Below are 112,093 nucleotides of genomic sequence, written 5' to 3' on the forward strand. Positions count from 1 at the left end.
CGGCTACCGGCTGTCCCTCGTCTTCGGCCTGATCTAACGAACGATCCAGGCGTGTTATGCGGTTAGACGAGCAGTCGCGAGAGCACATTGGGCGCTATGGCATCAAGCTGGTCGTCGCTGCGGCAATCGCCTACATTCTGAAGAGCGAAAACTTCCTTGCCACATTCGCGCTGTGGACCGGCATATACGGCGTAATGGCCGTCGCTTACGCAGTTCATCGCGGCGAACGATTCGGCAAGACCAGGTTCACCTATTGGGATGAGGCTCTATGGTTGGCGGCGACGGCGTTGGGTCTCTACATTTTCAGTGGCCATCAGTTGGCCGTCTGATCGGCCGCTTCTGTTGGTTCAAAGAAACCGTGCGGATGCGTCGCCAACGCCTGACAACTCGACCTTCAGTTCCTGACCAGGAAGGATTTGCAGCAGCATCGGGATGATCGATCCGGTTGCTACGATATCGCCGGCGCTGAGATAATTGCCTCTGGCGATCAGATCATTCACGAGCCAGAGCGCAGAGTTGATCGGATCAACCAGCCCCTCTCCCGATGCCGACTGAAACACTGGAACGTTGTTGATCGACGCTCGCATGTCGATTCTGTCCATAGCCTCCAGGCCTGTTGGCTCATGATATTTGTCGACGATCGTCGAAACATGGAACGCATAGTCAGCAATGGCGGCCAGGTGTGGTTGCCCAGTCAGGTGACCACGTCGCCCGACAAGACCGATAGCCGGTTGGTAGCTCAGGATCGCCTTCCAAAATTGATCGCGAGTGATGGGCCAATGGTCCGCCCCCAAGGGACCGCCTATCGTAAAGACGATTTCGCATTGTGCCCCGATGAAGCCTTGGGGAAGCCGGAACGGCCCGTGGGAGTCCTGAAGAACTGTTCCGACAGGGATCGGGCAGTAGATGGGACTGGCAAGGCCAAGCGTGCCGCGGATGGCGGGGCAAGTGCCTATCAGGGCGTAACCTACCGCGTCATTGGCGAAGGCCGAGATTGCTGCTGACTGCACCGCCCAGGCGTCATCCTCGCTTCGAAGCAGATCGAACGGGATATCTGAGGTAATTCCCTGCCGACGGTTTTGGCAAAGCAAGTTAGCGAGATAGTCGAGATTCTGGTCAATCATAGAAGCACACTCCCGCGCGAGAGAGGGCGCAAAGTCGTGCTCAGTCAAATAAAAATCCGACTATATAGGTACGTATATTTTTGTCAGGGCTTTTTCTTATGAAAATACTATCGCAGCGCGGCTGAGCTCCCGTCGAAATAATATGCGGCTCTATCTAGCTTGAGGGTCCCACCAAACCGGAAGGACCTGAAGGTATGAAGCCGCTTAAACCGTCCCTCGCACCCGCCGCTACGGCCACAGCCGAGGCCGGTCGTCCAACAAGACCGGGGTCGGAGCGTCGGAAGACGCTTTGCCGGAGCGCGGTTGGCGCGGTCGCGATCATGGCCGGTTCGATGATTGGTCTTGGCCAGGCAGTGGCCGAACCCCTGAGCGCGCCGAGCTTTGGTGGCCCTCTGCGCCCGAACCCCGATCCGATGAGCATGGATGCGGGCCTGTTTGGTCGCCTTCATATCACCGGCCAGCTCACAGGCATCGGGAATGCGCAGACGAACGGCATTCCCGGCGTCGATCCGCGAACGACAGATCCCCTCGTCGATATCGGCAATGCCCAAATTCAGGTGCAGACAACCGGGGCGCCTTTGACGTTCTTCGTCCAGGGCGGTGTCTACTCGCTGCCTTCTTTGGGCTCGGCCTACACCCGCGCAACCGACGTCACCGATCAGTTGTACGGGCCGGTGCCGGTTGCTTATGGCAAGCTCGAGCTGTCGCCGAATTTCTCGGTGCAGGCGGGTTTGCTGCCGACGTTGATCGGCGCGGAATCGACCTTCACCTTCCAGAATATGAATATCGCGCGCGGCCTGCTCTGGAACCAGGAGCCGGCGATCAGCCGCGGTGTTCAGGTGAATTATAGCAATGGACCGGTCAACGCCTCGGTGTCGGTCAATGATGGTTTCTACTCAGGGGATTACAACTGGGTATCCGGTCTCGTGTCTTATGCGGCGACGCCGTCGAGCACGATCACGCTTGTCGCCGCAGGCAACTTTGCAGAGTCCGGCAAGACCGGCGCCGCGACGCCACTGGCGCAGAACAACAGCAGCATCTTCAATGTGATCTACACCTATGTCGACGGCCCGCTGACGCTCCAGCCCTATCTGCAATACACAACGGCCCGCTCGAACAGGGACATCGGTATTGATCGCTCGGCCGAAACATTCGGCGGAGCGCTGCTCGCTCGCTATGCCATCAATGAGAATTTCTCGATCGCTGGACGTGCCGAGTACATCGCTTCAAGCGGAGGAGATTGCGGCGTCGCCGCAGACTGCGCCCCCACCAATCTGCTCTACGGGCCGAAAAGCAGGGCGTGGTCGCTGACGGTGACGCCGACCTACCAGCGCGGGATCTTCTACGCGCGTACCGAGCTTTCGTACACCCGCATCGATCGGGTCACCGAAGGCTACGGCTTTGGGTCCAACTTCGACAAGCGCGACCAGGTACGCGGGATGTTTGAGGCCGGGGTGCTTTTCTAGGACGGGCGCGGGCGGAAATGCGGAGCCACCGGCTCCGCAAACGCACTGCGAGCTTAGGTGAAACATGGGTTTGGAACAGATCATATCGAAATTGGAGGCTCCTCAAGCCACAGCGACTGTGTATCCGGTCCTGCCCGTTCTCTGGGTCTATCGGAACTATGATGATCGCTGGACTGTGCATCTTGAAGGTGAAGACTCCGAATGGTGCCACCCAACGCGCAATGATGCGGTCGGTGCGGCAAGGCTGATAGGCGAGAGCTACGGCTGCTACCGCCTCTATCTTCAACTGACAGACGGTCGCTTCTGCCTGGAGATGATGAACCTCAGTCGGCGGCGCGAGCCGCGTCAGATGGGGAGCGAGGGCGAAAATTGAGCCGGGCTGTACCAAGCAAGCGCCAAGTCTCCCGACACGTCTTCCGCTGCGCCGTGGAGATCATCGCTCTGGTGGTGATCGCCGGTTGCGCTGTTCTTGCTGCCGCAGGCCCCAGCATCTACCTGGTGCTCAGAAATGGCGGCTGAATGCAGATTTTTGGGCCGTCCTGCTCACCCCAGGTTGCCACGACCGAAACCGAGGTTCAGCAAACGCGAGCGACGCCGTAGATCGGAATACCTGCTTCTGATGTTTGCTGCGAGCTGTGCCGCGGTGCAGGTCGTCGCCATAGTTTTTCTGAGAGCGGCATGACACGCCCTGCGGCTCCAGATCTCCAAGCCGACGATCCAAGGCCGGGTATCGGTGAAAGCCGTCTGGCTGCGCTGCCAGGCCTGAGGACGCAGTTGGAGATGGCTCGGGTCCTCAAGGAGCACCACATCTGGCTGGCTGTGAGGATTATCGAGGAGCGCGAAGATCAGTCGCAGTTTCGACGGCACCGCCGGCTCCGTGATCTGCTCGAAGCAAATGCCTTGCTTGAAGCGGTTCTCGAACTCGGAGCGCATCTGCAACCAACGCGGCATCCTTGGTCGATGGGCCGCTCGGGAGATCGTTGGCGTTGTCGCGTGGCGTGGAGCGATCGAGGCAATTTGCGCAGGTGCGTGGGCCGACACGACGATCTGGCCGCTGCCATGCTGATCGCATTGCTGGGCTCCCTCGATCGTCGCCAGCGCCGACCAAAAGAACTCTCGAAACGTGGAGAAGAGGCAGCATGAAACCCAGTGGCGACCCTCCGTTATTCGGCGGTCTGATGACCGCACTTGTCACCCCGTACAGGGGTGAGGCTATCGCTTTCGACGCCTTGGCGGAACTCGCCAACTGGCAGATCGACCAGGGCGTACAGGGGCTTGTCGCCTGCGGCACTACGGGCGAGGCGCCGACCCTCTCTCATCCGGAATGGGCGGCGGTGATCCGCTTGTGCGTCGAGGTCTCCAATGGCCGTGTGCCGGTGATCGCCGGCTCGGGCACCAACGACACCCGGCGTACCGTGGAGTTGACCCGCGAGGCGGCTCGCCTTGGCGCGGATGGTGCTTTGGTCGTCACGCCTTACTATAGTCGGCCGAGTCAAGAGGGCCTGTTCCGGCATTTCGAGAGCGTCGCGCAAGCTGCCGAGCTGCCGATCATCATCTATAACGTGCCTTCCCGGACGGCCGTCGATATCAGGATCGAAACGCTCGACCGCCTTGCGCACCTGCCCGGTCTTGTCGGCGTCAAGGACGCAAGCGGAGATCCGACGCGGGCTAGCACGATGGCCGTCCGATTCGGCGATCGTTTCACGCAGCTTTCCGGCCATGACCGATCCATGCTGGCTTTCATGGCGACTGGCGGCGACGGCGCCATTTCGGTCGTGTCGAACGTCGCCCCGATGCTGACAGCGGCGATGATCGGCGCGGTGCGGAAGAGTGCCTATCTGGAAGCTCGGCGCATCAACGCCCATCTTTTCCCGCTGATCGAGGCGCTGGAGCTTGAAAGCAACCCATGCCCGGTCAAGTTCGCGTTGCATTGCGCGCGCGGATACTCGCCCGCCGTCCGCCTTCCGCTGGTCGAGGTCACTGAAGGCACCGCAGCAAGAATACGCGCTGCCGTGGCGGAGATCGACTCCTTGGAGATCGATACGTCTTTGGTCGCCGAGAGGTCTCTCGTCCCCCTCTCGGCCTGATCGGATCGCCCTTATAAGAACAGCATGATGCTGCTGTGTTCTCCAATGAAAATACTATGAAATCCGGCTATCCGTGAAATGGAGAACAAATCCCGACATCTTTAAATTCAATGTATCGGCAAAAGGCATCATTTGACTCGACGAGTGGAATGGCCTGCCGATACTGAGAAAGGATCTCTTCAATGCACCCTCGCGCATACTATTTCTATGCGATGCAACAACAGAACAAGGCCAACCCTGGGCGGACGGATGGCGAAGCCAAGGTTGCCGTGCGCTCGGATGAGCCGATGGCCGACGTTGGAATGTTCCTGCGGCTCGGAGTCGTGATGGCCCTCGTGATTGCGGCTGTCGCCACAGTCACCGCGTTGGCCGGCTAGCGCGCCAACGACGTCCACAGCTCACTCTTCAACGAACAATCAGGATCATCTTCCATGGCAAGCGCCATTCAGCCGAAAGAGCCTCCCCAACCTCTGAATCATTTTTTCGTCGGCCAGGACAACCGAGGATGCTGGACCGTCCGCGATGAGCGTAACCTCGTCGGCGGCTGCTTTGTCAGCAAGGATGCGGCGATTCACTTCGCCCGTCAGGAAACCAATAACGCGCCAGGGGCTGTGATCTGCATGGCCGAAAGCCAGCGCCTGAGCCTTGACCCGCTGTTTGGACGCCGGGCCGCCGCCTAGCCGGTTGCTATCGATGACTCGCTCACGCTCGCTGACGTTACCGTGACGAGCGAGATGGAGAAGTAACTCTTCTCGTTGACATAAGCAAAGCCTGCCGCCTCTACCGAGTCGGCGGGCTTTTTGCTTGCCAATGGGCGGTTTGGCAGAAATTCCTATGGAATTTTTATGCACGCCGCCAAAATAACTATTGGATTCCTATTTTTTGAGGCCCCGTTCTCTCTCGAACCTATATGCGGTTCGCGTCCATATTTCCGCCAAATTCCTCCTCCGGCACCCGTGCGTACGCAAGGGCGCGCTGGAAGAATTCAACCTGTGACCGGTCAGGACGATCCATCCTGGGCGGCCATTTGTACCAACAGCGGCGCCGGAGGCGAAAGCAATGGATGTTCTTGTACTAGCGATAGGGTTCGGATTCTTCGCCTTGATGTTTGGATACATCAAGCTTTGCGAAAAGCTCTGACCCAGGAGGCGGCAACATGATCTTGGAATATTTCCTTGGGGCAGCAGTCGCGGTGTTTATCACCGGCTACCTGCTTTACGCCCTCGCTCGTCCCGAGCGGTTCTGATCAAGGCAACAGCTCGGAAAGAAACGACCGATGACAATAAATGGATGGATACAGATCCTAGTCTTTCTCGGGATCGTCATCGCGCTGGTGAAGCCGCTCGGCGGCTACATCACGCGTGTCATGAACGGCGAGAGGACCTTCCTTTCGCCGGTTCTGGGACCCGTGGAACGCGGCCTCTATGGCATGGCCGGAACCAGTGAGAAGGAAGAGCAGCACTGGACGACCTACCTGGGCGCCATGCTGCTGTTCAACCTGGCCGGTTTCGCACTGCTTTATCTCTTGCAGCGCATCCAGGGCGGTTTGCCCTTCAATCCCGCCGGAATGGGCGCTGTAAGCGCGGATTCGTCGTTCAACACGGCGGTCAGCTTCATGACCAACACCAACTGGCAGGGCTATGGCGGCGAAACCACCATGAGCTATCTGACACAGATGGCCGGCATCACGGTGCAGAACTTCGTGTCGGCGGCTGTGGGCGTGGCCGGGGCCATGGCGATCATTCGCGGCTTCTCTCGCGCGTCCGCCAAGACCGTCGGCAATTTCTGGGTCGATCTGACGCGGGCGACGCTCTACATCCTGATGCCGATCTGCATCGTCGGCAGCCTGGTGCTGGTGTGGCAAGGCGTTCCGCAGAACCTGAACCCCTACACCGTCGCCACGACGGTTGAAGGCGCTCAGCAGACTATCGCGCAGGGCCCTGTCGCTTCGCAGATGATCATCAAGCATCTGGGAACGAATGGCGGCGGCTTCTTCAACGCCAACTCTTCCCATCCGTTCGAGAATCCGACGGCACTGACCAACTTGATCCACATTCTGGCGATCTACTCGATCTCCTTTGCGATGCTGAACGTGTTCGGCCGTATGATCGGTAACCAGAAGCAGGGTTGGGCACTGCTTGGCGCGGTCCTCACCATCGTTGTCGCCGGCATCAGCGTCATCTATTGGGCTGAATCCGCTGGAAACCCGCTGCTCCATGCGCTCGGCCTCGAGGGCGGCAACATGGAAGGCAAGGAGACGCGGTTCGGCATTGCGCTTTCCTCGCTCTTCGCCGTCGTAACGACGTCGGCCTCGACGGGCGCCGTCAACACTATGCATGACAGCCTCATGCCGCTTGGCGGCCTTGTGCCCCTGTTCAACATGCAGATCCCGCCGCTCGGTGGCATCGGCGCCGGTGTATACGGCACCTTGATCTTCGCGATCCTCGCCGTCTTCATCGCCGGTCTGATGGTCGGTCGCACGCCGGAATATATCGGCAAGAAGATCGAGGCCAAGGAAGTGAAGATGAGCATCCTCGCGATGCTTGGACCGTCGCTCGCCATCTTGGCCCTGACCGCGATCGCCGTCGTTCTTCCTGTTGGCTTGTCCAGCATCCAGGACGCTGGCCCGCATGGATTGAGCGAGGTGTTGTACGCCTTCACGTCCGGCGCCAACAACAACGGCAGCGCCTTTGCCGGTCTGAGCGCGAATACGCCCTTCTACAACATCACTATCGGTCTCGCGATGCTGATGGGGCGCTTCCTGCTCATCGTGCCGGTCCTGGCGATCGCGGGCTCGCTCGCGGCCAAGAAGAGCGTGCCGGCATCGACGGGAACACTGCCCACGACGGGACCGCTGTTCATCGGCCTTGTCGTTGGCGTGACGCTGATCGTCGGCGGCCTGACGTTCTTCCCGGTCCTGGCGCTGGGTCCGATCGTCGAGCACTTCGCCATGCTGGCGGGCCAGACGTTCTGAGGATCGCGATGACGGCCAAATGGCTGAGATCGATCCGATTTGTCGTGAACCCTCGCTCCTGGTTTCAGAAGCGAGGGGCGGCCAGACCGCCCAGGGCATCGACGATCATTCTCGGCATGACACTGACTCTGGGGGGCGTGGTGCTCCTCGCCAAACTTATCACTGAATTGCTCGCGGCGGCGTGACCGAGTGGTTGGCCCCCAAGAACAAACTCGCTGGAGTTTCTTATGAACCAGTCCAAATCCGCGAGCATGCTGGACGCTCGCATACTTGTACCGGCCATTGGCGATGCCTTCCGGAAACTGAATCCGAAGAGCCTCGCCAAAAACCCCGTAATGTTCGTCGTCGCGGTCGTCTCGGTGCTGACGACGGTGCTGCTGTTGAAGGACATCGCGACCGGGGCCGAAAATGTCGGCTTCTCGCTGCAGATCGTGCTGTGGCTCTGGTTCACAGTGCTTTTCGCCAACTTTGCCGAAGCCGTCGCCGAAGGGCGCGGCAAGGCGCAGGCGGAATCGCTTCGGCGCACGCGCAGCGAGACCCAGGCCAAGCTGCTTTCGAACGGCGGCTCCGACTACAAAATGGTGCCCGGGGCCACGCTGAAGGTTGGTGACGTTGTTCTCGTCGAGCCCGGCGACATCATCCCCTCTGACGGCGAAGTCATCGAGGGCGTCGCGTCGGTGAACGAAGCGGCTATCACCGGCGAATCGGCCCCTGTCATCCGCGAGTCTGGTGGCGACCGCTCCGCCGTCACTGGCGGCACGCAAGTGCTCTCCGACTGGATCAAGGTCCGGATCACGGCCGCGGCTGGCTCGACTTTCATCGACAAGATGATCGCTCTCGTTGAAGGCGCCGAGCGCCAGAAAACGCCGAACGAAATCGCGCTCAATATCCTGCTTGCGGGCATGACGCTGATCTTCGTTCTGGCGGTCGTGACCATTCCGAGCTTCGCGACCTATTCGGGCGGGTATGTTCCCATCATCGTTCTGGTCGCCCTGTTCGTCACGCTGATTCCGACCACCATTGGCGCACTGCTCTCGGCCATCGGCATTGCCGGTATGGACCGGCTGGTCCGCTTCAATGTTCTGGCCATGTCCGGCCGTGCCGTTGAAGCCGCTGGCGACGTCGACACGCTGCTGCTCGACAAGACCGGCACGATCACGCTCGGCAACCGTCAGGCGAGCGAGTTCCGGCCGATCCGGGGCGTCACCGAAAAGGAACTCGCCGATGCAGCGCAGCTTGCTTCGCTGGCCGACGAGACCCCCGAAGGCCGCTCGATCGTAGTGCTCGCCAAGGAAAAATACGGCATCCGCGCGCGCGACATGGCGAGCCTCAACGCCACCTTCGTCCCCTTCACGGCGCAGACCCGGATGAGCGGCGTCGACCTGGACGGTTCGACCATCCGCAAGGGCGCGGTCGATGCGGTTCTGAAGCACGTGGATCTCTCCACGGTCGCGACCGGCAGCCCGCGCGCGTCCGCCGAAAGCGTTCGTGAGCTTCAGGGCATCGCCGACCAGATCGCCAAGGCAGGCGGCACGCCGCTCGCCGTGGTGAAGGATGGCCGCCTGCTCGGCGTCATCTACCTCAAGGACATCGTCAAGGGCGGCATCAAGGAACGGTTCGCCGAGCTGCGCCGCATGGGTATCCGCACGGTGATGATCACCGGCGACAACCCGATGACCGCGGCGGCCATCGCCGCCGAAGCTGGCGTCGATGACTTCCTGGCGCAGGCGACGCCGGAGAACAAGCTGGCGCTGATCCGTGAGGAGCAGGCCAAGGGCAAGCTGGTCGCCATGTGTGGTGACGGCACCAATGACGCCCCGGCGCTCGCCCAGGCGGATGTCGGCGTCGCCATGAACACCGGCACGGTCGCCGCCCGCGAGGCCGGCAACATGGTGGATCTCGACAGCGACCCGACCAAGCTGATCGAGATCGTGGAAATCGGCAAGCAGTTGCTGATGACGCGCGGCGCGCTGACGACGTTCTCGATCGCCAACGATATCGCGAAGTATTTCGCGATCATCCCGGCGATGTTCCTCGTCTTCTATCCGCAGCTCGGCGCGCTCAACATCATGGGCCTCGCTTCGCCCGAGAGCGCGATCCTGTCGGCGATCATCTTCAACGCCCTCATCATCGTGGCGCTGATCCCGCTGTCGCTGAAAGGCGTCAAGTATCGCGCCATCGGAGCGGGTTCGCTGTTGTCCCGTAACCTCCTGATCTACGGCCTGGGCGGCATTCTCGTGCCCTTCGCCGGCATCAAACTCATCGACATGGCGATCACCGCCGTCGGTCTCGCCTAAGGCGGGACCGACGACCACGAAATCATTCCGCGTCCTTGCTGTTGTTCAGCGGCGGATCATTCGGGACAAACAAAGATGCTTAAGCAAATCCGACCTGCGATTTTCATGATCGTAGCCTTCACCATCATCACCGGGTTTCTCTATCCGCTCGGTATCACCGGGATCGCGCAGGCGATCCTTCCCTTCCAGGCCAATGGCAGCCTGATCGAGCGCAACGGCACGGTCGTCGGCTCCGAGCTGATCGGCCAGCGGTTCACCGGCGAGCGCTACTTCCACCCCCGCCCGTCGGCGGCCGGCTCCGACGGCTATGACGCGGGCGCTTCGGGTGGCTCCAACCTTGGCCCTACCAGCCAGGCGCTTCGCGACCGCGTCGCCGCCGATACAGAGGCTCTGCGCGCGGCGAACGGTGGCGATGCGACCGTTCCGATGAACCTCGTGACCGCCTCGGGCAGCGGACTTGACCCGCACATCACGCCCGAAGCCGCCTACTTCCAGGTGGGGCGTGTCGCCAAAGCGCGCGGTATCGACGAGGCTGTGGTGCGCGCATTGGTCGATCAGTATGTCGAGCCGCGCATGCTCGGCTTCATGGGTGAGCCCGTGGTCAACGTTCTCAAGCTGAACCTGGCGCTCGACGACGCCAATAGAAGCTGAATGAAGCTGTCAGGACGGCTATAATAGCCGTCCTGAACGTTGATCCGGAGTCAACTAAGTGTCTGACGACTCAATACGAGAGCAGAGCCGGCCATCGCCTGATGCATTGCTGGAAAGTGCGCAGCGGGAGACGCGGGGCCACCTCAAGATCTTTCTTGGGGCGGCGCCGGGTGTGGGCAAGACGTATGAGATGCTCATGTCGGGCCGGGCTCAGCGGGCCGATGGCGTCGACGTGGTCATCGGGGTGGTCGAGACCCACGGGCGGGCCGAGACCGAGGCTCTGGTCGACGGGTTCGAGATCGTTCCGCGCCGCACTGTGCCGTATCGAGGGCATGTGCTCGATGAGATGGATATCGACGCAATTCTGGCGCGCAAGCCGGCGCTGGTCCTGGTGGACGAGCTCGCCCATACCAACGCGCCGGGCAGTCGCCATCCGAAGCGCTATCTCGACGTCGAGGAACTGCTCGCCAACGGCATAGACGTCTACAGCACCCTTAACATCCAGCACGTCGAAAGCCTCAACGACGTGGTAGCGCAGATCACACGGATCCGGGTGCGCGAGACCGTTCCGGATTCGATCATTGACCGCGCCGACGATATCGAAATCATCGACATCACGCCGGGCGACCTGATCAAGCGCTTGAACGAGGGCAAGGTCTATCTGCCCAAAACAGCCAAGCGCGCGACGCAGAATTATTTTTCGCCCAGCAACCTGACAGCCCTTCGTGAGTTGGCGCTGCGGCGCACAGCGCAGCGGGTCGATGACCAGTTGGTCACGCATATGCAGGCGCATGCCATCGCCGGCCCCTGGTCGGCCGGCGAGCGCGTCCTGGTGTGCATCAACGAACGGCCCGGAGCGATGGCGCTTGTCCGCTACGGCCGCCGTCAGGCCGACCGGCTTCGTGCGCCATGGGCCGCGGTTCACGTCGAGACGAGCAAGGATGCCCGACTCTCAGAGCAGCAGAAGGACAAGATCGCCAGTGCATTGCGTCTTGCCGAGCAGCTCGGCGCCGAGGCTGTTACCCTTCCAGGCGAGAACGTTGCGCAAGAGATCCTGGCCTACGCATCGACCAACAACTATGCGCACGTCATCGTCGGCATGCCGACCTCGCCCAGGTGGCGGGAGATATTCGCGGGCTCCGTTTCGCATGATCTGATCCGCGCCAAGACGGATGTGAGCGTGCATGTCATCTCGCCGGGCAACGGCGAGGAAACGCGATCTCCAGCGACCGTCAGCGCGCGGCCCAAACGACGAATCGACTTCGGCCACTATCTGTGGAGTTCGCTCTACGTCGCCATGGCGCTAGGCATCGGAACGGCGCTCTCGCGCTTTCTGGACGTCCGCAACATCGCCCTCGTCTTTCTGATGGCCGTGCTGGCCTCGGCTATGGGCGGCGGCCTCTGGCCGGCGCTGTTCGCTTCCGTATTGGGCGCGCTAGTCTTCAACTTCTTTTTCCTCGAACCGCGCTACACGCTGGATATCGGCGATCCCGAGAGCGTCGTCGCCTTCGCGTTCTTTCTCGGCGTTGCGGTGATCGCCAGCAATCTTGCCGGGCGTGTTCAACGCCAGGCTGTGACAGCACGTCAGCGGGCCAAAACGACCGAGGGCCTTTATCTGTTCAGCAAGAAGCTCGCCGGCGCCGGGACCTTGGGCGACGTTCTTTGGGCGACGGTCTATCAGATCGCCTCGATGCTTCAGGTCAGGGTCGTCGCTCTACTGCCGGAGAATGGCCGCATCGCGGTCCAGGCGGGTTTCCCGCCCGACGATACGCTCGATGACGCCGACATTGCGGCGGCCCAATGGGCCTGGGAGCATGACAAGCCTGCAGGGCGTGGAGCGGACACGCTGCCGGGTGCGAAGCGCCTCTACCTTCCCCTGAAAACCGGTAGGACACGGGTGGGCGTCATTGGTCTGGACAATGACAAGCAAGGGCCGGTTCTGACGCCCTTGGAACAGCGGCTGTTCGACTCACTGGCAGATCAGGCCGCTCTGGCGATCGAGCGCATCCAGCTGGTCGCCGATGTCGACAATGCGCGTCTGGCCGCCGAGGCGGACAAGCTGCGCTCCGCGCTTTTGACGTCACTATCGCATGACCTCAAGACGCCTTTGGCGTCGATCCTCGGATCTGCGGGAGCGCTCAGAGACTATTCGACATCCCTGACCGATTCCGGTCGGGTCGAGTTGCTGACGACAATTGTCGAAGAGGCCGAGCGGCTGAACCGGTTCATCGCGAACCTTCTCGACATGACACGGCTGGAATCCGGCGCTGCGGCGGTGTCGCTGACGCCGCTGTTCATCGGCGACAGCGTCGGCAGCGCCCTGCGCCGTGCCGAGAAGATATTGGCTCTCCACAGGGTAGACCTTGCAGTGCCGCCCGATCTGCCGATGGTTCGGCTCGATCCGGTCCTGTTCGAACAGGTGCTGTTCAATCTGCTCGACAATGCCCGCAAATACGCACCGTCAGGGTCGCAGATCGCGCTTCGGGCGTGGGCGGACGAGAGCCACGTCACATTGCAGGTCGTCGATGAAGGGCCCGGCATTCCGCCCGACGATCTCACCAGGATTTTCGACAGTTTCTATCGCGTCCGGAAGAAGGACCACGTCCAGGCTGGAACCGGGCTTGGACTTTCCATCTGCAAGGGATTTGTCGAGGCGATGGGCGGAACGATTTTCGCGACCAACGGGGCCGACAGACCCGGCGCCATTTTCACGCTGCGGTTTCCGATCGGACCGGAGCCCTCGACTTTGGAAGGAAGGATATGAGTACGTCCGTAGTCAAGATTCTCGTCGTCGATGACGAACCGCCGATCAGGAAGCTCCTGCGTGTCGGGCTGACAGCAGAGGGCTATGCCATGGTCGAGGCTGCAAACGGCGAGGAGGCCGTCGCGCTCCTTACAGAGGAGAAGCCCGATCTCATTCTGCTCGATCTTGGGCTGCCCGATATCTCCGGCCATGAGCTGCTCGAAAGGTGGCGGGCCGAGCTTGTCGAGCTGCCGATCGTGATCCTCTCCAGCCGGACCGATGAAACGGGCATCGTCAAGGCGCTGGAACTGGGCGCCGACGATTATCTGACCAAACCATTCGGGATGCGCGAGCTAGCGGCGCGCATTCGGGTGGCGCTCAGGCACAAGCTCCAGCAGCAGGGCGAACGCCCGATATTCCAGGTCGGCGATCTCTCGGTCGACCTGGTGAAGCGGATCGTCAAGGTCGCAGACAAGGAGGTGAAGCTCTCACCCAAGGAATATGAAATCCTGCGCGTTCTCGTGCAGCACGCGGGCAAGGTCATTACGCACCAGCACATCCTCAAGCATGTGTGGGGCGGCGCGACCGATGTCCAATATCTGCGGGTCTATGTCCGCCAGTTGCGGCAGAAGATCGAGGCCACGCCCGATCAACCGCAATATATCCTGACTGAAACAGGTGTCGGTTACCGCCTCCGTGAGCCGGAGCAGTGACCGCGCGCGCTCGTCCACGGGCGGGCGACTTAACGTGAGTACTCTTATGAACCTGTCATCTGCAATTGCACCAGAGGACGTGATCCTTGATCTATCCATCTCGACAAAAGCCGTCCTGATCAAGAAGCTGGCCGCGCATGCGGCCGCCCGCACGGGGCTGACCGAGGAAGCGATCCACACAGCTTTGCTGGGCCGCGAACGTCTGGGTTCGACCGGCATCGGTCATGGCGTCGCCATGCCTCATGCACCGGTCCCCGGGCTGCAGACATCATTTGCGGCGCTGATGGTGCTGAAGAAGCCAATCGATTTCGAGTCGGTGGACGACCTTCCCGTCGATGTTGTCTTTCTGCTGCTGTCGTCCCCCGAAGGCAGCAACGAATACCTGAAGATTCTCGCGGCGGTCGCCCGTCGGACGCGCGATGAGCAGGTCATGAAAATGCTGCGCGGCGCGAAGACCGCGCCTGCCGCGTATTCTGTCCTGGTAGAACAGCCGGTATGAGGAGGTTCCGACGGCCGGATCGACAAGAGGTCGTCGAGGTCACCGGCGTCGCCCGAACGGCGGTGCCGGGGCTGACCGTGGTCGTCTTTTCCAAATGGGATTGTTGCTCAAGGCCGTTGGTCCTGAGGCATTTATCGCTTCCTCCGCCGATTGATTGAAGGGCGACCGGATGGAGGAGGAAAACCAGGACTCAGAGGGGCCTTCTTTTCCTCCCGTGTCCACGAAGATCCCGTTTGACCTGAGTTCGCTTCAGTATGTCGTGGCGGCGGCGGACTATCGCAGCTTTCGGCGCGCTGCGGAGGCGTTGGGGCAATATCCGGCGACGGTGAGCCGGGGCGTGCAACGCATTGAGGATGTGGTGGGCGTTTCTTTCTTCGAGCGATGCCCCTCCGGGATTCGCCTGACGCATGCCGGAGAGCAATTTGTCGCCGCCGTCCGTCCAGCGATTGAGCAGATCATGCGAGCGACCCAAACCGCCGGCGCGGCGGGCCGCGGCGAAAACGGAAGCCTTAGCATCGGCGTTCTGACGTCGCTTGCGGGCGGGTTTCTGAGGGAGCTCATCGAACAATATGCCTTGTTGCACCCGGAGGTATCCATCGAGATCAGGGATGGAGGAAGGGCCGAACACATAGCCGCACTGCGGTCCCGGCAACTGGATATCGCTTTCTTTACCGGGAATGGCGCGATCGCCGATTGTGAAACCGCCGAGCTCTGGCAAGAGCGGGTGCATGTTGCCTTCTCGGCGGATCATCATCTAGCCGAGCGTGAATCGATTGAATGGTCGTGGCTCCGCGACCAGAAATTCCTGGCGACGAAATGCGCGCCCGGACTTGAGGTCCACGATTACATCGTTCGTCGGTTGGCGGATTACAGCAACTATCCCGCCATCAAAATCATGCCATGCAACCAGGAGACCTTGATGAACATGGTCGCTATCGGCAGAGGCATAACTGTGGTGTCGGCCGGCTGGAGCTTTGTTTCCGTCCCCCGGCTCGTACTGCGACCTCTGGTCGAGGACGAAGACATAGTCCCGTTCAGCGCAGTCTGGGCGCCTGGCCGGGATAACCCGTCACTTCGGCGTTTTCTTTCGCTAGCCTCGAAACTAGCGTCCAAAGACTCTGGAGAGCGCCTGAGGCGGCTTATCTGATCTTGCCGGATCGGGGTCCGGGTCGCGATCACTCGCGATGTCGGCGCGCTTTGGCGAACCCCCGGTCCGTCGCCATAAACCGCTCAAGCATCGGAACAATGAGCTTTTTGGGGTCGATGACGGGTTGGCCGGATTCACGGCCAAGCGCGTCCGCATAGGCACTGAGGTCGCGGTGAAGAGCGCCGGGGAGATCCAGGGTTATCTTCACCGGCTTGTCCTCGGCGATCGGGCCGAGCTTCAGTTTGGTCATTGCGCTGCTCCATAGGGTTCGAGCACCAGGTCGCGGGTGACGATCACGCGGACCGGGAATCCCGGCCGGATTGTCAGGGTGGGCGCGACCTGCAACTGGCGGCGGATGATCTGCTGGCCAGCGTCATTGATGGTGTCCTGGGCGCCGTCGCGAATGGCGCGGATCAGACGGTCCTCATCGTCGACGGCGATCTCGGCGCCCACGGCGAGAAGGGTCGACAACCCGGCGGCTTTCGCAAGGTCCCACCAATGGTAGTCGACGCCGTCCTCAAGGCCGGCATAACCTTGCGTGTCGGCGCCGGGCTGGCGTTCCAGGACGATAGAGCGCCCGTTCGGCAAGATCAGCCGGTTCCAGACCAAGAGCACGCGGCGCTGTCCGAAACCGACATCGTTGCTGTATTCGCCGATGATACGGGTGCCCTGGGGGACGAGCAGGATGCGGCCGGTGGGACTGTCATAGATGTGCTCGGTCACCTGCGCGGTGATCTGGCCGGGAAGGTCGGAGCGGATGCCGGTTATGAGGGCGGCGGATATCACCGCGCCGGCCTGAAGCACATAGGGCGATGCCGGGGCCATGACGCGATCTGGCGAGACCGTGCGCCGATCGACAGCAGCGTTCAGGAAAGCGCTCTGCCGCTCCTGGGCTGTTGGTGTTCCCATCTGACCCGGCAGGCCGAGGCCCGCCAGCGACGGACTGCTCATGGCTGGGGTTGCAGGCGGTGCGCCCGTTCCAGGTCCTGTTTGGAAGAACACCCGGCTCGTTCGGGCTGCTTCCTCCTCGGCGAGACGGCGTTGCTCCTCGGGATCGACCTGGGGTGTCGCCATTGCTGGCGGCACGACGGGCTGGCCGCGGTTCTGGGCGTCGAGGATCGGACCGCCGAGATCGCCTGGCAAAGGTGGGCCGAGGACCGGTCCGGTATAGTCGCGCGGCAGTCCCGCAAGACCATCGGCAGTGGTTCTGTTCTCCGTGGAATAGAGCTCCTCGTTGCCCGGCCCGCCTTGGCGCGTCTGCAACGCATAAATCAGCGCGCTGCCGATGCCGATGCTGGCGATGAGGCCGACACCAGCCAATACCTTGCGGGACAGCCGGGTGACGCGCGGAGGCTCAGCGCGCAGCCGCATGGTCGAGGTTGACGCGACAGTGGGACCGGCGGGCGCCAGGCCGTCATCGCGGTTATCTTCCTTGTTGCTCATGACGCTGGCCTCCCGTCGGTGCGGACAATCCTGACGGTTTGCTGGCGGTCGCCGCTGCCGAGTCTCAGCTCGGCCGCGCCGAAGAGGCGATCGACGATCAGGATGTGCTGGAAAATGCGGCTGTTGACGATTTGCGCTTCGCCATCGGAGCCAATGACGAACAGCGGCGGCATCTCGCCTTGGACGATGCCGCGCGGGAACTCCACATAGACCCGCCGCCCGTCATCATAGACCGACACGGGCCGCCAGGGCGGTGAATCACCGGTCAAGCCGTAGCGATAGTTGCGCGCCGAGGCGACGGGGATGACGGGGGTCGCCGGGACGCTCTGCCTCTGACCTGCGGGCGGCTGCGGGTAGGCCCAAGCGACGGCGGGCATATAGGGCGCTTCCCCGGAGCGCAGTTCGATCATGTAAACCCGCCGATCGGTCGTGATAACGAGGTTGGTCGTGATGTCAGTGCGACTTGGTTTGACGAGGATATGGACGCGACGGGTCGCGCCGCTGCCGCTTTCGGTATCGCCGATGATCCATCGTGCCGTGTCGCCAGCGGCGATGGGGCCGGCTCCGGTCAGGCTCTCCCCTGGCTCCAGCGCGATATTGGTGATTTGGCCGGGCGCGGCATAGACCTGATAGAGCGCGCCTTCGCTCCAGGGATAGATCTGGATCGAGTTGAAATAGCCTTCGCGGCGAGGCTGAACGCGGGCGGCCGAGTTGGCGTTCTGGACGCGCCCCTCCGGGGTGTTGGCGGCTGTCCCCCCTCTTGCCGGCGTCCATGCCGGAGGGACATGCAATGGCCTCGGCGGCGCGTCCGTGACGACTGCCGGCACGGCGGGCAGCGGCGGCACGTCCGAATCGTAACTGATTTGCGGCGGCCGATTGGTCGCGCAACCGGCAAGCACGGTCGCGGAAAGCAGAACGATCGCGAGGCCAGATCTGGAAAAACCCTGAAACGCGGATTTGCTCATCGGAGGGCGGCTCATTGGCTCATCTCCCGCGACCAGTTGATGGCATTGACGTAGATGCCCAGAGGATTGGCGCGGAGGCGTTCTGCGTCGCGCGGCGTCTGGATGACGATGGTCAGGATGGCGGTCCAGCGTTCCGTTCGGGCGAGCTGGCCGTTTTCATAGTGACGCTCTGTCCAGGCGACACGGAAGCTATCGGGGGAAGCCCGGATCACACTTGAGACTTCTACGGCGACTTGCTGGCGGCCGACCCGTGTGAACGGGTCGTTGGAGCGGGCGTAGTCGTTCAGCGCTGCGGCGCCGCGATCAGTGGTCCATTCATAAGCGCGAAGCCAGTTCTGGCGCACGATGATGGCGTCAGACGGAATCGCGCGGGTCTGTTCGATGAAGCGAGCAAGGTGGAAAGCGATCTGAGGGTCGTTGGGCCGATAGTCCGCGGAGGCTGGCGCGACGGTTTGCGCCTGGCCGAGATTATCGACCTGCACGACCCAAGGCACGACGGTCCCGCGAGCTGACTGCCAGACCAGGGCTGCGGCAAACCCCGCTGTGAGAATCAGGCTGCCGAACGCCATGTAGCGCCAGTTCTTCGCCTGCACGCGGGCCGAGCCGATGCGTTCGTCCCAGACCTGAGCAGCCTTCTGATAGGGCGTTTCAGGCTCGGGTGTCTTGCCATAGTGGGTTGCGGGTCGTTTGAAGAGGCTCATGAGCGATCACTTTCAGAAAGGTTGACGGAAGAGCCGCCGCCATGGCTGTCGCCGGAGCGCACGGCGTGACCGGCCGCTGAGACGCCGTGGCTGAGGGCCTGGCTGCGTTTCATGCGCTTCGCCCAGTCAGGGGCTCCATCTCGCGGGGGGCTGGCGGAAGCGGCGGCAGCGTCGGCGCCGCCGATGGTCCCCATGGTCGAGGACCCGCCGGTGGCTCCGAAACCGGCCTTCGCGCCGTCGGCGAAGCTGGACTTGACGCTTTCGCCAGCTTTCGTTGCGGCGCGCTTGAGCGGCGATGCGGCAGCCGAACCTGCTGCGCGTGCGACGCCTCCGAGGCCCGAGGCCACGCCCGACGCGCCAGTCTGACCAAGAGAACCGAGACTGTAGGCCGAAGATGCGGCGCCGGCAGCGGCAGCGCCACCACGCACGGCGGCGGCTCCACCGGATATGGCGGCGGCGCCGCCTTTGACGGCCAGACCCGCTGCACCACCTGCGGCCAGCGCCGCGCCGCCGACGGCAAGCCCCGTGCCCACAGCGGCGCCGGCGCCGAGCTGCGGACCGCCTGAGACGAGGCCGCTGGCGATGCCAGGACCGAAGATTCCCAGGCCGAGCAGCGAAAGCGCAGCGAGGACCACTGCCATGGCCTCGTCAATCGTAGGGGTCTCGCCGCCGAAGCCAGCGGTAAACTGGGAGAAGAGGGTCGATCCGATGCCGATGATGACGGCAAGCACCAGAACCTTGATGCCGGATGACACGACATTGCCCAGCACGCGTTCGGCCATGAAGGCGGTCTTGCCGAACAGCCCGAAGGGTATCAGCACAAAGCCCGCAAGCGTCGTCAGCTTGAACTCGATCAGCGTTACGAAGAGCTGCACGGCCAGGATGAAGAAGGCGAGAAGCACCAGAGCCCATGCGAACAGCAGGCAGGCGATCTGGATGAAGTTCTCGAAGAAGGCGATCCACCCCATCAGATCGGAAATGGATTCGAGCAATGGACGGGCGGCATCGAGGCCGGTCTGCGCCACCTTGCCGGGGCGCAAAAGATCCTGAACGGTGAAGCTGGTGCCCGAACCCTTCAGACCGAGGCCGGCGAAACTGTCGAAGACGATGTTCGCCAGATTGTTCCAGTTGCCGATGATGTAGGCGAAGACGCCGACGAAAAGTGTCTTCTTTACAAGGCGCGCGATGATGTCGTCGTCGGCTCCCCAGGACCAGAAGAGCGCGGCCAGCGTCACGTCGATGACGATGAGGGTTGTGGCGATGAAGGCGACCTCGCCGCCTAGCAGGCCGAAGCCGGAATCGATGTAGCGGGTGAAGGTGCCCAGGAATGTGTCGATGACGCCGGTGCCGCCCATGGATCACTGTCCTTGATTCTGAGATGGGGCTGTGGGCGCCGGCGCACGGCCGAGGAAGCGGTCGCGGGTTTCGGCCCAGACGCGCATGCAGTCCGCATCGCTTGCGGCGCTCTGACCAAGCTGCTGGCACCGGCGTTGAGCCTCGCGCAGGGGATCTCGAACGGGCTCTGCGAGACGCGCGGGCTCCTCTGCGGGAGCTCCCTCCTTCCGGGTCATCTCGATCGCCGTCGCAGTGATCGCGATGGCGACGAAGACGACCGCGCCGAGCCGGGCCAGCAGCTTGCCATCCATGCTTGCGCCCTCAGTTGCCGTTGTTGAACATCTGGGCGTTGCCGGGCTGATAGCCGGAGCCAGGCGTCAGGAACCGGCGGCGTTGTTCGCGCCCCTGTTCGGCTGCGGCAGCCCTTTCTGCTTCGGTCAGCGCCCCGGCACGTCCATCGGCCGCGAGCAATGCGACAAGATCGGAGAGCTGCTGCGACTGGAGAGCGAGAAGCTGGTTGCCGGCCTGGGTCGCCTGGAGCGCGCCTGTCGCCCCCTGGCTTTGGCCGACCAGCGTCGAAACTTCGGCGCGGTTCGTGTCGATGTTGCCGACCACGCCGGCCTGGACGCGCATTGCGTCCTGCAGTCCGCCCACGGTGTTCTGCCAGCGTGAGCGTGCATCGGCGACGAGCTGTTGATCCGTCGTCGACAGTGAGACATTGCCGTATTGTTGCTGAAAGGCCCGATCGATGCTCTGAACATCGAACGCGATGTTCTGAGCCTGGCTCAAAAGCTGTTGCGTGCGCTGAAAGCCCTGTTGAAGCTGCTGGAGCGAGGAATGCGGCAGGCTCGCGAGATTGCGCGCCTGATTGATGAGCATCTGCGCTTCATTCTGGAGCTGTGTGATCTGGTTGTTGATCTGCTCCAGCGTGCGCGCGGCAGTGAGCACGTTCTGCGCGTAATTGGACGGATCATAGACGATCCGTCCGAAGCCAAATTGAGCATGCGCCGGAGAGATGAAGATCGGCGACAGGGCGACGGGCATCGCCAGCATTGTCGCGGCCGTGAATAGTGCGCGCGAGCGGGAACGATGGATGGTCATGACGTAGTCTCCTTGGGGGCTGGGGGAACGAGATTGGCGAGATCGGGGATAAGGTCGGCGGCCCAGTCGACGCCGCGCAGGCGCAGCCATGCGGGGAGGAACCCGTCTGGCCCATGCTCGGCGAAGATCCTGGCGATAGCCGTCTGATCGGTTTTGGAAGAAGCCGCAGTGAGCGCGAGGCCCACTTCGGAGAGGCCCAGGTCGAACAAGCGATTGCCGCGTCGCGACTGGCAGTAGTAGTCCCGCTTCGGGGTGGCCCGCGCGAGGATCTCGATCTGCCGATCATTCAATCCGAAGCGACGATAGATTGCGGTGATCTGGGGCTCGATCGCCCGCTCGTTAGGCAGCAGCAGCCGCGTCGGGCAGCTTTCGATGATGGCCGGGGCGATCGCCGAGCCATCAATGTCGCTGAGCGATTGGGTGGCGAAGATGACCGATGCGTTCTTCTTGCGAAGGGTCTTCAGCCATTCGCGGAGCTGACCTGCGAAGCCTTCGTCATCGAGGGCGAGCCAGCCTTCGTCGATGATCAGCAGTGTGGGCGATCCGTCGAGGCGGTCGCCGATGCGGTGAAAGAGATAGGCGAGAACGGCGGGCGCTGAGCCTGTGCCGACAAGGCCCTCGATCTCGAACGCCTGCACCGCTGCATGCCCGAGATGCTCGTTCTCGGCATCAAGAAGCCGACCATAAGGCCCGCCGACGCAATAGGACCGCAAGGCTTGCTTGAGATCGATCGATTGCAGCAGCACGCACAGGCCGGTGATGGTCCGTTCTTGGACAGGGGCGGAGGCGAGCGACGTTAAGGCGGACCAGAGGTGTTCCTTCACCTCTGGCGTGATCTGGATGCCTTCGCGCATGAGGATGGCGATGAGCCAGTCAGCGGCCCAGGCGCGTTCGGGCACGTCATGGACGCGCGCGAGAGGCTGAAGTGATACGGAAGACTCGGCGCCGTCCGTCAGATCACCGCCAAGGTCGTGCCAATCGCCGCCCATAGCCAATGCCGCGGCCCGAATGGAGCCGCCGAAGTCGAAGGCGAAAACCTGAGAATTTTCGTAGCGGCGGAATTGGAGCGCCATCAGCGCCAGCAGCACGGACTTGCCCGCACCAGTCGGACCGACGACGAGCGTATGGCCGACATCTCCGACATGAAGGGAAAACCGGAACGGGGTGCTTCCTTCGGTCTTGCCGAACAGCAAGGGGGGCGACCCGAAGTGCTCGTCCCGTTCCGGCCCCGCCCACACCGCTGAAAGCGGGATCATGTGGGCGAGATTGAGCGTGGAAATCGGCGGCTGCCGAACATTGGCGTAGACATTGCCCGGCAGCGAGCCGAGCCATGCGTCTACGGCGTTGATGGTCTCGGGCATGGCGGTGAAGTCGCGGCCCTGGACCACCTTCTCGACCAAACGCAGCTTTTCGTCAGCGATCCGCGGGTCTTTGTCCCAGACGGTGATGGTCGCCGTGACATAAGCCTGGCCGGCATAGTCGGCCCCTAGTTCCTGAAGTGCGAGATCGGCGTCTGCGGCCTTATTGGCTGCGTCGGTGTCAACGAGGGCGGACGCCTCGTTGGTCATGACCTCTTTCAGGATTGCGGCGATGGATTTGCGCTTGGCGAACCATTGCCGCCGGATCTTTGTCAGCAGCTTGGTGGCGTCGGTCTTGTCGAGCAGGATTGCCCGTGTCGACCAGCGATAGGGGAATGCAAGACGGTTCAGCTCGTCCAGGATTCCGGGTGTCGTCGCAGTGGGAAAGCCGACGATAGTGAGGATGCGCAGATCGGAATGTCCCAGACGCGGCTCAAGCCCGCCGGTAAGCGGCTGATCGGCGAGCAGCGCATCCAGATAGATCGGCGTTTCGGGGACCCGCACCCGATGATGGTTGGTTGAAACGCAGGAATGCAGATAGGTCAGTGTCTCGGCGTCATCGAGCCAGCCGCATTCCGGCATAAAGCCATCGAGCAGCGACAGCACCCGGTCGGTGCGATCGATGAAGCCGCGCAGAACCTCATGCGGATCGACGCCGCTTCGGTCGCGTCCCTCATAGAGCCATGCTTCAGTCCGCGCCGCATCTTCGGCCGGCGGGAGATAGGTGAAGGTGAGGAAGTAGCCGGAAATGAAATGGGCGCCGGCTTCCTCGAAGTCCGCCTTGCGCTCGGCATCGACCAAGGCCGACGCCGGATCGGGAAAACGGCTCTCGGGATAGGTCGAGGATTCGTGCCGTTGCGCTTCAACGAAGATCGCCCAGCCAGAGCCGAGCCGACGGAAGGCGTTGTTGAGGCGTCCCGCGACTGCAACCAATTCGGCCGCAACGGCACTGTCGAGGTCGGGGCCGCGGAAGCGTGCGGTACGCTGGAACGAACCGTCCTTGTTGAGGACGGCGCCCTGGCCCACCAGAGCCGCCCAAGGCAGGAAATCCGCCAGGCGGCTGGAAGTGCGGCGATATTCAGCGAGGTTCATCATGAGCGCTGCTCCTTCAGACCGACAGGTGGCCGGGGATGCGCAGATGCCTCCGGCCGACCTCGACGAAGAGCGGGTCGCGCTTGGCGGCCCAGACGGCGGCGAAGTGGCCGACAACCCAGATGGCCAGGCCGACAAGCCAGAGGCGCAGACCGAGGCCAACGGCTCCGGCCAAAGTGCCGTTCATGATGGCGATGGAGCGCGGTGCGCCGCCGAGTAGGATGTGCTCGGTTAGCGCCCGGTGGACCTGCACGGTGAAGCCCGGCACCTCGTCGAGCTGTTCCAGCCTCCCCGCCATCACACGAGCGCCCCGCCGCCGAACGAGAAGAAGGAGAGAAAGAAGCTGGATGCGGCGAACGCGATCGACAGACCGAACACGATCTGAATCAGACGGCGGAACCCGCCGGACGAGTCGCCGAAGGCCAGTGTGAGGCCGGTGACGATGATGATGATGACCGCGACGATCTTGGCGACCGGGCCCTCGATCGATTGCAGGATCGATTGAAGCGGCGCTTCCCAGGGCATGGACGAACCGGAAGCGTGAGCGGCGGGGGCGAGGATCAGGGTCGCATAGGTGACGGCTGCTACTGCCGTGACATGGCGGCGGATGCGCCGGGCGTGACGGATCATGAGGGATCTCCTGTTGGGCTTGAGGCTGAGGTTGCGGGAGTGACGCGGTAGTCGCCGTCCGGGCCGAGGCCATCGACGCACGCGAGTTCGGCGAGCCGGCGTTGCGAGCCGCGACCAGCGAGAACAGCGACGAGGTCGATGGTCTCCGCGATCAGCGCTCTTGGGACGGTGACGACGGCTTCCTGGATGAGTTGCTCGAGGCGGCGCAGCGCACCGATCCCTGTGCCGGCATGGATGGTGCCGATGCCGCCCGGATGACCCGTTCCCCAGGCCTTGAGCAGGTCGAGAGCTTCGGAGCCGCGGACCTCTCCGATCGGAATGCGGTCTGGTCGCAATCGCAGCGAGGACCGCACCAGATCCGACAAGGTGGCGACACCGTCTTTGGTGCGCATGGCGACGAGGTTGGGTGCGGAGCATTGCAGCTCGCGCGTGTCCTCGATGATGACGACGCGATCCGTGGTCTTGGAGACCTCGGCGAGCAACGCATTGGTGAGTGTGGTCTTGCCGGTCGAGGTGCCGCCGGCGACAAGGATGTTGGCCCGGGCGGCGACCGCCTCGCGCAGAGCCTCGGCCTGGTCCGCCGACATGATTCCGGCGGCCACATAGTCGTCGAGCGTGAAGACTGCGACGGCAGGTTTGCGGATCGCGAAAGCCGGCGCCGCAACAACTGGGGGCAACAGGCCCTCAAACCGCTCCCCCGTCTCGGGCAGTTCGGCCGACACCCGCGGATTGCCGGGATGGACCTCGGCGCCGACATGGTGCGCGACGAGTCGCACGATCCGTTCGCCATCTGCGGGCGCTAGCTGCTCGCCTGTGTCAGACAGGCCTTCGGACAGCCGGTCGATCCAGAGCCGGCCGTCAGGATTGAGCATCACCTCGACGATCGACGGGTCTTCCAGAAAGCGGGCGATCGCCGGCCCAAGGGCCGTGCGCAGCATGCGCGCGCCGCGCGTAATCGCTTCTGTTTTCTGGTGAGATGCCGCCATGTCGTCCCCTTGCGGCCAGGGACCGTTCAGCCGGCCCTGGATCGGGGACGATTAAAAGAGCCCGAAATTGGGCCAGTTCAACAAGTCTTTGTCGTAGTAGGGCTGTGGCGTGCAAATACAGGAAAACGGCGGCGGAACCTGGTCAGCAACACAATCTGATGGCCGGCGGTCGAAGGCGAAATTTCAAAAAACCGGACAACTGCTCCGGTTTTGCTCGCCATGCCAAGCGGCCTGAGTATGATAAGCGAATCATGGCGTGTGCTGCGTGCGCCAGGGTCTCACCCTAATACGGAGAAAAGAACAACTCTGTCCCAGAGGATGCAGCCCTATGGCCTCAACTCAGCCCGTCAGCCCTAATCAGGGCCGAATCAATTCCACGCTCCGGCAATTCCTCGACAATGAAGCCTCTGGCGGCATCCTTCTCATGGCCGTTGCAGTGCTCGCCATCCTCACAGCAAATTCGCCTGTCGCCGGGAGCTACTTCTCGGCGCTACATGCCTATATCGGCCCATTGAGCGTCCAACACTGGATAAATGACGCGCTAATGGCCTTGTTCTTTCTGTTGGTCGGGCTTGAGATCAAGCGCGAGATGTTGGACGGGCAATTGTCGAGCTGGAGTCGTCGGTTGCTACCGGGGGCCGCCGCTGCTGGCGGCATGGCCGTTCCGGCAGTGATCTACATAGCATTTAATCTCGGCGATCCTGCCGCCCTGCGTGGATGGGCAATTCCGTCAGCGACCGACATCGCCTTTGCGCTCGGTGTCCTGTCTTTGCTCGGGCCAAAAGTGCCGGCGTCGTTGAAAATCTTCCTCGCAGCACTGGCGATCATTGATGATCTGGGCGCGGTCATCGTGATCGCATTATTCTATACGCCCGATTTGAACTTCGTTGCTCTCGGTGGCGCGGCTCTGGTTATTAGCGCTCTGGTCGTCCTGAACAGGTCGGGTGTCATGCGCCTTTGGCTCTATCTGGTTCTCGGAGCTGTGCTTTGGGTTCTGGTGTTGCGCTCCGGCGTTCATGCCACACTGGCCGGAGTCATTCTGGCGTTGACCATTCCTATTCGCCTCACGCCCGGAACGCCGGAAGCATCGCCCTCAGTTTCGCCGTTGCATCAGCTCGAACATGCCCTCCAAAAGCCTGTCGCCTTCCTAATTGTTCCTATTTTTGGCTTTGCCAATGCTGGCGTTTCCTTTTCAGGCGTTACCCCTGCTGTCTTGATCGAGCCACTGACGCTCGGTGTGGCGGCCGGTCTCGTAGTCGGTAAGCTGGTCGGCGTGTTCGGCACCGTAGCCGCTCTGGTGCGGCTAGGACTTGCCGATCTTCCCGCCGCAGCAAGCTGGGGGCAGACACTCGGCGTTGCGCTGCTGAGCGGAATTGGCTTCACAATGAGCCTGTTTATTGGCCTGCTGGCGTTTGACGAACCTGCGATGCAGGATCGAGTCAAGTTCGGGATTTTAGCCGGATCCCTAATCGCAGGGCTGGCTGGTTATACCGTCCTTCGTGTAACAGACCGTCGGAAGGCGGCGTCGACGATAGTTTCGTAAAGGGAATATAGCCACCGTCGGGAGCGCCTCGAGTTTAGCGCTGTGATAGTTAGGGCTTGCAATCTGTCATGGCGCTCACCGATCCGGACGAAAAACTTCATCTGACGATGTTGGCGATCGCCCGTCATCAACATCGTCAGGTATTTCGCGCAGGAAGCTTTGGCCTTGCTGCAGGCGCCGCCCGACGGTTTCGATGAATCCTTCGTACCGTTCGCGGCCCTTGGCCTGTGCAGCGGCATGAGCATCGCCGGTCAGTGGCGGCGTGACGGACAGCCAGAAGCGAACGAACAGAGCAAGCGTCTCGGCTGTGATGCCGAGGTCGCGCTCGATCCGCTGGATCTGCCTCGTCATCCGGTCGAGACGACGGGTCAGCGCAGCCTCGCGTTTGTCCGCTCCATCAGGTGAGAGAAAGGAGGCGACGGCAGCCTCTACGATCGCCGAGCGCGAGATTTTCTTGCGGTCGGCAAGATCGGCGATCTGGCGCAGCATGTCGGGCGGGAAATACACATTCATCCGGTCGCGCATGGCTCAAAGCTCCATATTGTCGTTGGGGTCCATCGAGACCTGACGGGCGATGCCGCTCATCCGGCGGCGAAGGGCCTGGCGCTGACGTGCAGCGTCCTCTGGCTCATCGTCGAGCAGCACAGAGAATTCCTCGGCCGGGTTCGGGTCGGTCGTTTCCTTGACGATGGCGACGTGGTCGGGAAGTTCTGGCTCGCGACGCAGGCCGCTATTGGCGGCGTCCTGTTCTGCCTTATGGATCTCAGCCAGCAAGACAGCGTCCGGGACCTGGGGCGCCAGTTCGGTCCAGGCGTCCTTCCGCTTGGTCAGGCTCGTCTGCGTGGGATTGGGCGGAGGCAGTACGCGCTCGACGAAGCGCTTGTCCTCGAAATAGCGCGCCTTGTTGGCCCGGATCGGCGGGGTAGCGGCCAGCATGACGATTTCGTCATTTGGCGGGAGCTGCATGATCTCGCCGGGCGTCAGCAGCGGTCGCGCGGTCTCGGAGCGCGAGACCATCAGATGGCCGAGCCAGGGCGAGAGACGATGTCCGGCATAGTTCTTCATCGCCTTCATCTCGGTGGCGGTGCCGAGCGCGTCGGAGACACGTTTGGCGGTGCGCTCGTCGTTCGTGGCGAAGCTCACCCGCACATGGCAATTGTCGAGGATGGAGTTGTTGGCGCCGTAGGCCTTCTCGATCTGGTTGAGCGACTGGGCGATGAGGAAGGCCTTCATGCCGTAGCCGGCCATGAAAGCGAGCGCGCTTTCGAAGAAGTCGAGACGGCCGAGCGCGGGAAACTCGTCGAGCATCATCAGCACGCGATGTCGACGCGCCTTGGTGTGCAGATCCTCTGTAAGGCGCCGGCCGATCTGGTTGAGCACAAGCCGGATCAGCGGCTTGGTGCGCGAAATGTCCGAAGGCGGCACGACGAGGTAGAGCGTCGCCGGTTGCTGGTCCTCAATCAGGTCGGCGATGCGCCAGTCGCAGCGCCGGGTCACCTCGGCGACGACGGGATCGCGATAGAGACCGAGGAACGACATGGCGGTCGAGAGCACGCCGGAGCGCTCGTTGTCTGATTTGTTCAAGAGCTCGCGCGCGGTCGATGCGATGACCGGATGAGGACCGGCTTCGCCCAGATGCGGCGTGGTCATCATCGCCGCCAGTGTCGTCTCGATCGGGCGCTTCGGATCGGACAGGAACCCGGCGACACCGGCGAGCGTCTTGTCTTTCTCCGCATAGAGGACGTGCAGGATCGCGCCGACCAGCAGGGAATGGCTGGTCTTCTCCCAGTGATTGCGCTTCTCCAACGAACCTTCGGGATCGACGAGCACATCGGCGACGTTCTGGACGTCGCGCACTTCCCATTCGCCGCGCCGTACCTCGAGCAGCGGATTGTAGGCGGCGGAGTTCCGGTTGGTCGGATCGAAGAGCAGCACGCGGCCGTGCTTCGAGCGGAAGCCTGCGGTGAGCTGCCAGTTCTCGCCCTTGATATCGTGAACGACGACGGAGCCGGGCCAGGTCAACAATGTCGGAACGACGAGCCCAACGCCCTTGCCGGATCGGGTCGGCGCAAAGCAGAGCACATGCTCCGGCCCATCGTGGCGAAGATAGTCCTGGTCGAGCTTGCCGAGCACCACGCCATCGGGATTGAGCAGGCCCGCGGCCTTGACCTCCTGTGGCTTTGCCCAGCGGGCTGACCCATAGGTCGCGATGTTCTTCGCTTCACGAGCTCGCCAGACCGACATGCCGATGGCGACGGCAATGGCGATGAAGCCGCCGGACGCTGCGATCATGCCGCCCTTGGCGAAGATCCCCGGCGCATAGGCGTCGAAGAAGTACCACCACCAGAAGATGGCTGGGGGATAGTAGATCGGCATGCCGCCAAGCACGAACCAAGGTGTGCCGAGCTGCGCCTGAAAGCCGAGGCTCCAGGCAACATACTGGGTCGCGCCCCATGTCGTGAACAGCACGATCAGGAAGACAACCAGGATTTGGCCCCAGAGGATTTTGGTCGCGGACATTAGCGGGGTCCTTTCTTGTTGCTTGTGGTGGTCACAGGCCGAGCCCCCGCTGTCGGCCGAGGCTCCATTCGATGCCGCCGTTACCCTTGGCGACGCCGGCAATGTGCTGGCCGAGTTTCTTTTCGAGCGGCGGGGACCAGGGCACGAGTTGGAAGCCGAGGCCGTTGTCGATCATGGCGAAGCGGCCAGAGGCCAGCGAGACGCGCTGGCGGTAGAGACCGGCGACGTGCTCGCCGGCCTGAGCCTTCTGGAAGGGCAAACCAGTCTCTGCCTGAAGCTTTGCGCCGACGGCATCGAGTTCGCGCTGTCGCAGGGTGTTGAGAAGATCGCGCTGCAGGATGATGCGCTGGCCCTGCCGCCGCGCGAGACCTTCTTCAGCCAGATGTTCGGCGCGCGCCTTCATGGCGTCACGCACCTCTGCGCCGAAGCCGCCGGTCGACATGGGCATGGCTTCACGCTCGACCAGACGATGATCGAGCCATGTCGCGCCGGGTGCCGTGACCTGCCGGTTGAGATCGAAGTCGGACCGGTTGGCGAGCACGAGTGTCGGGCGCTTGTCGTCCTCACCGCCGAACCGCCGCACCTCGACGATGCCGCCGATCGGCGGGGAATGCTCGAAGGTCTCTATCCCACGGAAGCGGACATGGTGGGCACGGCCGTCCGTGCCGTCGATCACGGCATAGGCTTCGCCGGTCAGTTCGTCGTGCAGGCCGCGATCGACAAGACGGCCGATGATGGGAGAGCCTGCGCCGCCGACATCGATCACATAGTCGGAGAAGCCGCGATCCTGTCCGCGTTCTGTGAAGGCGCGGTGCATGGTCTTGATGATGTCGCCGCGCGTGCCGAGATCGCGTAGCGTGCGTTCGGCCTGGAGCCCGACGGTCCATTTGCCGGGAGCGCCTTGTGCAGCCAGCTCCATTTTTTCGAGATGCTGGAGGCGGCCAACCATCAGGCGGCGGAGTGACGGATCGGACTTGCCGTTCGCCTCGGGCCGCAGGTCGATGAAGCCGGTTTCATCGGCGGCGATGCGGATCTCGACATCAAGGCGCGTCCAGCGTTCGGCCGTGACCTCCCTCTCCAGCGCGTTGCGGATTTCATGTTCGGGTTTGGGGCCGAGTTCGAGCGAGACCAGATCCTCGGCGCGGGAGCGCAGGCCTCGGCTGATGTAGTCGCGGGAGATCACCAGATCGGCACCGGTCTGATCAACGCCGCGCACCAGCAGATGAACATGGGGATTGTCGGTGTTCCAATGATCGACGGCCACCCAATCGAGCTTCGTGTCGAGATCCGATTCCATCTGACTGACAAGGTCGCGGGTGAATTCGCGCAGGTCGGTCATGTCGCCGGCGTCTTCGGGCGAGACGATGAAGCGGAAGTGGTGCCGATCGTCCTTGCAGTGATCGGAGAAGGCGAGATCGTCGGCGCGCTCGTTCGTGGCGTCGAACATCACGCCCTTCTCTCCATCCCGGCTGACACCCTCGCGCTTGAGATAGGAGAGATGGGCCGAGAGCGGCGCTGAGCGGAACGACTTGCCCTGGTGGCGGACGACACGCGCCTTGACCACGACGCGGCGCGAGGCGCTGAAGATGCGCGAGCGGCTGAAACTGACGCGGCCGCGGCCGAAGGTCGAGTGACCACGGCTGGCGCCGCCGCGCTTGGCGGTTCGCACCTCGCCGGAGCTATGCCCTGCCTTTTTCGAGGCCCGCAGCACCTGGTTGATGAAGCTCTTCGGCTTGGGGGCGCGGGTGGATTTGATGCGGCCAGGGCGGACGCGGAATTCGCTGTCGCCCTCGCTCATCGAACTGCCCTTTCCGAAGGGGCTAACGGGCACAGTGCCGGAAACACCATTGAAATCGCTGCATAAAGTAGCAATCGCGGCACGCGACCCGACCGACCGGCACGCCAAAAGCCAAGCCATGTCAATGGTTTGTGCGAATTTGGCGCGGCCCTTTTATCTCGCCGTCCTGCTGTCGTTGCTCTCTGCCCCTCCCACCCTTCCGCACAACGCTCTCTGGAACACGCCAAGGTGCGCCATGATGCGAACCGGCTCATTGCGGGTCTCCATCGTCGGCACGGGCAACGAAAATGCTGCCGCTTTGCACAGAATTGGTGGGACCTTCGCCCGATGACGGCGCAGTCCGGGCGTCGTTTTCTTGCGGTTCGGATATCGTTTTGCGCGCATCCAGACCGTGGGCTGACGGCGTGACGAAGAGCGGAGCTCGCCGCCAAGCGTGCGGATCGGCGGCGGCAACAGTGACGGTCCCCGGTGCGGGTGGCGACAGGTTAGCCCCGCCGATCAATGGCGCGAGCGTGGCGACATAGGCGCGGGTTTCTGCCGGAAGGGGGCGGCCCGCGAGGTATTCCTCATAGCGTCCGGGTCCAGCGTTATAGGCTGCAAGAAAGCCCGGCGATCCGAAGCGATCGTACATTTCGCGCAGATAGGCCGTACCAGCGATGATGTTGTCGCGCGGGTCGAACGGATCGCGTCCAAGGCCATAACGGACGCGCAATTCCGCCCAGGTGGCGGGCATGACCTGCATCAGGCCCATTGCGCCCGCCGATGAGACGGCGCCCACGTCATCGGCGCTTTCGACGCGGCGCACCGACCTGATCCAGTGTTCGGGAATGCCGAAACTCTGCGAGGCTTCGGTCACGAAGGCGGCGTGAGGATCGTGGATTGGCTGCGCGATCGACTGAGCGCTCTGCGCCAGAACAGCGAGCGGCGGCGCGGCGGAAACAGACAGGCCGGAAAGGAGGAAGAGGATGATGCACCGGGCAGCGCGAGGCCGCCCGGTTGACATCGGCGATGCGGGGTTCGTGCGAGCGATCCGCATGCGCTATTCCCGTTCGCCGCGCTTCTGAGGGCGGCTCCAGTGCAAAGACCAGGAGGTCGTATCAGCCCCGTTCTGGAACAGGCGGGCACGGATCGGCTGCGCAAAGCTGGGGTCGTCGATCAGCAGTGACAGATATTCGCCAGCCTTTTCGCTGGACTCCGTCCAGGCCGCGCCGATCTCCGGTGCGTTATCGTCCGCGCCGTGATGGACGCGGTGGCTCGGCGCGTTCTCGACGTCCGAAGGATCGACGGGAACGATGGTGATCTCGCGAAACAGGGTGAGCGTATGAATGCGGCCGGTGAAGCCAGATTCCTCGCGGGTGAATTCGCCGATTTGCGGCATGGCGGTTTCCTTTCAAGATGCGGTGGAGAAGGATTGGGCGAGCACCACGCCCGCCTCAGGCTGGGCGATCACCGCGTTGGCGCCCGCCATTCGAAGCGGCCGTGGCCGTCCTCGTCGGTCCACAAGGGAACCGCGCGGCCGATGACGGCGCTGGCCGGGATCGGGCCGAAATAGCGGCCGTCCAGACTGTCGGGAACGTCCCAGTTCATGAGGAAGATCTCGCCGTCCGCGACGATGCGGCAGCCCTGCCAATCGGGGAGCGGTCGGTCGATGCGGTCGCGTTGGAGTGCCGTTCCCATCGCGACGCCGTCGACACTAATCAGGACGCCGGAGCGGCAGACGGTCTGCCCGGGAAGGCCAAGGACCCGTTTCAGGAGCGGCGTGTCGCCCGGCAGGTATCCGCCATCGGCGAGGAAGCTCGCAATCGGTTCCGGCGCAGCAACGGCGACCAGATCGGTGACTTCGAGCCGCTTTGCAGGTTCGACCGAATAGAAACCGATCGGGGTGCTGGCCGAGGCATTCCAGATGAGTTTGGTGGGGGCGTCGATCCACGTCGTCACGGCGATCGCGCTGGACGCTACGAACGTCGCCATGGCCCATTTGAGGTCGGTCATGGCGCGATCCTCCGACGCTTAAGCCACGCCTGGTGCTGATCGCGCGAGTAGCGGCGTGCGTCCTGGCCGGCGCTCAGTCGGTTGTGTACATGCCGCCAATAGTCTGGCGCGGCTTCGGCCGGATCGAGCGAAAGGGCCTCGATCGCGTCGATGAGCTGCAGCACGCGTTCGACCTTCGGCCAGCTTTCGATCTTGAGCAGGATGTCGCCGCCGGGGCGTACAAAGGGCAGCGTCTGATAGGCTTCGCCGGGCGTGATGGCGCGCACGATATCGATGCCCGAGATGATCGTGCCGAAGTCGTTGGACGCCCATCGTACGAAGGCGAAAGTCGTGCCGGGCCTGAAGGAGAGGACGCGGCGGCGGCGATCAAGGATCGTCTCCTGCACGTCTTGACCGAACCTGATCCAGTATTCGATCTGCTTTTCCACCCATGTCAGCTCGACGTGGGTGAGACGGTCGGTTTGGAAAGACGACGGCATCGAGCCGCCGCGCATGCGGGGGGCCGCGATGCCGGTCATGACGGGTCTCCTGGCGATTGGGGGAATTCGCGCGCGAGCAATTCGCGAAGCATGTCGGCGACGGTGACGCCGCGTTGAAAGGCGGCGATCTTGATGCGACCGCGCACCTCCGGCGTGACGTCGATGGTCAGCCTTGCGGTGAAGCCCGTGCTGGAAGCTGGACCGGGCGACCCCGGTTCAGTGGACTTGATCCAGTCGTCTGGATTGGAAGGCCGGGCGACGAAGCCGCGCCGGGCGCTGGCTTTGGTCATGGCGCCAACCTCCCGACTTCCGCAGTCAGGGCGGCGATCTCGCGCGCGGCCGCGCTATTGTCGTCGGCCTCAAAAACGAGGCGTCCGGACTGCGCCAGGTCGGCGAAGGCGACACGCTGGCCGATCGTCGCCGACATCAGGGGCGGATCGTGATCGGCCAGTGTCTCGGCGGTCTCGCGGGCGATGACGGTGCGTGCAGCGCAGCGGTTGAGTACGAAGCGGGCGAGGAGTTGCGGCCGATAGATTCGGGCCTCTGCGAGCAGCGCCAGCATTTCGGCCGAGGCCCAGCCATCGAGAGGTGACGGCTGCACAGGGATCAGGACAAGATCGGCGGCGAGCAGCGCCGAACGCATACGACCTGCAACGCGCGGTGGTCCGTCGATGACGATGTGATCGGCGTCACGCGCGAGTTCGGGCGCCTCGCGATGAAGTGTGTCGCGCGCCAAGCCGATGACGCCGAACAGGCGAGGCAGGCCCTCGCGGGTGCGTTGCTGCGACCAGTCGAGCGCCGATCCCTGCGGGTCGGCATCGATCAGGGTGATGCGCTTGCCTTCACGCGCCCATTGACCGGAAAGATGCAGCGCGAGCGTCGTTTTGCCGACGCCGCCTTTCTGATTGAGAAGTGCGACGATCATTTCGCGCCTCCAGGCTCGTCGCCGAAGGTGAGATGCGCGTGGCCGGAAGAGCGGTCCGTACAGGCGGAGCTACGAAGAGCCTGATCGGTTACATGCGCTTGAAGTGATGGCTTTTTGGCCTGGTTCGGCCGCCTTCCGGCGATGTTTTCCACATCGCGCGCGCGCTCTTCAAAGTTAGATTCTTGGTTAGACTCTAAGTTAAGGGCGCGATTTCGCTTTTTGTTTCCAGAGCTTACACCCTGTTTCGGTTCCCGATAGCACGAGCCTCCGGTTCCCGATAGCACGATAGGTCGGGTTCCTGATAGCACGAGGCCGTCCACAGGTTGTCCACAGGCCGCCGATGGTTCAAAAGCAAGCAGCAACCGGCCGCCGACTTCGACCTCAAGGAACAGCGAGTAGCCGGGCAATGGCTGGCGGCGAATGATGTCGCGCAGCTCGAACGCGAAGCGCTTGAATGGCGAAAGACTGCCGGATTTCTGATGCAGGTGGCGGAAGTCGAAGCGCCAGCCATTGCGTTGTTTGCCGCCATGCTTGCGCACAATGCGGTAGAGCCAGCGGTCGAGGCCTCCAGTGAGACCGAAATAGTCCCGGTCGATGGTCAGGACGAGCGCATCGTCGAGAACGGCGCGGTAGAACCAGTCCGGCACGATCAGCTCGATGCCGGCGGGACGCCCCTGGCGATCGGTGCGCTCCTGCCATTCATTGATCCAGGAGAAACGGTGGCGGCGGCCTTCGGCCGCTTGCCGTATCGAGGTTGCGACCGTGGTCGACTGCAGCCGGTCGAGGGCAGCCTTGAGGCGCTGATAATCGCGCATCGATACGCCGCGGCCGATGAAATTGAGGATCTCGTAGGGGGTGGCGGCCATCAGGCGCGAAGTGCGAAGACCTTTGTCGCGCGCTTCGACGATCTGGCTCGCCGCCCAGATGAGGATGTCGGCATCCCAGATTGTGGCCATGCCATGATCGGGAACCGCCTCGACGCGGATGCTCACGTCGCCGGCGACGAAATCGATCGGCGCGGTGCGGTGTGACTTGGAGAGGGAGAAGAACGGATAGGCCATGAGGTCCTGCGCGTCGCGGGGCGCGAAATCGCCAGGGAGCGCGTGGAACAGATCGAGTTGTCCGCGCTCCGGAGATGGGCGATGCCGCGTCGTCATTGAAAAGACCGCGCGGATCAGCGGGCGTGACGGCCGGCATGGGATGCCGGTGCGGGCTCATGGCGTTTCGCGGGCAGCACGCTGCCCCGCGGATCGGAGGTGGACGTCACGGCGCCGCGTTCAGCCCATGCCTCAAGCTCATTGACGGAATAGACGACGCGCCCGCCAAGCTTGCGATAGGCCGGCCCGGTGCCGTAGGTCCGGTGCTTTTCGAGGGTACGGGCCGAGAGACTGAGGAATTCGGCGGCTTCCTTGGTGCGGAGGAAGCGCGGCGGCAGGGTCGCGAGATTGGCGTTCATGGTGGCCTCCGTGGCTTTCGCGGGAGCCGCTGGCGTTCAGCGGCGAACGAAGGCCACGGTGGCGAAGAAGAATAGCGAAGGGGGAGTGCGAACTTGGGGGGGCCTAATTCGCACACCTTGCCCTAGTAGCGCAGGTTACGAACGACGGCGGTGGCGAAGAAGCTTGCGGTAACCGCCGTCGATCATCGCGAAGCCGTCCTTGACCAGATCGAGGACAGCGTCCCGGAGCGCGGACGTTTTCCAGGGGTCGCTGGCAACGCGTTCAACGCCGAAAATCGCTTCGGCGATCTCGCGATAGTCGGCGTTGTGCAAACGGCCGTCAGCGGCGCGCAGCATGTTTTTGAGACGACGGCGCTGCTGCGCCGTCATCCGACTGTCCTGTGGCACAGGCAGGCCGTGAAGGCTTCGCCAGAGTCTGATCAGTGACTGGACACGATCCAGGCTGTGGGCGTCGAGCGGAATGATGGCGGCGATGGACTGCGTCGGCTCGAGACCCGCTCTCGCGACAAGGTGCAGGCGACCGCTTCCGGTGAGAACCGATATATGCAGTCCTTCCTCTGAACTGCGGCTGATTTCCGAGCGAATATCCTCGAAAATGCGAGGGCTGACCTGCTCAATTTCCGGGGCGGGTCCGATATGGACTACGCTGGTGTCAGCTTCCGGCGTCCAGAAAACAGGTTGTTCGAGTGCATTCAGGCTGGGCCTGGCGGGGAAATCGGAGACCCCAGCGATCGCCGATCGCTTCGGTCTCAGGCCCGAGTTCGGAGGCCATGCGGATGGAGTTTGCGTAGTCGCGCTGGTAATCGAGATTGCGCCGAAGGCACTCCCACGCCAGTGCATCTACATCTGCCCGATCGAGATAGTCGTATGTAGTTGATGATCGCCATTCTCTTGTATCGGGCGTCATTTAATCCTCCCCGTTCAGCGAATACGCGTACAGAGCGAATTGATTCCGGGGATTCTATTTCTTGGGAAGGTTGCAAGGCGCAACAGGCGTTGCACTTGAGACAACACGGGATCTAATGAGGCCGGCCGCGCCTGAGCTGCCGGTAGCCATGCTTGGTCATCCAGTGTGCGCGAGCCAGATGGCTGTCGTGGACGCGGCGAGCGCGGTCCGGCTCAGTCGTTGGACAGATGCCGAAAAGAACCTCGGCCGCTTCGCGCCAGTCTGCTCCATCTGCCTCTGCGTCCAGCAGACGAGCATAGAGCTTGATGTGCTGTCGGTCATACTCGGTGAGCGACAGCATGGAAGGGGCTTCGTCGAGGAAATCAATTGTGGTCATTAGTCGGCACGTGACACTCTGGGATGGCGGTTGCTATTCTTAAGCACCATTACAGCGCGACGATGACAAGCGGGAGGCGGTAGAAGGGTGGGAATTACCGGACTCTGCTGCGTTCGGCTGCTTCGTGCACATCGACAAGCATAACCCCTTCGTTGCGGCCCGATCTGATGAAGGCGATTCCTTCGGCCTCAAGCGCTCTGCGGACTTGGTCGCTGGTGCTTTCATACACACGCAGTTCAGCGGCCGACTCCATGCGCTTGAGCGCCGTCAGCGAAACCTTGGCCTTGTCAGCGAGCATCTCCTGTGTCCAACCCAGTAATGCGCGCGCGGCCCGTGTTTGTCGGGAAGTGATCATGCATGATCACCTCCCACCGTGCGTCAACGTCACGCCAGAACTACGGCTATTATAGACGGATTTGGAGTGGAAAGCGACCCAGAATCGGTGTTCCTAGAGATTTGACGTCTGGTCAGTGGCGGGGGCGATTCGGGCAGTGCTGGGTTCTCTCTCCAAGCCAAGGCGAGCAGGAGAGATTGTTCGAGGCTTATCGTGCTGCCGGAAGACGACGACTCATGCCAGGAACGCCAGATAATTAGGAAATCCCGGCGGCTTGCGCCGCCGGGCTCCCGGTATCCCGCTCAGAACGGGATGTCATCGTCGTCGATGAACTTGCCGTCTTCGTTCTGGGTCTGCTTTGCCCGGCTGAGGAAGTCCACCGTCTCGGCGATGATCTCGCAGCCGTAGCGCTCAACGCCCTGCTGATCGGTCCACTTGGTGTAGTGGATGCGGCCGCGAACCAGAACCTTCATGCCCTTCTCGCAATGCTGCTGGATCGTCTTACCGAGGCCGTTGAAGGCGGTGATCCGGTGCCATTCGGTGTCCTGGACGCGATAGCCGTCCTTGTCTCGGACAACCTTGCCTTCCGAGTAGCGGGGGCGCGAGGTGGCCAGCGTGAAGTGGGTGATCGAGGTGCCGCTCTGGGTGTTGCGGGTTTCGGGGTCCTGGCCGATGTTGCCGGCAAGAATGACGATGTTCTGCATTGTAAGTCTCCGTTGCTTCTCGAAGGGACCATCCCTCCGACGAGACCCGGCCAAGGCCGTCGGGAGACGCCAGCAAGTGCCGCCTTGGCGGCACCTCGCCCTTAAGGCCCGGAGTGGAGCGGGCAGCCGCGCTTGCGCGGCAACACGGTCCGGAGCCGCGGGGGTTGCGGTCGGAAACCGAACGGACTTAGGGGATCAGTCAGTCGGAGGGATTGGCGCCTCGGAAAGCTGACACCGGGGACGCACAGCAGAACCGTTCGTCCTTCCCGGCAACGAGGGCGCTACAGGCCCCGATATGAAACCCGCATCAGAGCGGGGTGCGCGCCGCCGGGATCGCCGTCACGAGCCGCAGCACGCCGCCAGTCGGAAGGCGAGCCGGGACCAGGACGAAACGGCTATTGGGCTCCAGGATGTATGGCGTTGTTCCACCCCGTCGGCCGAAGGTGCGATCCAGTGAATTGCAGGGCTGGAGAGCATGAAGGTGTTCGCGGACGCCACGACACGGAGGGGAACGAAGCAGAGAGTGGCGACCTTGCTAAGGCTGGGAGGGTATCAGCCGATGACCGACTTCCACAGCGGGGCCAATCGGAGCGAAGACCTTGGCCCTTACAGCGCCGGTGGCGCCATTCCTCAGAGCAGGATGCCGGAAGCCCAACAGTGCAAACCGGCGCAGATTTTTTGTGACGAGCGGCGATTCGCGATCGCATCAGCGAGACAGGACGCCTGTACCGAGCGCATTGAGATTGAGCATCGCCGCTATGCCGATGAAGAGACCGCCGGCGCCGCCGAGCAGGTTCAGCATAATCGTCGCGTCGACGAAATTCTTCGTGACGCCATGCACGAGCGCATAACCGGCGATCATCGCCGGCACCGCGAATACGGCGAGGGCGATAAGCCGCAAGGCCGGGTTCTTGGCAAAGCCTACGACGGCGATGACCAGCGCCACGGATAGCAGCGCCGCGCCGAGGGCGGCGAGCGCCGACAGCAGGAAGCCGGCCTCCATTCCATAGACATATTGAAAGGCCGTCAGCCCGACCATGAACGGCAAGGCGTAGATGGCAAAGTTGTAGGCGATGACGCAAAGCGCGATCGTCAGGGAGATGGCAAGCAGGATGAGGGTCACGGCAGCCTCCGCATGAACGATTGAGGATCACCACAGGCTGCCGGATAATACGCTCCGCCTGCGACTATGCCAGTTCGCCGTTGCTGCAAATATTCTTCAAGAAAGCCATCAACCTCGTGTTCAGTCAAGTAGAGGCGGCTGGCAGGCCGCCGAGCGGCGGCGCTTTACGCGCCGCCGTCGAACTTCATGACTGGAATGCCGAGCTTGCGCGCCTTATCCGCAAGGTTCTCCTGAATCCCGGTGCCGGGGAAGACCAGGACGCCGACCGGCAGGACATCGAGCATGGCGTCGTTGCGCTTGAAGGGCGCGGCCTTGGCGTGCTTCGTCCAGTCGGGCTTGAAGGCGACCTGCGGCACCTTGCGACTGTCAGCCCAGCGGGAGGCGATCAGTTCGGCGCCCTTCGGCGAGCCGCCGTGCAGGAGCACCATGTCCGTGTGCTTGGCATGAACCTGATCGAGCTTCGTCCAGATCAGGTTGTGATCGTTGAAGTCCGCACCGCCCGTGATGGCGACTCTGGGACCGGCGGGCAGCAGCACATCGGTCTCGGCCCGGCGCTTAGCGGCGAGGAAATCGCGGCTGTCGATCATTGCCGAGGTGAGGTTGCGATGGTTGACCATCGAACCGCTGCGCGGCCGCCAGGGCGTGCCGGTGTGGTGCTCGAAGGCGTCCGCCGAGAGGTCGCGGAAGAGTTCCATGCTGTTGCGCCGTTCGACCAGGGTCTGTCCCTCCGCCGTGAGGCGTTCGAGTTCGACGCTCTTGACCTCGCTGCCATCCTGTTCCCGCTGAAGGCGGAGCTGCCCCTGCTCGTTGTCGTCGAGTTCGCGTTCGACCCGGTCGGCGGCGCGATGGAAGAGATTGACCGTCGACCAGAGGAGATCGTCGAGATCGGGTTCGAGGCGGGTGTCGCCGAGCGTCGAGACGAGGGCGTCGAAGATGTCTGCGACGGCTGCGGCGACGGTGTTGCCCTCCGGTAGCGGACGCGGATCGGGTTCGTCCTGGAAAGGGCGGTAGCCATAGAGCTGGAGTTCGGTGAGGACGTGATCGGTGGGGGATGAGGTGTGGAACGGCTCGAAGCCTGCGTCATCGTCTTCGTTCATCATCGGGAGCATCCTTCGTCTGGAGACCGCGCCCATCGCGGCCTTCGCAGGCGTCGAAGCTCACGGGCGGGACGGCCTGGCAGCCCTCGTGCTCCCGCGAGGGCCTTGATGGCCAAGCCGGCTATTTTGCTTCGCGATGCAAAGGCGGGGCTTGCCCCGCCGGCGGAAAATAGCCGAGAGCGCAGCGCCATTGCCCGGCTGGCCCGTTTGTGAGCCGATCGCCCCCTCAGAAGGCCGTGGGCGCCCTCTCCGACGCGGGAAGGGTGTTCCCGATGATGAGCGGAGACGGCAGGCGGAGCCATTCAGAGCTTTGCCCCATCCCCCCGCCGATCCTCTCACCCCTCCATGAACCGGCTGACGTCCACGGGATGAAGCTGATCCTTCAGGGCCGCCCGGAGGGCATCGACGCCGCGCCAGCGCAGATCCTCGTTGAAGTCCTCGCGCGCTGGCGACATCGCAACCGCTTCGATCCCGACGCTCGCAGCTCGGGCGATCAGGCTGTCTCTCGCGCCGTCCCCAGCCGGATCACGATCGCGAAGGACATAGAGCCTGCGTAGCGTCGCCGGGAACAGGATGGCGGCGAGGTGTGCGGCCGAGAGCGCCGCCAGCATCGGCATGTGCGGCAGAACCTGACGGGGCGACAGCACGGTCTCGATGCCCTCCCCGGCGACCAGCACATCGCCGGCAACGCCAAAGCGGACGCCGTGTCCGAGAAGGTCGCCCATCGCCCGCCTCGGCGTTTCGACAGGCGCCTTGCCCGAGCCGTCCGGGGCGAGCCAGGTGCGGTGCGCGCCGGTCTGTCGCCCGTCAAGGTCGGTGACGGACGCGATCATCGCCGGCCAGATCTCCGTGGGCGAATGCTCGTCGGGCCGGTAATAGCACCGGGGATGGTAGCGCAGTGCGGTGCCGCCGATGAGCGACGTGATTGCCCGCCCGCTGAGGTAGGTCGCCGCGAGCGTGCCGGGGATCGGCTGCGACATGGCGAACAGCCGCCGCGACGCTTCGGGCGAACCGACGGCAATGCTCGATGTCCTGCCGGTCGGTGTCCCTGTCTGTTCCGGCGAGGGATGCGGGAGACTGAGGAAACGGCGCGCTTCCTCGGCCACATCCTTGAAATCGACGAGGCCAAGCGCCTCGCGGATGATGTCGAGCAGATCGCCATGGTCGCCGGTGGCGGCGTCGGTCCATTTCCCGGCCGGACCTTTGGGGGTGTCCCTGAGCCGGACATAGAGGGAGCGGCCGGGGCTGTTCTGCGCGTCCCCGACCTGCCAGTAATTGCCTGCCCTCCGACCGGAGGACAGGTATTCGCGGCAGACCGCCTCGGCCTCGCGGCCGAGGCGATGCGCCAGTTCTGAGGCGTGACGCGAAGCCATTTATGCAGCCTCCCGTTCGCCGATGCGTTCGACCGGCCAGGGGTCGAAGAGCTTGCCGATGATTACCGGCCCCTGAGCATCCACCGGCACGAAGAAGCGCAGCTTCCACGAGATGATCTCGTGATAGAGGCCATAGGCCGTGAGGCGCTGGCGCATCGTGTCGGTGAAGCCGGTGAGTTCGATGCGCAGCGCGCCCATGACGCGGACCCGGCGAAGCTGAAGGCCCTCGGCGAGATCGAGGATCGTCTTTCCGTCCATAAGGGCGGTGAAGGCATCCTCCGGCGTGATCGACGTGACGCCGGTCGCGGTCGCGTGGGCGACCCAGGCAGGCGAAACGCGGCGGCCGATGATCCGCTCGCCAGCATCGGTCTGGAGCCGATAGACGCGGGTGGATTCGTTCGGCAACCGCTTCCAGATAGGCAACAGGAGACCTGTCACCATATGCAGGGTGCTGTCGGAAAACTCCGGCACCTCGGCAATCTCGGCATTCCAGGCAGAGGCGAAGGCGTCCCGGTCGGCTTCGACCCAATGGGTCTCGGGCATGGTCTTGACCGGGATGTTGTGCGCTTCCATCGGCCGGATCAGCCGGACACGGCGCTCGATCTCGCCATCGTCCAGCATGACGCTGGTGGTCGGAACCTGCACGGCGGCGCGGCCCGACCGCTCGTTGACCAACAGGACCGCGCGCGGATCGTCCAGGTTGCCTATGGCCTCCGCCAGCGTGACCGGATGGTTGCGCTTGCGCTCGGTGATGGTCAGCAGGCGGGTCTGGGCGCCGGTGCGCGGGTGCGTATAGATCGTCTGGCGGTCGGTGACGACAAAGCTCTCCGCTCGCAGCGTCTCCAGCCCGGCGTCATAGGTGCCCGACGCGATGGCGCCCTCGATGCGCGCCGTCAGAAGTTGCTCGAAGGCGGTAAACAGCACGCCCTGAAGCTCAATCGTCAAGGCCAGCAGCCGGTTCAGGAAGGTCGTGATGGCTGGGAGGTCATCCTTGATGCCGTTGGAGTCCATCAGTTTCAAGCCGGTGGCGCTCTCAAAGCGGTCGAGCGAGCATCCCTCGACCTTGCCGCGGACCAGCAGCAGGTAGAGCTGGCGCAGCGCGTCGCGGGCGTAATGCGATTCCAGATTGTCCTCGGGCCAAAACAGGCCCTGACCGCCGGTCTGGCGCTGGCCGCGCGTGATCGCGCCCAGGGTGTCGAGACGGCGGGCGATGGTCGAGAGGAAGCGCTTTTCGGCTTTGACGTTCGTGGTGATCGGCCGGAACAGGGGTGCTTGCTTCTGGTTGGTCCGGTGCGTTCGGCCAAGCCCCTGGATCGCAGTATCGGCCTTCCATCCGGCTTCGAGCAGGTAATGGACGCGCAGCCTCGTGTTCCGTGCCGACAGTTCGGCATGATAGCTGCGGCCGGTGCCGCCGGCGTCGGAGAACACCAGAACCTGCTTGCCGTCGTCCATGAACGCCTGGGTTTCGGCCAGGTTGGCCGAAGCTGCGCGGTTCTCGACGACAAGGCGATCAACAGTGACGCCCTTGCCAGCCTTGCGGATGATGCGCCGCGACCGGCCCGTCACTTCAGCCACGGTATCGGTGCCGAAATGCTGAATGAGCTGGTCCAGCGCACCGGGGACCGGCGGCAGGCTGGCGAGCTTTGCGATCAGCTCGTCGCGGCGGGCGACCGCTTCGCGGCTTTCGACGGGCTGGCCGTCGCGCATGACGGGCCGCGACGACATATTGCCCTCCGAGTCGGTGAACGGCTCGTAGAGCTGCACCGGGAAGGAATGGGCAAGGTAGTCCAGGACATATTCCCTCGGGGTGATGTCCACGCGGACGTCGTTCCATTCCTCGGTCGGCAGCTCGCCCAGCCGGCGTTCCATAAGCGCCTCGCCGGTCGAGACGATCTGGATCACGGCCGAATGGCCCGCCTCCAGATCGGATGCGATGGAGCGGAGCAGCGTCGGGGTTTTCATGCTGGTCAGGAGGTGGCCGAAAAACCGCTGCTTGGCCGACTCGAAGGCCGAGCGCGCGGCGGATTTCGCCTGCCGATTCAGGGTGCCCGTGCTGCCGGTAATATTGGCCGCTTCCATCGCAGCATCCAGATTGTTGTGAATGATGGCGAAGGCCCCGGCATAGGCATCGTAGATGCGGGTCTGTTCGGGGGTCAGCTCATGCTCGACCAGCTCGTATTCGACGCCGGCGAAGGACAGCGACCGGGCGGTGTAGAGGCCGAGGGCGCGCATGTCCCGGGCCAGAACCTCCATCGCCGCGACGCCGCCGCCCTCGATAGCCTCGACGAATTCGGCCCGCGTGGCGAAGGGGAAATCCTCGCCCCCCCAAAGGCCAAGGCGCTGGGCATAGGCGAGGTTGTGGACCGTAGTGGCGCCGGTCGCGGAGACATAGACGATGCGGGCATCCGGCAGGGCGTGCTGGAGGCGAAGCCCGGCTCGGCCCTGCTGGCTGGCAGCGACATCGCCCCGTTCTCCCTTGCCGCCTGCGGCGTTCTGCATCGAATGCGCCTCGTCGAAGACGATCACTCCATCGAAATCCTCGCCCAACCATTCGACGATCTGTTTGACGCGTGAAACCCTATCGCCGCGGTCGTCTGAGCGTAGCGTGGCATAGGTCGTGAAAAGGATGCCTTCGGGCAGCGTCACGGGCTTGCCCTGCGGGAAGCGCGACAGCGGCGTAACCAGGAGGCGCTCCATGCCGAGCGCCGACCAGTCACGCTGTGCGTCTTCCAGCAATTTGTCGGATTTGGAGATCCAGACGGCCTTGCGGCGGCCCTGCATCCAGTTGTCGAGGATGATGGCGGCGGATTCCCGCCCCTTGCCGACGCCGGTGCCGTCACCGACGAAGAAGCCTTGCCGGAAGCGGACGGCGTTCTTGGCGTCCTCGGCCGCCGCGCTGACCACATCGCAGGTCTCGTCGACGGTCCAGGCCCCGGCGAGATGGTCGGCATGGGCCTGGCCGGCATAGATGACGGTCTCAAGCTGCGCGTCGGACAGAAGACCGAGAATGGTCTTTGGCAGATGCGGCCGGTAGCTGGGCTTCGGCGGGGCGACGCTCGCCATCGCCGCCGACTGGACGAGCTGGGTTGGATGAGGCTGGGCGCCGGGAATACGGATGACCTGAAGCCCGTATTCCTCATAGATGGCGTCGGTGATGTGGCCTCCCTCGGCTGGCTGCCAATCGACGATCTCATAGTCGAGCGGTGCGGCTTCCGGTTCGGTCTGCGGCGCCGGGCGGGCGGCTTTCGCGGTGGCGGCGATATAGCCGCGCACGGTGCGAGGCGCAGGCGCTGCGGCAACCGGAACAACGACTGAAGGATCGACAGGCTGCCGCGCGGGCAGGCTCGCGCCGATCCAGGCCATCAGGGTGGCGGCATCCGGTGCGGCGCCGGGAGAGGTTGGGAAGACTGCCGGATCGTCGGCGGGCAGCTTGTCGATGACGGTGATCCGGGTATCGATCGTCGTGCCATGCTTGGCATAGACAGAACCATCGACTGCGGCAGAGAAGACCACGCGACCGCGCTCCTGCAGCCGGACGAAGGCCGGGGTCCAGGCAGGATTATCGGGGGCGAAGCTCGCGCCGGTGATCGTCACCAGCCGCCCGCCGGGCGCAAGGCGCGCAAGCGCCGAAGCGACGTGGCGGAAGGCGGCATCGGCGACGCGGCCCTGGACATTCGCCAGCGCCGAGAACGGCGGGTTCATCAGCACCACGGACGGGACCAGGGCAGGATCGAGGTGATCGTCGATCTGCGCCGCGTCGAAACGCGTGACGGACAAGGCGGGAAAGAGGGAGGAAAGTAGACCGGCGCGCATCTCGGCCAGCTCGTTGAGGACGAGGGCGCCGCCGGCGATCTCGGCCAGGATGGCGAGCAATCCGGTCCCGGCCGAGGGTTCCAGAACCCGGTCGGCGGGCGTGATGGCGGCGGCGGTCGCCGCTGCCAGCCCCAGTGGGATCGGGGTGGAGAATTGCTGGAAGGTCTGCGCCTCCTCCGAGCGGCGTGTATGGGTCGGCAGCAGCCCGGCGATCCGCGTCAGCAGCGGCAGGCTATCGGCTGGCGAACCGGCTTTACGGAAAAGCGCCTTTCCGTACTTGCGCAGGAACAGGACGATCGCGGCCTCGCAGGCGTCATAGGCGGTTTTCCAGTCCCAGGCGCCAGCGGTATCGGACGCGCCGAAGGCGGTTTCCATCGCGCTGCGAAGCGTGGCGGCGTCGATGCGCTGGCCGCGCTCGAGGTGGGGCAGAAGAAGAGCTGCCGCCGAAAAGACGGACGTGGCGGCATGGCTGTCGGGGACAAGCGGAAGCGGCCCGGCGACCGATGCCGCCGCAGATGCGGAAATCATGTTCATGGAGGAGACCTCGGGAGAGCAGGACAGGATCGAGCCGCGCAGCGCTCTCTCTCGACCGCACAGGCTCAAACCCGTCCCCGGCCTCCTCTGACTCTCGAAAGGTGGGCCGTGGCTGGCATGCAAAAAGCGCCCTGCCGAATGGCAGGACGCTTGCCGGGTTCAGCCGAAGCGACGGCCGGTTGCCGTGAACGTGTATTCGTTGGCGGTGATCGCCTCGTCGACGGCCTCGTCCGAGGTGAGACACTCGTATTCGCGTTCGAGCTGCCGATAGAGCCAACGGGCCAGGTCGCGCAGCGCCTCGGCCACGGTGTCTTCCGCATCGGCCGTCATATCCTGATAGGTTGGACTGTCGCGCTCTACCGAGATCGTCATGCAGTATTCGTGGTAGTAGTGACCGCGATGGTTCGCCTCGGCGCTAAGCTGGTAGAAATTACGCCGCTGGACCGCCTGAAGTGCATCGGCGATGCAGTGCAGTTCGGCGTCTTGCGGCGCGTGTTCCCTGATGCGGCGCGGGGCGTTTTTCCGGTAGGAATAGAAGGTCTCGAAGCAGGCGCCGTCGCCCTGGCTCCAGAACCCCCGAAACCAGATGCAGGGCTTCTGCCAGGAGCCGACGCCGTTGAGCCGCATGCTGCGGGTTTTCAGCCGAAGGCCGAGGATTTCCGCGATCTGTTGGAAATCCTCGTAAACGGCATCATACCAGTCGTAGTCGAAGCCGCCTTCGCGATACCAATCGCGGGCCTTCTCCTTGGCGGCGTCAGCAAGCTCGTCGAGCTGATAGACCGTGGTTTCGATGACCTTACTCATCTGAGCCGCCTCCATCGAGAACCTGGGCGAGCCAGCCATCGGTGTAGGTCCATGCCACCGTCTCGCCGGTGGCGAGGTCGAGGACATGAGCGCCGCCGCCGAAACCGTCGAGGCGCCGCCGCGAGCAGGTGTTGGCGTATTGGAAGCCCCAGAGACCACTGAGGCGGAACTCGGTCGCGCAGATCTTCACGAACTGGAGCAGACGCTCGGGATCGCCTGTCTGGTCATCGCGCATCCAGAGCCGGCCACCCCCGTGCTCCGGCTGGATCGATAGGAGAAACCCCTCGGACGGCGGTTCTTCGGAAGCGCCTTCCTCCGAAAGCTTGTTGTAGAGGTCGAGCGCTCGGGCGGCATTATCGGGCGTGCCGACGTCAAGAAGGCACGAGAAATGGGTAAAGTAGTTGGCCATGTCAGGCTCCTGAAACGAGAAAGCCCGGCGCGATGGCCGGGCGAGGTTCAAGGGATGGACGCGGTGCGGAAGCGTCAGAGGCGGAACTGCGCCACAAGCCGCTGGGCATCGGCATGGTGGCGCAGCATGTCGCGATAGAACCGCTTTCGCGCGCCCCGCAGTGCGGGATCGCGCCGGGCCGATAAAGCCAGCTTGCAGCGCGCGGCGCGGATTACGGCGCGCTCGCTGTCCCAGACCAGGATGTCGAGGCGCAGGTAGGTCTCATACATCGCCACCACCTAGACGTTGATGCGTTCGCACAGAGCGTCGATACGAGTCGGATCGAGGCCGGTATGCGCGCCGTCATTGGTGACGATGTTTTCGAGCGCAGGTTCGAGATCGCCGCGCCCCAGGGCGAGCTGGAGGAGGCGCAGCCCCGCCAGCAAGGCGTCGCGCTCTTGGGCGGTGACGCCGATGGTCAGGAAGGCCTCTACGGCTTCACCGTCTTCGAGGAGGCGAACGCCGCTATGCTCGTCGATCTCGTAATCGTCGAACTCCTGCACATAGCCGGTGGGGAGCCATGCGCCTTCGTAATGAACGCTCCGGACGAGACTTCGCGCCTCTTCGGGCGTGTCGGCCTCTAGGACGGTTTCGTAATAGACGAAGGCGTCGTGGCCTTTGCTGACTACGAATTTCGGCATGGGAAAACTCCATAGGTGAGAACCCGGCGAAGCGAAGCGCCGGGTCGGATGGGTGGAAATCGGGGGATGGGATCAGGCGGCCTGTGGCAGCCGGAGCAGATCGGCGGCGGCCTCGCGCCAGAAGGGGTCGACCAGGCGTGCTTCGAGCAGGCCGGCCTGGTGGCGATGATTGCGGGCCGCACGCTGCTCGCCCCGGCCGGAGGCGGCGAAAGCCAGTCCGCGCAGGCGGCTGGCTTCGGTCACGATCCGGCGGGCCTCGCCGTCGCTGGCGACGGGCTGTTGCCAGAGAATGATCCCGGCGCGGATTTCGCCGGCCAGAACCAGATTCTGATCGTTGTCCTGGATGACGGCGAAGCGTGGATGAAAGCGCAGCGTCTTATCTTGGCTCACGCCAATGCCGCCGCGCCTGACCGAAACGGCCGCGAAGCTGGTGGCGTTCTCCAGCGACGGGCGGTCGCCGAGAAAGACGCTGCGGTCGAAGCTGTCGGCCTCGTCGGTGCCGACATAGCGGGCCGTGCCGATGCAGGTGATGCGCAGCGGCAGCTTCGCGGCAAGGCGCAGCCGGGGCACGATCTGATGCGCGAGGATGTCGCCGATCGGGGCGAAGGTGGTTTGAGGTGCAAGGGCCATCGCAGGATGCTCCAGGACGGGCGCCGGGAGCTCTCTCTCCGGCAACCAACCCGTCACGGAAAACCCGTCCGCACTCTCACTCTCCCTTGCCGGGGCATGAGCCGGTGCCGCTGCCGGCGATGAGCGGTAGCGCAGCGCTGAAGGCCCGGACGCGATCTTGCGCTCCGAGCCGTCGGGGTGAGGCGCTGTCGCGCCTCAGCCGAAGGGATCAAGTTCCAGCCTGACCATTTCTTCGTCGCCATCGAATTCGTTGGCGGGCATGGCGCCGTGAGTGCCGTCCCCGGCCTGGAAGACGATGATCGAAACCATCAGCGTGGTGGCTAGGCTTGCGGCGAAAGCGGTGGCATCTGCATAGGACATGGTTCCGGCTCCTGTCTTGGGAGGCGGGGGACCATCCCCCGCGCGACAGGCGCCCGAAGTGTCTGACCGGCTCTGCAATCACCCTCGGGCGTTCGGACCTTTTCCGAATCCCCGAGGGCGGCACGCGCGCGTAAGCCGACCCCTTGCGGGTTGATTGATAAGGAGACGGATCGGACCAAGGTTTGCGAATGGAAGCGGGATGGTGTCCGGCATCAGACAGCAGCCGGATCATCAATCTAAAGGGATGCCATTGCCCCGCACTTCCCGCCTAATGGTGAAGCGAAGATGTTTGAGGGTCTGAGCTGTCCGGGCACGAGCTTGGCCCGCTATGGCGTTGCATGGCGCCGAGGTCCACCGGTCGAATTGATGAGAATACTATGAGCGGCCGGTTGCGTCAGGATGGAATTCATACGCGCTCGAAGCTTTGATGCGGCCTCTTGTTGAGGTGAAACCATGAGCAGAAATGCACTTTTGCGGGCAACGATGAAGACGAAAGAGAGCAGCCGATCATCCTGGCGTATGGCGATGACGGTTATCGGAGCGGCCTTCGGGATTTGGACGAAGCCCGACACACCGAACCAACAAGGCGATCGACGCTCATGATGAGTGGCTATTTGACGGGTAAGTCCGCCAATATCGGTGGCGAGCGACGGCGTTATACGGTCATTGAGAAGCCCGATGGGTGGTGCGTAAGCCTGAACGGGATGACAACAGGGGCGTTTCCGAACCGGGCCGCGGCTGCAACGGTGGCGAGGAGCCTCCAGCACCAAGCCGATAACCTCAATCACGTCTATGAGCGGAAATCCCACTGAGAGGGGAACCGGCTACCGCCATTTGACGGCCGGCTGGTAGATAAATGTCGGAGGTGGGAGCTCCCTGAAAATGAAAAAAGGCCCGACGACGGATCGCCGGGCCTTGAAGCTGAAAATGAAGACGGCGGGGCGGCTTCGACCGCCCGCCGGGGTTTGGCGTCATTCCGCGGCGATCATCGCTGGCGCCTCGGCTTCCGGGTCTTCGGGGGTTTCCTCGTCCTCGTCCTCACCGGCAAGGAAGGCTGGGAGCGCCGTCTCGGCCTCGCCTTCCGAGGTATCGGACGTGGTCGGCTCGTCATGGTCGATCAGGCGCAGCGGCTCCGGTAGCCAGCCACTGTCGGCCAGCAGGCGTTCGGCCTCCTTGGCCATGTCGCCCTTCTTCAAGTGGTCGATGAGCTGGGCCGCGCGTTCGCCCGCGCCTTCGCGGACGGCCGCAAGAATGCGGGGCTTGGTGACGCGGCCGAGATAGTTCTCGACCGTGGGTCGGAAGCCGACGTCCACCATTTCGAGGCCGGTGGCGCGGGCCAGTCGATCGGCCTCTGCCATACGCCGGTCGAGACCCGACTGCGACACGCCGCTGCCGCTGTAGGGGTTGGGCCGTTCATAGAGGGCGTTGATCCCATAGCTGACGCAATGCGCGAGCAGCGCCATGCGGCTGGCGTCGTCGAGCACGGCGAGCCAGTCCCACAGCGCATCCTCATCGGCTGGTAGGTCAGCCTTCCAGTCCTCATGCCGCTGGATGACGGACTTGGCATAGGCCGTCTCGGCGAGATCCTTGCCCTGTTCGCGGAAGAATACGTGATTGACGGACGCCTGCAGGCTGGCGCCGGAGGTGGCCGTCCGCTGGAAGGTGTCGCGCACGAGCTTGTGCAGCAAGGCGGTAAACGCGACCTGGGGATTGGCGCCCACGGCATCGCGGAGCGCCAGGGTGCGGTGCGCAGTCAGCTCGGTAACGAGCCGTTCGGGCAGCGGCTTGATGACGTCTTCCTCGTCGTCATCCTCCGGTTCGGCCGACTGGCCGCCGATGGTGATGACGGCGCGCTGAACGGTGCCGGATGCCGCGACTTCGGTACCGGTGGCTTCGGCCTCGCCGTCGGGGTCCTCGACGCCGACCGGCGTCTCGTCCTCCGGGCGCACATAGCCGCGATCGACGACGGGCTCGCCATTGCGGTCGACGCTGATGAAGACGCCGCCACGCGCGATGTCGGCCGGATCGTAGATGACCGGGCGCTTCTCGAAGGCTTCGAGCGCCGTCTCGATCTCGCCGAGACGCTGGTCGATCTCGTCCGGCAGCTCATCGGCTTCCGAGTATTCAGCCTCGATCCGTTCGTATTCCTCACGCAGGGCTTCTCGGGCCGCGCGCTCGTCATCGTTCAGATCGACGAGGGTGAAGTCGAGCGCCCGCAGCCCCTGATCGTAGCCATAGGGCAGATCGGTATCGACGGTGATCCACTTCCAGCCCTCGGCGGCGATTTCCTCGGCGAGGGTCTTGAGCTTCTCCGCGCCCAGGCGGTCGAGAAGCGCGGGGTCCTGAAGCCAGCCGCCTCCATCGGTCTGGAAGAGATCGCGCAGCACGCTGCCGCCCGCCTGCTCATAGGTTTCGATGCCGATGAACAGGGCGCGCTTGTCGGTGGCCGGCACCGTGGTTTCAGTGAGCAACTGGCGGATATACCAGGGCTGGCGATTGTGGGAGGTCTGGACCGCCCCCCAGACCTGCTCCTGGCGGGCATGGTCGGGATTGACGGTGAAGGCCATCAGCTCTTCGAGCTTCATGCCGTCCTCGGCATAGATGTCGAGGAGCGTGGGCGAGACAGAGGCCAGACGCAGGCGCTGCTTCACCACCTGCGCGGTCGTGAAGAAGGCCGCAGCGATCTCCTCCTCGCTCATGCCCTTGCGGCGCATGTCATAGAAGGCCCGGAACTGATCGAGAGGATGCAGCGGCACGCGCTGGGTGTTTTCGGCGAGGCTGTCGTCCTCGGCGAGAATCGACGTGGAGGGATCACGCACGACGCAGGGCACAGGCGCGTTCCTCGCGAGACGCTTCTGCTTCACGAGGATGGCGAGCGCCTGATAGCGGCGACCGCCGGCGGGAACTTCATACATGTCGGTCTCATCGCCCCTGGCGTCGAGGACCGGGCGGACATTGAGGCTCTGGAGGAGCGTGCCTCGGCGGGCGATGTCCTCGGCCAGTTCCTCGACCGAGACGCCGGCCTTGACGCGTCGGACATTCGATTGGCTGAGCACGAGCTTGTTGAAGGGGATGTCGCGGGAAGGCGACAGGATGATTTTCTGGGCGGCAGTAGCCATCGTGGTAGTCTCCGCGACGGGCGCCGAGAGCCTCTCTCTCGACCCGAACCCGTCACGAAAATCCCCACCTCCCTCTCACTCTGCTGGTCGGACCCTGTCGCCTGGCCAGGGGCGAGAACGGAACGGCGATGTTCAGGACTGTCTTCCTGTGCCATAGGGATTGCATCGCCTGCGGCTTGAACACCGCATCGATCGCATCAAGCGTTTGAACACTGGGTCACCGACTATGTCGGGCGGCCCACGGAATAGAATACCCATCGGCGTCGGGCTTGCCCGGCGTGGGAAATACGTGGGGCGCGGTTCCCAGTGTTCACGCGTGTTCAACCGTCCCGGCGCCAGTCGGGGCGGCGGGGAATTGTCTATGGACGCTATGATTTCTGGCTGGAGAAATCCGCCCTGGGCGGACTTGGCGCGTGTTCTGCGCCGATGGCTGGGGGCGTCGCCAGCCCGCCATGTCCGCTTTTCCGAGGCGGACCGGGCCGTCATCACCGCACAAGGCAAGGCACTGATGCTGTTGGCGACAATGCTTCACGCACGGGGCGTGATGGATATGGAGGAGTTCGCCGGCACGCTCGCCGTGTTCAGCGTGGTTGTCGCTGAGGACAACGCGGCCGAAGGCGATATTCTCGCTGTCTGGGCAGGGTTGATGAAGGACGGCCGGTAGGCTGAGCGTCGTGGCGCAAGGCTGCAAGCTGACGAACCGGAAACGCGGGAAAACGCAGAAGCGGACACCCGGAAAGCCGGAGAAGCGGCTTTGCGCCTTTGCGGCTTTCAGGGAATCAGACCCCGCACATGCCCTCGCACTCGTTCGGCCAGAGATCGAGCTGGCCGCGGTCGGCGGCCGTCGATAGGTCGGCATGGTCGAGCGGCACGGCGGAGCGGTGCAGATAGACTTCGGCGCGGATGCCGCGGAAACCGGTGCGGATGGCGGCGTCGACCGACACGGCGTCCGCCCAGGCTTCGGGATCATGGTCGCGCATCTGTCGCCAGTGATCGTCGGAATGAAACGGGCACCCGAGGCAGGCGCTTTTGGGCGGCAGAGGATAATCGTGCCGTTCCAGCCAGCGCAGGCAGTCCTGTCGGGTCAGGCCCCGCTCGATCAGGGGCCAGCGGTTGACCTGCCAGCTCTCGTAAGAGGGTTTCATGCGAAGCGCCTCGTCGAGCGAAATCCCGATCCATTGCTCGGTGACCGGCGACGTGGGCGAGCGCCGCCCGGCGATGCCGAGCAGCTCGCGCACTTTCCGCCTGATCGGCACGATCTTGTAGTCTCCGGTGCATTGGCGGCGGATCATGCCGATGCTGGCCCGCTCGGTAGCCACGATGCGGGAGCCGACAACGACGAGATCGCCGTTTTCGTCCTCGTCATAGACGGGAAGCTCGCTCCCGGCAGGCGTCACGGTGCGGGTGAAGGCTGGAATGGAGGCCCAGCGCTCGCCCTGTGCGCCGGCGATGAGGTCGGCGCGCAGATCCCCGGCCGAGACGATATGGACGGGAAACGGCAGGACATTGGGCGACCGCAGCCAGGCGAGATGGTCATAGACGGCCTGCGGCTCCCACCCGGTATCGGCGAAGATGGCGCAATCGGGCATGGGGCCGACTTCGCCATGCGCCGCCATCAGCGCCAGCGTCGTGGACTGGACGCCGGCGCCGAGGCTGAGGACGCGCAGGCGGATGTCGGCCGACTGCGCGGGGTCGGGTACGAAACCCGGAAAGGCGAGCGCGTTCATCACGCCGCCTCCCGCTCGTCGTCGTTCTGGTCGATGCTGCCGGAATCCGGCAGGAAGCTGAGAAGCCAGTCGGCCGCCTTGCTGGCTTGGGAGGCGGCTCGGACGATGGCGCGATTGTCCTCGCGCAGGACGTCGAGTTATCCGCAGCAACCCATAATGCGAAGGAAGGCGGCCAGATTGCCTAAAGTTCGGGGTTTCGGGCCACCTTCCTCCGCATTATTTCAGAGCGTGTCGAGCCAGGCGAGAACGCTCGTATCGCGTTTCCACGAGGGCTGGCGGGTGGGTGTTTCGGGAGCACCGACCTTTTCCAATGCCTTGCGCTTTGTTTCGAGGTTGGCTCTGGCGTAGTGGTTGGTTGTGTCGAGGCTCACATGACCGAGCCAGCTACGGATGACCGTGACGTCGACGCCCGCCGATATGAGATGCACGGCGGTTGCATGCCGGAAGGCGTGGGGCGTCACATGCTTGTCGCGCAGGGTTGGTGAGGTTTCGGCCGCTGCCTTCACATAGGCGGCAAGCTTGAACCGGACCCCCGATGCGCTGAGCGGTTCGCCATAGCGGTTAACGAACAGCCTCTGGTTTGGCGCCCGTGGTTGCCGTTCGAGCAGCTTCTGCAACAATATCACGGTTTCCGGCCAGAGCGGGCAGATGCGTTCTTTTCGACCCTTTCCGGTGAGGCGCACGCAGCTCGGACTGTCGAACCGGACCGCATCGGGGCACAGATCGAGCGCTTCCTGTATTCGCGCGCCGCTGTTGTAGAGGAACGAGAGCAAGGCGTGGTCGCGCATACCTTCGAGTGTCGAACGATCAGGCTGAGCCAGGATAGCCGTCACTTCCGCCGGGTCCAGATAGCAGGGTTCCGACACCGGACCGCGCTTAATCGGGATGTTGAGGATTTCGACGCACTGGGCGATCGATCCGGGATCCTTGGTTGCAACGAAGTTGAAGAAGCTGCGTATCGCTGCAAGCCGGCAGTTTCGCGTGCCGATCTTGCCGCCGCGTTCGTGTTCGGCGTGACCGAGGAACGCAATGACCTCTCCGGCGGTTAGATCCGCCAGCGTGATCATCGCCACCTTCTTGCCTGAGCGCTTTGCGACGAACCGGAGGAAGAGTCGCCAGGCATCGCGATACGACCGGACCGTATGGATGGAGGCATTGCGCTGCTCGACCAGCCACTCGTAGAAGAACGCGCGCATCAGCCACGGGAACTGATTGTTCTTGCTCATGCCCGCACCTCCTGCCCGATATTGAGGCATGGCGCGCCCAGCACGCGGAACCGCTCATTGGCGTGATGCAGCAAGTCCTGCGTGACGGTGATGTAGACCAGGGTCGAGTTGATGTCCCGATGGCCGAGATAGGTCGCAAGGAACGGCAGACGATCCTGCGGATTGATGCCTGCCTCGTACCATTCGAGGATCCGGTTCACGACCATCGAATGCCGCAGATCGTGCAGGCGAGGTCCAGTTCGCCCCCGAGGCGGCTTCAGCCCGGCGCGGCGTATGACGTCAACCAGCAGCCAGGCGACGGCCTGCTTCGTATAGCGGTCACCACGCTGTTCGTGCCAGAACAGGCCGGAGCGCGGATCAAGGAACCCACCGGCGCGGCGTCGCGCTTCCGTATATGATCGAAGTTCTACCATCACACTGTCGGGCAGCGGCAGTATCCTGGTCTTGTAGAACTTGGTTTGGCGGATCGTGATCGTGCCGCCTTGGAAGTCCACGTCACCAAGATCGAGGCGAGCCAGTTCGCTTCGCCGCAGACCGGCGCAATAGGCGAGCAGCAGCATGGTGTAGATGCTCGACGGACGAAGCGGCGATCGAGGTGAAGGGTAAGAGCGGGCGATGTCGAGCATACGCAGCACATCGGACGGTGTGTAAATATGCGGTTTTCGCCAATGTCTGGCCACTTCCTTTTCTGGGCGCGGATCAGGTCGGCGGGGCGGGATCGATGGGTCCTGATGGCGCAGGATTTTCGTGAGGACCCGTCGGAGCTTTTCGCACTCGTTGGGATGATTGCGCGTCGTTTTCGCCGCGGACCAGTGTTCAAGCATCACCTCGAGCGGCTGGTCCTGAAGCTCCGGGTTTAGCTGAAGAAAGCGGTCGAGCCGCCATAGCCGCATCGCTTGCGCAGTGTATTTGTAACCCCGGTTGCGCATCAATGTGACGTGCTCAGCCATCATGTTGCCCAGCACACTGCCGAATGGCCTGGGTCGGTATAGTTCGGCAAGCGCGCGATCCGGATCGCTGGAGGCCAGCGCGCGCCACACCGGCTTGCACTGTTTGATATTGCAAGCCTCACGCAGACTGGCGACGGGATTGCGTTCGATCGCTCCGGTTTCTTCAAGGTGATCGAGGAAACGGTCGATAATCCGGGTGCGGTGCAGCCGTGTCGTCGAGGCCCACCGGCCAGGCGACACATGCAACCATGCCACCAGCATGTCCTTGTCGAGCTTGCCGTGGCGTTCGGCGACATCCTGGAAGATGTTGAGCGCCTGCTTGTAGTAGATGGGGCTCTGCGTGGTGCGCAGGTTGAGGCCTGCAATGTACCGCGCGATCAGCTTGCGATCAGGGTCGGGCCAGTTCGTCATGACCGCACCTCCCGTCCCGGCACGTCGAGCGCGATGGCCCGAAGGTCCTCGGTGGCGAGCTTCAGATAGGGAGCTGTGGACTCCGTAGAGCGATGCCCGAGCAGATCGCCGATCACCTTCTGCGGCACGGCGGCGCGCAGCATTTCGACGGCGCGTGCATGGCGGAAGATATGGGAGCCGCTTTTACCAGCCGGCGTGATCCCGGCAGTCGTAAGCCGCCGCCGCACCATATTGGCCAGCATGCCGAGCTTACGATAAGGCGCGCGTGTTCGGACAAAGATCTCGCGAGCATTTGTGACAGGCCGCCCCGTCTGCAGATAGGCGAGCACGGCCTCACCCACCGGCGCCATCAATGGCAGGAATGAGTTGGCCCGGGTCTTGGTGTGCCTGATGCGGATCACTTCCGCCCGCCAGTCGATATCCTCGATCCGCAGGTTGCAGATTTCGCCCGATCTCAAGCCATAGGTCGCCAGCAATTGCAGGATGGCATGATCCCGCAGGCCCGTCGGCGTCTTATCCTCCCCCGAGGACTGCAAAACCGCCGTGACCTGATCGGGCGTAAGGATCGATGGCACCCCTTCATACGCATAGAGCAAGGGGGCGATGACATGCGGCGATAAATCGATGGCGACGCGCCCTGTTCGATGGAGATAGCGCAGCATCGAGCGAAGGCGCTCCGCCACATCCTTCACAGACCGGCGCGTCTGATGAGGGCTGCGCGTGTCCATGTAACGGTCGATGTCGCTGACGGTCATTGCCATCAGGCTGTCGGGACCGTGCCGATCGAGCTGCCAGACCAGAAAGTTACGGCCCTCCCACATCAGCGCGTCGATGCTGGCCGTAGCAAGGCCTCGTTCTTCGCGCAGCCAGGTCTCGTACTCGTCGCAGATGGCAAAGCGCAGTGCGTCGGCCGCGCAGGTCGCTTTCGGCGGGGACGGCCATTGGCCCTGTGCAAGCCGCAGCAAGGCATGGATTCCGGAGCGCGGGATAGAGTGCCAGTATGGCCCCGGAGATCGACCATGGCGCTTCCGGAACAGCGCTACCGCATGATGCAGGTAATGAACCACCTGCGTCTCGGTCACCTCCACAACATCGATGTTCTGCTGTGCAAGGTATTCGACGAACCCGCGCGCATAGGCGCAGTAGTTGCCGATCACCACCGGGCTGTATCGTTGGTTGGTCAGTACAATTCTGAGCTCGGCGATGAGCTCGTAATCAGCATTCAACATTATTGATTCCTCTGCTTGTCAAAACGACAGCAAAGGTCCGGCACAAAATAATGCTGAGCAAATCCCGCTCGCGGAAGCTGGAACCCCGCGGATTTCCAGCGGTGCGGCCGCCTTCCTTCGCATTATGGGCTGCTGCGGATAACTCAAGTTATGCTCACCTCGTCATAACTTCAGCCAGGAGCCGATATAGTCGGCATGGCGGACGGTCGGAGCGATGCCGAGCGAGGCGCAGCAGAAGGCCGCGTTGATCTCGGCGATCAGCTCTTCGAAGGCGTATTTCTTGGTGCCGAAGGAGCCGGAGAAATCACGGCCGAGGCGCAAGGGATGGCCCGTCGCGTGTCCGAGCTCATGCAGGGCCGTACGGTGCCAGTTGATTGGCTCGAAATACGCCTGCGGCGGCGGAACGACGACATAGTCATGCGCCGGGACATAGAAGGCGCGGTCTCCGCCGATGCGGAAGTCGATGCCGGTCGCCCGGATCAGGGCCTCGACGCGCGGCTCGATCAGGCCCGGTTCGGGCGGCGGTGCGACGACGGCGATTTCTTCAGGCAGGCCGTCGCATTGAGCGGCGTTGAAGACCGTGAAGCGCTTCAGGAACGGAATCGCCTGAGCGTCCTCGCCGGCCTCGCGGGCGCGGCGCTTTTCGTCCTCGGGGGTGAAACGATCGGCATAGACGACGGTGGTGCCGCGCTCGCCCTTCCTGACATTGCCGCCGAGGGAAAGCGCCTGGCGGAAGGTGAGCCAGCTCTGGCCGGGGAAACCATGCTCGATGACGGCGCCCCAGAGGATGAGGACGTTTATCCCCGAATAGCGCCGGCCTGTGGCGGCGTTCTGCGGCATGGCGAGCGGCGCCTTGACCGCGGCCGAGCCCCAGGGCTGAACCCAAGGGAAGCGGCCGGCCTCCAGTTCGCCGATGATCTTGTTTGTGATATCGTCGTAAAGGCTCGCCCGATCCGAGCCGGGGCGCGCGCTGCGATCCTGTCTGGACATCGCGGTTCTCCGCGACGGGCGCCGGAGACCTCTTCTCCAGCCCTCAACCCGTCACGGCAAACCCGGTCCGCACTCTCACTCTAAAGGGGGCGTTGCGGGGTCTCCCCGCAGAAGGGGGTGCGCCGGCAACGAAGTGCCGGCCAGGGGGAAGGCTTTCCCCCGCCAAAAATGCAGACAGTCGTGGAAATGATGGTTGCGAGCCCTGCCGGGCAAACCCGATCAACCGTCCTGATGCCGTGAGGCTGTTGGAGGCGACCGCGCCGCCATAGTGCCGTCAGCCGTCGTACTGCGCGAAATTGAGATCATAGAGGAGGCTGTCGATGGTGATGCCCGTCTTTTCGCAGAACTCCAGCATCTCTATCCAGGGATTGCCGCCGGGATCGCGGTCCCACAGCCGCACGAAATATTGCTGGTAGCCATGCCCTTCGGTGATATCGCCAAGCAGGTGATGCTCCAGCAAAGTCATATGCTGACACAGCCTGGTTTTTCCAAGGTTGAACGCGCCGACCACGTCTTCGGCCGGCAGGTCATCGACGTCCCGACGTCTCATGCGTTCGGCCAGCTTGATGGCGAATGCCCGCTCTTCGAGGGGAAGCTCCTTCAGCCTGTCGATGAAGGTGGTCAGCCCGGCGACTTCCTCGTCGAGATTCATCGAGTCGGTGACATCGAAGACCTCTCCGAACCGCTTCAGCGTTTCCGGATAGGTGGGCAGCCTGGCCTGGGTCGTGTCCGTGATCTGCGCGATGAGCTGTAGCTCCGCCCGTTTGAAACGATCTTCGTGATCGGCCTTGTATTTGCGCAGCACCTCGACCGTGTAGGTCGTCACATTGGGCTGATGGTCGATGATGTCATGGTGCTTGCCGCAAACCAGAAGCAGGTTTTCAAAGGCGCGGCGGTCTTCGTGGCTCATGTCAACGTCGAAGCGCGGCCCGCCTTTCTCGGCGGCGCAGATATGGGCGACCTTGCCCAGCATGGCGCCGCTTACGTCGACAAGCTGCTCCTGACAATCGGGGACGGCACACTGGTTTCCGCTATAGGCGAAGAGCTTCTTTACGGTAGAGGGTGTCGGATTAAGTCTTTCGACCGTTTTCTTGGCCATGTTCGCGGAAACATCCCTCTGAAATGAACTACAATTATATTCTATTACGATGCTGTTGCCTGCCCACCTGGTGAGCGCAAGGGGCACTGAGGAACAGCCTCGCATCGTAAATCCGTAAACCCGCAGAGCTGGAGAACCGGGTTTCAGCAAACCCGGAAAGCCGCCCTAGAGGTCGCTGACGTGGTTCTCGATCTGCGCCGCGAGCTTGACCAGCCTCTGGTCGCGCAGGATGCCGACGAAATCGGCGGCCGACACGCGCGTCCGGCTGAGATTGCTGCGCGCATTCGCCAGCGAGGCGAGCAGCATATCGGGAGCCTGCTCGTAGAGGCTGACGAGAAAGGCGTCCGGCGATTGCCGCGCCAGACCATGCTTCCTCAACTCGGCGACGGGGAAGTCACGCAGGTTCCAGGTGACGATCATCGACGCGCCAGCCTCGATCGCCGCCGCCGCGACGTGGCGGTCATCGGGATCGGGCAGGCTCACGGTGTGGATATGCCGATCATAGCCGGTAATGGTCGCCTCCGGCACGGCGACGTTCATGAGCTGCTTGGTGGCTTGCAGGTGCTCGGGCGGAAGACCCGGCGTATTGGCCAGTAGGTTGCGTATCCACTCGTCATGGATCGCCTCCGTCCAGTGCGCATCGACCAGACCGTCGACCGCCGCCTGCACAACGACATTCCTCAGATGGAAGGGGTAGAGGATGCAGGCATAGTAGATGGCGACGGCGGACTTAAACGCCATAGCGAAGATGGAGATCCTCGGCGTCGGCGGCGAGGTCCTGCATGGCCTTGCGCCGGACGTCGAGCTTGGCCTTCAGCGTCAGCACGTCCTTGAGCGAGGCGCGGCGGTGTTTGCCGACATAACGGAAGGGCAGATCGCCCCGGTCCATGCGCAGCACGACGAGCGGGCGCGAGATGCCGAGGATTTCGGACGCCTCGGTGGGGCTCAGCTCCTGATCCTCGGAAAGAACCGCCACGCGCTCGCCGCTGAGCAAGTGCGTGATCAGGGCCTCGACGGCGCTCGCCGCCGCGGGCGGCAGGGCCAGGGTCTCATCGTGACCGTCGCGGCGCCGGACGCGCAGCTCGACGCGGTCGCCCTCCGCCAGCTTGGGCAGAGGCGAGACCTTCTTGCGGTCGCGGTCCGAGAGACCGGCGAATTTGACGACTTGGCTGGCCATGATGGGTTCTCCTGACCAGCCAATATAGTCGTTGCGGGCTCCAACTGCAATAACTGAAACCCCCTGATGGTGTCGGTTACGCCGCAAGAGGCAGCTCCTCCTGCTCGTTGGCGGCCGCCGATTGGAGGAAACGCGCCAGCGCCGCCTTCCGGGAATCCCGATCGAGGGCATAGGCGGTCTGCTTGAAGGCGACGCCATCGAGAAGGCCCTTGATGTAGCCGGAGATGGTGTCTGCGGCCATGATGAGCGCAGTGTCGAGGCTATGGATGTATTTGCTCGTCACTGACCCCTTGGAGTGGCCGACCAGCGCCGCGATTGTGACCTCGGTGAAGCCGAGATCGTTGCCGATGCTGGCGAAGCTGTGGCGCAGGACGTGCGGCGTGACATCGGCCAGCGACGTGTCCTTGAAGATCTGCTCCCAGTGGTTCGGGAAGCTGCCGAAGGCGTTGTCCTCGCCCTGGCCGGGGAAGACATAGGTGCCGGTCAGGTCCTTGCAGCGTTCCTCGAGATATTCGACGACGGGAAGCCCGATGGGGCGGACGGAGGCGCCTTCCTTGCTGTCGACGAGGCGCAGGCAACTGCCCGCCGCGTCCACCTCGGTCCGCATGAGCCGGATCATCTCGGTGCGGCGGCAGCCGGTCATGGCGATCTGGCGGATGATGTCGACGGTCATCGCGTATTTCTCGGTCTCGGCCGCGTTTCGCAGAATGTCGCCCAGGATGTGATACTCGGCCTCCGTCAGACGGCGGTTGCGCACATTGTCCTTCGGTTTCTTCAAGCCGTGGGCGGGATTGCGGTCGATGATGCCGGCCTCGACGGCATAGGTGAGGATGCCGCCGAGCAGGCCGACAGTGCGGGTCGCCGTGCCCGCGCCGCCGCGCACGATGGCCTTGCCGCGCAGCTTCTTCGTCTTGACAGAGACTCGCGTCTTGCCGGCCATGATGTCCTTGAGGACTTTGTTGATGTCGGCCTTGACAAGATCCTTCACCCGCCGCGTGCCGATCAGCGGGATGATGTGCCGCTCAATGCGGCCGGCGTCGGTGACGATGGTCGACGGCTTCTTGGGACGACCGCCCTTGCCGAGGATCAGTCCCGCATTCAGGTCGGCGACATAGAGGGCGCATAGCTCCTTGACGGTGATGGCCTGATGGTCGAGCTGGCGTTCCTCGGACGGGTTCTCGCCCTTGGCGACGCGACCAAGCTGAACCTTAGCCTCCTGCCGGGCGGTCTCTGCCGTCCAGATACCATGCAGGCCGATGGTGAAGCGTCGCGTCCGGCCGGCCGCGCGATACTGGATGAGGTAGCTACGCTTGCCCGAGGCGAAAACGCGAAGGCCGAAGCCGGGCAGCTCGTCGTCCCAGATGAAGTAGTCCTTTTCACGGACGTCGGCGGCGTCCACTATGCGCTTGGTCAGTTTTGCCATGTGGCTTCTCCTCTGCTGGAGAGGGACTGTTTCCGCGGAAGCACTACGGAAGCAGCCGGATGAAGATCGGAGCGAAATTTTGGATAGACATTTCGGCGTAGAAAACCCCATAGTCCAGTGTTTTCAATGGGTTATCGTAGCCTAGCGTGCTCTATCGTGCATTTCGGATAGGCAGCCTAAATTGCTCCGAAGGCAGAGGTCACAGGTTCGAATCCTGTCGGGTGCGCCATTTATTTTAACAGTCTTGTTACTGCTCCTTTAACCCATCACCGTCTTAGGGTCGGAACTGTCGTGAATATCCGGCACGATGCCATTACCCATTGTTGGATGGCGTGGTCGTGTTGCCGCGACTGTCGATGGCATGGTAGAGATGCACTATTCGGCTGCGGATATTAATGGATGTCTGGTCAATACGCCAATCGCCCGAAATGAAGCTCAAAGCGTGCCAGAGAATCGGGTAAGATATGCTTCTCTGCTTCAACTCCGTTGCTGTGCCAGTCTGGAGAAACATTATGTTGAGAAGTTTATCGATCGCGGCAGTCGCTGCGTTGATGTTCGCAGGCTTCGGGCATTCTGCATCCGGTGCGTCTATCGGCGCAGGTAATCCCTATCCCGTCAGCGACTACACGTGCGAGGATGGTACACGTCTGGCAGTGCGCCTTTTCGGTGATCGCGCATCGGTATCCGTCAATGGCGCTGCCGCAATCGATCTGCCCGCCATGGGCCAGGAGGGGACAACCTATTCGAACGGCAAGCAGACGCTAACCATCGTGCAAGGACGTTTATCCTGGGGCGTCGGCCGTGCCGTGCCGTCCGCTTGTACTGGCGGTTGAACATGCTGTTTCGCTGCACAGTCTGAAGCGCATTCCGAACCGTTTTCACCTTTTCAGAAAAGACATTGTGCAAGTTCAACCGAACCATCTATTGATAGCAACGGGGGAGAAATCATGACGAGTCGGCAATTTACATTGCCGACGTGAGGCCTCCCCTTGCAAGGGCTGAACCAGAAGAGCAATTCTGGAACCGCCGAGACAAAATGGGAGGAATGGGAATGCGCGTTTTAAAGCGTATGGCCGTGGCAGCTTCGATTGTGGGGATCGTGGCCACGACGGGTGGTTTGGCAATTGGCACTGCAAGTGCCGAAGAAACGCTGAAACTTGTAATCGGGACAGAAGGCGCATATCCGCCGTTCAATTTCACCAATCCGGATGGCTCACTGTCGGGCTTCGATGTCGATATCGCAAGAGCACTCTGCGAGGAAATGAAGGCCGAGTGCACTTTCATCACGCAGGAGTGGGATGGCACCATTCCGGCACTTCAGGCCGGAAAGTTCGACGCTTATGTTTCTTCCATGTCGATCACGGATGAGCGCAAGAAGCAGGTCGATTTTTCCAACAAGTATTACAACACGCCTCCCGGCATTGCAGTGCCCAAGGATAGCGACATCAAGGGCGTAACCAAGGAAGACCTTGCCGGCAAGACGATCGGCGTTCAGGTGTCCACGACGCATGCGAACTATGCCGAACACGCGTTCACCGACAGCACGATCAAGGCCTATCCGACTGCCGAAGAATATCGGCTTGATATGGCCAATGGCCGCCTTGATGCCGTCAACGACGACAGTGTAACGCTGAGCGAGTGGCTGAAGACGCCGGATGGTGCCTGCTGCAAGATGGTTGGCACCTATCCGTCGGACGATAACATCCATGGCGTCGGTGTCGGCGTAGCCTTGAAGAAGGGGCGTCCCGAACTGGTTGAAAAGTTCAACAATGCAATCAAGGCAATTCGCGCGAACGGCAAGTACAAGGAAGTCAACGACAAGTACTTTGATTTCGACGCTTACGGCGCTGAAAACTGATCGCGCAGAACGATAACGCCGGTAGGAATACCTGAATTTTACAGCGCCGCCCGAGTTGGGCGGCGTTGTTCCAAAAAGATGTGCCCACGCACGCGCCATAGATTTTCCATATAGTTACGAGGCAATTGTTGGTGTTGAGAACTTCTCCGCCTGCATGGACAATATTTTGGTCTTCCTTCCCACGGGAGTTCAAAATGTATCGAATACTTTGCTTGACGGTTCTCGCCTTCGTGCTTGTCGCAATTTATTCATTTTGCGGCCGGGGAATGCCCGCGCTATCCTATTCCGCGTCAAAGGGCTGTATCTGCGATAAAAATCGCCAACCTGTCTCGGTTTGCCTGGATGTTTGTCAGCCAGCAAACTGAGATTGCTTGAGCACTGAACCGGGAGTTCAAATGAGACCAGAAAATCTCGTCATTCGCGCGGTGGAAGCCACAGATGCCGAAGGCCTCACCCGTCTGCAGAACATGCCGGGATTTCGGTTCGGCACCTTGCGCATGCCGTTCCAGCGCCTCGAGACGACAAGGAAATGGCTGGAGTCGCTTGGCCCGGAATCGACCTTGATTGTTGCGACTATCAATGCAGAGATTGTCGGAAATGCCGGCTTGATGCGACACAGAGGACGACGGAGCCATGCCGCAGATATCATGATGGGCATAGCTGACGAGCATATCGGCAAGGGGATCGGCACGGCACTTATGACCGAGCTGATCGATATCGCCGACAATTGGCTCGATCTGAAGCGGCTTGAACTGACCGTTTATGTCGATAATGCCGCCGCTATCCGTCTCTATGAGAAGTTCGGTTTTGTGGCCGAAGGTGTTCGTCAGAAAGACGCCTTCAGAGCTGGCGAATATGTCGACTCACTCGCGATGGCGCGGCTGAATTTCTAGTTTACCCTTCGGAAACTATCGCACTGCCACGACGGCTGCCCAGTCGGTGAGGCGTTTATCGTAAGCACCGCCAGTCCAGCATTCTATCGTGATATCAGACCAGTGGACATTCTTGCCCCAGCAATGCCGAAGCTCTTCCGGTGATAGATAGTTGTAATAGCGGCCAAGTGCGTCGTGGCCTTCAGCCGTACCGGTCTTGAAGCTTGCCCAAACGATGCCGCCTTTCGCCAACGCGGCGTAGGTTTTCTCAATGATGGGGGCGAGCTCGCCTCTGGGCGCATGAGTCAGTGATGCGCAGGCATAAATACCGTCATATTCCTCGACCGCAGAAAGTTCGTCGAACATCATCGTTCTGACGGGCTGGCCCAACTGCCTCGAAGCGATTGCCGCCAGTTCGGCGGAACCGTCCGTTGCATCGAGTTGAAACCCCGCGTTCAAAATAGCGCGTGCATCGATCCCCGAGCCAGTCCCCAATTCAAGAATGCGGCCACCTGGCTTGCAACGCTTCAGGAAATCGAACAGCTTCGGATTGGGCGCATCGCCGCCGGCTGCATAGTCGATGGCATTTGAATTGTAGAATCCCAGCGTATTGTCCGGCATATACCCAAAAGCCCTCTGCACCAGTGTTTGACAGGTCCGGAAACTTTCGAACCCAACGGATTCTTATGTGATGAAATCGCATCGCATTGAAAGTCCCAAGAGTTTCGTAAATCAGCATTTTTGGTTCTTTCAGGCCTTCTGTATGGTTCATCAACAATGGCGTGCAGAATAACGTTGCATTTTCGCCACAATGCGTTGCATAGATGCAACGCTATTGGGTAACATGGTTAACATGAACACGGCGAATCTGACGGCGGACATGAACGGCGAGAAACAATCATCGCAAGGCGGCGAGGGGCGCAGGCTTCTGGCGCTGCCAGGCATTATCACTGTTGTTTCAGCGCTGATTACGGCGTCGATTTCCTTTGCCATTCTCATTGGCATCACCCCGATCACGCCTGACAGGACCGTCACGCTGGCATTGGTCATCATCAATGTCGCACTGATTCTGTTCCTCATTCTGCTGATCTGCCGCGAAGTCTATCGCATCATCATGGCCCGGCGGCTTGGAAAGGCCGCTTCGCGTCTGCATGTGCGCATCGTCGCGCTGTTTTCGCTGATCGCGGCGGTGCCCGCCATTGTGGTTGCCATTGTTGCATCCGTAACGCTCAATTTGGGGCTCGATCGCTGGTTCGATACCAATACGCGTGACATCGTGAGTTCGTCGCAGAGCCTCACCACCGCCTATATTCGCGAAACCGCGCTCAACCTGCAAAGCACGTCCTATTCGATGCTGCAGGATTTGGATGCGCAGCGCACCATTTATAGTCTCGACCGTGGCGGTTTCATCCAGCTGATGACGCTGCAAACACGTGGTCGCGGTCTGCTCGGCGCGTTTCTGGTGCGTGAAAACGGCGAAGTGGTCGTCAAAAGCGATACCGGTGTCGAGGATCGTCTGCCGCCGCCGACCGAAGACGCATTGAAGACAGCTCCGGACGGCAAGCCGGTTATCATTCCTCCGGGAAACAGCAATTTCGTTGGCGCAATCATCAAGATGCGCGAGATACCTGACGTCTATCTCTATACGGTTCGCGCCGTGGATTCGCAGATTCTCGACGCCATGCGTCTGATGGAAGCCAATACCCAGCGCTATCAGGAGATGGATGCGAACCGCATTCCGACGCAGATTGCATTTGCGCTACTCTATTTCGGCTTGACACTGATCGTGCTGCTTTCGGCTATCTGGACTGGCATTGCCGTTGCCGACAGGCTGGTTCGCCCGATCCGGCTTTTGATCGGCGCGTCGGATGATGTGGCGGCGGGCAATCTTGACGTCTCTGTGCCGGTACGGACTTCGGATGGCGACGTTGGCGCATTGTCCGGTACTTTCAACAACATGGTCGCGGAACTTAAGAGCCAGCGCAACGAGCTGCTTTCTGCCAAGGACCAGATCGATGAACGCCGCCGCTTCTCGGAGGCCGTGCTTTCCGGTGTGACGGCGGGCGTCATCGGCATCGAAACGGATGGCTGTATTTCCATTCTGAACCGTTCCGCAGAGCACATGTTTGGCGTCACATCGGACGATTCTGTCGGCAAAAACCTTACCAGCATTGCACCGGAGATCGGGCAGGCTTTCGAGGTTGCCCGTTCAACGGGGCGTGCGGTACATCGCGAGCAGGTCAGCATGACCCGTGGCGGCGTAGCGCGTACCTTCAACGTGCAGGTGACCGTCGAAGATACCGAATCCGAAGATCACTCTTATGTGGTAACTGTGGATGACATCACTGATCTGGTACAAGCGCAGCGTTCCTCGGCCTGGGCGGATGTCGCTCGCCGCATTGCGCATGAGATCAAGAACCCGCTCACACCGATCCAGCTTTCCGCAGAACGCATTCGTCGCCGTTACGGCAAGGTGATTACCGAGGATCGAGAGGTTTTCGACCAATGCACAGATACGATCATTCGCCAGGTGGGTGATATCGGGCGTATGGTCGATGAGTTCTCTGCCTTTGCCCGTATGCCGAAGCCGGAAATGCGGCTTATGGATATGCGCGAGGCATTGCGCGAAGCCTCTTTCCTGATTGAAGTCAGCCGTAGCGATATTCGCTTCCAGAACGATTTCGGCCCGGACAAGCTGGTCGGCTCCTTCGACAGTCGCCTGATCGGGCAGGCGTTTGGCAATGTCATCAAGAATGCCAGCGAAGCCATTGACGGACTTCCGAAGGAAGATCGTGAAGAAGGGCACATCCTGATCCGTTCGTATCAGGCGGATGGGCAACTGGTTGTCGATGTCATCGACAATGGCAAGGGCCTGCCGGGCGATGATCGCCAGAAGTTGCTCGAACCTTACATGACGACGCGGGAAAAGGGCACCGGCCTTGGCCTCGCGATTGTCCGCAAGATCGTCGAGGATCATGGCGGACATCTGGAATTGCATGATGCGCCTTCGGATTTCCACGGAGGACGGGGCGCAATGATACGCATGGTCTTCCCGCAAGCACCTGCCAGCGATGCTGGCACCAATGCGGATAATGACGAAAAGAACATAGCTGGACAGGTGATTTGATATGGCTGCCGATATTCTTGTAGTTGATGACGAAGCGGATATCCGGGAACTTGTTGCAGGCATTCTGAGCGATGAAGGCCATGAAACTCGCACGGCTTTCGACGCGGACAGCGCGCTCGCGGCGATCAACGATCGCGTTCCCCGGCTGGTTTTTCTGGACATCTGGCTGCAGGGCAGTCGGCTGGACGGTCTGGCGTTGCTTGATGAAATCAAGAAGCAGCACCCTGAACTGCCGATCGTGATGATTTCCGGTCACGGCAATATTGAAACGGCGGTCTCGGCGATCCGTCGCGGCGCGTACGACTTCATCGAAAAGCCGTTCAAGGCTGACCGATTGATCCTCGTCGCGGAACGGGCGCTCGAAACCTCTAAGCTGAAGCGTGAGGTGTCCAACCTTCGCAAGCGCAGCGGCGATCATCTGGAATTGATCGGCGCGTCCCTGGCGATGAACCAGCTGCGCCAGACCATCGAACGTGTGGCGCCGACCAACAGTCGCATCATGATTACGGGACCGTCGGGCGCGGGCAAGGAATTGGCCGCGCGTGCCATCCATGCACAGTCCGGCCGCGCCAGCGGACCGTTTGTGACGGTTAACGCCGCGACGATCACGCCGGAGCGCATGGAAATCGAACTCTTCGGCACGGAGATGGACGGCGGCGAGCGCAAGGTAGGCGCTCTGGAAGAAGCTCATGGCGGTATTCTTTACCTCGATGAAGTCGCGGATATGCCGCGCGAGACGCAGAACAAAATCCTGCGTGTGCTTGTCGACCAGCAGTTCGAGCGCGTTGGCGGCACCAAGCGCGTGAAGGTGGATGTGCGCATCATCTCGTCGACAGCGCAGAACCTCGAAGGCATGATTGCGGAAGGCACATTCCGCGAGGACCTGTTTCACCGTCTGTCGGTGGTTCCGGTACAGGTGCCGCCGCTTGCGGCCCGGCGCGAGGATATTCCGTCTCTGGTCGACTATTTCATGAAGCAGATTGCCGAACAGGCGGGCATCAAGCCGCGCAAGATCGGTCCCGATGCTATGGCGGTTTTGCAGGCGCATAGCTGGCCGGGCAATCTTCGCCAGCTTCGCAACAATGTCGAACGCCTGATGATTCTGGCGCGCGGCGATGATCCCGAAGCGCCAGTGACAGCCGATCTTTTGCCAGCTGAAATCGGTGACACGCTGCCGCGCGCACCGACGGAATCAGACCAGCACATCATGGCGCTTCCGTTGCGCGAGGCGCGCGAGCGTTTCGAGAAGGAATATCTGATCGCCCAGATCAACAGGTTTGGCGGCAATATTTCGCGCACGGCGGAGTTCGTTGGCATGGAGCGTTCGGCGCTGCATCGCAAACTGAAGTCTCTGGGCGTATAAGCATTCAGAGCGGCCCAGCTGAAGTGGTGCCGCTCTGAACATTGGTTCTGGCGCATTATCCAAAGCAAAACCGCGTCGGGCTTTTGCTGGAAATGCTGTAATTGTCTCGGACGGAGCAGTCATGCGGGTAATCGTTTGCGGAGCAGGGCAGGTCGGATACGGCATCGCCGAGCGGCTTGCGGCGGAAGAAAACGATGTCTCTGTTATCGACACGTCCGCGCGCCATGTCGAGATTGTGCGCGACACGCTCGACGTGCGTGGGTTCGTCGGACACGGTTCGCAGCCCGACGTGCTCGCAGCGGCCGGTGCCGACGAAGCGGACATGATTATTGCCGTCACATTGTCCGACGAGGTCAATATGGTGGCCTGTCAGGTGGCGCATTCGGTCTTCAACGTACCGACCAAGATTGCCCGTATCCGCGCCCAATCCTATCTCAAGGCCGAGTATCAGGACTTGTTCCTGCGCGAAAACCTGCCGATTGACGTGATCATCTCGCCAGAACTGGAAGTGGGTGAGGTGGTTCTGCGGCGTATCGCGTTACAGGGTGCAACGGACGTGCTGCGCTTTGCGGACGACAAGATCATCGGCCTTGCCATCGAATGTCTCGAGGAATGTCCGGTCATCAATACGCCGCTGAAGCAGCTGACCGATCTGTTTCCCGACCTTGCCGCAACTGTCGTCGGTGTGGTGCGCAATGACAGCCTGTTCATTCCGCGTTCCTCCGACGAATTGAATGCCGGCGACCTCGCTTATGTCGTGACGACGCGTGAGCAGGTTCGTCGCACGTTGGGACTGTTCGGGCACGAGAAACCGGAAGCCAGCCGCATCGTTATCGCAGGCGGCGGCAATATCGGTCTCTACGTGGCCAAGGCCATCGAGGACCGTAAATGGAATACGCGCGTCAAGATGATCGAAAGCGAGCATGACCGTGCATTCGCGATTGCCGATCAGCTCAAGCGCACCATGGTCTTGCACGGCAGCGCGCTTGATCAGAACCTGTTGCAGGAAGCCGATATTCAGGATGCCGACCTGATGGTCGCACTCACCAATCAGGATCAGGTCAATATCCTGTCGAGCATCATGGCCAAGCGTCTTGGGTGCAAATCCAACATGGCCCTGCTCAATACGGTCGCCTATCAGGACTTTACGCACATGGTGGGGATCGATGCCTATATCAATCCAAAAGCTGTCACGATCTCCAAAATCCTGCAGCATGTGCGCCGGGGCCGTATTCGCGCAGTCTATAGCGTTTATCGCGATAAGGCCGAACTGATCGAGGCCGAGGCGCTGGAAACATCTTCGCTCGTTGGCGCGCCACTGCGCGATCTCGATCTGCCGGAAGGTTTGCGAATCGGTGCGATCTATCGCGACGGGCAGGTGATCCGACCGAATGGCGATGTGCGGATCAAGCCGAAGGACCGCGTCGTCATTTTCGCCACATCCGACGCCGTAAAGCATGTGGAACAGATGTTCCGCGTCAGTCTGGAGTTCTTCTGATCACAACTTTGTGTTAGCTTCGGTCCGGGTAAGGGCTTAGGGGCTGACATGGATATCTGTACGTTCTGGTACGGGTCGCGTTTGCGCGACGTCGATTGTATTTGTCTGGCGTCAATGGTGATGACTGGTCAACGGGTAAAGCTCTTCGCTTACGCCCCGATCGAGAACGTACCGGCGGGCGTCGAACTGCATGACGCCAGCAGCATCTTGCCCGAAGCGGTCTTCAAGCGGCTTGATCCAGCCTATCCGAATTTCCGTTCCAAACGGACTATCGTTCAATTCAGCGACATTTTCCGCATTATGCTGATGAAATACCAGCAGGGTGTCTGGCTCGATACGGATGTCTATCTTCTGAAGCAGTTTCATCCCGATCCGAATAAGCCGTATCTCGCCCGGGAGAATCGCTTCCGTGTCGGCGTGTCTGCACTTTATCTTCCGCACGATCATCCGATTATTCGCGAATTTGAGGCCTACGTAGCGGCGACCTATCCGCTACCGAGCTGGCTGGGCATACGTCGAGGCAAATTGCGCCCGCTTTATTACCGCCTGATCGGCAAGGAAGTAACGCCTGCCTCGATTGGCATCACTGTCTTTGGCAATGACGGAATCTCGCGTCTCGCCCGCAAATACGGGATTTTCAAGAACGCGGCCCCCCAGGAAAACTTCTATTACTGGGTCGGCAAGGACGCCACGCGCATCTATGACCCCACCTACGGTCTTGAGCCTATCCGTCATCCGGACTTTATAGGTTTCCATATACATAAAAAGCACAAGGAAGTCGTTTCGCTCCAGCCCGGAAGTTTTTACATGTGGGCAATAGATCGGGTGCGGCCACTGCTTGAATCCCAACAAAATGAAGAGGTTGCCGTAGCAGATTCAGATGCTGAAACTGGCTCGTCTGCCGCAATTCACCAAGAGTCTAATGAAATTGACGGTTGCGCAAAGATTCCCATCCTGTTAACCGAAGCTGAATAGCGAAGCAGTTGTCTTTCCACAGCAATTGCAGTCCAGTACCGGTTTTGCACGCTCCGGTGCTTGATTTATGTGCATGCGCGTGTTCGTTTAACACATCGCGAGCTGGCTGCTGATCGATTAAAGGAATAAAAACAATGGCTGAACGATCGCAAAATCTGCAAGACCTTTTTCTGAATTCTGTACGTAAGCAGAAAATTTCGCTGACGATTTTCCTTATCAATGGCGTGAAACTGACCGGCATTGTAACGTCGTTTGATAATTTCTGCGTGCTTCTGCGCCGTGACGGTCATTCGCAGCTTGTTTACAAGCATGCGATTTCGACGATCATGCCAAGCCAGCCTGTGCAGATGTTCGAAGGCGAAGAAGCCTGACGCTTTCCGAATTCCACTGGAGCGCAATGGCTTAATGCCGTTTCGCTCCAGTTTTTGTTTCTGCCTGACGTTGACCGGACACGCTCTGCCTGTCCGGTTCGTCATGTTTAAACAATCCGGGGCGTCTTTCATTTGAAACAGCCTTAGCGGCGACTTATCTGCAGTGTCAGTTAGTGCATTGACCTGATCTTTTCAGTCAAAAATGCATCGTCGACAGTTTCCGCGTCCCGGAGTGAATATATTTGTCCAAATTCAAGGATAAAAAGCCGACGTCTGCCGATGCAGACAAGGATTTCGAGCTTTCAGAACCCGAGCCTACAAGGGCAGCCGTTATCGTTCCCGTCCTGCCTGAGCGGTATAATACGGGCACGTCGGCGGAAGATGGCGCGCGCCCTGAATTTCAGCGCTCGAATGAGGCGCGCCTGGAAGAAGCCGTCGGGCTTGCCAGGGCAATCAATCTCGACATCGAACATGCTGAAATTGCGATTGTCGCCAATCCACGGCCTGCGACCTTGCTTGGTGCGGGAAAGGTGGAGTCCATCGCCGAAACCGTCAAGGAAAAGGCCATTGGGCTGGTCATCGTCGATCACGCACTGACACCGGTGCAGCAGCGCAATCTCGAAAAGGAATGGAACGTCAAGGTCATTGACCGTACGGGTCTCATTCTCGAAATTTTCGGTGAGCGCGCGCGCACCAAGGAGGGCGCCCTGCAGGTCGAGCTGGCGCATCTGAATTATCAGAAGGGGCGTCTGGTCAGAAGCTGGACCCACTTGGAGCGCCAGCGCGGCGGTGGTGGCTTCCTCGGTGGTCCGGGTGAAACACAGATCGAAGCTGACCGCCGCTTGCTGCAGGAAAAAATTCTAAAGATCAAGCGCGAGCTTGAAACAGTGGTGCGCACCCGCACGCTGCATCGCCAGAAGCGGCGCAAGGTGCCACATCCGATCGTGGCGCTCGTCGGCTATACCAATGCTGGAAAGTCGACGCTCTTCAACCGTATGACAGGCGCGGAAGTACTGGCCGAAGACATGCTCTTCGCCACGCTCGATCCGACATTGCGCCGCATTCGCCTTCCGCATGGCGAAACGGTCATCCTGTCGGATACGGTCGGTTTCATCTCGAACCTGCCGCACCATCTCGTCGCCGCTTTCCGCGCCACGCTCGAAGAGGTGGTCGAGGCTGATCTGATCCTGCATGTCCGCGATATTTCCGATCCGGACAATGCCGCGCAGGCGGAAGATGTTGAAAGCATTCTTGCAGGGCTGGGCATCGAGCCGCAAGACCGCAAGCGCGTCGTCGAGATCTGGAACAAGATCGACAATCTCGACGAAAGCGGGCGTGAAGCCGCTATGCGCCTTGCCGCTGCCGGAAGCGAGGAGGGGCGTCCAATCCCGCTTTCAGCGATTACCGGTGAAGGTGTTGACAGGTTGCTTTCACTCATCGAAACGCGAATAGCGGGTTCGCTCGGTTCGGTCGATGTGTTGCTGTCTCCTTTCGAGCTTCATCTCCTCGACTGGATTTACCAGCATGGCAGCAATGTCGAACGCGAGGATCTGGAAGACGGCTCCGTGCGCATCAAGGCCCGACTGACCGAAGTAGCCCGCAAAACGCTGGACGAGAAGCGCGGCATTCGACCTGAAAAGCCGGAGTCGGACTGGGAGTAAAGCGCGGAGTGCTGCGCCACTTGCGGAACAGGGGCGCAACGCCCTATGTATGGAACACTCACGATTCAAAACTATTCACTTCGCCATAAATATATCCAGAGGCCCATAATGAGAGATCCGATCGAAACCGTCATGAACCTCGTCCCGATGGTGGTTGAGCAGACCAACCGTGGCGAACGGGCCTATGATATTTTCTCGCGCCTTCTCAAGGAGCGCATCATCTTCGTGAACGGACCGGTTGAAGACGGAATGTCTATGCTGGTCTGCGCACAGCTTCTCTTTCTCGAAGCGGAAAACCCGAAGAAAGAGATCAACATGTACATCAATTCACCTGGCGGCGTCGTAACCTCCGGCATGGCGATCTATGACACGATGCAGTTCATCCGTCCGCCGGTTTCCACGCTTTGCATGGGCCAGGCCGCGTCGATGGGCTCGCTGCTTCTGACTGCCGGTGCGACGGGCCAGCGTTATGCGCTGCCGAATGCCCGCATCATGGTCCACCAGCCATCCGGCGGTTTCCAGGGGCAGGCGTCGGATATCGAACGTCACGCGCAGGATATCATCAAGATGAAGCGCCGCCTGAACGAGATTTACGTCAAGCACACAGGCCGCGATTACGAGACCATCGAACGCACGCTGGACCGCGACCATTTCATGACCGCGCAGGAAGCGCTCGAATTCGGCCTTATCGACAAGGTGGTTGAATCGCGCGACGTAGGCGCGGACGAATCGAAGTAAGAGCCGGAATCTCCGGCTCGCACCTGATTTTAGCGCCCTTTGCCACAAAAGGGGCCTAATTCTTGCTCCTACGTGATGGTTAACGCGCCGCGTTAAGCATCTGTTGGGGTTCGGGGCGCTAAACTTGGTCAGATTATGCCGAATCTTTGCCGGGAACTTATTTTTCATTTGTTCGGCGGTGCAGCTTCTGCAAAAGTCGCCAAATGGCTCCTTCGGTCGGGGAGCCGCACGGTGACAGGAATCCTGAGACTACAGGCCCTAGATGACAGGCAGTGCGTATCTGCTGCCATCATGACCAGCGGGAGGCGCGTTTCTCCTCCAGCACTGGGTCCGAACCGGAAGAAACGATCGATATGAACGCCCAAGGTTCATTTCGGTCAATTGAAAGGAAACTGCGATGAGCAAAGTCAGCAACAGCGGCGGCGATTCCAAGAATACGCTTTATTGCTCGTTCTGCGGCAAAAGCCAGCATGAAGTGCGCAAGCTGATTGCAGGCCCGACCGTTTTCATCTGCGACGAGTGCGTCGAACTCTGCATGGACATCATCCGCGAGGAAAACAAATCCTCGATGGTGAAGTCGCGCGAGGGCGTGCCTACGCCGCAGGAAATCATGGCCGTTCTTGACGATTACGTCATCGGCCAGAAGGATGCCAAGCGCGTTCTGTCGGTTGCGGTACACAATCACTACAAGCGTCTCGCCCATCAGTCCAAGAGCAGCGATATCGAGCTTGCGAAGTCGAACATTCTTCTCGTCGGTCCGACGGGTTGCGGCAAGACCTATCTTGCCCAGACGCTCGCACGCATCATCGATGTGCCGTTCACCATGGCCGATGCGACGACGCTGACGGAAGCAGGCTATGTCGGTGAAGATGTCGAGAACATCATCCTGAAGCTGCTTCAGGCCGCCGATTATAACGTGGAACGCGCACAGCGCGGCATCGTCTATATCGACGAAGTCGACAAGATCAGCCGCAAGTCGGATAACCCGTCCATCACGCGCGACGTGTCGGGCGAGGGTGTCCAGCAGGCACTTCTGAAGATCATGGAAGGTACCGTCGCTTCCGTGCCGCCGCAGGGTGGCCGCAAGCATCCGCAGCAGGAATTCCTGCAGGTGGACACGACGAACATCCTCTTCATCTGCGGCGGCGCTTTTGCCGGTCTCGACAAGATCATCTCCGCACGTGGCGAGAAGACGTCCATCGGCTTTGGCGCCACCGTTCGTTCGGTTGATGAGCGCCGTATCGGTGATGTCTTCAAGGAACTGGAGCCGGAAGATCTTTTGAAGTTCGGCCTCATTCCGGAATTCGTCGGTCGTCTGCCGGTGATCGCGACACTCGAAGACCTCGATGTCGATGCTCTGGTGCAGATCCTGACCGAGCCGAAGAACGCGCTCGTGAAGCAGTATCAGCGCCTGTTCGACATGGAGAGTGTCGAGCTGAGCTTCCACGACGATGCCCTGCGGGCGATTGCCAACAAGGCGGTCGAGCGCAAGACGGGTGCACGTGGTCTGCGTTCGATCATGGAAAAGATCCTGCTCGACACGATGTTCGAGCTTCCGACGCTGGAAGGCGTACAGGAAGTGGTCATCTCCGGCGATGTGGTGGATGGCAGCGCCCGTCCGCTCTATATCTATGCCGAGCGGCAGGACGAAAAGGGTAATGTTTCTGCTTAAGCGGTAACAATTAATCCTTAAAAAGGCCGCGCAAGCGGCCTTTTTCATGTGCAGACTTGCGCCAGGCTGTTCCTGTCACTATTGCAGGCGCAGCAATCAGGGTACAGCCTAAGCTAGATATTGTACTAAATCACGGTACAGCGCAGGATAGATGACGATTCTATGAAAGCCATCCCGCTACAGGCTATTGAATTGCCGGGTTCGGCTCTCCAAGTATGGACCGAAGCACATTCGTGACCTGCCTCATGATGAAAGGGGGCGCGGAGGTGGCAGTCAGGTTGAAAGACCTGAGAAAGGACTGAGTTATGACGGGTACTGAACAGAAGACACCATTGGGTGGTTCTGAAGCGGGCGGTGCAGACGGGCTCTATGCCGTTTTGCCGTTGCGTGACATCGTCGTTTTCCCGCATATGATCGTTCCGCTTTTTGTCGGCCGCGAAAAGTCCATTCGCGCGCTGGAGGAAGTGATGGGCGTGGACAAGCAGATTCTGCTTGCCACCCAGAAAAATGCTGCCGATGACGATCCGGCACCGGATGCGATTTTTGAAATCGGCACGATTGCCAACGTATTGCAGCTCCTGAAGCTGCCGGACGGCACAGTAAAGGTGCTGGTCGAAGGTACGGCGCGCGCCAAGGTTTCCAAGTTTACCGACCGCGAAGATTATCACGAGGCCTATGCTGCGGCTTTGCCGGAGCCCGAAGAAGATGCAGTCGAGATCGAGGCGCTTGCCCGCTCGGTGGTTTCAGACTTCGAAAATTACGTCAAGCTGAACAAGAAGATTTCGCCGGAAGTGGTTGGCGCCGCCAGCCAGATCGACGACTATTCGAAGCTTGCCGACACGGTTGCCTCGCATCTCGCGATCAAGATTCCTGAAAAGCAGGAAATGCTGTCGATCCTCTCGGTGCGCGAGCGCCTTGAGAAGGCACTTTCCTTCATGGAAGCCGAAATTTCAGTTCTCCAGGTTGAGAAGCGTATCCGCAGCCGCGTCAAGCGCCAGATGGAGAAGACGCAGCGCGAATACTATCTCAACGAGCAGATGAAGGCGATCCAGAAGGAGCTTGGCGATGGCGAGGACGGTCGCGATGAAGCGGCTGAACTGGAAGAACGCATCAACAAGACCAAGCTTTCCAAGGAAGCCCGTGAAAAGGCGCAAGGCGAGCTGAAGAAGCTGCGCAGCATGAGCCCGATGTCTGCCGAAGCAACGGTCGTCCGCAACTATCTCGACTGGCTGCTGTCCATTCCATGGGGCAAGAAGTCGAAGATCAAGCAGGACCTGAACTTTGCCGAGGAAGTGCTCGATGACGAACATTTCGGCCTCGACAAGGTCAAGGAGCGCATTGTCGAATATCTCGCGGTGCAGGCTCGCTCGACCAAAATCAAGGGCCCGATCCTCTGCCTCGTCGGACCTCCCGGCGTCGGCAAGACCTCGCTTGCCCGTTCGATTGCCAAGGCTACTGGCCGTGAATATGTCCGTATGTCGCTCGGCGGCGTGCGTGACGAGGCTGAAATCCGCGGTCACCGCCGCACCTATATCGGTTCGATGCCCGGCAAGGTCATCCAGTCGATGAAGAAGGCGAAGAAGTCCAATCCGCTCTTCCTGCTCGATGAAATCGACAAGATGGGCCAGGATTTCCGCGGCGATCCGTCATCGGCCATGCTCGAGGTGCTAGACCCCGAACAGAACTCGACCTTCATGGATCACTACCTTGAGGTCGAATATGATCTGTCGAACGTCATGTTCGTGACGACGGCCAATACGCTGAACATTCCCGGTCCGCTTCTGGATCGTATGGAGATCATCCGTATTGCCGGCTACACCGAGGATGAAAAGCTCGAGATCGCCAAGCGGCACCTACTGCCGAAGGCAATCAAGGATCACGCCCTGCAGCCGAAGGAGTTTTCGGTCACGGACGACGCGCTGCGCAATGTTATCCGCCTTTACACGCGGGAAGCAGGTGTGCGTAGCCTCGAACGCGAATTGATGACTCTGGCCCGTAAGGCCGTGACCGAAATCCTGAAGTCGAAGAAGAAGTCGGTGAAAGTCACCGACAAGAACCTCTCTGACTATCTGGGTGTCGAGCGTTTCCGCTTCGGTCAGATCGACGGCGAAGATCAGGTTGGCGTCGTGACAGGCCTTGCCTGGACGGAAGTTGGCGGCGAATTGCTGACCATCGAAGGCGTCATGATGCCCGGCAAGGGCCGCATGACCGTCACGGGTAACCTCCGCGACGTGATGAAGGAATCGATCTCTGCAGCGGCTTCCTATGTCCGCTCGCGTGCTATCGATTTCGGCATCGAGCCTCCGCTGTTCGACAAGCGCGACATCCACGTGCACGTGCCGGAAGGCGCAACGCCGAAGGACGGTCCGTCCGCCGGTATCGCCATGGTCACGGCGATTGTATCCGTGCTGACCGGTATCCCGGTTCGCAAGGACATCGCAATGACAGGCGAGGTCACCCTGCGCGGTCGTGTCCTGCCAATCGGCGGCCTGAAGGAAAAGCTCCTCGCAGCTCTGCGCGGCGGCATCAAGAAGGTTCTGATCCCGGAAGAAAATGCCAAGGATCTGGCGGATATTCCGGACAATGTGAAGAACAGTCTTGAGATCGTTCCGGTGTCTCGCGTGGGTGAAGTCCTCAAGCACGCTCTGGTTCGTGAACCAGAGCCGATTGAATGGACGGAACCTGCAACGCCTGCGACCGTGCCTTCGGTCGAGGAAGAAGCAGGGGTTTCGACGGCGCATTGAAGCATTTCCAGCGAAATCGCGAAGCGGTTTGCTTTCCGGTAATGCAGTGAAATGAACTTCTGGCGGGCGATTCTGATTCAGTCGGATAATCCCGCTGGAAGGTGTCTATCAGGACCAACAATCGAAATGCCGGGCAATTTGCCCGGCATTTCTGTGTTTAACCCCGGTTTTCCGGGGTTTTTTCACGTTGACAGGCTTGGTTTGTGAAACGATTTGAATAAACTCCGACCAATCCGGTCACGTTATCCGTTCCGGTAGATAAAGAAAGGAAATGCCAATGAACAAGAACGAATTGGTTGCCGCAGTTGCGGAAAAGGGCGGTTTGACGAAGGCTGATGCCGGTACTGCTGTTGATGCTGTACTCGCTGCTGTTACCGGCGCCCTGAAGGCTGGTGAAGAAGTCCGTCTGCCTGGCTTCGGCGTTTTCTCCGTTTCGCATCGCGCTGCCTCGACCGGCCGTAACCCATCGACCGGCAAGGAAGTTGCTATTCCGGCTCGCAACGTGCCGAAGTTCTCGGCTGGCAAGGGCCTGAAGGATGCCGTAAACGGCTAATCATGATCTGGAGAGTGAAAGCTCTTCGAACGGATCGTGACAATAAATTTCCAGCTATCGCGGCATGATCGCGAATGGCTGTCGAGAAGGCCCGGCTTGTCCGGGCTTTTTTCGTTATGGGGACCGTGTTTCTCTATGCATGCGATTTTCAATATTCTTCTTAACTATAGGGTTGTAGGTTGAAGTACCTGCGCGGTAGAGAATCAAACGCAGCTGGCCGGGGGCGAAAATGGTACTGACAAAAGAACTAATTGCTGAATGTACGAATGAATACCATAAATCTATTGATAGATTATCAAAACTGGTAATCATAGTTGTAGAAAAGCTCGAAAAAGAACTTGCTGAGCATAAAATAATGGCCAGAGTTTCGGGTAGAGTAAAAGGGCGAGAAAGCCTTTATAAAAAGCTGATAAAATGGTCAGAAGACGAAAGTAAAAGTAAACTATTCACAAATAAGCATGATGTATTCTCCTGTGTGGGAGATCTGGCGGCGGTTCGAGTCATGACGTACGTAGAGCAAGATCGGCATCGCGTAGCTTCTATAGCGCAAGAAATCTTCACACATCGCCCTAATAAAGAAGATTTTGAATATGAAATAAAAGAAAATAGCTCTCGTATTAAGAATAATGATGCGAATTATTACAGAGCCAGTCACATGCAGATTTGTTTGAGGCAATCTGATCTTGTAGGGAATCAGGATAATTTAAAGGAAGACCATTGTGAGCTTCAGATAACGAGCATGCTTGCTCACGTCTGGAATGAAATAGAGCATGATATTGTCTATAAAGGTGATCATTCCATTCTTAGTAGTGACGAAAAATCCGCGATCGAGTCTCTCGGGTTGTTAACGAAAACGGGAGACAATATAATTTCCAGTCTTATTAGCTCAAATTTAAAGAGGGAAACAGATCGGAAATTGAAGACGACGAAGGAAAGCGAAGAGATTAGAACGCAGGATGAGCTATCAGATTTTCTGAATTCTCACTACGGTGATAAGTTTTTTTCTCGAAGCAAAACTATTAACTATAGGAAAAATACCGAAGCGTTATTAAATGCATTGGTTCGTTTAGGATTCACGCATCCATCAGAAATTATTCGCGCAATAACGCCAAAAGATATCTATAATATGAGGAAAGAACATTGGCCACGGTTCAAGGCATTTTTAACATCGAAGGATTTTAAAAAACCGTTTCCTGATATGGATACTTGTGATTTGTTTTTGTTAACACTTATTTCACTGCATTCGGGGGATATAGCGGCTCAAACGCATACTGGGATGGGACCCAAGCCCCGACAAATCGCGTTCGCTAATCGATGGGAAGAGTTTATGGGCCCTCAAGCGTAACTCGTGTCACTTATCAGATATGCCTAAACGAAAAAAGCCGGGCACTGAACCCGGCTTCCAATAATTCTCGTTGCTGATGCTTTATTCAGCCGCCTCTGAATCGCGCTTGGGCCGGCGTTCCAACAGTTCCTTAAGGAAATGGCCGGTGTAGGAGCGCTTCTCCTTCACAATGTCTTCCGGGCGGCCCACGGCGACAATCTCGCCGCCGCCATCGCCACCTTCTGGTCCAAGATCGATCACCCAGTCCGCAGTCTTGATAACTTCCAGATTGTGCTCGATCACCACGACCGTGTTGCCCTGTTCAACCAGTTCGTGCAGCACTTCCAAAAGTTTTGCTACGTCATGGAAGTGCAGGCCGGTGGTGGGTTCGTCCAGAATATAGAGCGTACGGCCCGTCGCGCGGCGTGACAGTTCCTTGGCAAGCTTCACGCGTTGCGCTTCGCCACCGGAAAGCGTCGTCGCCTGCTGGCCGACCTTGATATAGCCGAGACCAACCTTGACGAGCGTTTCCAGCTTGTCACGCACCGCAGGCACAGCGGAGAAGAACTCCGCGCCTTCCTCAACCGTCATATCCAGCACATCGGCAATGGACTTGCCTTTGAACAGGACTTCCAGCGTTTCGCGATTGTAACGCTTGCCGTGGCAGACGTCGCAGGTCACATACACATCCGGCAGGAAGTGCATCTCGATCTTGATGACGCCGTCGCCCTGACAGGCCTCGCAGCGTCCGCCCTTCACGTTGAACGAGAAGCGGCCCGGCTGATAGCCGCGCGCCTTGGCTTCCGGCAGGCCCGCAAACCAGTCGCGGATCGGCGTGAAGGCGCCGGTATAGGTTGCCGGGTTGGAGCGCGGGGTGCGGCCAATCGGCGATTGGTCGATGTCGATCACCTTGTCGAGGAATTCCAGCCCCTCGATGCGGTCATGTTCGGCCGGATGCTCACGCGAACCCATGATGCGGCGCGAAGCAGCCTTGTACAGAGTTTCGATCAGGAAGGTGGACTTGCCTCCGCCTGAAACGCCGGTGACAGCGGTGAAGGTTCCTAGCGGGATATTCGCCGAGACATTCTTCAGGTTGTTGCCACGCGCGCCCACGACTTTGATACGCTTGGACTTTGAAATCTTGCGGCGTTCCGCCGGAACGGCAACTTCCATCGCACCGGACAGATATTTGCCGGTCAGCGAATTGGCGTTGGACATCACATCCTGCGGCGAACCTTGAGCGATGATCTTGCCGCCATGGACGCCAGCCGCCGGGCCGATATCGACCACGTAATCGGCAGTCAGGATCGCGTCTTCGTCATGCTCGACCACGATGACCGTATTGCCGAGATCGCGCAGATGGCGCAGCGTGTCGAGAAGGCGGGCATTGTCGCGCTGATGCAAACCAATAGATGGTTCGTCCAGCACGTAAAGCACGCCGGTCAGGCCGGAGCCGATCTGCGAGGCAAGACGGATACGCTGGCTTTCACCGCCCGACAGCGTGCCGGAATTGCGCGCCAGCGTCAGATAATCAAGGCCGACATCGTTGAGGAACTGCAGGCGCTCGCGAATCTCCTTGAGAATACGGGCGGCAATTTCGCGCTGCTTGTCATTGAAGCTGCCATCGACGTCGCGGAACCAGGCGTCGGCCTTGCGGATCGACATTTCCGTGATCTCACCGATGTGCTTCATGCCGACCTTGACCGCCAGCGCTTCCGGCTTCAGGCGGTAGCCGTTACAGGCAGGGCAGGGCGTAGAGGCCATGAAGCGCTCGATATCTTCACGCGACCAGGCGGAGTCGGTCTCCTTCCAGCGGCGCTCCAGATTGGGGATCACGCCTTCAAAAGGCTTCGTCGTCTGGTAGGAGCGCAGGCCGTCATCATACTGGAAGGTGATTTCCTTGCCCTTGGTGCCATAAAGAATGGCCTGCTGGGCTTCTTCCGAAAGATCGACCCATCGTGCGCCAATCTTGAAGCCATAGGCTTTGCCAAGCGCTTCCAGCGTCTGATTGTAATAGGGCGACGAAGACCGTGCCCATGGGGCAATCGCGCCGTCCTTCAACACTGCCGTTTCGTCGGGAACGATCAGGTTCGGATCGATGGCCTGCTGCGTGCCGAGACCATCACAGGTCGGGCAGGCGCCGAACGGGTTGTTGAACGAGAACAGGCGGGGCTCGATTTCAGGAATGGTGAAACCGGAAACCGGGCAGGCAAATTTTTCCGAGAAAAGAATCCGCTCATGCGTTTCGTTGGCGGACTTGTTGGCAGCACCGCCTTCCGCCGTTTCTTCGGGTGGCAGAGGCTTGTCGGCAAACTCGGCAACCGCCAGACCCTCGGCAAGCTTGAGGCAGGTTTCAAGGCTGTCGGCGAGGCGGGTCGAAAGGTCAGCGCGCACCACGACGCGATCGACCACGACATCGATATCGTGCTTGTACTTTTTGTCGAGCGCCGGAACATCGGCAATTTCATAGAAGGTGCCGTCTACCTTGACGCGCTGAAAGCCCTTCTTTTGCAGTTCCGCCAGTTCCTTCTTGTACTCGCCCTTGCGGCCGCGAACGATGGGCGCAAGGATATAGAGGCGCGTGCCTTCTTCCAGCGCCATGACGCGATCAACCATCTGGCTGACCGTCTGGCTTTCGATGGGAAGGCCGGTCGCCGGCGAATAGGGCACGCCCACGCGAGCAAAGAGCAGGCGCATATAGTCGTAAATTTCGGTGACAGTGCCGACCGTCGAACGCGGATTGCGGCTCGTCGTCTTCTGCTCGATGGAAATGGCGGGCGACAGGCCGTCGATCTGGTCGACATCCGGCTTCTGCATCATTTCGAGGAACTGGCGCGCATAGGCCGAAAGGCTTTCGACGTAGCGGCGCTGGCCTTCCGCATAGATCGTATCGAAGGCAAGCGAGGATTTGCCCGAGCCGGAAAGCCCCGTCATCACGATCAGCTTGTCGCGAGGCAGATCGAGATCGACATTTTTCAGATTGTGTTCGCGCGCGCCACGTATGGAAATGAATTTCTGATCGCTCATTCCGCGTCCTGCCTGCTCATGATGCCATGGATAAACGGGCGCCGAATGGTGAAACACGTCGCGCCGGTACCTAATATGGGGTGAAACCCTCCAATAAGAAGGGGGCTCCGGTCATTCATCGGTGCACTCTTATCATTAGAACAAATATCGAACAACCAGCCTTCTGATAGGCGATACGAAATGTGAACGCAAGAGCGTTGACTGTCACTCCTGACAGGAGCAGACTACCCTAACTCGCTGATAGCGGAGAGGTGCCGCGGTGGGATGACACGGCATCGGCAAGAGGTCCGCAGGAGGCGGGGAGACCCAGTAGGGAGGTAAAGGAGCATGAGTCCACCTGACTACAGTGCCTAGCTTTCACAGAGATGAAAGCACAATCCGTTTCGGTTGCGGCAGCATCTTTTCGCAAGGAATGATGCCTCGTTGATCGAAAGTGTGATTGCCGACAATTTGAATTTGCGCGGAATGCAAATGGCCGTGCGCCTTTGTGATCCGAAAAGACCTGCCGACGAATTAATGTCGACACATGAGCATTGCTCAACCCCCAAGCCCTGCGCGCCAAAGATACAGTGAGCGGCAGGGCTTTTCCTTGGAAGCTGATGCGGTTTGCGAAGCGCGGTCATCATGGCTTCATGAGGATGACCGGGGAGGCCGTTTTGAAATTAAGGCAGATGCAGTTTCAGGCCCTGAAATGAGCCAAACTGCATTTGCAGCACAGGAAACGGTGCAAAAACCCACGGAAATTTGTGGCGAACGTGTGACTTTTTAATGTCGGAAGGTTGCATTTTGAACAAAACAAGAACATAAACTCTGTGGACATTGACAAATTCACCGCCCTGGATTGAGCGCTCATTGAGCCAGTCCTGTAAGGTGAACATATGAGTTTCTGGTGATGGCGCATCGTTGCGCCTGATCTTTCATTTGGAACGTGCCTCTTGTCTGTGCGAAGCCGTACGGAAAGAGTGTGCAGGCAAGACCCGGAGTAATTTTTCGATGGCTGGTAGCGTCAACAAAGTCATTCTGGTCGGCAATCTTGGTGCCGATCCGGAAATTCGTCGCCTGAATTCGGGCGATGTGGTTGCCAATCTGCGTATTGCAACGTCGGAAAGCTGGCGTGATCGCCAGACCGGCGAACGCAAGGATCGCACCGAATGGCACAGCGTCGTTATTTTCAATGAGAACCTTGCCAAGGTCGCGGAACAATATCTGAAGAAGGGCGCCAAGGTTTATATCGAAGGCGCACTTCAGACCCGCAAATGGCAGGATCAGAACGGCAATGACCGTTACTCGACGGAAGTCGTGCTGCAGAAGTTCCGTGGTGAACTGCAGATGCTCGACAGCCGTGGTGAAGGCGGCGGTGAGGGCCGTTCGTTCGGCGGTGGCGGCAATCGCAACCAGATGTCTGACTATTCTGGCGGTGGCGGTGACTTCGGCTCGTCCGGCCCGTCTTCGGGCGGCGGCAGCGGCGGTGGCTTTTCACGCGATCTGGACGACGAAATTCCGTTCTGAGGACCGACGTAATCCAGTTTATAAGTTAAATGTGATAAGGCGCTGTTTTACAGCGCCTTTTCTGTTAGTTTGTATTTATATGATGCTATTTGGATCGCCAGAAAGGCTTGGTTTCGCACCTGCGAGTGACTTATCAATGTCAGATGGCCCGAATGTCAGATCGACTGTAGCGAAACGCGCTTTTCAAGCTGTGCTGCGGCTTCTTTCCGTTCGCTGTAGCGGTTTGTCAGGTGGCCTGAAATGCCACGCGTCATCACGGTAAACTTCATCAGTTCTTCCATGACATCCACCACACGATCATAGAAGGATGAGGGTTTCATACGGCCTGCATCATCGAATTCCTGCCAGGCCTTGGCAACCGATGACTGGTTGGGAATGGTAATCATCCGCATCCAGCGACCCAGAATACGCATCTGATTGACCGCATTGAAGCTTTGCGAACCACCGGAAACTTGCATCAGGGCCAGTGTCCGCCCTTGAGTTGGACGTACTGCACCGCCGGGCAGGGGAATCCAGTCGATCTGCGATTTCATAACAGCACTCATCGCGCCATGGCGTTCAGGGCTGGTCCAGACTTGTCCCTCCGACCAAAGCATGGCCTCACGCAGTTCCTGCACCTTGGGGTGGCTTGGTGCGCCGTCATCCGGCAAGGGTAGTCCATTGGCATGAAAGATACGTGTTTCCGCGCCCATCGCATCAAGCAATCGCTGGGCCTCCTGCGTCAGGAAACGGCTATAGGAGCGGTCGCGCAACGATCCGTAGAGCAGCAGAATACGAGGCTTGTGCTCTGGGAAAGATACGCGAAGAGCATCATTATCCGGTAGATGAAAGGATCTCCGGTCCAGATTCGGCAAGTCTGCGTCAGTCATGTCCTCTCCCCGAATTTGACCAACTCGCCGTCTTCTTTGGTGAATGATGCGACCGGGTTTTCCAGAATATCTAGAACCCGTTCGGATGGGCGGCAAAGCCTGGTGCCGCGCGGCGTTTCGACGATGGGCCGGTTGATCAGGACTGGATGAGCCATCATGAAATCGATCAGTTCATCATCGGTCCATTTCGTATCGGACAGGCCGAGTTCGGCATAGGGTGTGCCTTTCTCACGCAGCAGCTCGCGCGGCGTCAGATTCATTGCCGCCAGCAGGCCGACCAGACGTTCGCGCGTGGGCGGATTTTGCACATATTCGACTATAATGGGCTCTTCGCCACTGGCGCGGATCATTGCCAGCGTATTGCGCGAGGTGCCGCATTTTGGGTTGTGAAAAATAGTGACGGTCATCGGGAGTTTCCTGTCTGTGTTGCGGGCTTTTGATCAGTGCCGCGTTCATACCAGTCTCTGGAGCGGTTCACGATCCAGACAACAGAAAGCATGACTGGTACCTCCACCAGAACGCCGACCACAGTGGCAAGGGCCGCGCCGGATGAAAATCCAAAAAGGCTGATTGCGGCAGCGACGGCCAGTTCAAAGAAATTCGACGCGCCGATCAAGGCCGATGGTCCGGCAACACTATGCTTCTCGCCAGAGAGGCGGTTGAGTAGATAGGCCAGCCCCGAATTGAAATAGACCTGAATGAGGATCGGTACTGCAAGCATCGCGATAATGAGCGGCTGGGCGATGATCTGCTCGCCCTGAAAGCCGAAAAGCAGGACGAGAGTAGCCAGGAGCGCGACCAGGGAAAGCGGTTGCAAAGCTTTCAACAGCGTATTGAGCGCGCTTTGTCCGCCAGTTGCCAGAAGGCTGCGCCGAAGAACCTGCGCGAGGATAACCGGAATGACGATATAGAGGACAACGGATAGAACGAGCGTATCCCATGGAACCGTAATTGCCGAAAGCCCGAGTAAAAGCCCGACAATCGGAGCGAAGGCTACGACCATGATGGCATCATTCAATGCGACTTGGGACAGCGTGAAGTGCGGTTCTCCTTTTGTCAGGTTGGACCATATGAAGACCATGGCCGTGCAGGGTGCTGCGGCAAGGATGATGAGACCTGCAATATAAGAGTCGACCTGATCGGTGGGCAGATGCGGACGGAAAAGCCAGCCGATAAACAGCCATGCAAGAAGTGCCATCGAGAACGGCTTTACAGCCCAGTTGATAAACAGCGTAACACCAATTCCACGCCAGTGTCGCCCGACTTGCCGAAGAGCGGCGAAGTCGATTTTCAAGAGCATGGGAATAATCATCAACCAGATGAGAATGGCGACGGGAATATTGACCTTGGCAATTTCGGCAGAGCCGATGGCGTGAAATATCGTCGGGAAAAGATGCCCAAGCGTTACGCCCGCAACAATGCATAGGGCTACCCAGGCGGTCAGATATCTTTCAAAGACAGACATAGAGTCCCTCCACATGTCTTTGCATATTGCGTGTCATGGCCTTGATCTCATGTGAACGCGATTGTCCGCGCAGTCGCCTGGGCGTCTGGTGAAACCGATCCGTCATTTTACGTCCATTGGAATGAGCTGGTGTCACCAGCCCGTGATTATCGGGTTGCTGCAGTCGCCGTGGGTGCGCAGCAAGGTGTCAGGCTCTGGATAAGAGGCCCGCAGAGTTCGGCGCTGCCACCGCAACAATCCTTGATCATGAATAGCGTGAGTTCGCGAAATCGATCCAGATCAGCGCGGTATATGATCGAGCGGCTCTGTCGCTCGCTCTTCACGAGGCCAGCCCGCGATAGGGTTGCCAGATGGGCCGACATTGTATTTTGCGGTATATCCAGCATACGCGCCAATTCGCCTGCAGGTATCCCGGCAGGTTCGTGTTTGACCAGCAATCGAAAAGTATCAAGCCTTGTCGATTGGGCGAGAGCGGCCAAAGCCGTGATTGCTACTTCGCTTTCCATGTATCCAGAATAATGGATATTATATGTGAGTCAAGATGCGATCTGGAGTAGCCATCCAGCGCATACATCAAATGCTCAGCCGCCGCACTGGCTTAACCAGAGCTCAATGAGTCCAATTGACGGGCTTTGATATTAGGACGAAATTATCGGCTTCCACGAAAACTTCATCCTCGATGATTAGCTGTTCTCGTCGTTCTCGATAGAAAACTCCATCCTGTCAGCCGAAAAACGTGACAGCGAATATTGGATCGGTTTTCCATCCGTATCGACGTTCACCGCACGAGCTGTCACGACGATGGCACCCGGAGACAATTTCAAGTTTCTTAGGTCTTCCGGGTCGGCATGGCGCGCCGATATGACAGTTGACTTTCGCAGGTAATCGGCGATCCCGGCAGCTTTTAATGCAGCCGTTATCGAGCCGCTTTCCGCATAATCCTGCGCAAAAGAAGGAAAGCGCACAGCATCGATCCAGTGAGTCGCTATCGAAATTGGATAGCCATCGGCGTTGTGCATCGTTTCAAGCCGGATCACTTCATCGCCAGTATGCAGTTCAAGTGCGTCTGCGATCTCCCGAGTTGCGGGTTCGATGCCTGATGCCAATAGAATCCCCTGCATTTCCCGCACCTGCGAAGCCAGCGATTGCGAAATGCGGGTGCGGCGTCCAATCTGGTAGGTCAGACGCTTTGCATTGGCAACAAATGTGCCGCGACCTTGCTCGGCGCGCAGCACGCCTTCCTGCGTCAGCGCGGCAATGGCGCTGCGCACCGTATGGCGATTGACCCCAAACCTGTCGGCAAGTTCCATCTCGGCAGGCATGCGCGCACCGGACTGAAGCTTCCCCGCCATGATGTCGCCGCGTATCTCGTCGGCAATCTGCCGCCAGATCGCCACACCGCTGTTTCTCTCAATTCTTCTGGTCTTTGTCATCAACTGTCATCGTCCTGTCATTGGCAGGGTGTATTCATTCTGGTATTGTATAGTTGTCTATATAACTAGACAAATCCGAAGAGCAAGTCAACAAGATCTCAAAGGGCAGGGAAGCTCATGTACGGTACGGAGCAGAGCGCGAAGGGAGGCGGAGCCGGTTCCGCCACTGAAAGCAGAAAGGCGCCAGATCCAGTTCAAGCCGCAAGGCAGGCGAGCATGGCGGTTCTTGCGCGTGCAAGTGGCGAAGAGCTGCAGGCTTTCTGGCAGGCATGGTCGGACAAGCCTGAATTCGAGGTTCTGCGCGGACCGGAAACCGGCCTTGTAATGCTGCGTGGCCGCATTGGCGGCGGCGGCGCAGCCTTCAATGTCGGCGAGGCAACGGTGACGCGCGCTACGGTACGGCTCTCCGACGGCTCGGTCGGTCATTCTTATGCACTTGGTCGCGATCAGGAAAAGGCACGCCTTGCCGCTCTTTTCGATGCGCTGTGGCTGGATGAAGGCCAACGCGATGCGGTGGAGACGCGGGTGCTGAATGTCTTGCGCAAGCGGCTCGACGACGCGGACGCCACGCTGCGCGGCGAAGCTGCCGCCACCAAGGTTGATTTCTTCACAATGGTCCGGGGAGACAATTAATGCTTCCTTCTGCTGTAAACAGCACTTCCTCCGCGTTTGAGGGCGGCTTTGTCGATCCGATGACGGATGCGCAGTCGGCATTCCATGCCGTCATGCATGCCATGGCCAATCCCGGCCGCATCTATCCGCTGGCTCGCGCAGCCACCCCACCGCAGCCGCTGACGCCTGAACTGGGCGTTATTGCAGCAACTTTGCTCGATCATGATGCGACGGTCTGGTGCGATGCAGCGATAGCTGCCGATGAAAGTGCAACCGCCTGGCTTACTTTTCACACCGGTGCGCCACATGTCGATAATACAGACGCCGCGCAATTCGCTCTGGTCAGCAATCTATCGCTGCTGCCGTCCCTGGCAGAATTTTCGCAGGGTGACGCCGAGTTTCCTGATCGTTCGACAACTATTGTCCTCGCTGTTGCCTCACTGACAAGCGGGCAGGGCTTTGTGCTCAAAGGCCCCGGTATCGATGGTGAACGAGCGCTTCACGTCGAAGGTCTGCCGCAGGATTTCATCAATCAATGGCGCGAGAACGGCGCGCAATATCCGCTTGGCGTGGATCTTGTTCTGGTCTGCGACGGTGCTGTTGCAGCGCTTCCCCGCACAACGCGCGTAAGCAATCTGGAGGGCTGAAAATGTATGTTGCCGTAAAGGGTGGTGAAACAGCCATCCGCAATGCCCACCGTCTTCTCGATGATCGCCGTCGCGGTGACCGTTCGGTCCCGGCACTTCGTCTCGATCAGATTGTCGAGCAGCTTGCGCTGGCGGTCGATCGCGTCATGGCCGAAGGTTCGCTCTATGATCGCGAACTGGCCGCGCTTGCTGTGCGTCAGTCCCGTGGCGATCTGATCGAAGCAATCTTTCTGGTGCGCGCCTACCGCACCACCTTGCCGCGCTTTGGCTATTCCCGTCCGATGGAAACAGCCCAGATGCTGATCGAGCGCCGCATTTCGGCGACCTATAAGGATCTGCCCGGTGGCCAGCTTCTGGGGCCGACTTTCGATTATACACATCGACTTCTTGATCCCGATCTCGCCGGCGATGTGGCCGTGCCGGAACCGGAAACGCGGGAGGCTCAGCCGGAAGAGACACCACGTGTAACTGATATTCTCGGTGTCAACGGGATGATCGAAGATGACGGTTCCCTGCCGGAAGGTCACGAACCGGGCGACCTGACCCGCGAACCCTGGACATTTCCGATGGAACGCGACCTGCGCCTTCAGGCACTGGCGCGTGGCGACGAAGGATTCCTGCTGGCGCTCGGTTATTCCACCCAACGCGGCTATGGCAACACGCATCCTTTCGTTGGTGAAATCCGCATTGGCGAAGTGGATGTCGAGTTCGACGTGCCCGAACTTGGCTTTGCCGTTTCGCTCGGTCGTGTGCAACTGACTGAATGCCAGATGGTCAATCAGTTTAAAGGTTCGGCCAAGCAGCCACCGCAATTCACACGCGGCTATGGGCTGGTGTTCGGCCAGAGTGAGCGTAAGGCCATGTCCATGTCGCTCTGCGACCGTGCGCTGCGTGTTCGCGAGTTCGATACGGATGTGACCGCTCCCGCACAGGACGAGGAATTCGTCATCTCCCATTCCGACAATGTGCAGTCCACCGGCTTCGTTGAGCATCTGAAACTGCCGCATTACGTGGATTTTCAGGCAGAACTCGATCTCATCCGCCGTATGCGCGCGGAATATGACCAAGCGCACAACCAGATGAAAGAGGCCGCAGCATGAGCGATCTGGCCAATTACAACTTCGCCTATCTGGACGAGCAGACCAAGCGGATGATCCGCCGCGCCATCCTGAAGGCCATTGCCGTTCCCGGCTATCAGGTGCCTTTCGCCAGCCGTGAAATGCCGATGCCTTATGGCTGGGGCACCGGCGGCGTGCAGGTAACCGCCTCGATCATCGGGCCGGACGATGTGCTGAAGGTCATCGATCAGGGTGCTGACGACACGACCAATGCCGTCTCCATCCGCGCTTTCTTCCAGAAGACAGCCGATGTCGCCGTTACTACCCATACGGGCGAGGCGACCATCATCCAGACCCGTCACCGCATTCCGGAATATCCGCTGACCGAAGGGCAGGTGATCGTCTATCAGGTGCCGATCCCCGAGCCGCTGCGTTTTCTTGAACCGCGCGAAACCGAGACCCGCAAGATGCACGCGCTGGCCGAATATGGCCTCATGCATGTGAAGCTTTACGAAGATATTGCGCGTCACGGCCATATCGCCAAGACCTATGATTATCCGGTGATGATCGAGGGGCGCTATGTGATGGCACCTTCGCCGACGCCGAAATTCGACAATCCGAAAATGCATATGTCTCCGGCATTGCAATTGTTCGGTGCCGGTCGCGAAAAGCGCATCTATGCCGTCCCGCCTTACACGCAGGTAGTAAGCCTCGATTTCGAGGACCATCCGTTTGAAGTGCAGAAATTCAAGGAACCCTGTGCGCTCTGCGGCGCGAAGGGCGTCTATCTGGACGAAGTCGTGCTGGACGACCGTGGCGGCTCGATGTTCGTCTGCTCCGACACCGATTTTTGCGAAGACCGTCAGGCCAACGGCCATTTCGGTCATCTGGCAGCGAATAAGGAGGCAGCAGAATGAACAACGAACCCCTGCTGAGAGTAAACAGCCTGTCGAAGTTTTACGGCAATCGCCGTGGCTGCGCGGACATCTCCTTCAATCTGTGGCCAGGCGAAGTGCTGGCCATCGTCGGTGAATCCGGTTCCGGCAAGACGACGCTCCTGAACAGTCTGGCAACCCGTCTGGAACCGACGTCCGGCACGGTTGAATACCGGATGCGCGACGGTGAATTCCGCGATCTCTACAAAATTGGCGAGGCGGAACGCCGCTTCCTGATGCGGACCGACTGGGGTTTTGTGCATCAAAACCCGGCGGACGGATTGCGCATGACGGTTTCGGCCGGTGCCAATGTCGGCGAACGTCTGATGGCCGTTGGTGAACGCCATTATGGCAATATCCGCTCGACGGCGACGGAATGGCTAGGACGCGTCGAAATCGCTTCCGACCGTATCGACGATCAGCCGCGCGCCTTCTCTGGCGGTATGCGTCAGCGCCTGCAGATTGCCCGCAATCTGGTGACCGCTCCGCGTCTTGTCTTCATGGATGAGCCAACCGGCGGTCTCGACGTCTCGGTACAGGCGCGTCTGCTCGACCTGTTGCGCGGCCTCGTCAGCGACCTTGGCCTCTCGGTGATTATCGTTACCCACGATCTCGCCGTGGCCCGGCTTCTGTCCCATCGCATCATGGTCATGAAAGACGGCCATATTGTCGAACAGGGACTGACCGACCGCGTGCTAGACGATCCGCAGGCGCCATATACGCAGCTACTCGTGTCGTCAATTCTGCAGGTTTAGTAAACTAAAACAGATATTTGTAGCATGTTGTTCCTAAATTAGCCGAACTTCATGCGCGAGGTGAAAAATGTCTATGTTGCAAACATCAGCCCCGCTTGCCGTCACCGATGTCACGAAAACCTTCGTGATGCATCTGCAAGGCGGCATCGAACTTCCGGTCGTTCGCGGCGTGAACTTCGAACTCCATGCCGGTGAATGCGCCGTGCTTGGCGGCCCTTCGGGTGCGGGCAAAAGCTCGATCCTGAAAATGGTCTACGGTAATTATGCGGTCAATGGCGGCTCGATCCTGATCCGCCATGCCGACACGGTTGTCGATCTTGCCACCGCCGGTCCGCGTGAGGTGCTGGCGGTGCGTCGCGACACGATCGGCTATGTCAGCCAGTTTCTGCGCACGCTGCCACGCGTTGCGGCAATCGATGTGGTTGCCGAACCGCTGGTTGCGCGTGGCGTCGATCGTGAAGCGGCACTGAACCGCGCTCGCGAACTTCTGGCGCAGCTCAACCTGCCGGAAAGGCTGTGGGCCTTGCCACCTGCGACTTTCTCCGGCGGTGAGCAGCAGCGCGTGAACATCGCGCGCGGTTTCATTACGGATCATCCGGTATTGCTGCTTGATGAGCCGACCGCTTCGCTCGATGCGAAGAACCGTGCGGTCGTCGTTGATCTCATCAAGACCAAGAAAGAGCAGGGCGTCGCCATGCTCGGCATCTTCCACGATGAGGATGTGCGCACGGAGGTTGCCGACCGGATTATCGACGTGACAGCTTTTTCTCCGAGGGCGCTAGCATGACCAAACTCTCGGTGGAGCCGCTGGTGCATGGAACCGCCGTCGTTAGCGGTTGCACGCTTGGTCGCTATACGGAGATCGGCGAGCGCTCCCGCGTTTCTGAAACCGCACTGGGCGACTATTCCTATCTTGGCGTCGATTGCGAAATCTGGTGCGCGGAGATCGGCAAGTTTTCCAACATCGCCAGCCATGTGCGCATCAACGCCACCAACCATCCGACATGGCGTCCGACACTGCATCATTTCACTTACCGCGCCGGTGATTACTGGCCGGAAGAAAAGGATGAGACGGAGTTCTTCGAGTGGCGTCGCGGCAATGCCGTGAAGATCGGTCATGATACATGGCTCGGTCACGGCTCAACCATTTTGCCGGGCGTGACAGTCGGCAATGGTGCCGTTGTCGGTGCCGGTGCAGTGGTGAGCAAGGATGTGGAGCCCTATACGATTGTGGGCGGCGTACCGGCGCGTCTCATTCGCGAACGCTTCGACGCTGCGACCGGCAATCGCCTGGATCGGCTGGCATGGTGGGACTGGAGCCATGAGCGTTTGCACGAAGCACTCGATGATTTCCGCGCGCTCGATATCGAAGCTTTTCTCTCGAAATATGAAACACCCGCCAATACAAATGCGGTCATGAAAGAGCTATCCAATGGCTAATGAAATCGTTCTGAAAAATGCACAGATCGTGCTTGTTGACGAGATTGTTTCCGGTTCTATCCTGATCCGTGACGGCAAAATTGCAGCCATCGATCAGGGCAATACCAATGGCGGCGATGACATGGATGGCGATTATGTCATTCCGGGTCTGATTGAGCTGCACACGGACCAGCTCGAAAGCCATTATGCGCCGCGTCCGAAAGTTCGCTGGAATGTCGATGCAGCGGTTCAGGCACATGATGCGCAGGTTGCAGCATCCGGCATTACGACAGTTTTCGATGCGATGCGCGTTGGTTCCGACTATGACCGCGACTTCGTAGGCGAGGATAAGCGGATGCTTGCCGATGCTATCGAAAGCGGTGTTCGCGAAAATCGCTTGCGTGCAGACCACTTTCTGCACCTGCGCTGCGAGGTTTCGTCGGCGGATTGCCTGGAAACATTCGAGCTTTTCGCAGGTGACGACCGCGTCAAACTCGCTTCGCTGATGGATCATGCGCCGGGACAACGTCAATTCGTTGATCTTGAGACCTATCGCACCTATTACATGCGCAAAATGAAGCTCACGGATGAGGAGTTCCGCGTGCATTGTGAGAAGCGCATGGCGGATTCGGACGCCTATTCGGCCAAGCATCGCCGTTCCATCGCCGAACTGGCTGCGACGCGCGGCATCGTTCTGGCCAGCCATGATGATGCGACCAGCGCGCATGTCGATGAATCGCTCGACCACGGTGTGCGGATCGCCGAGTTTCCGACCACGATGGAAGCCGCAAATGCTTCAAAAGGCGCAGGGCTCTCGATTCTGATGGGGGCGCCAAACATCGTTCGCGGTGGTTCGCATTCCGGCAATATCGCTGCACGCGATCTTGTTGATAATGGTAGCCTCGACATTCTGTCTTCGGATTATATCCCGTTTAGCCTCATTCAATCGGCTTTCGGTCTTGCTTCGGGCGAACGCGCCATTGCGTTGCCTGACGCGGTCCGCCTTGTGACCAAGAATCCCGCCGACGCCATGGCCATGGATGATCGCGGCGAGATCGCTATCGGAAAACGTGCCGATATGGTTCGCGTGCGCCCGAAAGGCGCGATCCCGGTTGTCCGCACTGTCTGGCGCGAAGGCGAGCGGGTGCTCTGATGCAGATGCAATCCGATATGCCGAAAGGCTGTTTCGTCGCCGTTGTCGGCCCCAGCGGGGCCGGCAAGGATACAATCATGGATGCAGCGCGTGCGGCTCTTGCGGGCGACACGCGGTTTCATTTTGTGCGCCGCATCATAACCCGCCCGCAAATGCCGGGAACGGAAGATCACGACAGTCTGGATGAAGCGGCATTTGCAAAGTCGGCAGGTGAGGGCGCTTTCGCCCTGCACTGGCAGGCGCATGGTCTGAGCTATGGATTGCCGAAATCGCTTGATGATGAAATCGCTGACGGCATCGTTGTGGTCGCCAATGTCTCGCGACGGGTTCTGGGTGATATTCGCAGGCTCTACACGTCGCGCTCTGTGGTCGTGATAACGGCCCGACCGGACGTTCTCGCTGAACGGCTTGCATCGCGCGGTCGTGAAAGCCGGGAGGAAATCGCCTTGCGGCTGGCGCGCGAAGTGAGCTTTGATGACGGTGCCGCGGATGTTGTCACAATAGACAATTCCGGCAATGTGAATGCATCCACAGACGCCTTCCTTCGTCACTTAAATGAAATATCTGTTAAAACAATCGCTTAGATAAAATCTCTATAGCGGCGTGTAAATTTACACAAACGTCATTCTGCTTTCATCGCAGTGTCATGGAAGCAATTCAGAGTGAGCATGAATGGAGACGAATTCATGCTTCAACTGAAAAACATAACGCGCCGCTATAATGACAAGGTGGCGGTTTCGGGCGTGGACCTCGAAATCGAGCCGGGCACGTTTGTGGGAATTATCGGGCGCTCTGGCGCGGGCAAGTCGACGCTTTTGCGTATGATCAATCGCCTTGTCGAACCTTCCGAAGGGACTATCCATTGGGACGGTCGCGACGTTACGGGCCTTAAAAGTTCGGGACTGCGCGACTGGCGTGCGCAATGCGCGATGATTTTCCAGCATTTCAATCTGGTCGATCGTCTTGATGTTCTGACCAACGTTCTGATGGGCCGTCTGAACTATGTTTCGACGCCAAAATCGCTTCTGCGCATCTGGAGCGATGAGGAGCGTTTGATTGCTCTTTCCGCCTTGCAGCAGTTCGATATTGCGCATCTTGCAGCGCATCGCGCCGATGAACTTTCGGGCGGCCAGCAGCAGCGCGTGGCGATTGCCCGTGCGCTTGTCCAGCAGCCGCGCATCATTCTCGCCGACGAGCCGATTGCATCGCTCGATCCGCGCAACACCCGCAGCGTCATGGACGCCCTGCGTCGCATCAATCGCGAATATGGCATCACGGTTCTCTGCAATCTGCACTCGCTCGATATTGCGCGCAGCTATTGCGACCGTCTTGTCGGTATGTCGGCCGGCAAGATCGTATTCCGCGGCACACCGTCGATGCTGACCGAAATGGCAGCACGCGACCTTTACGGCATGGAAGCCGCTGACGTCATCGATGCCGATGAGCAGCAGGGCGAAACAATGCCAATGCCAGTTCCGCAGTCGGCTGAAGCCGTTCTGCGTCAGCTTTCCGCGTAAACGCAGGAAAATTACCTTCTAAAATCGGGGATTAACAGGAGATACCTATGCTTAACCGTAGAAACTTTCTGGCGGCTGCTGCGCTTACCGCTACGCTGACCATGCCAATGATGGCCTCCACCGCTCAGGCTGCTGACTGGAGCAAGGACTACCCGGAAATCGTTCTGGGCGTGATCCCAGCAGAAAACGCTTCGACCACTTCCGACCGTTATGCACCTCTGGCTGCCTATCTCGGCAAGGAACTCGGCACGAAGGTCACGCTGCGCGTTGCCAACGACTATGCTGCTGTAATCGAGGGCCAGCGCGCCGGTAACATCCAGATCGCATTCTATGGCCCGGCATCTTATTCCCGCGCCGTCATGACTGGCGTTGAGACCACGCCGCTTGTCAACCAGCGTCACGACACTGGCGTCAACGGCTATTATTCGGTTGTTTATGTTCGCGCTGACAGCCCGTACAAGACCATGGAAGACCTGAAGGGCAAGACCATTGCTCTCGTCGATCCAAATTCGACCTCGGGTAACAACGCTCCGCGCTTCTTCCTAAACCGTGACGGTTATAGTGTCGATACGTTCTTCGGTAAGAACTTCTTCGCGGGCAGCCATGAAAACGCCGTTCTCGCTCTCGCGCAGGGTACCGCAGACGCTGCTGCCAACTCCTGGAATTCGGAAGACGACTCCAACCTGACCCGCATGGTCAGCCGCGGCGTTCTGAAAGATGCCAACGGCAAGGCAATGACGAAGGATGATTTCCGCATCATCTTCAAGTCGGACTTCCTTCCTGAAGGTCCGTTCGCTGTTCTCAGCGCGCTGCCCGACCAGCTGAAGGCCGACATCAAGCAGGCTTTCCTCGACATGCCGAAGAAGGACAAGGCCGGCTTTGACGCTCTTTCCGACGGAAAGGACAAGGAATTCGTAGCCACCGAAGCCAAGGACTATGAACCGATCATCGAGATGCTCAAGTTCAACGACAAGGCACGCAAGTCCTAATCCGTAGAATAATTGAAGTGCCCGAAGCCGCTAAAGCTTCGGGCACTTTTATTAGGGAATCTCGCATGACGGTATCCTCACTAGACGGCAACGGAGCAAAAAGCCTGCTTGCCGATTATCGGAGAGAAGTTGGCAAACGACGTCTCTACGGTATCGCGCTCCTTCTTGCGCTTGTCGTTGTCGCCATTGCTGCCTCCGTCGTTGCCGATGTTCGGCCGGGCACGCTGGTCGAAAATCTCTTTCGCTTTACAAGCTATCTCGGTCGCATTCTGCCGGATCTGACCATCGCCAATTTCTGGGGCGATCTGGCTGCGTGGTACTGGAACCTCGGCGGTTGGCTCAAGATGCTGTTCGAGACACTGCTGATCGCCTATCTGGCGACATTGATCGGTGCGGTCGTCGCTTTTGCCGCATCATTCGCAGCATCGTCCAATATGGCTCCCAATTCGACGGTGCGTTTTATTGTGCGTCGCGGGCTGGAACTGTTGCGCACGGTTCCGGAAATCGTCTTCGCGCTGCTTTTCGTTATCGCCTTCGGGCTTGGACCGATGGCCGGTGTGCTGGCGCTGATGCTTCACACGACAGGTGCACTGGGCAAGCTGTTTTCCGAAGTCGTCGAAAACATCGACATGCGCCCGGTGGAGGGCATTCGCGCATCGGGCGGTTCCGGCTTGCAGGTCATTCGCTTTGCCGTGCTTCCGCAAGTGGCAGCGAATTTTGCTTCCTATGGCCTGCTGCGCTTTGAAATCAACGTGCGCGGCGCTTCCGTCATGGGCTTTGTGGGGGCGGGTGGTATCGGGCAGGAACTGCTCACCTCGATCCGCCAATTCTATTACAGCGATGTCAGCGCCATCCTGCTTCTGATTATCGTGACCATTGTTGTCATCGACCTCATTACACAGCACGTGCGTCACGCACTACTTGGCCGTATAGGTTGAGGAGAGAATTATGACCGACATTGCACAAACTCTCTCCCGTGAGGCACATGCACACGAAAAGGAATTGAGGACCGAATACGCCGATCTGTTCGGCAATGGCCGCACATGGCGCAATCTGGCGATTTTAACCGTAGCTATTATAGCGTCGGTCTGGTTCGCCTTCTACTGGCTTGATTTCTCGCTGCTGCGTATTCTCAACGGCCTCGGGCGCCTTGGCGATTTCGCCTTGATGATGATGCCACCATCGTCAGGCGGACGTTTCAGCCTCTATCTGTGGTCGATGATGGAAACGCTGGCAATCGCCTATCTCGGCACATTGCTGGCGGCAATCCTCGCCTTTCCGTTCGGGTTCCTGGCGGCGAAGAACATTATCCCGAATGTGTTCCTGCATTTTGGCATTCGCCGCTTCCTCGACACCATTCGCGGCGTCGATACGCTGATCTGGGCGCTGATCTGGGTTTCGGTTGTGGGGCTTGGACCGTTTGCCGGTATTCTCGCCATCGCCTGCTCGGATTTCGGGGCATTCGGCAAGCTTTTCTCCGAAGCCATTGAAGGTGCTGACAAGAAGCCGGTCGAAGGTGTGGTGTCATCGGGCGGCGGCAGACTGCACGGTTATCGCTTTGGCGTGCTGCCGCAGGTTCTGCCGCTGATCGGCAGTCAGGTGCTTTACTTCTTCGAGTCGAATACCCGTTCGGCGACAATCATCGGCATCGTCGGGGCAGGCGGGATCGGCGCGCATCTGGCCGAGCAGATCAAGGTTCTGAACCTTCAGGATGTTTCCTTCCTGATCATCATGATCCTGATCGCCGTCGCCGTGATCGACTGGTTCTCGTCCAAGCTTCGTCACGCCATGATCGGCAAGAAGGCGCAGAAATCGGCTTAACCGTTGATGAGTGTCTTGATGCCGTCGGCAACGAACTGAACGGCAAGCGCTGCCAGAATGACGCCGAGCAAGCGGGTCAGGATGGAACGACCGGTTTCGCCCAGAAACCGGTCGACGCGCTCCGCCAGCAGCAGCACGAGATAGGTAATCAACAGGCAGACGAAGATAACGCCAAGCAGAGCGGCTCGCGGTCCGATACCGTGGAACGAGTCCGAGGTCAGCACGATAGCCGAGATCGCTCCGGGACCGGCAATCAGCGGAATGGCGAGCGGGAAGGCGGCTATATTGCGGATATGGTCTTTGGTGATCGCCACCTCGGCGCTCTTTTCCTTGCGCTCCGTCCGCTTCTCGAAAATCATTTCAAAAGCGATCCAGAACAGCAACAGGCCACCGGCAACGCGGAACGCGCCAATGGTAATGCCGAACATGCCGAGGATCTGCGCGCCCGCAATGGCAAAGAGCGCCATCACGATAAAACCGATGATAGACGCGCGTAACGCCACCTGTCCGCGGTGGTGCCGCTCCATGCCCGGCGTCAGGGCCAGAAACAACGGCGCCAGTCCGGGCGGATCGATTGTAACAAGCAGGGTGACGAACGCGCTGAAAACCGTATCGTAGAACCCCATACTGCAAGCGCCCTTCTTGTTGGCATGTTATGCTCAATCGGATACATGGATTGTAGACGATCAGTGGCGCATGGTCGACGCAAAGCGCCGTGACGGGCAACATCGTTGCTCAATCTTTATGTGAATATCTTTTAAGTCATTGAATTGATATACGGAAATAGCTCGCCGAAACGGTCGCGAAATTGGCGTTTTTTGCTGGTTTCCGTTATAAAGTGACTTTATCGATTCTGTTGAGAAAGAAATCTGAATAGTGTCAGATCAAACGCCTCCACCCGGTTCCGACGATATGAATGGTGGCCCAAACGGCGGCCCTAGCGGTATCGAACCGATTTCCATTATCGAGGAGATGCAGCGCTCCTATCTCGATTACGCGATGAGCGTTATCGTGAGCCGTGCGCTGCCCGATGTGCGCGACGGCCTGAAGCCCGTGCATCGCCGCATTCTCCACGCCATGAACGAGATGAACCTCGCCTATAACCGCCCGTACCGTAAGTCGGCGGGTGTGGTCGGTGAGGTCATGGGTAAGTATCACCCGCATGGCGACGCATCTATTTATGACGCTCTCGTGCGTATGGCGCAGGATTTTTCCATGCGCGATCCGCTGGTCGACGGGCAGGGCAATTTCGGCTCCATCGACGGCGATCCTCCGGCGGCGATGCGTTACACCGAATGCCGTCTGGAAAAGCTTACCGAATCCATCCTGTCGGATATCGACAAGGATACGGTCGACTTCCAGGACAATTATGACGGCCGCGAGCAGGAACCTGTGGTTATGCCTGCACGCTTCCCGAACCTGCTTGTCAATGGTTCGGGCGGTATCGCTGTCGGCATGGCGACCAATATTCCGCCACACAATCTCGGCGAAATCATCGACGGTTGCATTGCGCTGATCGACAATCCGGCCATCGAGCTTCCCGAATTGATGGAAATCATTCCAGGTCCGGATTTCCCGACTGGCGGCATCATTCTTGGACGCGCAGGCATCAATTCCGCCTACACGACCGGACGCGGTTCGGTGGTCATGCGCGGACGCGCCACTATTGAGCCGATGCGTGGTGACCGCGAAGCCATTATCATCACCGAGATTCCGTATCAGGTGAACAAGGCTTCGATGATCGAGAAGATGGCCGAACTGGTGCGTGACAAGCGCATCGAAGGCATTTCCGATCTGCGCGACGAATCCGACCGCGAAGGCTATCGCGTCGTGGTGGAACTCAAGCGCGATGCCGTTGCCGATGTCGTACTGAACCAGCTCTATCGTTACACGCCGCTGCAGACCTCGTTCGGCTGCAACATGGTGGCGCTGAACGGCGGCAAGCCGGAACAGCTCAATCTGCTCGATATGCTGCGCGCATTCGTCGTCTTCCGCGAGGAAGTGGTGACGCGCCGTACCAAGTTCCTGCTCAACAAGGCGCGTGACCGCGCGCATGTGTTGGTCGGTCTTGCAATCGCGGTTGCCAATATCGATGAGGTGATTGCACTCATTCGCCGTGCGCCCGATCCGACGACGGCGCGCGAGCAGTTGATGGAACGTCGCTGGCCGGCAGTCGATGTAGCGCCGCTGATCCGTCTGATCGACGATCCGCGACACACCATCAATGAGGACAACACCTACAATCTCTCCGAGGAACAGGCTCGTGCCATTCTCGATCTGCGTCTGCAGCGCCTGACCGCGCTCGGTCGCGACGAAGTGGCCGACGAACTGAACAAGATCGGCGAGGAAATCCGCGATTATCTCGACATCCTGTCATCGCGCCTGCGCGTGATGACGATCGTCAAGGACGAGATGATTGCGGTTCGCGATGAGTTCGCAACGCCGCGCCGCACCGAAATCGGTTTCGGTGGCGCTGAAATGGACGATGAAGACCTGATCGCCCGCGAGGATATGGTCGTCACCGTCAGCCATGCAGGCTATATCAAGCGCGTTCCGCTGACGACCTATCGTGCACAGCGCCGTGGCGGCAAGGGTCGTTCCGGCATGGCAACGAAGGACGAGGATTTCGTCACGCGCCTGTTCGTCGCCAATACGCATACGCCGGTTCTGTTTTTCTCCTCGCGTGGCATTGTCTACAAGGAGAAGGTCTGGCGTCTGCCTGTCGGTACACCGCAGTCGCGCGGCAAGGCGCTCATCAACATGCTGCCATTGCAGCAGGGCGAGCGCATCACCACAATCATGCCGCTGCCGGAGGATGAAGAATCCTGGGCAAACCTCGACGTCATGTTCTCGACTACGCGCGGTACGGTTCGCCGTAACAAGCTGTCGGACTTCGTGCAGGTCAACCGCAACGGCAAGATCGCGATGAAGCTCGAAGACGAGGGCGATGAAATCCTCTCGGTCGATACCTGTACGGAATTCGACGACGTGCTTCTGACCTGTGCTGGCGGCCAGTGCATCCGCTTCCCGGTTACCGATGTGCGCGTCTTTGCAGGCCGCAACTCCATCGGTGTGCGTGGCATCAATCTGGCCGATGGCGACAAGGTCATCTCCATGGCTATCCTGCATCATGTCGATGCCGATGCATCGACCCGTTCCGCCTATCTCAAGCGTTCGATTGCCGAGCGCAGGGCACAGGGTGCGGACGATGCCGACGATATTGTTGTGGTCGGTGAAGAAGTCGGTGTTGATGCCGATCTCTCGGAAGAACTCTATCAGGAACTGAAAGCACGCGAAGAAACCGTGCTGACAGTCAGCGAGTACGGTTACGGCAAGCGTTCCTCGTCTTACGAGTTCCGCGTTTCCGGTCGTGGTGGCAAGGGCATTCGCGCCACCGACACGTCGAAGACCGACGAAATCGGCAAGCTTGTTGCCCTGTTCCCGGTCGAGGCAAGCGATCAGATTCTGCTCGTTTCCGATGGCGGACAGCTCATTCGTGTACCGGTTGACGGTATTCGCATTGCCGGACGTTCCACCAAGGGCGTCACGATCTTCAACACGGCGGACGGCGAGAAGGTCGTCTCGGTCGAACGCATATCCGAAGCGGATAGCGACGAAGAAAACGGCAATGATGGCGAGGCAGCTTCCGAAGGTGAAACACCAACGGCGGGCACCGAAGAATAGTCAGGAAGCTCCGGCTTTTTGTTCTGAACAATGAAAAAGGCCGATGGCGGGAACCATCGGCCTTTTTCAGATGCCAAGACTGGAGGAATTGGCGATCACACAAACTCTTTGCCAGCAAGCTCCAACGCTATTGCGTGAACTCGGCTGTTAATACTTAGCGCGAACGCATGTTGCGCAAGCTATTGATGTCAAATGCCACCTGACGCACGCGCTGACGCTTGGCTTCGTTCTCGTCGAGAAGCAATATGATTGCCGACGCAGCCATCGCGACCATCATGGATAATGCCAGAAGAAAGATCATCATCGTGTTATCCTTTCGACATACATACGCTTCAGAAGCGAAAAGGTTGCACCAAACTTGCACCTATCTTGGTAAATCGGTTGTGAACTTGTCGTGAAATGGCTGTTCATTTCGCGTTCATCTGGTTTCTTGGTTTCTGTTTTCTTATCGCAGTGGTTCTTGTTGAAAATCCCGTCAGAAAAGGCTAGCTGGAAGAAATGACGATCGCGATTTATGCGGGCTCCTTCGACCCGGTGACAAACGGCCATATGGATGTCCTCAAAGGTGCCCTGCGCCTTGCCGACGAGGTTATTGTCGCGATTGGCGTTCATCCCGGCAAAAAACCTCTCTTCACCTTCGAGGAACGCGTGGCGCTCATCGGTGAAAGCTCGAAGGCTGTATTGGGCAAGGATGCAGGCCGGGTTTCCGTCATTTCCTTCGACGGGTTGGTCATCGATGCAGCACGCAAGCATGCCGCACAATTGATGGTGCGCGGTTTGCGCGACGGAACCGATCTCGACTATGAAATGCAGATGGCGGGCATGAATGGCACGATGGCGCCGGAATTGCAGACCGTGTTCCTCCCGGCAGACCCGGCAGTGCGCACGATTACCGCCACATTGGTTCGCCAGATTGCCTCCATGGGCGGCGATATAAAGCCTTTCGTTCCTGCGGCTGTTGCTGCCGCCTTGAACGCCAAATTCAAATCCTGACCACAGGGAGTTTTTCGATCATGTCTTTCTTTCGTTCGGCGCTTGCCGCTGTTGCCTTTATCGCGCTGTCGCAAGGTGCGGTCCAGACGGCTTCCGCCGCCAAGGCCGAAAACACCGTGGTTCTCAAGCTGAAGGACGGCGACGTTGCCATCCAGCTTCGCCCCGATCTCGCACCGAAGCATGTTGCCCAGATTGAAAAGCTGGTCGGAGAAGGCGCATATAACGGTGTTGCCTTCCATCGCGTCATTCCGGGCTTCATGGCCCAGACCGGCGATGTGAAGTTTGGTAATGTGGACAAGGGCTTCGATGCTTCGCGCGTCGGCACCGGCGGTTCCGACTATCCGGATATTCCGGCAGAATTCTCCAAGGAACCCTTCGTGCGCGGCACGGTCGGCATGGCCCGCAGCCAAAACCCGAATTCGGCCAATTCGCAATTCTTCATCATGTTTGCGGACGGCGCGTTCCTCAACGGCCAGTATACCGTGGTCGGCAAGGTTGTCAGCGGTATGGATGTCGTCGACAAGATAAAGAAGGGTAGCGAATCCGATAATGGTGCCGTGGAAAACCCAGACAAGATCATCAAGGCCACGCTTCAGGCCGGTAAAAAGTAAATACAAGGAGAGGCCCAATGGCTTACAAAGACCCTGAAAACACGCTCGTTCTTGAAACCACCAAGGGCAATGTCGTTCTCGAACTCTACCCGGACCTCGCGCCGGATCATGTTGCGCGCATCAAGGAACTGGCTCGCGAAGGCGCTTATGACGGCGTTGTATTCCACCGCGTGATCGACGGCTTCATGGCCCAGACCGGCGACGTGAAGTTCGGCAAGACCGGCGGTGCTCATTTCAATGGCTCGCGGGCTGGCATGGGCGGTTCGGACAAGCCGGACCTGAAGGCTGAGTTCTCCAACACGCCGCACAAGCGCGGTACTGCTTCGATGGCACGTTCGGCCAACCCGAATTCGGCCAATTCGCAGTTCTTCATCTGCTTTGCCGACGCTCCGTGGCTCGACCGCCAGTACAGCGTCTGGGGCCAGGTCATTGAAGGCATGGATAATGTCGACAAGATCAAGCGCGGTGAGCCTGTATCCGATCCGGACACGATCGTGACGGCCCGCATCGCTGCCGACATCTGATCCTGCCAATTCCATTGAGAAATTACGGCTCCGGTTCATGCCGGGGCCGTAGTTTGTTTACCGCATTTCCGAACGCATCGAAGCGGGATCAGAAATCAGTCCAGTGGACTGATTTCCCCGCGTAGGCGCTTCGCACTTTTGCTGGAAATGCTTTAGAGGTTCATAATGCGTGTTGATCTTTTCGATTTCGATTTGCCGGAAGAGAGCATTGCTCTGCGTCCAGCGGAGCCGCGTGACCACGCGAGATTGTTGCGTGTCCGTCCCGGCCAGCCATTCGAAGATCGACAGGTATTCGAATTGCCCGATCTGTTACAGCCGGGCGATGCACTCGTGTTCAACGACACAAAAGTCATTCCAGCGCAGCTTGAAGGCATGCGCGAGCGCGACGGCAATATTTCGCAGGTCAGCGCCACGCTGCATATGCGCACCGGTCCTGATCGCTGGAAAGCATTTCTACGTCCCGGCAAGCGCGTAAAGGAAGGCGACCGCATCCGTTTCGGCCATTCCGGTTCAAGCTGCTTCCTCGGCACACTTGATGCAACCGTAGCGGAAAAGGGCGATGCAGGCGAAGCGCTTCTAGTCTTCGATTTATCTGGCGCCATGCTGGACGAGGCCGTCGCATCTGTCGGGCACGTTCCCCTGCCACCCTATATCGCGTCGAAGCGCGCTGAAGATGAGCGCGACCGCAAGGATTACCAGACGGTTTATGCCCGCGAGGAAGGGGCCGTTGCAGCTCCCACTGCCGGATTGCATTTCACGCCCGACCTTCTGGAAAAGATCAAGACCAAAGGCGTTGAAGAACATTTTGTAACGCTGCATGTGGGGGCGGGAACGTTCTTGCCGGTTAAGGCTGATGACACGACCGACCACAAGATGCATTCGGAAATCGGATATGTGTCGCAGAGGACTGCCAATGCACTCAATGCTGTGCATGAGCGGGGCGGCAGGATCGTCTGTGTCGGCACGACATCGCTGCGCCTGATCGAAAGTGCGGCAGGTGAAGACGGCATCATCCGTCCGTGGGCAGGCCCAACTGATATTTTCATTACACCCGGCTATCGCTTCCGGGCCGTAGATCTGCTGATGACCAACTTCCATCTGCCGCGCTCGACGCTGTTCATGCTGGTGTCGGCCTTCAGCGGTCTCGATACGATGCGCGCCGCCTATGAACACGCTATCGCCAACGGCTATCGCTTTTATTCCTATGGTGACGGCAGCTTGCTAGAGCGAGCCGACAAAGCTAAAGACACCGCATGACTCCGGAAAACCTAAAAACAACCGAAAACTTCGAATTCAAAGTGCTGGCAACCGACGGCGCGGCTCGGCAGGGCGAGATTTCCATGCCGCGCGGCGTGGTGCGTACGCCTGCCTTCATGCCGGTCGGTACGGCCGGCACGGTCAAGGCCATGTATATGGACCAGGTGAAAGAACTTGGCGCCGATATCATCCTTGGCAATACCTATCACCTGATGCTGCGCCCAGGTGCCGAGCGCGTGGCGCGTCTTGGGGGCTTGCACGAATTCGGGGGCTGGAAAGGCCCTATCCTTACCGATTCCGGCGGGTTTCAGGTCATGTCGCTGGCGCAGTTGCGCAAGCTCGATGAGAACGGCGTGACATTCCGCTCGCATATCGACGGCAAGGCGTATGAAATGACGCCGGAGCGGTCCATCGAGATTCAGGGATTGCTCGATTCCGATATCCAGATGCAGCTCGATGAATGTGTGGCGTTGCCGTCACCGGAAAAGAACACCGAGCGCGCAATGGAATTGTCGCTGCGCTGGGCTGAACGCTGCAAGGTTGCTTTTGGCGATCAACCGGGAAAGGCGATGTTCGGCATCGTGCAGGGCGGCGACGTGGCGCGCCTGCGCGAGAAATCGGCGGAAGCGCTGAAGGCTATGGACCTCAAGGGCTATTCGGTTGGTGGGCTTGCGGTCGGCGAACCGCAGCAGGTGATGCTCGACATGCTGGAGGTGGTCTGCCCGATCCTGCCATCGGAAAAGCCGCGTTACCTGATGGGTGTCGGCACGCCGGACGATATTTTGAAGTCGGTCGCGCGCGGGATCGATATGTTCGATTGCGTGATGCCAACACGTGCAGGTCGTCACGGCCTCGCATTTACGCGCTTCGGCAAGGTGAACCTGCGCAATGCGCGCCATGCAGACGATCATCGTCCGCTTGATCCGGAATCGGATTGCCCGGCGTCACGCGACTATAGCCGCGCCTATCTGCATCATCTGGTAAAATCCGGTGAAGCGCTTGGCGCCATGCTCCTGACTTGGAACAACCTGGCCTATTATCAGTATCTGATGAAGGGCATCCGCGCATCGATTGCCGATGGGTGCTTTGGCGAATTTTCCGCCGAAACCTCAGAAGGCTGGGCGAGGGGCGATATAGCCCCGCTCTGATTCGCGAACTGCCAAAACGAAGGGGCGCATGGCGCCCTTTTTCGCTATTACTGTCAATTTTCTGTCAGCATGTTTTCCAAACGGACGAGAACAGCGCGCTGTTCCTCATCGTTCAGGATTTCACATTCCATCAATTTGGAGCATTCGAGACCCGCGACGGCCAGATAGACAATCAGCGCTGTGTCGGAATCGGTTGTGTCCTTGATCATGCGGTCGAGAAAAGCCCTGTGATAGTGCCGAACGGGCACCATGAAACCGGGATCTTCGGCAAGCGCAGCAAGGACACCACAGGCTGGCGGCTCATCATCGGCTTGCACCCGGTAAACATCGAGAAAAGCCCGCGCCACACGATTTTTATCGCCTTTCTGGAGTGTTTCCTGAACCTCCATGGCGTGTTCGTGCTCTTTCATATATTCTTCGACCACTGCTTCGAGCAGTTTGGCCTTTGTCGGAAAAGAATAAAGCAATCCGCCTTTTGAAAGCCCGGCACGGGCTGCTACGGCATCGAGAGAGAGGTGAGCGGGTCCGATCTCGCGGGCAAGTTCGGTAGCAGCACGCAAAATACGTTCGCGCGACGAGACTTTCTTTTTTGTTAGCAACTTACTGGTGTCTCCTGACAGTTCGTGTGTTGACAATACCGTCCGGACGGTACAGTTATTCGCCACTTTCATTCAAGTAAAATACGCGCGACCTTTGCGTGAATGCGAAAGAAGGCGCCGCGGCCAATCCCCCAACCCTGATCAATCAGGGAGCCATCTGGAGTGCATCCGCAATGATCAAGCGCCTTATTCTGGCAATAATATTCCTCGTGATCGTCGTTGGAGGCCTCGTTGGCTTCAATCTGTGGAGAACACAGTTTATCAAGGACTTGTTTGCCAACATGCAGCAGCCCGCCCAGACAGTCTCTACCGTCACGGTGGAGCCGGGCGTCTGGAAGCCAGGCGTCGAAGCGATCGGTACGGCCAATGCACTCAATGGTGTCGATCTGACCGTGCAGCTCGACGGCCTTGTGCAGAAGATCAACTTCAAGGCCAATCAGGAAGTCAAGGAAGGCGATCTGCTGCTTCAGATGGAAGACAGCATTCAGAAAGCAGACCTCGCAGCCGCTGAAGCCGAAGCCGTTCTTGCCCAGCAAAACCTGAAGCGAGCTGACACGTTACGCACTCGTGGCGTTGGTGCTGTGTCGAATGTCGATACAACAGCTTCGGTCGCCGATGCCGCAAGCGCGCGCGTCGAGAAAATGCGTGCAACGCTGGCCCAGAAGTCCGTCAAGGCTCCATTCTCCGGCGTCATCGGTATTTCCAAGGTCGATTTGGGTCAGTATCTGACACCGGGTACGGTCATTGCTACCTTACAGGACACGGGAGTGATGCGTATCGATTTCACCGTCCCGGAACAGTCTCTCTCCTCCATCAAGCTCGGACAGACCGTCAAAGTCGGTTCAACTGCAGAAGCGCTTGATTTCACTGGCACGATTGTCGGTATCGATCCGAAGATCGACCCGACGACCCGTCTGGTCTCTGTGCGCGCTGAAGTGCAGAACCCAGATCACGAACTGACACCGGGCCAGTTTGTGCAGGTTCGTGTAGAGCTGCCGGAAGAAGACAACGTCATTGCACTGCCGCAGACCACGATCATCTCCAGTCTGTATGGTGACTATGTCTACGCGGTCCGTCCGGAACAGAAGCAGGACGATGCAAAGGCTGCTGAAGGCGACAATGCCGCTGGAGCCGCCAAGGCTCCTGCAGCCGATGCTAAGCCGGAAGAAGGCCAGAAGCAGGTCGCGCAGCAGGTCTTCATCAAGCTTGGACGTCGTTATTCCGGTCTTGTCGAAGTGACGAACGGTCTCAAGGCTGGCGATATCATCATCACCGCAGGCCAGAACCGGCTCTCGCCCGGTGTTCCGGTGAAAATCGACAACACCGTCAATCCGATTCCGGCCGGCCAACCGGCTGACAAGCAATAGGCGATCCCGATGAGCTTTTCCGATATTTTCATCCGGCGCCCCGTGCTTGCCACGGTGGTCGCCCTCATGATCATTCTGTTGGGCCTTCAGGGTATCGCGCAGCTGACGGTGCGCGAATATCCGAAGGTCGACGAAACCGTCATCACAGTCACGACGAATTATGCCGGTGCAAGTGCCGATCTCATTCAGGGCTTCATCACCGCACCGATCGCAGAAGCAGTCGCAACCACCGAAAACATTGACTATGTGACGTCTTCGAGCCGTCCATCTTCGAGCACGGTCACCGTGCAGATGAAGCTCGGTGCAAACCCGGATGCGGCGCTGACGGAAGTTATCGCCAAGGTCAATCAGGTTCGCGGCGACTTGCCGGACGAATCCGACGATCCGGTCATCGTCAAGGGAACGGGCCAGAACTTCGCTACCATGTATCTGGCAGCGCAGAACCCGAATATGACGAGCGAACAGATCACCGAATATCTGGAGCGCGTTATCCAGCCGCGTATGTCCACCATTCAGGGCGTTGCGAAGGCTGAGATTCTCGGCGGTCAGGTCTATTCGATGCGCGTCTGGCTCGATCCGATCCAGCTTGCGGCCCGCCAGATCACGGCACCGGAAGTTCTGGCGGCAATCAAGGCCTCCAACTTCCTGTCGGCTCCGGGCACGACGAAGAACGAATATGTGGCGTCTTCGATCACGCTGAAGTCGACCTTGCAGACCCCGGAAGCCTTCGGCGCCATGCCGATCAAGGCTTCGGGAGACGACGTCGTTCGTCTGCGTGATGTGGCGCGGGTCGAACTGGCGGCAAAAAGCACGGACACTATCGTTTCGTTCAACGGTTCGGCGGGTACCTTCCTCGGCGTCTTCCCGACACCGGCGGCAAACCCCATCGACATGGCGGCTGCGGTTCGCAAGGAACTGCCGTCTATTCAGGCATCGCTGCCGGAAGGCATGTCACTTGTTCTCGTCTATGATGCGACCGAGCAGATCAGCTCTTCGATCAAGGAAGTTTTCACGACCATCGGCGAAGCCGTGGCTATCGTGATTTTGGTCATCATCGTCTTCCTCGGGTCGTTCCGTTCGGTGCTCATTCCAATTGTCACGATCCCGATCTCGCTGATCGGCGTGTGCTTCTTCCTTTATGCACTCGGCTTCTCGATCAATCTGTTGTCGCTGCTTGCCATGGTTCTCGCTATCGGCCTTGTGGTCGATGACGCCATCGTGGTTCTGGAGAACATACACCGGCATATCGAAGAGGGCCTCCGGCCTATGGATGCCGCGTTCAAGGGCATGAAGGAAATCACCGGCTCGATCATCGCCATGACGATCACGCTGGCGGCGGTGTTCGCTCCGCTCGGGTTCACAGGCGGCCTGACGGGCGCTCTGTTCCGTGAATTCGCCTTCACACTGGCCGGTGCCGTTATCATT

Annotated in this window: 112 protein-coding genes and 3 pseudogenes (2 of these 115 only partly in view); 56 read left to right on the plus strand and 59 right to left on the minus strand. The window is 60.1% G+C overall.

Annotated features, from left to right (window positions below; translation table 11 throughout):
- Together MKS82_RS02365 and MKS82_RS02370 are read left to right on the plus strand one after the other, a co-directional pair.
- A protein-coding gene (locus tag MKS82_RS02365) for a hypothetical protein (RefSeq protein WP_240578297.1) crosses the window boundary here: on the plus strand, positions 1–37 show its end. The gene continues 125 nt to the left of window position 1, outside the view; the window shows 37 of its 162 coding nt (coding positions 126–162); its start codon lies beyond the left edge, outside the window; its stop codon occupies positions 35–37.
- Between the two features lie 19 nt (positions 38–56).
- Positions 57–329, plus strand: coding sequence for a hypothetical protein (locus MKS82_RS02370; protein ID WP_003168944.1), 273 nt, complete (start codon positions 57–59; stop codon positions 327–329).
- Between the two features lie 18 nt (positions 330–347).
- On the opposite strand, the gene MKS82_RS02375 is transcribed toward MKS82_RS02370, so the two are convergent.
- Positions 348–1,124 (minus strand): 2-keto-4-pentenoate hydratase, encoded by a 777-nt coding sequence (locus MKS82_RS02375; protein WP_119036637.1) that lies wholly within the window; start codon positions 1,122–1,124, stop codon positions 348–350.
- Between the two features lie 320 nt (positions 1,125–1,444).
- Here MKS82_RS02375 and MKS82_RS02380 point away from each other — a divergent pair, with 320 nt between their 5' ends.
- From MKS82_RS02380 to MKS82_RS02445, 14 genes are all read left to right on the plus strand, one after another.
- Positions 1,445–2,590, plus strand: coding sequence for a porin (locus MKS82_RS02380; protein WP_119036638.1), 1,146 nt, complete (start codon positions 1,445–1,447; stop codon positions 2,588–2,590).
- A gap of 64 nt (positions 2,591–2,654) precedes the next feature.
- Positions 2,655–2,963 (plus strand): hypothetical protein, encoded by a 309-nt coding sequence (locus MKS82_RS02385; RefSeq protein WP_003168941.1) that lies wholly within the window; start codon positions 2,655–2,657, stop codon positions 2,961–2,963.
- 305 nt (positions 2,964–3,268) lie between these two features.
- Entirely contained in the window at positions 3,269–3,733 is a 465-nt protein-coding gene (locus tag MKS82_RS02390) for a hypothetical protein (RefSeq protein WP_240578298.1), read from the plus strand.
- On the plus strand, positions 3,730–4,677 hold the full coding sequence (gene dapA / locus MKS82_RS02395) for a 4-hydroxy-tetrahydrodipicolinate synthase (RefSeq protein ID WP_114076009.1): 948 nt from the start codon (positions 3,730–3,732) through the stop codon (positions 4,675–4,677). Before MKS82_RS02390 ends, dapA begins: the two co-directional genes overlap by 4 nt.
- A gap of 182 nt (positions 4,678–4,859) precedes the next feature.
- The gene (locus tag MKS82_RS02400; RefSeq protein WP_119036639.1) at positions 4,860–5,054 is read left to right on the plus strand and encodes a hypothetical protein; all 195 of its coding nucleotides are present in this window, start codon (positions 4,860–4,862) and stop codon (positions 5,052–5,054) included.
- 54 nt (positions 5,055–5,108) lie between these two features.
- Entirely contained in the window at positions 5,109–5,357 is a 249-nt protein-coding gene (locus tag MKS82_RS02405; RefSeq protein ID WP_003168933.1) for a hypothetical protein, read from the plus strand.
- A gap of 476 nt (positions 5,358–5,833) precedes the next feature.
- Complete coding sequence (gene kdpF, locus MKS82_RS02410; protein WP_114076011.1) at positions 5,834–5,923, plus strand: K(+)-transporting ATPase subunit F; 90 nt, start codon at positions 5,834–5,836, stop codon at positions 5,921–5,923.
- A gap of 30 nt (positions 5,924–5,953) precedes the next feature.
- Positions 5,954–7,651, plus strand: coding sequence for a potassium-transporting ATPase subunit KdpA (kdpA, locus tag MKS82_RS02415; protein ID WP_119036640.1), 1,698 nt, complete (start codon positions 5,954–5,956; stop codon positions 7,649–7,651).
- A gap of 227 nt (positions 7,652–7,878) precedes the next feature.
- Positions 7,879–9,948 (plus strand): potassium-transporting ATPase subunit KdpB, encoded by a 2,070-nt coding sequence (gene kdpB / locus MKS82_RS02420; RefSeq protein ID WP_119036641.1) that lies wholly within the window; start codon positions 7,879–7,881, stop codon positions 9,946–9,948.
- A gap of 75 nt (positions 9,949–10,023) precedes the next feature.
- Positions 10,024–10,599: a potassium-transporting ATPase subunit KdpC gene (gene kdpC, locus MKS82_RS02425; RefSeq protein WP_119036642.1), complete on the plus strand. Its 576-nt coding sequence runs from the start codon at positions 10,024–10,026 to the stop codon at positions 10,597–10,599.
- A 58-nt stretch (positions 10,600–10,657) separates the two neighbouring features.
- Positions 10,658–13,363: a sensor histidine kinase gene (locus tag MKS82_RS02430; protein ID WP_240578299.1), complete on the plus strand. Its 2,706-nt coding sequence runs from the start codon at positions 10,658–10,660 to the stop codon at positions 13,361–13,363.
- Positions 13,360–14,055 carry a response regulator transcription factor gene (locus MKS82_RS02435; RefSeq protein WP_119036644.1) on the plus strand — a complete coding sequence of 232 codons (696 nt, stop codon included), beginning with the start codon at positions 13,360–13,362 and terminating at the stop codon, positions 14,053–14,055. Before MKS82_RS02430 ends, MKS82_RS02435 begins: the two co-directional genes overlap by 4 nt.
- A gap of 46 nt (positions 14,056–14,101) precedes the next feature.
- Positions 14,102–14,554, plus strand: a complete 453-nt coding sequence (locus MKS82_RS02440) for a PTS sugar transporter subunit IIA (protein ID WP_114076017.1) — start codon at positions 14,102–14,104, stop codon at positions 14,552–14,554.
- A gap of 169 nt (positions 14,555–14,723) precedes the next feature.
- A complete protein-coding gene (locus tag MKS82_RS02445; RefSeq protein ID WP_114076018.1) occupies positions 14,724–15,701 on the plus strand; it encodes a LysR family transcriptional regulator in 978 nt (325 codons plus the stop codon).
- A gap of 28 nt (positions 15,702–15,729) precedes the next feature.
- Here the strand turns inward: MKS82_RS02445 and MKS82_RS02450 are convergent, their stop codons facing one another.
- The 11 genes from MKS82_RS02450 to trbB all read right to left on the minus strand — a co-directional run bounded on the left by MKS82_RS02450 (position 15,730) and on the right by trbB (position 25,312).
- Positions 15,730–15,951, minus strand: coding sequence for a DUF2274 domain-containing protein (locus MKS82_RS02450; RefSeq protein WP_114076019.1), 222 nt, complete (start codon positions 15,949–15,951; stop codon positions 15,730–15,732).
- Positions 15,948–17,072 (minus strand): TrbI/VirB10 family protein, encoded by a 1,125-nt coding sequence (locus MKS82_RS02455; RefSeq protein WP_199286205.1) that lies wholly within the window; start codon positions 17,070–17,072, stop codon positions 15,948–15,950. The genes MKS82_RS02450 and MKS82_RS02455 overlap by 4 nt, the downstream gene beginning before the upstream one ends.
- 68 nt (positions 17,073–17,140) lie before the next feature.
- Complete coding sequence (gene trbG / locus MKS82_RS02460) at positions 17,141–18,109, minus strand: P-type conjugative transfer protein TrbG (RefSeq protein ID WP_240578300.1); 969 nt, start codon at positions 18,107–18,109, stop codon at positions 17,141–17,143.
- A gap of 11 nt (positions 18,110–18,120) precedes the next feature.
- Positions 18,121–18,810 carry a conjugal transfer protein TrbF gene (gene trbF, locus MKS82_RS02465; RefSeq protein ID WP_010395139.1) on the minus strand — a complete coding sequence of 230 codons (690 nt, stop codon included), beginning with the start codon at positions 18,808–18,810 and terminating at the stop codon, positions 18,121–18,123.
- On the minus strand, positions 18,807–20,165 hold the full coding sequence (gene trbL / locus MKS82_RS02470; protein WP_114076022.1) for a P-type conjugative transfer protein TrbL: 1,359 nt from the start codon (positions 20,163–20,165) through the stop codon (positions 18,807–18,809). Before trbL ends, trbF begins: the two co-directional genes overlap by 4 nt.
- Positions 20,166–20,168: 3 nt before the next feature.
- Complete coding sequence (gene trbK-alt / locus MKS82_RS02475; protein WP_119036646.1) at positions 20,169–20,456, minus strand: putative entry exclusion protein TrbK-alt; 288 nt, start codon at positions 20,454–20,456, stop codon at positions 20,169–20,171.
- Positions 20,457–20,466: 10 nt separating this feature from the next.
- Positions 20,467–21,246 carry a P-type conjugative transfer protein TrbJ gene (trbJ, locus tag MKS82_RS02480; RefSeq protein WP_119036647.1) on the minus strand — a complete coding sequence of 260 codons (780 nt, stop codon included), beginning with the start codon at positions 21,244–21,246 and terminating at the stop codon, positions 20,467–20,469.
- Positions 21,243–23,699 carry a conjugal transfer protein TrbE gene (trbE, locus tag MKS82_RS02485; RefSeq protein ID WP_119036648.1) on the minus strand — a complete coding sequence of 819 codons (2,457 nt, stop codon included), beginning with the start codon at positions 23,697–23,699 and terminating at the stop codon, positions 21,243–21,245. Before trbE ends, trbJ begins: the two co-directional genes overlap by 4 nt.
- A gap of 13 nt (positions 23,700–23,712) precedes the next feature.
- Positions 23,713–23,994 carry a VirB3 family type IV secretion system protein gene (locus MKS82_RS02490; protein WP_003170524.1) on the minus strand — a complete coding sequence of 94 codons (282 nt, stop codon included), beginning with the start codon at positions 23,992–23,994 and terminating at the stop codon, positions 23,713–23,715.
- A complete protein-coding gene (locus MKS82_RS02495; RefSeq protein ID WP_114076026.1) occupies positions 23,994–24,326 on the minus strand; it encodes a TrbC/VirB2 family protein in 333 nt (110 codons plus the stop codon). The genes MKS82_RS02490 and MKS82_RS02495 overlap by 1 nt, the downstream gene beginning before the upstream one ends.
- A complete protein-coding gene (gene trbB / locus MKS82_RS02500; protein ID WP_119036649.1) occupies positions 24,323–25,312 on the minus strand; it encodes a P-type conjugative transfer ATPase TrbB in 990 nt (329 codons plus the stop codon). The genes MKS82_RS02495 and trbB overlap by 4 nt, the downstream gene beginning before the upstream one ends.
- 328 nt (positions 25,313–25,640) lie before the next feature.
- Between trbB and nhaA the strand changes: the two genes are divergently transcribed.
- Positions 25,641–26,855 carry a Na+/H+ antiporter NhaA gene (gene nhaA / locus MKS82_RS02505; protein WP_240578301.1) on the plus strand — a complete coding sequence of 405 codons (1,215 nt, stop codon included), beginning with the start codon at positions 25,641–25,643 and terminating at the stop codon, positions 26,853–26,855.
- Between the two features lie 75 nt (positions 26,856–26,930).
- Here the strand turns inward: nhaA and MKS82_RS02510 are convergent, their stop codons facing one another.
- The 26 genes from MKS82_RS02510 to MKS82_RS02635 all read right to left on the minus strand — a co-directional run bounded on the left by MKS82_RS02510 (position 26,931) and on the right by MKS82_RS02635 (position 49,169).
- Positions 26,931–27,380 (minus strand): CopG family transcriptional regulator, encoded by a 450-nt coding sequence (locus MKS82_RS02510; protein WP_119036651.1) that lies wholly within the window; start codon positions 27,378–27,380, stop codon positions 26,931–26,933.
- 3 nt (positions 27,381–27,383) lie between these two features.
- Positions 27,384–29,375: a conjugal transfer protein TraG gene (locus tag MKS82_RS02515; protein WP_119036652.1), complete on the minus strand. Its 1,992-nt coding sequence runs from the start codon at positions 29,373–29,375 to the stop codon at positions 27,384–27,386.
- Between the two features lie 31 nt (positions 29,376–29,406).
- Entirely contained in the window at positions 29,407–31,173 is a 1,767-nt protein-coding gene (locus tag MKS82_RS02520; protein ID WP_119036653.1) for a relaxase/mobilization nuclease domain-containing protein, read from the minus strand.
- Positions 31,174–31,423: 250 nt separating this feature from the next.
- A complete protein-coding gene (locus tag MKS82_RS02525; RefSeq protein WP_119036654.1) occupies positions 31,424–32,209 on the minus strand; it encodes a lytic transglycosylase domain-containing protein in 786 nt (261 codons plus the stop codon).
- 3 nt (positions 32,210–32,212) lie between these two features.
- Positions 32,213–32,551 carry a DUF736 domain-containing protein gene (locus tag MKS82_RS02530; protein WP_119036655.1) on the minus strand — a complete coding sequence of 113 codons (339 nt, stop codon included), beginning with the start codon at positions 32,549–32,551 and terminating at the stop codon, positions 32,213–32,215.
- 68 nt (positions 32,552–32,619) lie between these two features.
- Positions 32,620–33,165, minus strand: a complete 546-nt coding sequence (locus tag MKS82_RS02535; RefSeq protein ID WP_119036656.1) for a S26 family signal peptidase — start codon at positions 33,163–33,165, stop codon at positions 32,620–32,622.
- On the minus strand, positions 33,162–33,683 hold the full coding sequence (locus MKS82_RS02540) for a DUF2840 domain-containing protein (protein WP_240578302.1): 522 nt from the start codon (positions 33,681–33,683) through the stop codon (positions 33,162–33,164). The genes MKS82_RS02535 and MKS82_RS02540 overlap by 4 nt, the downstream gene beginning before the upstream one ends.
- Complete coding sequence (locus tag MKS82_RS02545; RefSeq protein ID WP_119036657.1) at positions 33,680–33,934, minus strand: hypothetical protein; 255 nt, start codon at positions 33,932–33,934, stop codon at positions 33,680–33,682. The genes MKS82_RS02540 and MKS82_RS02545 overlap by 4 nt, the downstream gene beginning before the upstream one ends.
- On the minus strand, positions 33,931–34,569 hold the full coding sequence (parA, locus tag MKS82_RS02550; protein ID WP_010395094.1) for a ParA family partition ATPase: 639 nt from the start codon (positions 34,567–34,569) through the stop codon (positions 33,931–33,933). The genes MKS82_RS02545 and parA overlap by 4 nt, the downstream gene beginning before the upstream one ends.
- Positions 34,566–35,726: a replication initiator protein A gene (locus tag MKS82_RS02555; protein WP_119036658.1), complete on the minus strand. Its 1,161-nt coding sequence runs from the start codon at positions 35,724–35,726 to the stop codon at positions 34,566–34,568. The genes parA and MKS82_RS02555 overlap by 4 nt, the downstream gene beginning before the upstream one ends.
- A gap of 17 nt (positions 35,727–35,743) precedes the next feature.
- Positions 35,744–36,025: a helix-turn-helix transcriptional regulator gene (locus tag MKS82_RS02560; RefSeq protein WP_003167739.1), complete on the minus strand. Its 282-nt coding sequence runs from the start codon at positions 36,023–36,025 to the stop codon at positions 35,744–35,746.
- 135 nt (positions 36,026–36,160) lie between these two features.
- Positions 36,161–36,778, minus strand: a complete 618-nt coding sequence (locus MKS82_RS02565) for a DUF2285 domain-containing protein (protein WP_240578647.1) — start codon at positions 36,776–36,778, stop codon at positions 36,161–36,163.
- The gene (locus tag MKS82_RS02570) at positions 36,678–36,932 is read right to left on the minus strand and encodes a transcriptional regulator domain-containing protein (RefSeq protein WP_083825825.1); all 255 of its coding nucleotides are present in this window, start codon (positions 36,930–36,932) and stop codon (positions 36,678–36,680) included. Before MKS82_RS02570 ends, MKS82_RS02565 begins: the two co-directional genes overlap by 101 nt.
- A gap of 112 nt (positions 36,933–37,044) precedes the next feature.
- The gene (locus MKS82_RS02575) at positions 37,045–37,308 is read right to left on the minus strand and encodes a DNA -binding domain-containing protein (protein ID WP_211325917.1); all 264 of its coding nucleotides are present in this window, start codon (positions 37,306–37,308) and stop codon (positions 37,045–37,047) included.
- Between the two features lie 94 nt (positions 37,309–37,402).
- Complete coding sequence (locus MKS82_RS02580) at positions 37,403–37,663, minus strand: helix-turn-helix domain-containing protein (RefSeq protein WP_029371814.1); 261 nt, start codon at positions 37,661–37,663, stop codon at positions 37,403–37,405.
- Between the two features lie 281 nt (positions 37,664–37,944).
- Positions 37,945–38,346 (minus strand): single-stranded DNA-binding protein, encoded by a 402-nt coding sequence (locus MKS82_RS02585; protein ID WP_003167746.1) that lies wholly within the window; start codon positions 38,344–38,346, stop codon positions 37,945–37,947.
- A 706-nt stretch (positions 38,347–39,052) separates the two neighbouring features.
- Positions 39,053–39,469, minus strand: coding sequence for a hypothetical protein (locus MKS82_RS02590; protein ID WP_240578303.1), 417 nt, complete (start codon positions 39,467–39,469; stop codon positions 39,053–39,055).
- Between the two features lie 164 nt (positions 39,470–39,633).
- Entirely contained in the window at positions 39,634–40,566 is a 933-nt protein-coding gene (locus tag MKS82_RS02595; RefSeq protein WP_211325940.1) for a DUF2493 domain-containing protein, read from the minus strand.
- A gap of 335 nt (positions 40,567–40,901) precedes the next feature.
- Positions 40,902–41,939: a DUF7146 domain-containing protein gene (locus MKS82_RS02600; RefSeq protein WP_119036660.1), complete on the minus strand. Its 1,038-nt coding sequence runs from the start codon at positions 41,937–41,939 to the stop codon at positions 40,902–40,904.
- Complete coding sequence (locus MKS82_RS02605) at positions 41,940–46,286, minus strand: strawberry notch-like NTP hydrolase domain-containing protein (protein ID WP_240578304.1); 4,347 nt, start codon at positions 46,284–46,286, stop codon at positions 41,940–41,942.
- Between the two features lie 159 nt (positions 46,287–46,445).
- Complete coding sequence (locus MKS82_RS02610; protein ID WP_119036662.1) at positions 46,446–47,090, minus strand: antitoxin of toxin-antitoxin stability system; 645 nt, start codon at positions 47,088–47,090, stop codon at positions 46,446–46,448.
- Complete coding sequence (locus MKS82_RS02615; RefSeq protein ID WP_119036663.1) at positions 47,083–47,499, minus strand: hypothetical protein; 417 nt, start codon at positions 47,497–47,499, stop codon at positions 47,083–47,085. Before MKS82_RS02615 ends, MKS82_RS02610 begins: the two co-directional genes overlap by 8 nt.
- A 74-nt stretch (positions 47,500–47,573) precedes the next feature.
- Positions 47,574–47,768, minus strand: a complete 195-nt coding sequence (locus MKS82_RS02620) for a hypothetical protein (protein WP_010398885.1) — start codon at positions 47,766–47,768, stop codon at positions 47,574–47,576.
- 9 nt (positions 47,769–47,777) lie between these two features.
- Entirely contained in the window at positions 47,778–48,179 is a 402-nt protein-coding gene (locus MKS82_RS02625) for a hypothetical protein (protein ID WP_010398883.1), read from the minus strand.
- Positions 48,180–48,251: 72 nt separating this feature from the next.
- Positions 48,252–48,809, minus strand: a complete 558-nt coding sequence (locus MKS82_RS02630) for a hypothetical protein (RefSeq protein WP_119036664.1) — start codon at positions 48,807–48,809, stop codon at positions 48,252–48,254.
- 195 nt (positions 48,810–49,004) lie between these two features.
- A complete protein-coding gene (locus tag MKS82_RS02635; RefSeq protein ID WP_010398879.1) occupies positions 49,005–49,169 on the minus strand; it encodes a hypothetical protein in 165 nt (54 codons plus the stop codon).
- 599 nt (positions 49,170–49,768) lie between these two features.
- On the opposite strand from MKS82_RS02635, the gene MKS82_RS02640 reads away from it, so the two are divergent.
- Complete coding sequence (locus MKS82_RS02640; protein WP_010398877.1) at positions 49,769–49,981, plus strand: hypothetical protein; 213 nt, start codon at positions 49,769–49,771, stop codon at positions 49,979–49,981.
- Between the two features lie 159 nt (positions 49,982–50,140).
- Here the strand turns inward: MKS82_RS02640 and MKS82_RS02645 are convergent, their stop codons facing one another.
- On the minus strand, positions 50,141–52,288 hold the full coding sequence (locus tag MKS82_RS02645; protein WP_119036665.1) for a ParB/RepB/Spo0J family partition protein: 2,148 nt from the start codon (positions 52,286–52,288) through the stop codon (positions 50,141–50,143).
- 361 nt (positions 52,289–52,649) lie between these two features.
- On the opposite strand from MKS82_RS02645, the gene MKS82_RS02650 reads away from it, so the two are divergent.
- Positions 52,650–52,952, plus strand: a complete 303-nt coding sequence (locus MKS82_RS02650) for a hypothetical protein (RefSeq protein WP_010398874.1) — start codon at positions 52,650–52,652, stop codon at positions 52,950–52,952.
- Between the two features lie 115 nt (positions 52,953–53,067).
- Here MKS82_RS02650 and MKS82_RS02655 read toward each other — a convergent pair whose 3' ends face one another.
- The 10 genes and pseudogenes from MKS82_RS02655 to MKS82_RS02700 form a co-directional block, all read right to left on the minus strand.
- Positions 53,068–54,015, minus strand: a complete 948-nt coding sequence (locus tag MKS82_RS02655; protein ID WP_119036666.1) for a hypothetical protein — start codon at positions 54,013–54,015, stop codon at positions 53,068–53,070.
- Positions 54,015–54,152 (minus strand): annotated as a pseudogene (locus MKS82_RS02660) (antirestriction protein ArdC); the annotation flags it as partial. The pseudogene MKS82_RS02660 and the gene MKS82_RS02655, both read right to left, overlap by 1 nt.
- Before the next feature lie 84 nt (positions 54,153–54,236).
- The gene (locus MKS82_RS02665; RefSeq protein ID WP_125302977.1) at positions 54,237–55,241 is read right to left on the minus strand and encodes a site-specific integrase; all 1,005 of its coding nucleotides are present in this window, start codon (positions 55,239–55,241) and stop codon (positions 54,237–54,239) included.
- Positions 55,238–56,602 (minus strand): tyrosine-type recombinase/integrase, encoded by a 1,365-nt coding sequence (locus MKS82_RS02670; RefSeq protein WP_125302979.1) that lies wholly within the window; start codon positions 56,600–56,602, stop codon positions 55,238–55,240. The genes MKS82_RS02665 and MKS82_RS02670 overlap by 4 nt, the downstream gene beginning before the upstream one ends.
- Positions 56,599–57,831: a site-specific integrase gene (locus tag MKS82_RS02675; RefSeq protein WP_125302982.1), complete on the minus strand. Its 1,233-nt coding sequence runs from the start codon at positions 57,829–57,831 to the stop codon at positions 56,599–56,601. Before MKS82_RS02675 ends, MKS82_RS02670 begins: the two co-directional genes overlap by 4 nt.
- Before the next feature lie 162 nt (positions 57,832–57,993).
- Positions 57,994–58,821 carry an ArdC-like ssDNA-binding domain-containing protein gene (locus MKS82_RS02680; protein ID WP_240578305.1) on the minus strand — a complete coding sequence of 276 codons (828 nt, stop codon included), beginning with the start codon at positions 58,819–58,821 and terminating at the stop codon, positions 57,994–57,996.
- A 274-nt stretch (positions 58,822–59,095) separates the two neighbouring features.
- Positions 59,096–59,920: a hypothetical protein gene (locus tag MKS82_RS02685; RefSeq protein ID WP_147373715.1), complete on the minus strand. Its 825-nt coding sequence runs from the start codon at positions 59,918–59,920 to the stop codon at positions 59,096–59,098.
- Between the two features lie 165 nt (positions 59,921–60,085).
- A complete protein-coding gene (locus tag MKS82_RS02690) occupies positions 60,086–60,661 on the minus strand; it encodes a PIN domain-containing protein (RefSeq protein ID WP_119036669.1) in 576 nt (191 codons plus the stop codon).
- On the minus strand, positions 60,651–61,097 hold the full coding sequence (locus MKS82_RS02695) for an excisionase (RefSeq protein WP_010398842.1): 447 nt from the start codon (positions 61,095–61,097) through the stop codon (positions 60,651–60,653). The genes MKS82_RS02690 and MKS82_RS02695 overlap by 11 nt, the downstream gene beginning before the upstream one ends.
- 76 nt (positions 61,098–61,173) lie before the next feature.
- On the minus strand, positions 61,174–62,520 hold the full coding sequence (locus MKS82_RS02700) for a tyrosine-type recombinase/integrase (protein ID WP_119036670.1): 1,347 nt from the start codon (positions 62,518–62,520) through the stop codon (positions 61,174–61,176).
- Between the two features lie 512 nt (positions 62,521–63,032).
- Between MKS82_RS02700 and MKS82_RS02705 the strand changes: the two genes are divergently transcribed.
- The 3 genes from MKS82_RS02705 to MKS82_RS02715 all read left to right on the plus strand — a co-directional run bounded on the left by MKS82_RS02705 (position 63,033) and on the right by MKS82_RS02715 (position 65,271).
- Entirely contained in the window at positions 63,033–63,353 is a 321-nt protein-coding gene (locus tag MKS82_RS02705) for a hypothetical protein (RefSeq protein WP_240578306.1), read from the plus strand.
- 218 nt (positions 63,354–63,571) lie between these two features.
- Entirely contained in the window at positions 63,572–64,378 is an 807-nt protein-coding gene (locus tag MKS82_RS02710) for an ABC transporter substrate-binding protein (RefSeq protein ID WP_445558053.1), read from the plus strand.
- Positions 64,379–64,773: 395 nt separating this feature from the next.
- Positions 64,774–65,271, plus strand: a complete 498-nt coding sequence (locus MKS82_RS02715; RefSeq protein WP_109987811.1) for a GNAT family N-acetyltransferase — start codon at positions 64,774–64,776, stop codon at positions 65,269–65,271.
- Between the two features lie 15 nt (positions 65,272–65,286).
- Here the strand turns inward: MKS82_RS02715 and MKS82_RS02720 are convergent, their stop codons facing one another.
- Positions 65,287–65,871, minus strand: coding sequence for a class I SAM-dependent DNA methyltransferase (locus MKS82_RS02720; protein WP_109987812.1), 585 nt, complete (start codon positions 65,869–65,871; stop codon positions 65,287–65,289).
- A 190-nt stretch (positions 65,872–66,061) separates the two neighbouring features.
- On the opposite strand from MKS82_RS02720, the gene MKS82_RS02725 reads away from it, so the two are divergent.
- From MKS82_RS02725 to MKS82_RS02780, 12 genes and pseudogenes are all read left to right on the plus strand, one after another.
- On the plus strand, positions 66,062–68,377 hold the full coding sequence (locus MKS82_RS02725) for a sensor histidine kinase NtrY-like (protein ID WP_109987813.1): 2,316 nt from the start codon (positions 66,062–66,064) through the stop codon (positions 68,375–68,377).
- Between the two features lies 1 nt (position 68,378).
- Positions 68,379–69,740 (plus strand): nitrogen assimilation response regulator NtrX, encoded by a 1,362-nt coding sequence (gene ntrX, locus MKS82_RS02730; protein WP_109987814.1) that lies wholly within the window; start codon positions 68,379–68,381, stop codon positions 69,738–69,740.
- A 121-nt stretch (positions 69,741–69,861) separates the two neighbouring features.
- Complete coding sequence (gene trkA / locus MKS82_RS02735; protein WP_109987815.1) at positions 69,862–71,238, plus strand: Trk system potassium transporter TrkA; 1,377 nt, start codon at positions 69,862–69,864, stop codon at positions 71,236–71,238.
- Between the two features lie 48 nt (positions 71,239–71,286).
- Positions 71,287–72,114: pseudogene (locus MKS82_RS02740) on the plus strand (hypothetical protein); the annotation flags it as partial.
- 30 nt (positions 72,115–72,144) lie between these two features.
- Positions 72,145–72,342: pseudogene (locus MKS82_RS02745) on the plus strand (hypothetical protein).
- 5 nt (positions 72,343–72,347) lie between these two features.
- Positions 72,348–72,584 carry an RNA chaperone Hfq gene (gene hfq / locus MKS82_RS02750; protein WP_002964239.1) on the plus strand — a complete coding sequence of 79 codons (237 nt, stop codon included), beginning with the start codon at positions 72,348–72,350 and terminating at the stop codon, positions 72,582–72,584.
- 242 nt (positions 72,585–72,826) lie between these two features.
- Positions 72,827–74,245, plus strand: a complete 1,419-nt coding sequence (gene hflX, locus MKS82_RS02755) for a GTPase HflX (RefSeq protein ID WP_109987816.1) — start codon at positions 72,827–72,829, stop codon at positions 74,243–74,245.
- 108 nt (positions 74,246–74,353) lie between these two features.
- Positions 74,354–74,983 (plus strand): ATP-dependent Clp endopeptidase proteolytic subunit ClpP, encoded by a 630-nt coding sequence (gene clpP / locus MKS82_RS02760; protein ID WP_010660144.1) that lies wholly within the window; start codon positions 74,354–74,356, stop codon positions 74,981–74,983.
- A 397-nt stretch (positions 74,984–75,380) separates the two neighbouring features.
- Positions 75,381–76,655 carry an ATP-dependent Clp protease ATP-binding subunit ClpX gene (gene clpX, locus MKS82_RS02765; RefSeq protein WP_061346342.1) on the plus strand — a complete coding sequence of 425 codons (1,275 nt, stop codon included), beginning with the start codon at positions 75,381–75,383 and terminating at the stop codon, positions 76,653–76,655.
- 305 nt (positions 76,656–76,960) lie between these two features.
- Positions 76,961–79,399, plus strand: coding sequence for an endopeptidase La (gene lon, locus MKS82_RS02770; protein WP_109987817.1), 2,439 nt, complete (start codon positions 76,961–76,963; stop codon positions 79,397–79,399).
- 277 nt (positions 79,400–79,676) lie between these two features.
- Positions 79,677–79,952, plus strand: coding sequence for an HU family DNA-binding protein (locus MKS82_RS02775; RefSeq protein WP_006470422.1), 276 nt, complete (start codon positions 79,677–79,679; stop codon positions 79,950–79,952).
- A gap of 229 nt (positions 79,953–80,181) precedes the next feature.
- Positions 80,182–81,297: a RelA/SpoT domain-containing protein gene (locus MKS82_RS02780; RefSeq protein WP_109987818.1), complete on the plus strand. Its 1,116-nt coding sequence runs from the start codon at positions 80,182–80,184 to the stop codon at positions 81,295–81,297.
- Between the two features lie 81 nt (positions 81,298–81,378).
- Here the strand turns inward: MKS82_RS02780 and uvrA are convergent, their stop codons facing one another.
- On the minus strand, positions 81,379–84,303 hold the full coding sequence (gene uvrA / locus MKS82_RS02785; protein WP_109987819.1) for an excinuclease ABC subunit UvrA: 2,925 nt from the start codon (positions 84,301–84,303) through the stop codon (positions 81,379–81,381).
- Positions 84,304–85,296: 993 nt separating this feature from the next.
- Between uvrA and ssb the strand changes: the two genes are divergently transcribed.
- Positions 85,297–85,812, plus strand: coding sequence for a single-stranded DNA-binding protein (gene ssb / locus MKS82_RS02790; RefSeq protein WP_006470425.1), 516 nt, complete (start codon positions 85,297–85,299; stop codon positions 85,810–85,812).
- Between the two features lie 155 nt (positions 85,813–85,967).
- Here the strand turns inward: ssb and arsH are convergent, their stop codons facing one another.
- The 5 genes from arsH to phnF all read right to left on the minus strand — a co-directional run bounded on the left by arsH (position 85,968) and on the right by phnF (position 89,582).
- Positions 85,968–86,681, minus strand: a complete 714-nt coding sequence (gene arsH / locus MKS82_RS02795) for an arsenical resistance protein ArsH (protein ID WP_109987821.1) — start codon at positions 86,679–86,681, stop codon at positions 85,968–85,970.
- Positions 86,678–87,088, minus strand: coding sequence for an arsenate reductase (glutaredoxin) (arsC, locus tag MKS82_RS02800; RefSeq protein ID WP_109987822.1), 411 nt, complete (start codon positions 87,086–87,088; stop codon positions 86,678–86,680). Before arsC ends, arsH begins: the two co-directional genes overlap by 4 nt.
- Positions 87,085–88,146 (minus strand): ACR3 family arsenite efflux transporter, encoded by a 1,062-nt coding sequence (arsB, locus tag MKS82_RS02805; RefSeq protein WP_109987823.1) that lies wholly within the window; start codon positions 88,144–88,146, stop codon positions 87,085–87,087. The genes arsC and arsB overlap by 4 nt, the downstream gene beginning before the upstream one ends.
- 146 nt (positions 88,147–88,292) lie before the next feature.
- A complete protein-coding gene (locus MKS82_RS02810; protein WP_109987824.1) occupies positions 88,293–88,652 on the minus strand; it encodes an ArsR/SmtB family transcription factor in 360 nt (119 codons plus the stop codon).
- A 177-nt stretch (positions 88,653–88,829) separates the two neighbouring features.
- Complete coding sequence (gene phnF, locus MKS82_RS02815; protein ID WP_181394281.1) at positions 88,830–89,582, minus strand: phosphonate metabolism transcriptional regulator PhnF; 753 nt, start codon at positions 89,580–89,582, stop codon at positions 88,830–88,832.
- Between the two features lie 213 nt (positions 89,583–89,795).
- Here phnF and phnG point away from each other — a divergent pair, with 213 nt between their 5' ends.
- The 13 genes from phnG to phnE (MKS82_RS02880) all read left to right on the plus strand — a co-directional run bounded on the left by phnG (position 89,796) and on the right by phnE (MKS82_RS02880) (position 100,485).
- Positions 89,796–90,212: a phosphonate C-P lyase system protein PhnG gene (gene phnG / locus MKS82_RS02820; RefSeq protein WP_240578307.1), complete on the plus strand. Its 417-nt coding sequence runs from the start codon at positions 89,796–89,798 to the stop codon at positions 90,210–90,212.
- Positions 90,212–90,838, plus strand: a complete 627-nt coding sequence (gene phnH / locus MKS82_RS02825; protein ID WP_240578308.1) for a phosphonate C-P lyase system protein PhnH — start codon at positions 90,212–90,214, stop codon at positions 90,836–90,838. Before phnG ends, phnH begins: the two co-directional genes overlap by 1 nt.
- Before the next feature lie 2 nt (positions 90,839–90,840).
- On the plus strand, positions 90,841–91,938 hold the full coding sequence (locus MKS82_RS02830) for a carbon-phosphorus lyase complex subunit PhnI (protein ID WP_109987828.1): 1,098 nt from the start codon (positions 90,841–90,843) through the stop codon (positions 91,936–91,938).
- Complete coding sequence (locus MKS82_RS02835) at positions 91,935–92,813, plus strand: alpha-D-ribose 1-methylphosphonate 5-phosphate C-P-lyase PhnJ (RefSeq protein ID WP_109987829.1); 879 nt, start codon at positions 91,935–91,937, stop codon at positions 92,811–92,813. Before MKS82_RS02830 ends, MKS82_RS02835 begins: the two co-directional genes overlap by 4 nt.
- Positions 92,810–93,586 carry a phosphonate C-P lyase system protein PhnK gene (gene phnK, locus MKS82_RS02840; protein WP_109987830.1) on the plus strand — a complete coding sequence of 259 codons (777 nt, stop codon included), beginning with the start codon at positions 92,810–92,812 and terminating at the stop codon, positions 93,584–93,586. The genes MKS82_RS02835 and phnK overlap by 4 nt, the downstream gene beginning before the upstream one ends.
- A gap of 67 nt (positions 93,587–93,653) precedes the next feature.
- Positions 93,654–94,373, plus strand: a complete 720-nt coding sequence (phnL, locus tag MKS82_RS02845; RefSeq protein ID WP_109987831.1) for a phosphonate C-P lyase system protein PhnL — start codon at positions 93,654–93,656, stop codon at positions 94,371–94,373.
- Complete coding sequence (locus MKS82_RS02850) at positions 94,370–95,026, plus strand: DapH/DapD/GlmU-related protein (RefSeq protein WP_109987832.1); 657 nt, start codon at positions 94,370–94,372, stop codon at positions 95,024–95,026. Before phnL ends, MKS82_RS02850 begins: the two co-directional genes overlap by 4 nt.
- Positions 95,019–96,158 carry an alpha-D-ribose 1-methylphosphonate 5-triphosphate diphosphatase gene (locus MKS82_RS02855; RefSeq protein WP_240578309.1) on the plus strand — a complete coding sequence of 380 codons (1,140 nt, stop codon included), beginning with the start codon at positions 95,019–95,021 and terminating at the stop codon, positions 96,156–96,158. The genes MKS82_RS02850 and MKS82_RS02855 overlap by 8 nt, the downstream gene beginning before the upstream one ends.
- 5 nt (positions 96,159–96,163) lie before the next feature.
- Positions 96,164–96,742 (plus strand): phosphonate metabolism protein/1,5-bisphosphokinase (PRPP-forming) PhnN, encoded by a 579-nt coding sequence (gene phnN, locus MKS82_RS02860; RefSeq protein ID WP_109987873.1) that lies wholly within the window; start codon positions 96,164–96,166, stop codon positions 96,740–96,742.
- A 102-nt stretch (positions 96,743–96,844) separates the two neighbouring features.
- Complete coding sequence (gene phnC, locus MKS82_RS02865; RefSeq protein WP_109987874.1) at positions 96,845–97,675, plus strand: phosphonate ABC transporter ATP-binding protein; 831 nt, start codon at positions 96,845–96,847, stop codon at positions 97,673–97,675.
- A 47-nt stretch (positions 97,676–97,722) separates the two neighbouring features.
- On the plus strand, positions 97,723–98,664 hold the full coding sequence (phnD, locus tag MKS82_RS02870) for a phosphonate ABC transporter substrate-binding protein (protein WP_109987834.1): 942 nt from the start codon (positions 97,723–97,725) through the stop codon (positions 98,662–98,664).
- 65 nt (positions 98,665–98,729) lie between these two features.
- Positions 98,730–99,602, plus strand: coding sequence for a phosphonate ABC transporter, permease protein PhnE (gene phnE, locus MKS82_RS02875; protein WP_109987835.1), 873 nt, complete (start codon positions 98,730–98,732; stop codon positions 99,600–99,602).
- A 10-nt stretch (positions 99,603–99,612) separates the two neighbouring features.
- Positions 99,613–100,485: a phosphonate ABC transporter, permease protein PhnE gene (phnE, locus tag MKS82_RS02880; RefSeq protein ID WP_109987836.1), complete on the plus strand. Its 873-nt coding sequence runs from the start codon at positions 99,613–99,615 to the stop codon at positions 100,483–100,485.
- Here the strand turns inward: phnE (MKS82_RS02880) and MKS82_RS02885 are convergent.
- Positions 100,482–101,111 carry a MarC family protein gene (locus MKS82_RS02885; protein WP_109987837.1) on the minus strand — a complete coding sequence of 210 codons (630 nt, stop codon included), beginning with the start codon at positions 101,109–101,111 and terminating at the stop codon, positions 100,482–100,484. The two genes, phnE (MKS82_RS02880) and MKS82_RS02885, sit on opposite strands and share 4 nt — an antisense overlap.
- A 286-nt stretch (positions 101,112–101,397) precedes the next feature.
- Here MKS82_RS02885 and gyrA point away from each other — a divergent pair, with 286 nt between their 5' ends.
- Positions 101,398–104,169, plus strand: coding sequence for a DNA gyrase subunit A (gene gyrA / locus MKS82_RS02890; RefSeq protein ID WP_109987875.1), 2,772 nt, complete (start codon positions 101,398–101,400; stop codon positions 104,167–104,169).
- A 154-nt stretch (positions 104,170–104,323) separates the two neighbouring features.
- Here the strand turns inward: gyrA and MKS82_RS02895 are convergent, their stop codons facing one another.
- Complete coding sequence (locus tag MKS82_RS02895; protein WP_168436506.1) at positions 104,324–104,473, minus strand: hypothetical protein; 150 nt, start codon at positions 104,471–104,473, stop codon at positions 104,324–104,326.
- A 194-nt stretch (positions 104,474–104,667) separates the two neighbouring features.
- Between MKS82_RS02895 and coaD the strand changes: the two genes are divergently transcribed.
- The 5 genes from coaD to tgt all read left to right on the plus strand — a co-directional run bounded on the left by coaD (position 104,668) and on the right by tgt (position 108,702).
- On the plus strand, positions 104,668–105,162 hold the full coding sequence (coaD, locus tag MKS82_RS02900) for a pantetheine-phosphate adenylyltransferase (RefSeq protein ID WP_109987838.1): 495 nt from the start codon (positions 104,668–104,670) through the stop codon (positions 105,160–105,162).
- A 20-nt stretch (positions 105,163–105,182) separates the two neighbouring features.
- On the plus strand, positions 105,183–105,773 hold the full coding sequence (locus MKS82_RS02905; RefSeq protein WP_109987839.1) for a peptidylprolyl isomerase: 591 nt from the start codon (positions 105,183–105,185) through the stop codon (positions 105,771–105,773).
- Positions 105,774–105,790: 17 nt separating this feature from the next.
- Entirely contained in the window at positions 105,791–106,297 is a 507-nt protein-coding gene (locus MKS82_RS02910; RefSeq protein WP_109987840.1) for a peptidylprolyl isomerase, read from the plus strand.
- 165 nt (positions 106,298–106,462) lie between these two features.
- Positions 106,463–107,554 (plus strand): tRNA preQ1(34) S-adenosylmethionine ribosyltransferase-isomerase QueA, encoded by a 1,092-nt coding sequence (queA, locus tag MKS82_RS02915; protein WP_109987841.1) that lies wholly within the window; start codon positions 106,463–106,465, stop codon positions 107,552–107,554.
- Positions 107,551–108,702 carry a tRNA guanosine(34) transglycosylase Tgt gene (gene tgt / locus MKS82_RS02920; RefSeq protein WP_109987842.1) on the plus strand — a complete coding sequence of 384 codons (1,152 nt, stop codon included), beginning with the start codon at positions 107,551–107,553 and terminating at the stop codon, positions 108,700–108,702. The genes queA and tgt overlap by 4 nt, the downstream gene beginning before the upstream one ends.
- A 53-nt stretch (positions 108,703–108,755) precedes the next feature.
- Here tgt and MKS82_RS02925 read toward each other — a convergent pair whose 3' ends face one another.
- Complete coding sequence (locus tag MKS82_RS02925) at positions 108,756–109,373, minus strand: TetR/AcrR family transcriptional regulator (protein ID WP_445558054.1); 618 nt, start codon at positions 109,371–109,373, stop codon at positions 108,756–108,758.
- A gap of 101 nt (positions 109,374–109,474) precedes the next feature.
- Between MKS82_RS02925 and MKS82_RS02930 the strand changes: the two genes are divergently transcribed.
- Positions 109,475–110,668 carry an efflux RND transporter periplasmic adaptor subunit gene (locus MKS82_RS02930; protein ID WP_109987844.1) on the plus strand — a complete coding sequence of 398 codons (1,194 nt, stop codon included), beginning with the start codon at positions 109,475–109,477 and terminating at the stop codon, positions 110,666–110,668.
- 9 nt (positions 110,669–110,677) lie between these two features.
- Positions 110,678–112,093: the 5' end (the start) of an efflux RND transporter permease subunit gene (locus MKS82_RS02935; protein WP_109987845.1), read on the plus strand. It continues 1,683 nt past the right edge of the window; only the first 1,416 of its 3,099 coding nucleotides appear in the window; it begins with the start codon at positions 110,678–110,680; the stop codon falls past the right edge of the window.

Source organism: Ochrobactrum sp. A-1, assembly GCF_022488005.1.
Taxonomy (GTDB): domain Bacteria; phylum Pseudomonadota; class Alphaproteobacteria; order Rhizobiales; family Rhizobiaceae; genus Brucella.

What these genes read in the sequence shown, in the direction of transcription:
- MKS82_RS02370 (WP_003168944.1), top strand. Translation starts at nt 57, where the DNA reads ATGCGGTTAGACGAGCAGTCGCGAGAGCACATTGGGCGCTATGGCATC.
- MKS82_RS02375 (WP_119036637.1), bottom strand. Translation starts at nt 1,124, where the DNA reads ATGATTGACCAGAATCTCGACTATCTCGCTAACTTGCTTTGCCAAAAC.
- MKS82_RS02380 (WP_119036638.1), top strand. Translation starts at nt 1,445, where the DNA reads ATGGCCGGTTCGATGATTGGTCTTGGCCAGGCAGTGGCCGAACCCCTG.
- MKS82_RS02385 (WP_003168941.1), top strand. Translation starts at nt 2,655, where the DNA reads ATGGGTTTGGAACAGATCATATCGAAATTGGAGGCTCCTCAAGCCACA.
- MKS82_RS02390 (WP_240578298.1), top strand. Translation starts at nt 3,269, where the DNA reads ATGACACGCCCTGCGGCTCCAGATCTCCAAGCCGACGATCCAAGGCCG.
- dapA (WP_114076009.1), top strand. Translation starts at nt 3,730, where the DNA reads ATGAAACCCAGTGGCGACCCTCCGTTATTCGGCGGTCTGATGACCGCA.
- MKS82_RS02400 (WP_119036639.1), top strand. Translation starts at nt 4,860, where the DNA reads ATGCACCCTCGCGCATACTATTTCTATGCGATGCAACAACAGAACAAG.
- MKS82_RS02405 (WP_003168933.1), top strand. Translation starts at nt 5,109, where the DNA reads ATGGCAAGCGCCATTCAGCCGAAAGAGCCTCCCCAACCTCTGAATCAT.
- kdpF (WP_114076011.1), top strand. Translation starts at nt 5,834, where the DNA reads ATGATCTTGGAATATTTCCTTGGGGCAGCAGTCGCGGTGTTTATCACC.
- kdpA (WP_119036640.1), top strand. Translation starts at nt 5,954, where the DNA reads ATGACAATAAATGGATGGATACAGATCCTAGTCTTTCTCGGGATCGTC.
- kdpB (WP_119036641.1), top strand. Translation starts at nt 7,879, where the DNA reads ATGAACCAGTCCAAATCCGCGAGCATGCTGGACGCTCGCATACTTGTA.
- kdpC (WP_119036642.1), top strand. Translation starts at nt 10,024, where the DNA reads ATGCTTAAGCAAATCCGACCTGCGATTTTCATGATCGTAGCCTTCACC.
- MKS82_RS02435 (WP_119036644.1), top strand. Translation starts at nt 13,360, where the DNA reads ATGAGTACGTCCGTAGTCAAGATTCTCGTCGTCGATGACGAACCGCCG.
- MKS82_RS02440 (WP_114076017.1), top strand. Translation starts at nt 14,102, where the DNA reads ATGAACCTGTCATCTGCAATTGCACCAGAGGACGTGATCCTTGATCTA.
- MKS82_RS02445 (WP_114076018.1), top strand. Translation starts at nt 14,724, where the DNA reads ATGGAGGAGGAAAACCAGGACTCAGAGGGGCCTTCTTTTCCTCCCGTG.
- MKS82_RS02450 (WP_114076019.1), bottom strand. Translation starts at nt 15,951, where the DNA reads ATGACCAAACTGAAGCTCGGCCCGATCGCCGAGGACAAGCCGGTGAAG.
- MKS82_RS02455 (WP_199286205.1), bottom strand. Translation starts at nt 17,072, where the DNA reads ATGCGGCTGCGCGCTGAGCCTCCGCGCGTCACCCGGCTGTCCCGCAAG.
- trbG (WP_240578300.1), bottom strand. Translation starts at nt 18,109, where the DNA reads ATGAGCAAATCCGCGTTTCAGGGTTTTTCCAGATCTGGCCTCGCGATC.
- trbF (WP_010395139.1), bottom strand. Translation starts at nt 18,810, where the DNA reads ATGAGCCTCTTCAAACGACCCGCAACCCACTATGGCAAGACACCCGAG.
- trbL (WP_114076022.1), bottom strand. Translation starts at nt 20,165, where the DNA reads ATGGGCGGCACCGGCGTCATCGACACATTCCTGGGCACCTTCACCCGC.
- trbK-alt (WP_119036646.1), bottom strand. Translation starts at nt 20,456, where the DNA reads ATGGATGGCAAGCTGCTGGCCCGGCTCGGCGCGGTCGTCTTCGTCGCC.
- trbJ (WP_119036647.1), bottom strand. Translation starts at nt 21,246, where the DNA reads ATGACCATCCATCGTTCCCGCTCGCGCGCACTATTCACGGCCGCGACA.
- trbE (WP_119036648.1), bottom strand. Translation starts at nt 23,699, where the DNA reads ATGATGAACCTCGCTGAATATCGCCGCACTTCCAGCCGCCTGGCGGAT.
- MKS82_RS02490 (WP_003170524.1), bottom strand. Translation starts at nt 23,994, where the DNA reads ATGGCGGGGAGGCTGGAACAGCTCGACGAGGTGCCGGGCTTCACCGTG.
- MKS82_RS02495 (WP_114076026.1), bottom strand. Translation starts at nt 24,326, where the DNA reads ATGATCCGTCACGCCCGGCGCATCCGCCGCCATGTCACGGCAGTAGCA.
- trbB (WP_119036649.1), bottom strand. Translation starts at nt 25,312, where the DNA reads ATGGCGGCATCTCACCAGAAAACAGAAGCGATTACGCGCGGCGCGCGC.
- nhaA (WP_240578301.1), top strand. Translation starts at nt 25,641, where the DNA reads ATGGCCTCAACTCAGCCCGTCAGCCCTAATCAGGGCCGAATCAATTCC.
- MKS82_RS02510 (WP_119036651.1), bottom strand. Translation starts at nt 27,380, where the DNA reads ATGCGCGACCGGATGAATGTGTATTTCCCGCCCGACATGCTGCGCCAG.
- MKS82_RS02515 (WP_119036652.1), bottom strand. Translation starts at nt 29,375, where the DNA reads ATGTCCGCGACCAAAATCCTCTGGGGCCAAATCCTGGTTGTCTTCCTG.
- MKS82_RS02520 (WP_119036653.1), bottom strand. Translation starts at nt 31,173, where the DNA reads ATGAGCGAGGGCGACAGCGAATTCCGCGTCCGCCCTGGCCGCATCAAA.
- MKS82_RS02525 (WP_119036654.1), bottom strand. Translation starts at nt 32,209, where the DNA reads ATGCGGATCGCTCGCACGAACCCCGCATCGCCGATGTCAACCGGGCGG.
- MKS82_RS02530 (WP_119036655.1), bottom strand. Translation starts at nt 32,551, where the DNA reads ATGCCGCAAATCGGCGAATTCACCCGCGAGGAATCTGGCTTCACCGGC.
- MKS82_RS02535 (WP_119036656.1), bottom strand. Translation starts at nt 33,165, where the DNA reads ATGACCGACCTCAAATGGGCCATGGCGACGTTCGTAGCGTCCAGCGCG.
- MKS82_RS02540 (WP_240578302.1), bottom strand. Translation starts at nt 33,683, where the DNA reads ATGACCGGCATCGCGGCCCCCCGCATGCGCGGCGGCTCGATGCCGTCG.
- MKS82_RS02545 (WP_119036657.1), bottom strand. Translation starts at nt 33,934, where the DNA reads ATGACCAAAGCCAGCGCCCGGCGCGGCTTCGTCGCCCGGCCTTCCAAT.
- parA (WP_010395094.1), bottom strand. Translation starts at nt 34,569, where the DNA reads ATGATCGTCGCACTTCTCAATCAGAAAGGCGGCGTCGGCAAAACGACG.
- MKS82_RS02555 (WP_119036658.1), bottom strand. Translation starts at nt 35,726, where the DNA reads ATGACGACGCGGCATCGCCCATCTCCGGAGCGCGGACAACTCGATCTG.
- MKS82_RS02560 (WP_003167739.1), bottom strand. Translation starts at nt 36,025, where the DNA reads ATGAACGCCAATCTCGCGACCCTGCCGCCGCGCTTCCTCCGCACCAAG.
- MKS82_RS02570 (WP_083825825.1), bottom strand. Translation starts at nt 36,932, where the DNA reads ATGACGCCCGATACAAGAGAATGGCGATCATCAACTACATACGACTAT.
- MKS82_RS02575 (WP_211325917.1), bottom strand. Translation starts at nt 37,308, where the DNA reads ATGACCACAATTGATTTCCTCGACGAAGCCCCTTCCATGCTGTCGCTC.
- MKS82_RS02580 (WP_029371814.1), bottom strand. Translation starts at nt 37,663, where the DNA reads ATGATCACTTCCCGACAAACACGGGCCGCGCGCGCATTACTGGGTTGG.
- MKS82_RS02585 (WP_003167746.1), bottom strand. Translation starts at nt 38,346, where the DNA reads ATGCAGAACATCGTCATTCTTGCCGGCAACATCGGCCAGGACCCCGAA.
- MKS82_RS02595 (WP_211325940.1), bottom strand. Translation starts at nt 40,566, where the DNA reads ATGAACGAAGACGATGACGCAGGCTTCGAGCCGTTCCACACCTCATCC.
- MKS82_RS02600 (WP_119036660.1), bottom strand. Translation starts at nt 41,939, where the DNA reads ATGGCTTCGCGTCACGCCTCAGAACTGGCGCATCGCCTCGGCCGCGAG.
- MKS82_RS02605 (WP_240578304.1), bottom strand. Translation starts at nt 46,286, where the DNA reads ATGAACATGATTTCCGCATCTGCGGCGGCATCGGTCGCCGGGCCGCTT.
- MKS82_RS02610 (WP_119036662.1), bottom strand. Translation starts at nt 47,090, where the DNA reads ATGAGTAAGGTCATCGAAACCACGGTCTATCAGCTCGACGAGCTTGCT.
- MKS82_RS02615 (WP_119036663.1), bottom strand. Translation starts at nt 47,499, where the DNA reads ATGGCCAACTACTTTACCCATTTCTCGTGCCTTCTTGACGTCGGCACG.
- MKS82_RS02620 (WP_010398885.1), bottom strand. Translation starts at nt 47,768, where the DNA reads ATGTATGAGACCTACCTGCGCCTCGACATCCTGGTCTGGGACAGCGAG.
- MKS82_RS02625 (WP_010398883.1), bottom strand. Translation starts at nt 48,179, where the DNA reads ATGCCGAAATTCGTAGTCAGCAAAGGCCACGACGCCTTCGTCTATTAC.
- MKS82_RS02630 (WP_119036664.1), bottom strand. Translation starts at nt 48,809, where the DNA reads ATGGCCCTTGCACCTCAAACCACCTTCGCCCCGATCGGCGACATCCTC.
- MKS82_RS02635 (WP_010398879.1), bottom strand. Translation starts at nt 49,169, where the DNA reads ATGTCCTATGCAGATGCCACCGCTTTCGCCGCAAGCCTAGCCACCACG.
- MKS82_RS02640 (WP_010398877.1), top strand. Translation starts at nt 49,769, where the DNA reads ATGATGAGTGGCTATTTGACGGGTAAGTCCGCCAATATCGGTGGCGAG.
- MKS82_RS02645 (WP_119036665.1), bottom strand. Translation starts at nt 52,288, where the DNA reads ATGGCTACTGCCGCCCAGAAAATCATCCTGTCGCCTTCCCGCGACATC.
- MKS82_RS02650 (WP_010398874.1), top strand. Translation starts at nt 52,650, where the DNA reads ATGGACGCTATGATTTCTGGCTGGAGAAATCCGCCCTGGGCGGACTTG.
- MKS82_RS02655 (WP_119036666.1), bottom strand. Translation starts at nt 54,015, where the DNA reads ATGAACGCGCTCGCCTTTCCGGGTTTCGTACCCGACCCCGCGCAGTCG.
- MKS82_RS02665 (WP_125302977.1), bottom strand. Translation starts at nt 55,241, where the DNA reads ATGAGCAAGAACAATCAGTTCCCGTGGCTGATGCGCGCGTTCTTCTAC.
- MKS82_RS02670 (WP_125302979.1), bottom strand. Translation starts at nt 56,602, where the DNA reads ATGACGAACTGGCCCGACCCTGATCGCAAGCTGATCGCGCGGTACATT.
- MKS82_RS02675 (WP_125302982.1), bottom strand. Translation starts at nt 57,831, where the DNA reads ATGTTGAATGCTGATTACGAGCTCATCGCCGAGCTCAGAATTGTACTG.
- MKS82_RS02680 (WP_240578305.1), bottom strand. Translation starts at nt 58,821, where the DNA reads ATGTCCAGACAGGATCGCAGCGCGCGCCCCGGCTCGGATCGGGCGAGC.
- MKS82_RS02685 (WP_147373715.1), bottom strand. Translation starts at nt 59,920, where the DNA reads ATGGCCAAGAAAACGGTCGAAAGACTTAATCCGACACCCTCTACCGTA.
- MKS82_RS02690 (WP_119036669.1), bottom strand. Translation starts at nt 60,661, where the DNA reads ATGGCGTTTAAGTCCGCCGTCGCCATCTACTATGCCTGCATCCTCTAC.
- MKS82_RS02695 (WP_010398842.1), bottom strand. Translation starts at nt 61,097, where the DNA reads ATGGCCAGCCAAGTCGTCAAATTCGCCGGTCTCTCGGACCGCGACCGC.
- MKS82_RS02700 (WP_119036670.1), bottom strand. Translation starts at nt 62,520, where the DNA reads ATGGCAAAACTGACCAAGCGCATAGTGGACGCCGCCGACGTCCGTGAA.
- MKS82_RS02705 (WP_240578306.1), top strand. Translation starts at nt 63,033, where the DNA reads ATGTTGAGAAGTTTATCGATCGCGGCAGTCGCTGCGTTGATGTTCGCA.
- MKS82_RS02710 (WP_445558053.1), top strand. Translation starts at nt 63,572, where the DNA reads ATGCGCGTTTTAAAGCGTATGGCCGTGGCAGCTTCGATTGTGGGGATC.
- MKS82_RS02715 (WP_109987811.1), top strand. Translation starts at nt 64,774, where the DNA reads ATGAGACCAGAAAATCTCGTCATTCGCGCGGTGGAAGCCACAGATGCC.
- MKS82_RS02720 (WP_109987812.1), bottom strand. Translation starts at nt 65,871, where the DNA reads ATGCCGGACAATACGCTGGGATTCTACAATTCAAATGCCATCGACTAT.
- MKS82_RS02725 (WP_109987813.1), top strand. Translation starts at nt 66,062, where the DNA reads ATGCGTTGCATAGATGCAACGCTATTGGGTAACATGGTTAACATGAAC.
- ntrX (WP_109987814.1), top strand. Translation starts at nt 68,379, where the DNA reads ATGGCTGCCGATATTCTTGTAGTTGATGACGAAGCGGATATCCGGGAA.
- trkA (WP_109987815.1), top strand. Translation starts at nt 69,862, where the DNA reads ATGCGGGTAATCGTTTGCGGAGCAGGGCAGGTCGGATACGGCATCGCC.
- hfq (WP_002964239.1), top strand. Translation starts at nt 72,348, where the DNA reads ATGGCTGAACGATCGCAAAATCTGCAAGACCTTTTTCTGAATTCTGTA.
- clpP (WP_010660144.1), top strand. Translation starts at nt 74,354, where the DNA reads ATGAGAGATCCGATCGAAACCGTCATGAACCTCGTCCCGATGGTGGTT.
- clpX (WP_061346342.1), top strand. Translation starts at nt 75,381, where the DNA reads ATGAGCAAAGTCAGCAACAGCGGCGGCGATTCCAAGAATACGCTTTAT.
- lon (WP_109987817.1), top strand. Translation starts at nt 76,961, where the DNA reads ATGACGGGTACTGAACAGAAGACACCATTGGGTGGTTCTGAAGCGGGC.
- MKS82_RS02775 (WP_006470422.1), top strand. Translation starts at nt 79,677, where the DNA reads ATGAACAAGAACGAATTGGTTGCCGCAGTTGCGGAAAAGGGCGGTTTG.
- MKS82_RS02780 (WP_109987818.1), top strand. Translation starts at nt 80,182, where the DNA reads ATGGTACTGACAAAAGAACTAATTGCTGAATGTACGAATGAATACCAT.
- uvrA (WP_109987819.1), bottom strand. Translation starts at nt 84,303, where the DNA reads ATGAGCGATCAGAAATTCATTTCCATACGTGGCGCGCGCGAACACAAT.
- ssb (WP_006470425.1), top strand. Translation starts at nt 85,297, where the DNA reads ATGGCTGGTAGCGTCAACAAAGTCATTCTGGTCGGCAATCTTGGTGCC.
- arsH (WP_109987821.1), bottom strand. Translation starts at nt 86,681, where the DNA reads ATGACTGACGCAGACTTGCCGAATCTGGACCGGAGATCCTTTCATCTA.
- arsC (WP_109987822.1), bottom strand. Translation starts at nt 87,088, where the DNA reads ATGACCGTCACTATTTTTCACAACCCAAAATGCGGCACCTCGCGCAAT.
- arsB (WP_109987823.1), bottom strand. Translation starts at nt 88,146, where the DNA reads ATGTCTGTCTTTGAAAGATATCTGACCGCCTGGGTAGCCCTATGCATT.
- MKS82_RS02810 (WP_109987824.1), bottom strand. Translation starts at nt 88,652, where the DNA reads ATGGAAAGCGAAGTAGCAATCACGGCTTTGGCCGCTCTCGCCCAATCG.
- phnG (WP_240578307.1), top strand. Translation starts at nt 89,796, where the DNA reads ATGGCGGTTCTTGCGCGTGCAAGTGGCGAAGAGCTGCAGGCTTTCTGG.
- phnH (WP_240578308.1), top strand. Translation starts at nt 90,212, where the DNA reads ATGCTTCCTTCTGCTGTAAACAGCACTTCCTCCGCGTTTGAGGGCGGC.
- MKS82_RS02830 (WP_109987828.1), top strand. Translation starts at nt 90,841, where the DNA reads ATGTATGTTGCCGTAAAGGGTGGTGAAACAGCCATCCGCAATGCCCAC.
- MKS82_RS02835 (WP_109987829.1), top strand. Translation starts at nt 91,935, where the DNA reads ATGAGCGATCTGGCCAATTACAACTTCGCCTATCTGGACGAGCAGACC.
- phnK (WP_109987830.1), top strand. Translation starts at nt 92,810, where the DNA reads ATGAACAACGAACCCCTGCTGAGAGTAAACAGCCTGTCGAAGTTTTAC.
- phnL (WP_109987831.1), top strand. Translation starts at nt 93,654, where the DNA reads ATGTCTATGTTGCAAACATCAGCCCCGCTTGCCGTCACCGATGTCACG.
- MKS82_RS02850 (WP_109987832.1), top strand. Translation starts at nt 94,370, where the DNA reads ATGACCAAACTCTCGGTGGAGCCGCTGGTGCATGGAACCGCCGTCGTT.
- MKS82_RS02855 (WP_240578309.1), top strand. Translation starts at nt 95,019, where the DNA reads ATGGCTAATGAAATCGTTCTGAAAAATGCACAGATCGTGCTTGTTGAC.
- phnN (WP_109987873.1), top strand. Translation starts at nt 96,164, where the DNA reads ATGCAATCCGATATGCCGAAAGGCTGTTTCGTCGCCGTTGTCGGCCCC.
- phnC (WP_109987874.1), top strand. Translation starts at nt 96,845, where the DNA reads ATGCTTCAACTGAAAAACATAACGCGCCGCTATAATGACAAGGTGGCG.
- phnD (WP_109987834.1), top strand. Translation starts at nt 97,723, where the DNA reads ATGCTTAACCGTAGAAACTTTCTGGCGGCTGCTGCGCTTACCGCTACG.
- phnE (WP_109987835.1), top strand. Translation starts at nt 98,730, where the DNA reads ATGACGGTATCCTCACTAGACGGCAACGGAGCAAAAAGCCTGCTTGCC.
- phnE (WP_109987836.1), top strand. Translation starts at nt 99,613, where the DNA reads ATGACCGACATTGCACAAACTCTCTCCCGTGAGGCACATGCACACGAA.
- MKS82_RS02885 (WP_109987837.1), bottom strand. Translation starts at nt 101,111, where the DNA reads ATGGGGTTCTACGATACGGTTTTCAGCGCGTTCGTCACCCTGCTTGTT.
- gyrA (WP_109987875.1), top strand. Translation starts at nt 101,398, where the DNA reads ATGAATGGTGGCCCAAACGGCGGCCCTAGCGGTATCGAACCGATTTCC.
- MKS82_RS02895 (WP_168436506.1), bottom strand. Translation starts at nt 104,473, where the DNA reads ATGATGATCTTTCTTCTGGCATTATCCATGATGGTCGCGATGGCTGCG.
- coaD (WP_109987838.1), top strand. Translation starts at nt 104,668, where the DNA reads ATGACGATCGCGATTTATGCGGGCTCCTTCGACCCGGTGACAAACGGC.
- MKS82_RS02905 (WP_109987839.1), top strand. Translation starts at nt 105,183, where the DNA reads ATGTCTTTCTTTCGTTCGGCGCTTGCCGCTGTTGCCTTTATCGCGCTG.
- MKS82_RS02910 (WP_109987840.1), top strand. Translation starts at nt 105,791, where the DNA reads ATGGCTTACAAAGACCCTGAAAACACGCTCGTTCTTGAAACCACCAAG.
- queA (WP_109987841.1), top strand. Translation starts at nt 106,463, where the DNA reads ATGCGTGTTGATCTTTTCGATTTCGATTTGCCGGAAGAGAGCATTGCT.
- tgt (WP_109987842.1), top strand. Translation starts at nt 107,551, where the DNA reads ATGACTCCGGAAAACCTAAAAACAACCGAAAACTTCGAATTCAAAGTG.
- MKS82_RS02925 (WP_445558054.1), bottom strand. Translation starts at nt 109,373, where the DNA reads ATGAAAGTGGCGAATAACTGTACCGTCCGGACGGTATTGTCAACACAC.
- MKS82_RS02930 (WP_109987844.1), top strand. Translation starts at nt 109,475, where the DNA reads ATGATCAAGCGCCTTATTCTGGCAATAATATTCCTCGTGATCGTCGTT.